Annotated in this window: 116 protein-coding genes, 2 pseudogenes and 1 riboswitch; of the genes and pseudogenes, 48 read left to right on the forward strand and 70 right to left on the reverse strand. The window is 38.5% G+C overall.

Going from position 1 to position 115,343, the window contains the following annotated elements:
• Positions 1-413 precede the first annotated feature (413 nt).
• From F4V44_RS23270 to fdhD, 11 genes are all read right to left on the reverse strand, one after another.
• Positions 414-1,433: a thiazole biosynthesis adenylyltransferase ThiF gene (locus tag F4V44_RS23270; RefSeq protein ID WP_150442402.1), complete on the reverse strand. Its 1,020-nt coding sequence runs from the start codon at positions 1,431-1,433 to the stop codon at positions 414-416.
• A 5-nt stretch (positions 1,434-1,438) separates the two neighbouring features.
• Positions 1,439-1,672 carry a molybdopterin converting factor subunit 1 gene (gene moaD, locus F4V44_RS23275; RefSeq protein WP_150442403.1) on the reverse strand — a complete coding sequence of 78 codons (234 nt, stop codon included), beginning with the start codon at positions 1,670-1,672 and terminating at the stop codon, positions 1,439-1,441.
• Positions 1,665-2,129 (reverse strand): molybdenum cofactor biosynthesis protein MoaE, encoded by a 465-nt coding sequence (locus F4V44_RS23280; protein ID WP_150442404.1) that lies wholly within the window; start codon positions 2,127-2,129, stop codon positions 1,665-1,667. Before F4V44_RS23280 ends, moaD begins: the two co-directional genes overlap by 8 nt.
• Positions 2,130-2,225: 96 nt before the next feature.
• Positions 2,226-4,142, reverse strand: a complete 1,917-nt coding sequence (locus F4V44_RS23285) for a molybdopterin biosynthesis protein (protein WP_150442405.1) — start codon at positions 4,140-4,142, stop codon at positions 2,226-2,228.
• 9 nt (positions 4,143-4,151) lie between these two features.
• Positions 4,152-5,381 carry a molybdopterin molybdotransferase MoeA gene (locus tag F4V44_RS23290; RefSeq protein ID WP_150442406.1) on the reverse strand — a complete coding sequence of 410 codons (1,230 nt, stop codon included), beginning with the start codon at positions 5,379-5,381 and terminating at the stop codon, positions 4,152-4,154.
• A 13-nt stretch (positions 5,382-5,394) separates the two neighbouring features.
• The gene (gene mobA / locus F4V44_RS23295) at positions 5,395-5,988 is read right to left on the reverse strand and encodes a molybdenum cofactor guanylyltransferase (RefSeq protein WP_150442407.1); all 594 of its coding nucleotides are present in this window, start codon (positions 5,986-5,988) and stop codon (positions 5,395-5,397) included.
• 13 nt (positions 5,989-6,001) lie between these two features.
• Positions 6,002-6,796, reverse strand: a complete 795-nt coding sequence (locus F4V44_RS23300; protein ID WP_150442408.1) for a formate dehydrogenase accessory protein FdhE — start codon at positions 6,794-6,796, stop codon at positions 6,002-6,004.
• 344 nt (positions 6,797-7,140) lie between these two features.
• Positions 7,141-7,890, reverse strand: a complete 750-nt coding sequence (locus tag F4V44_RS23305) for a formate dehydrogenase subunit gamma (protein ID WP_223882015.1) — start codon at positions 7,888-7,890, stop codon at positions 7,141-7,143.
• Positions 7,880-8,704, reverse strand: coding sequence for a 4Fe-4S dicluster domain-containing protein (locus F4V44_RS23310; protein ID WP_150442409.1), 825 nt, complete (start codon positions 8,702-8,704; stop codon positions 7,880-7,882). The genes F4V44_RS23305 and F4V44_RS23310 overlap by 11 nt, the downstream gene beginning before the upstream one ends.
• On the reverse strand, positions 8,704-11,679 hold the full coding sequence (gene fdnG / locus F4V44_RS23315) for a formate dehydrogenase-N subunit alpha (protein WP_150442410.1): 2,976 nt from the start codon (positions 11,677-11,679) through the stop codon (positions 8,704-8,706). The genes F4V44_RS23310 and fdnG overlap by 1 nt, the downstream gene beginning before the upstream one ends.
• Before the next feature lie 57 nt (positions 11,680-11,736).
• Entirely contained in the window at positions 11,737-12,513 is a 777-nt protein-coding gene (fdhD, locus tag F4V44_RS23320; RefSeq protein ID WP_150442411.1) for a formate dehydrogenase accessory sulfurtransferase FdhD, read from the reverse strand.
• 536 nt (positions 12,514-13,049) lie between these two features.
• Here fdhD and F4V44_RS23325 point away from each other — a divergent pair.
• The 3 genes from F4V44_RS23325 (at position 13,050) to bshB2 (ending at position 15,361) form a co-directional block, all read left to right on the forward strand.
• On the forward strand, positions 13,050-14,045 hold the full coding sequence (locus tag F4V44_RS23325) for an NADPH:quinone oxidoreductase family protein (protein ID WP_150442412.1): 996 nt from the start codon (positions 13,050-13,052) through the stop codon (positions 14,043-14,045).
• A gap of 202 nt (positions 14,046-14,247) precedes the next feature.
• Positions 14,248-14,598: a YojF family protein gene (locus F4V44_RS23330; protein WP_150442413.1), complete on the forward strand. Its 351-nt coding sequence runs from the start codon at positions 14,248-14,250 to the stop codon at positions 14,596-14,598.
• Positions 14,599-14,695: 97 nt separating this feature from the next.
• On the forward strand, positions 14,696-15,361 hold the full coding sequence (gene bshB2 / locus F4V44_RS23335; protein WP_150442538.1) for a bacillithiol biosynthesis deacetylase BshB2: 666 nt from the start codon (positions 14,696-14,698) through the stop codon (positions 15,359-15,361).
• 214 nt (positions 15,362-15,575) lie between these two features.
• On the opposite strand, the gene F4V44_RS23340 is transcribed toward bshB2, so the two are convergent.
• The 3 genes from F4V44_RS23340 to F4V44_RS23350 all read right to left on the reverse strand — a co-directional run bounded on the left by F4V44_RS23340 (position 15,576) and on the right by F4V44_RS23350 (position 17,466).
• Entirely contained in the window at positions 15,576-15,836 is a 261-nt protein-coding gene (locus F4V44_RS23340) for a hypothetical protein (RefSeq protein WP_150442414.1), read from the reverse strand.
• Between the two features lie 135 nt (positions 15,837-15,971).
• Complete coding sequence (locus F4V44_RS23345; RefSeq protein ID WP_223882017.1) at positions 15,972-16,415, reverse strand: CBO0543 family protein; 444 nt, start codon at positions 16,413-16,415, stop codon at positions 15,972-15,974.
• Complete coding sequence (locus F4V44_RS23350; RefSeq protein WP_150442415.1) at positions 16,348-17,466, reverse strand: DUF2515 family protein; 1,119 nt, start codon at positions 17,464-17,466, stop codon at positions 16,348-16,350. Before F4V44_RS23350 ends, F4V44_RS23345 begins: the two co-directional genes overlap by 68 nt.
• A 197-nt stretch (positions 17,467-17,663) precedes the next feature.
• On the opposite strand from F4V44_RS23350, the gene F4V44_RS23355 reads away from it, so the two are divergent.
• Entirely contained in the window at positions 17,664-19,526 is a 1,863-nt protein-coding gene (locus tag F4V44_RS23355) for a terpene cyclase/mutase family protein (RefSeq protein ID WP_223882020.1), read from the forward strand.
• Positions 19,527-19,574: 48 nt separating this feature from the next.
• On the opposite strand, the gene F4V44_RS23360 is transcribed toward F4V44_RS23355, so the two are convergent.
• The 7 genes from F4V44_RS23360 to F4V44_RS23390 form a co-directional block, all read right to left on the reverse strand.
• Positions 19,575-20,231: a DNA alkylation repair protein gene (locus F4V44_RS23360; RefSeq protein WP_150442540.1), complete on the reverse strand. Its 657-nt coding sequence runs from the start codon at positions 20,229-20,231 to the stop codon at positions 19,575-19,577.
• Positions 20,232-20,500: 269 nt separating this feature from the next.
• A complete protein-coding gene (locus F4V44_RS23365) occupies positions 20,501-21,604 on the reverse strand; it encodes a PRK06851 family protein (RefSeq protein ID WP_150442417.1) in 1,104 nt (367 codons plus the stop codon).
• 245 nt (positions 21,605-21,849) lie between these two features.
• Complete coding sequence (gene ybaK, locus F4V44_RS23370; RefSeq protein WP_150442418.1) at positions 21,850-22,335, reverse strand: Cys-tRNA(Pro) deacylase; 486 nt, start codon at positions 22,333-22,335, stop codon at positions 21,850-21,852.
• Positions 22,336-22,371: 36 nt separating this feature from the next.
• Positions 22,372-23,280 (reverse strand): NAD(P)/FAD-dependent oxidoreductase, encoded by a 909-nt coding sequence (locus F4V44_RS23375; protein ID WP_150442419.1) that lies wholly within the window; start codon positions 23,278-23,280, stop codon positions 22,372-22,374.
• A gap of 143 nt (positions 23,281-23,423) precedes the next feature.
• Complete coding sequence (locus F4V44_RS23380; RefSeq protein ID WP_150442420.1) at positions 23,424-23,897, reverse strand: threonine/serine exporter family protein; 474 nt, start codon at positions 23,895-23,897, stop codon at positions 23,424-23,426.
• Between the two features lie 31 nt (positions 23,898-23,928).
• Positions 23,929-24,684: a threonine/serine exporter family protein gene (locus tag F4V44_RS23385; protein WP_150442421.1), complete on the reverse strand. Its 756-nt coding sequence runs from the start codon at positions 24,682-24,684 to the stop codon at positions 23,929-23,931.
• Between the two features lie 274 nt (positions 24,685-24,958).
• A complete protein-coding gene (locus tag F4V44_RS23390; RefSeq protein ID WP_150442422.1) occupies positions 24,959-25,525 on the reverse strand; it encodes an FAD-dependent oxidoreductase in 567 nt (188 codons plus the stop codon).
• 457 nt (positions 25,526-25,982) lie between these two features.
• On the opposite strand from F4V44_RS23390, the pseudogene F4V44_RS23395 reads away from it, so the two are divergent.
• Positions 25,983-26,336, forward strand: a pseudogene (locus tag F4V44_RS23395) (cation:dicarboxylate symporter family transporter); the annotation flags it as partial.
• Between the two features lie 109 nt (positions 26,337-26,445).
• Entirely contained in the window at positions 26,446-27,687 is a 1,242-nt protein-coding gene (gene pepT / locus F4V44_RS23400) for a peptidase T (protein ID WP_150442423.1), read from the forward strand.
• Positions 27,688-27,737: 50 nt separating this feature from the next.
• Here pepT and F4V44_RS23405 read toward each other — a convergent pair whose 3' ends face one another.
• The 3 genes from F4V44_RS23405 to F4V44_RS23415 form a co-directional block, all read right to left on the reverse strand.
• Positions 27,738-28,262, reverse strand: coding sequence for a Gx transporter family protein (locus tag F4V44_RS23405; RefSeq protein WP_150442424.1), 525 nt, complete (start codon positions 28,260-28,262; stop codon positions 27,738-27,740).
• A 16-nt stretch (positions 28,263-28,278) separates the two neighbouring features.
• The gene (locus F4V44_RS23410) at positions 28,279-28,722 is read right to left on the reverse strand and encodes a NusG domain II-containing protein (protein ID WP_150442425.1); all 444 of its coding nucleotides are present in this window, start codon (positions 28,720-28,722) and stop codon (positions 28,279-28,281) included.
• Positions 28,723-28,855: 133 nt separating this feature from the next.
• Positions 28,856-30,706 (reverse strand): NAD(P)/FAD-dependent oxidoreductase, encoded by a 1,851-nt coding sequence (locus F4V44_RS23415; RefSeq protein ID WP_150442426.1) that lies wholly within the window; start codon positions 30,704-30,706, stop codon positions 28,856-28,858.
• Positions 30,707-31,323: 617 nt separating this feature from the next.
• On the opposite strand from F4V44_RS23415, the gene F4V44_RS23420 reads away from it, so the two are divergent.
• The 5 genes from F4V44_RS23420 to F4V44_RS23440 are packed head-to-tail and all read left to right on the forward strand — an operon-like array spanning position 31,324 to position 35,838.
• Positions 31,324-32,388 carry an FAD:protein FMN transferase gene (locus F4V44_RS23420; RefSeq protein WP_150442427.1) on the forward strand — a complete coding sequence of 355 codons (1,065 nt, stop codon included), beginning with the start codon at positions 31,324-31,326 and terminating at the stop codon, positions 32,386-32,388.
• Positions 32,389-32,415: 27 nt separating this feature from the next.
• Positions 32,416-33,354, forward strand: coding sequence for a 1,4-dihydroxy-2-naphthoate polyprenyltransferase (gene menA / locus F4V44_RS23425; protein WP_150442428.1), 939 nt, complete (start codon positions 32,416-32,418; stop codon positions 33,352-33,354).
• A gap of 14 nt (positions 33,355-33,368) precedes the next feature.
• Entirely contained in the window at positions 33,369-34,181 is an 813-nt protein-coding gene (locus F4V44_RS23430) for an energy-coupling factor transporter ATPase (protein WP_150442429.1), read from the forward strand.
• A complete protein-coding gene (locus F4V44_RS23435) occupies positions 34,172-35,029 on the forward strand; it encodes an energy-coupling factor transporter ATPase (protein WP_150442541.1) in 858 nt (285 codons plus the stop codon). The genes F4V44_RS23430 and F4V44_RS23435 overlap by 10 nt, the downstream gene beginning before the upstream one ends.
• Positions 35,026-35,838 carry an energy-coupling factor transporter transmembrane component T family protein gene (locus F4V44_RS23440; protein WP_150442430.1) on the forward strand — a complete coding sequence of 271 codons (813 nt, stop codon included), beginning with the start codon at positions 35,026-35,028 and terminating at the stop codon, positions 35,836-35,838. Before F4V44_RS23435 ends, F4V44_RS23440 begins: the two co-directional genes overlap by 4 nt.
• Positions 35,839-35,899: 61 nt before the next feature.
• On the opposite strand, the gene F4V44_RS23445 is transcribed toward F4V44_RS23440, so the two are convergent.
• Positions 35,900-36,808: a LysR family transcriptional regulator gene (locus F4V44_RS23445; protein WP_150442431.1), complete on the reverse strand. Its 909-nt coding sequence runs from the start codon at positions 36,806-36,808 to the stop codon at positions 35,900-35,902.
• A gap of 329 nt (positions 36,809-37,137) precedes the next feature.
• Between F4V44_RS23445 and gdhA the strand changes: the two genes are divergently transcribed.
• A complete protein-coding gene (gene gdhA / locus F4V44_RS23450) occupies positions 37,138-38,502 on the forward strand; it encodes an NADP-specific glutamate dehydrogenase (RefSeq protein WP_396897514.1) in 1,365 nt (454 codons plus the stop codon).
• Positions 38,503-38,717: 215 nt separating this feature from the next.
• On the opposite strand, the gene F4V44_RS23455 is transcribed toward gdhA, so the two are convergent.
• The 3 genes from F4V44_RS23455 to F4V44_RS23465 all read right to left on the reverse strand — a co-directional run bounded on the left by F4V44_RS23455 (position 38,718) and on the right by F4V44_RS23465 (position 42,244).
• Positions 38,718-39,329, reverse strand: a complete 612-nt coding sequence (locus tag F4V44_RS23455) for a hypothetical protein (protein ID WP_150442433.1) — start codon at positions 39,327-39,329, stop codon at positions 38,718-38,720.
• A gap of 9 nt (positions 39,330-39,338) precedes the next feature.
• Positions 39,339-40,541 carry a ParM/StbA family protein gene (locus F4V44_RS23460; RefSeq protein WP_150442434.1) on the reverse strand — a complete coding sequence of 401 codons (1,203 nt, stop codon included), beginning with the start codon at positions 40,539-40,541 and terminating at the stop codon, positions 39,339-39,341.
• A 536-nt stretch (positions 40,542-41,077) separates the two neighbouring features.
• Complete coding sequence (locus F4V44_RS23465) at positions 41,078-42,244, reverse strand: pyridoxal phosphate-dependent aminotransferase (RefSeq protein WP_150442435.1); 1,167 nt, start codon at positions 42,242-42,244, stop codon at positions 41,078-41,080.
• Between the two features lie 265 nt (positions 42,245-42,509).
• Here F4V44_RS23465 and F4V44_RS23470 point away from each other — a divergent pair, with 265 nt between their 5' ends.
• The 5 genes from F4V44_RS23470 to F4V44_RS23490 all read left to right on the forward strand — a co-directional run bounded on the left by F4V44_RS23470 (position 42,510) and on the right by F4V44_RS23490 (position 47,414).
• A complete protein-coding gene (locus F4V44_RS23470; protein ID WP_150442436.1) occupies positions 42,510-43,289 on the forward strand; it encodes a carbon-nitrogen family hydrolase in 780 nt (259 codons plus the stop codon).
• Positions 43,290-43,395: 106 nt separating this feature from the next.
• A riboswitch (SAM riboswitch) is annotated at positions 43,396-43,499 on the forward strand.
• Between the two features lie 152 nt (positions 43,500-43,651).
• Positions 43,652-44,665 carry a methionine ABC transporter ATP-binding protein gene (locus F4V44_RS23475; RefSeq protein ID WP_150442437.1) on the forward strand — a complete coding sequence of 338 codons (1,014 nt, stop codon included), beginning with the start codon at positions 43,652-43,654 and terminating at the stop codon, positions 44,663-44,665.
• Positions 44,655-45,326, forward strand: coding sequence for a methionine ABC transporter permease (locus F4V44_RS23480; protein WP_150442438.1), 672 nt, complete (start codon positions 44,655-44,657; stop codon positions 45,324-45,326). The genes F4V44_RS23475 and F4V44_RS23480 overlap by 11 nt, the downstream gene beginning before the upstream one ends.
• A gap of 23 nt (positions 45,327-45,349) precedes the next feature.
• A complete protein-coding gene (locus F4V44_RS23485) occupies positions 45,350-46,189 on the forward strand; it encodes a MetQ/NlpA family ABC transporter substrate-binding protein (protein ID WP_150442439.1) in 840 nt (279 codons plus the stop codon).
• A gap of 130 nt (positions 46,190-46,319) precedes the next feature.
• Positions 46,320-47,414 (forward strand): iron-containing alcohol dehydrogenase family protein, encoded by a 1,095-nt coding sequence (locus F4V44_RS23490; RefSeq protein ID WP_150442440.1) that lies wholly within the window; start codon positions 46,320-46,322, stop codon positions 47,412-47,414.
• Between the two features lie 59 nt (positions 47,415-47,473).
• On the opposite strand, the gene F4V44_RS23495 is transcribed toward F4V44_RS23490, so the two are convergent.
• Genes F4V44_RS23495 through F4V44_RS23505 form a run of 3 tightly spaced genes read right to left on the reverse strand, consistent with a single transcriptional unit; the run spans position 47,474 to position 49,391 of the window.
• Positions 47,474-47,893 (reverse strand): DoxX family protein, encoded by a 420-nt coding sequence (locus F4V44_RS23495; protein WP_150442441.1) that lies wholly within the window; start codon positions 47,891-47,893, stop codon positions 47,474-47,476.
• Positions 47,894-47,946: 53 nt separating this feature from the next.
• Positions 47,947-48,729 carry a dioxygenase family protein gene (locus F4V44_RS23500; protein WP_150442442.1) on the reverse strand — a complete coding sequence of 261 codons (783 nt, stop codon included), beginning with the start codon at positions 48,727-48,729 and terminating at the stop codon, positions 47,947-47,949.
• Positions 48,729-49,391: an alpha/beta hydrolase gene (locus F4V44_RS23505; RefSeq protein WP_150442443.1), complete on the reverse strand. Its 663-nt coding sequence runs from the start codon at positions 49,389-49,391 to the stop codon at positions 48,729-48,731. The genes F4V44_RS23500 and F4V44_RS23505 overlap by 1 nt, the downstream gene beginning before the upstream one ends.
• A gap of 142 nt (positions 49,392-49,533) precedes the next feature.
• On the opposite strand from F4V44_RS23505, the gene F4V44_RS23510 reads away from it, so the two are divergent.
• Complete coding sequence (locus F4V44_RS23510; RefSeq protein WP_150442444.1) at positions 49,534-50,073, forward strand: helix-turn-helix domain-containing protein; 540 nt, start codon at positions 49,534-49,536, stop codon at positions 50,071-50,073.
• A 51-nt stretch (positions 50,074-50,124) separates the two neighbouring features.
• On the opposite strand, the gene F4V44_RS23515 is transcribed toward F4V44_RS23510, so the two are convergent.
• A complete protein-coding gene (locus F4V44_RS23515) occupies positions 50,125-50,769 on the reverse strand; it encodes an alpha/beta hydrolase (protein WP_150442445.1) in 645 nt (214 codons plus the stop codon).
• A 426-nt stretch (positions 50,770-51,195) separates the two neighbouring features.
• Here F4V44_RS23515 and F4V44_RS23520 point away from each other — a divergent pair, with 426 nt between their 5' ends.
• Positions 51,196-51,930: an alpha/beta fold hydrolase gene (locus F4V44_RS23520; protein WP_150442446.1), complete on the forward strand. Its 735-nt coding sequence runs from the start codon at positions 51,196-51,198 to the stop codon at positions 51,928-51,930.
• A 63-nt stretch (positions 51,931-51,993) separates the two neighbouring features.
• On the opposite strand, the gene phaC is transcribed toward F4V44_RS23520, so the two are convergent.
• The 3 genes from phaC to F4V44_RS23535 all read right to left on the reverse strand — a co-directional run bounded on the left by phaC (position 51,994) and on the right by F4V44_RS23535 (position 54,457).
• Entirely contained in the window at positions 51,994-53,040 is a 1,047-nt protein-coding gene (gene phaC, locus F4V44_RS23525) for a class III poly(R)-hydroxyalkanoic acid synthase subunit PhaC (RefSeq protein ID WP_191090826.1), read from the reverse strand.
• A 120-nt stretch (positions 53,041-53,160) separates the two neighbouring features.
• Entirely contained in the window at positions 53,161-53,907 is a 747-nt protein-coding gene (gene phbB, locus F4V44_RS23530; protein WP_150442448.1) for an acetoacetyl-CoA reductase, read from the reverse strand.
• A gap of 64 nt (positions 53,908-53,971) precedes the next feature.
• A complete protein-coding gene (locus F4V44_RS23535) occupies positions 53,972-54,457 on the reverse strand; it encodes a polyhydroxyalkanoic acid synthase subunit PhaR (protein WP_150442449.1) in 486 nt (161 codons plus the stop codon).
• Positions 54,458-55,007: 550 nt separating this feature from the next.
• Here F4V44_RS23535 and phaQ point away from each other — a divergent pair.
• The 3 genes from phaQ to fabG all read left to right on the forward strand — a co-directional run bounded on the left by phaQ (position 55,008) and on the right by fabG (position 57,082).
• On the forward strand, positions 55,008-55,430 hold the full coding sequence (phaQ, locus tag F4V44_RS23540; protein ID WP_223882018.1) for a poly-beta-hydroxybutyrate-responsive repressor: 423 nt from the start codon (positions 55,008-55,010) through the stop codon (positions 55,428-55,430).
• 84 nt (positions 55,431-55,514) lie between these two features.
• Complete coding sequence (locus F4V44_RS23545; protein WP_150442451.1) at positions 55,515-56,042, forward strand: hypothetical protein; 528 nt, start codon at positions 55,515-55,517, stop codon at positions 56,040-56,042.
• 305 nt (positions 56,043-56,347) lie between these two features.
• Complete coding sequence (gene fabG, locus F4V44_RS23550; RefSeq protein WP_191090827.1) at positions 56,348-57,082, forward strand: 3-oxoacyl-ACP reductase FabG; 735 nt, start codon at positions 56,348-56,350, stop codon at positions 57,080-57,082.
• Positions 57,083-57,142: 60 nt separating this feature from the next.
• Here the strand turns inward: fabG and F4V44_RS23555 are convergent, their stop codons facing one another.
• Positions 57,143-58,327 carry an acetyl-CoA C-acetyltransferase gene (locus F4V44_RS23555; protein WP_150442453.1) on the reverse strand — a complete coding sequence of 395 codons (1,185 nt, stop codon included), beginning with the start codon at positions 58,325-58,327 and terminating at the stop codon, positions 57,143-57,145.
• 686 nt (positions 58,328-59,013) lie between these two features.
• On the opposite strand from F4V44_RS23555, the gene F4V44_RS23560 reads away from it, so the two are divergent.
• Entirely contained in the window at positions 59,014-60,462 is a 1,449-nt protein-coding gene (locus tag F4V44_RS23560) for a CapA family protein (protein ID WP_150442454.1), read from the forward strand.
• A gap of 52 nt (positions 60,463-60,514) precedes the next feature.
• Here F4V44_RS23560 and F4V44_RS23565 read toward each other — a convergent pair whose 3' ends face one another.
• The 6 genes from F4V44_RS23565 to F4V44_RS23590 all read right to left on the reverse strand — a co-directional run bounded on the left by F4V44_RS23565 (position 60,515) and on the right by F4V44_RS23590 (position 67,217).
• The gene (locus F4V44_RS23565; RefSeq protein ID WP_150442455.1) at positions 60,515-61,225 is read right to left on the reverse strand and encodes a Crp/Fnr family transcriptional regulator; all 711 of its coding nucleotides are present in this window, start codon (positions 61,223-61,225) and stop codon (positions 60,515-60,517) included.
• A 459-nt stretch (positions 61,226-61,684) separates the two neighbouring features.
• A complete protein-coding gene (gene rd / locus F4V44_RS23570) occupies positions 61,685-61,849 on the reverse strand; it encodes a rubredoxin (RefSeq protein ID WP_150442456.1) in 165 nt (54 codons plus the stop codon).
• An 18-nt stretch (positions 61,850-61,867) separates the two neighbouring features.
• Positions 61,868-63,094 (reverse strand): NAD(P)/FAD-dependent oxidoreductase, encoded by a 1,227-nt coding sequence (locus tag F4V44_RS23575; RefSeq protein ID WP_150442457.1) that lies wholly within the window; start codon positions 63,092-63,094, stop codon positions 61,868-61,870.
• A 71-nt stretch (positions 63,095-63,165) separates the two neighbouring features.
• Positions 63,166-64,398 (reverse strand): FprA family A-type flavoprotein, encoded by a 1,233-nt coding sequence (locus F4V44_RS23580; RefSeq protein WP_150442458.1) that lies wholly within the window; start codon positions 64,396-64,398, stop codon positions 63,166-63,168.
• 292 nt (positions 64,399-64,690) lie between these two features.
• Positions 64,691-66,019, reverse strand: a complete 1,329-nt coding sequence (locus F4V44_RS23585; RefSeq protein ID WP_150442459.1) for a hypothetical protein — start codon at positions 66,017-66,019, stop codon at positions 64,691-64,693.
• Positions 66,020-66,050: 31 nt separating this feature from the next.
• The gene (locus F4V44_RS23590) at positions 66,051-67,217 is read right to left on the reverse strand and encodes a TraB/GumN family protein (RefSeq protein WP_150442460.1); all 1,167 of its coding nucleotides are present in this window, start codon (positions 67,215-67,217) and stop codon (positions 66,051-66,053) included.
• Between the two features lie 212 nt (positions 67,218-67,429).
• Between F4V44_RS23590 and F4V44_RS23595 the strand changes: the two genes are divergently transcribed.
• On the forward strand, positions 67,430-68,011 hold the full coding sequence (locus F4V44_RS23595) for an amino acid permease (RefSeq protein ID WP_223882021.1): 582 nt from the start codon (positions 67,430-67,432) through the stop codon (positions 68,009-68,011).
• Between the two features lie 357 nt (positions 68,012-68,368).
• Here F4V44_RS23595 and hprK read toward each other — a convergent pair whose 3' ends face one another.
• On the reverse strand, positions 68,369-69,304 hold the full coding sequence (gene hprK / locus F4V44_RS23600; protein WP_150442462.1) for an HPr(Ser) kinase/phosphatase: 936 nt from the start codon (positions 69,302-69,304) through the stop codon (positions 68,369-68,371).
• 205 nt (positions 69,305-69,509) lie between these two features.
• Between hprK and F4V44_RS23605 the strand changes: the two genes are divergently transcribed.
• The 3 genes from F4V44_RS23605 to F4V44_RS28030 all read left to right on the forward strand — a co-directional run bounded on the left by F4V44_RS23605 (position 69,510) and on the right by F4V44_RS28030 (position 71,422).
• On the forward strand, positions 69,510-70,511 hold the full coding sequence (locus F4V44_RS23605; protein WP_150442463.1) for a glycosyltransferase family 2 protein: 1,002 nt from the start codon (positions 69,510-69,512) through the stop codon (positions 70,509-70,511).
• Entirely contained in the window at positions 70,508-70,918 is a 411-nt protein-coding gene (locus F4V44_RS23610; RefSeq protein ID WP_150442464.1) for a GtrA family protein, read from the forward strand. Before F4V44_RS23605 ends, F4V44_RS23610 begins: the two co-directional genes overlap by 4 nt.
• A gap of 213 nt (positions 70,919-71,131) precedes the next feature.
• Complete coding sequence (locus F4V44_RS28030) at positions 71,132-71,422, forward strand: phospholipase (protein WP_150442465.1); 291 nt, start codon at positions 71,132-71,134, stop codon at positions 71,420-71,422.
• Here the strand turns inward: F4V44_RS28030 and F4V44_RS27610 are convergent.
• Entirely contained in the window at positions 71,363-71,566 is a 204-nt protein-coding gene (locus F4V44_RS27610; RefSeq protein ID WP_191090828.1) for a hypothetical protein, read from the reverse strand. The genes F4V44_RS28030 and F4V44_RS27610 overlap by 60 nt on opposite strands.
• A 244-nt stretch (positions 71,567-71,810) precedes the next feature.
• On the opposite strand from F4V44_RS27610, the gene F4V44_RS23620 reads away from it, so the two are divergent.
• From F4V44_RS23620 to F4V44_RS23635, 4 genes are all read left to right on the forward strand, one after another.
• Positions 71,811-72,449, forward strand: a complete 639-nt coding sequence (locus F4V44_RS23620; RefSeq protein ID WP_150442466.1) for a hypothetical protein — start codon at positions 71,811-71,813, stop codon at positions 72,447-72,449.
• A 553-nt stretch (positions 72,450-73,002) separates the two neighbouring features.
• Complete coding sequence (ahpC, locus tag F4V44_RS23625) at positions 73,003-73,566, forward strand: alkyl hydroperoxide reductase subunit C (protein WP_150442467.1); 564 nt, start codon at positions 73,003-73,005, stop codon at positions 73,564-73,566.
• Positions 73,567-73,767: 201 nt separating this feature from the next.
• Complete coding sequence (locus F4V44_RS23630) at positions 73,768-73,974, forward strand: hypothetical protein (protein WP_150442468.1); 207 nt, start codon at positions 73,768-73,770, stop codon at positions 73,972-73,974.
• 500 nt (positions 73,975-74,474) lie between these two features.
• Positions 74,475-75,341 carry a Cof-type HAD-IIB family hydrolase gene (locus F4V44_RS23635; RefSeq protein ID WP_150442469.1) on the forward strand — a complete coding sequence of 289 codons (867 nt, stop codon included), beginning with the start codon at positions 74,475-74,477 and terminating at the stop codon, positions 75,339-75,341.
• Positions 75,342-75,383: 42 nt separating this feature from the next.
• On the opposite strand, the gene F4V44_RS23640 is transcribed toward F4V44_RS23635, so the two are convergent.
• The 7 genes from F4V44_RS23640 to F4V44_RS23670 all read right to left on the reverse strand — a co-directional run bounded on the left by F4V44_RS23640 (position 75,384) and on the right by F4V44_RS23670 (position 81,827).
• Positions 75,384-76,052, reverse strand: a complete 669-nt coding sequence (locus F4V44_RS23640) for an SDR family NAD(P)-dependent oxidoreductase (protein WP_150442470.1) — start codon at positions 76,050-76,052, stop codon at positions 75,384-75,386.
• Between the two features lie 57 nt (positions 76,053-76,109).
• Positions 76,110-77,306 carry a phosphopentomutase gene (gene deoB, locus F4V44_RS23645; protein ID WP_150442471.1) on the reverse strand — a complete coding sequence of 399 codons (1,197 nt, stop codon included), beginning with the start codon at positions 77,304-77,306 and terminating at the stop codon, positions 76,110-76,112.
• Between the two features lie 74 nt (positions 77,307-77,380).
• Entirely contained in the window at positions 77,381-77,998 is a 618-nt protein-coding gene (locus tag F4V44_RS23650; RefSeq protein ID WP_150442472.1) for an AmiS/UreI family transporter, read from the reverse strand.
• A gap of 107 nt (positions 77,999-78,105) precedes the next feature.
• The gene (locus F4V44_RS23655) at positions 78,106-79,287 is read right to left on the reverse strand and encodes a NupC/NupG family nucleoside CNT transporter (protein WP_150442473.1); all 1,182 of its coding nucleotides are present in this window, start codon (positions 79,285-79,287) and stop codon (positions 78,106-78,108) included.
• Between the two features lie 79 nt (positions 79,288-79,366).
• Positions 79,367-79,756 carry a cytidine deaminase gene (locus tag F4V44_RS23660; protein ID WP_150442474.1) on the reverse strand — a complete coding sequence of 130 codons (390 nt, stop codon included), beginning with the start codon at positions 79,754-79,756 and terminating at the stop codon, positions 79,367-79,369.
• A gap of 73 nt (positions 79,757-79,829) precedes the next feature.
• A complete protein-coding gene (gene deoC / locus F4V44_RS23665; protein WP_150442475.1) occupies positions 79,830-80,504 on the reverse strand; it encodes a deoxyribose-phosphate aldolase in 675 nt (224 codons plus the stop codon).
• A gap of 21 nt (positions 80,505-80,525) precedes the next feature.
• Positions 80,526-81,827 (reverse strand): pyrimidine-nucleoside phosphorylase, encoded by a 1,302-nt coding sequence (locus tag F4V44_RS23670; protein ID WP_150442476.1) that lies wholly within the window; start codon positions 81,825-81,827, stop codon positions 80,526-80,528.
• A gap of 328 nt (positions 81,828-82,155) precedes the next feature.
• Here F4V44_RS23670 and F4V44_RS23675 point away from each other — a divergent pair, with 328 nt between their 5' ends.
• Positions 82,156-82,920 (forward strand): TrmB family transcriptional regulator, encoded by a 765-nt coding sequence (locus F4V44_RS23675; RefSeq protein WP_150442477.1) that lies wholly within the window; start codon positions 82,156-82,158, stop codon positions 82,918-82,920.
• A gap of 86 nt (positions 82,921-83,006) precedes the next feature.
• Here the strand turns inward: F4V44_RS23675 and deoD are convergent, their stop codons facing one another.
• The 3 genes from deoD to F4V44_RS23690 form a co-directional block, all read right to left on the reverse strand.
• Positions 83,007-83,711 (reverse strand): purine-nucleoside phosphorylase, encoded by a 705-nt coding sequence (gene deoD, locus F4V44_RS23680; protein ID WP_150442478.1) that lies wholly within the window; start codon positions 83,709-83,711, stop codon positions 83,007-83,009.
• 55 nt (positions 83,712-83,766) lie between these two features.
• A complete protein-coding gene (locus F4V44_RS23685) occupies positions 83,767-84,951 on the reverse strand; it encodes an MFS transporter (RefSeq protein ID WP_150442542.1) in 1,185 nt (394 codons plus the stop codon).
• Between the two features lie 203 nt (positions 84,952-85,154).
• Entirely contained in the window at positions 85,155-86,057 is a 903-nt protein-coding gene (locus F4V44_RS23690) for a MerR family transcriptional regulator (RefSeq protein WP_150442479.1), read from the reverse strand.
• 252 nt (positions 86,058-86,309) lie between these two features.
• On the opposite strand from F4V44_RS23690, the gene F4V44_RS23695 reads away from it, so the two are divergent.
• From F4V44_RS23695 to F4V44_RS23705, 3 genes and pseudogenes are all read left to right on the forward strand, one after another.
• Complete coding sequence (locus F4V44_RS23695) at positions 86,310-87,377, forward strand: ABC transporter permease (RefSeq protein ID WP_150442480.1); 1,068 nt, start codon at positions 86,310-86,312, stop codon at positions 87,375-87,377.
• Positions 87,378-87,380: 3 nt separating this feature from the next.
• On the forward strand, positions 87,381-88,094 hold the full coding sequence (locus tag F4V44_RS23700; RefSeq protein ID WP_150442481.1) for an ABC transporter ATP-binding protein: 714 nt from the start codon (positions 87,381-87,383) through the stop codon (positions 88,092-88,094).
• A 257-nt stretch (positions 88,095-88,351) separates the two neighbouring features.
• Positions 88,352-88,705, forward strand: a pseudogene (locus F4V44_RS23705) (staygreen family protein).
• A 196-nt stretch (positions 88,706-88,901) separates the two neighbouring features.
• Here the strand turns inward: F4V44_RS23705 and F4V44_RS23710 are convergent.
• The 3 genes from F4V44_RS23710 to F4V44_RS23720 all read right to left on the reverse strand — a co-directional run bounded on the left by F4V44_RS23710 (position 88,902) and on the right by F4V44_RS23720 (position 93,642).
• Positions 88,902-90,251, reverse strand: coding sequence for an HD-GYP domain-containing protein (locus tag F4V44_RS23710; protein ID WP_150442482.1), 1,350 nt, complete (start codon positions 90,249-90,251; stop codon positions 88,902-88,904).
• Between the two features lie 484 nt (positions 90,252-90,735).
• Positions 90,736-92,262, reverse strand: a complete 1,527-nt coding sequence (locus F4V44_RS23715; protein ID WP_150442483.1) for a putative DNA binding domain-containing protein — start codon at positions 92,260-92,262, stop codon at positions 90,736-90,738.
• A 495-nt stretch (positions 92,263-92,757) separates the two neighbouring features.
• Positions 92,758-93,642, reverse strand: coding sequence for a LysR family transcriptional regulator (locus F4V44_RS23720; RefSeq protein WP_150442484.1), 885 nt, complete (start codon positions 93,640-93,642; stop codon positions 92,758-92,760).
• 130 nt (positions 93,643-93,772) lie between these two features.
• On the opposite strand from F4V44_RS23720, the gene F4V44_RS23725 reads away from it, so the two are divergent.
• The 7 genes from F4V44_RS23725 (at position 93,773) to F4V44_RS23755 (ending at position 100,039) form a co-directional block, all read left to right on the forward strand.
• Positions 93,773-94,963 (forward strand): coenzyme F420-0:L-glutamate ligase, encoded by a 1,191-nt coding sequence (locus tag F4V44_RS23725; RefSeq protein WP_150442485.1) that lies wholly within the window; start codon positions 93,773-93,775, stop codon positions 94,961-94,963.
• A 219-nt stretch (positions 94,964-95,182) separates the two neighbouring features.
• Positions 95,183-95,941 (forward strand): MerR family transcriptional regulator, encoded by a 759-nt coding sequence (locus F4V44_RS23730; RefSeq protein ID WP_150442486.1) that lies wholly within the window; start codon positions 95,183-95,185, stop codon positions 95,939-95,941.
• A complete protein-coding gene (locus F4V44_RS28475) occupies positions 95,942-96,286 on the forward strand; it encodes a CPBP family glutamic-type intramembrane protease (protein WP_396897515.1) in 345 nt (114 codons plus the stop codon).
• Between the two features lie 395 nt (positions 96,287-96,681).
• Positions 96,682-97,758, forward strand: coding sequence for a hypothetical protein (locus tag F4V44_RS23740; protein WP_150442488.1), 1,077 nt, complete (start codon positions 96,682-96,684; stop codon positions 97,756-97,758).
• Positions 97,758-98,411 (forward strand): Ig-like domain-containing protein, encoded by a 654-nt coding sequence (locus F4V44_RS23745; protein ID WP_150442489.1) that lies wholly within the window; start codon positions 97,758-97,760, stop codon positions 98,409-98,411. Before F4V44_RS23740 ends, F4V44_RS23745 begins: the two co-directional genes overlap by 1 nt.
• A gap of 16 nt (positions 98,412-98,427) precedes the next feature.
• A complete protein-coding gene (locus F4V44_RS23750; protein ID WP_150442490.1) occupies positions 98,428-99,150 on the forward strand; it encodes an S-layer homology domain-containing protein in 723 nt (240 codons plus the stop codon).
• 466 nt (positions 99,151-99,616) lie between these two features.
• The gene (locus F4V44_RS23755; RefSeq protein ID WP_150442491.1) at positions 99,617-100,039 is read left to right on the forward strand and encodes an HIT family protein; all 423 of its coding nucleotides are present in this window, start codon (positions 99,617-99,619) and stop codon (positions 100,037-100,039) included.
• A 351-nt stretch (positions 100,040-100,390) separates the two neighbouring features.
• Here the strand turns inward: F4V44_RS23755 and F4V44_RS23760 are convergent, their stop codons facing one another.
• Positions 100,391-100,579 carry a hypothetical protein gene (locus tag F4V44_RS23760; RefSeq protein WP_150442492.1) on the reverse strand — a complete coding sequence of 63 codons (189 nt, stop codon included), beginning with the start codon at positions 100,577-100,579 and terminating at the stop codon, positions 100,391-100,393.
• Between the two features lie 269 nt (positions 100,580-100,848).
• On the opposite strand from F4V44_RS23760, the gene F4V44_RS23765 reads away from it, so the two are divergent.
• Complete coding sequence (locus F4V44_RS23765; protein WP_150442493.1) at positions 100,849-101,037, forward strand: hypothetical protein; 189 nt, start codon at positions 100,849-100,851, stop codon at positions 101,035-101,037.
• A 23-nt stretch (positions 101,038-101,060) separates the two neighbouring features.
• Here the strand turns inward: F4V44_RS23765 and F4V44_RS23770 are convergent, their stop codons facing one another.
• Positions 101,061-101,387 carry a hypothetical protein gene (locus F4V44_RS23770; protein ID WP_150442494.1) on the reverse strand — a complete coding sequence of 109 codons (327 nt, stop codon included), beginning with the start codon at positions 101,385-101,387 and terminating at the stop codon, positions 101,061-101,063.
• A gap of 153 nt (positions 101,388-101,540) precedes the next feature.
• On the opposite strand from F4V44_RS23770, the gene F4V44_RS27615 reads away from it, so the two are divergent.
• Entirely contained in the window at positions 101,541-101,702 is a 162-nt protein-coding gene (locus F4V44_RS27615; protein ID WP_191090830.1) for a hypothetical protein, read from the forward strand.
• Here F4V44_RS27615 and F4V44_RS23775 read toward each other — a convergent pair.
• Complete coding sequence (locus F4V44_RS23775) at positions 101,672-102,151, reverse strand: DinB family protein (protein WP_150442495.1); 480 nt, start codon at positions 102,149-102,151, stop codon at positions 101,672-101,674. The genes F4V44_RS27615 and F4V44_RS23775 overlap by 31 nt on opposite strands.
• A gap of 242 nt (positions 102,152-102,393) precedes the next feature.
• Between F4V44_RS23775 and F4V44_RS23780 the strand changes: the two genes are divergently transcribed.
• Both F4V44_RS23780 and F4V44_RS23785 read left to right on the forward strand, forming a co-directional pair.
• Positions 102,394-102,687: a hypothetical protein gene (locus F4V44_RS23780; protein ID WP_150442496.1), complete on the forward strand. Its 294-nt coding sequence runs from the start codon at positions 102,394-102,396 to the stop codon at positions 102,685-102,687.
• A 50-nt stretch (positions 102,688-102,737) separates the two neighbouring features.
• Entirely contained in the window at positions 102,738-103,043 is a 306-nt protein-coding gene (locus F4V44_RS23785) for a hypothetical protein (RefSeq protein WP_150442497.1), read from the forward strand.
• A gap of 145 nt (positions 103,044-103,188) precedes the next feature.
• Here F4V44_RS23785 and F4V44_RS23790 read toward each other — a convergent pair whose 3' ends face one another.
• Complete coding sequence (locus tag F4V44_RS23790) at positions 103,189-103,401, reverse strand: PepSY domain-containing protein (protein WP_396897516.1); 213 nt, start codon at positions 103,399-103,401, stop codon at positions 103,189-103,191.
• A gap of 257 nt (positions 103,402-103,658) precedes the next feature.
• Between F4V44_RS23790 and F4V44_RS23795 the strand changes: the two genes are divergently transcribed.
• Positions 103,659-103,907, forward strand: coding sequence for a hypothetical protein (locus F4V44_RS23795; RefSeq protein WP_150442499.1), 249 nt, complete (start codon positions 103,659-103,661; stop codon positions 103,905-103,907).
• A 417-nt stretch (positions 103,908-104,324) separates the two neighbouring features.
• Here F4V44_RS23795 and F4V44_RS23800 read toward each other — a convergent pair whose 3' ends face one another.
• Both F4V44_RS23800 and F4V44_RS23805 read right to left on the reverse strand, forming a co-directional pair.
• Positions 104,325-105,281 (reverse strand): TRM11 family SAM-dependent methyltransferase, encoded by a 957-nt coding sequence (locus tag F4V44_RS23800; protein ID WP_150442500.1) that lies wholly within the window; start codon positions 105,279-105,281, stop codon positions 104,325-104,327.
• Positions 105,282-105,741: 460 nt separating this feature from the next.
• Entirely contained in the window at positions 105,742-106,215 is a 474-nt protein-coding gene (locus F4V44_RS23805; RefSeq protein WP_150442501.1) for a hypothetical protein, read from the reverse strand.
• Positions 106,216-106,638: 423 nt separating this feature from the next.
• On the opposite strand from F4V44_RS23805, the gene rluF reads away from it, so the two are divergent.
• The gene (gene rluF, locus F4V44_RS23810; RefSeq protein ID WP_150442502.1) at positions 106,639-107,346 is read left to right on the forward strand and encodes a 23S rRNA pseudouridine(2604) synthase RluF; all 708 of its coding nucleotides are present in this window, start codon (positions 106,639-106,641) and stop codon (positions 107,344-107,346) included.
• A 158-nt stretch (positions 107,347-107,504) separates the two neighbouring features.
• Here the strand turns inward: rluF and rlmH are convergent, their stop codons facing one another.
• The 7 genes from rlmH to yycF form a co-directional block, all read right to left on the reverse strand.
• Positions 107,505-107,984 (reverse strand): 23S rRNA (pseudouridine(1915)-N(3))-methyltransferase RlmH, encoded by a 480-nt coding sequence (gene rlmH, locus F4V44_RS23815; protein WP_150442503.1) that lies wholly within the window; start codon positions 107,982-107,984, stop codon positions 107,505-107,507.
• Positions 107,985-108,313: 329 nt separating this feature from the next.
• Complete coding sequence (locus F4V44_RS23820) at positions 108,314-109,540, reverse strand: S1C family serine protease (RefSeq protein WP_150442504.1); 1,227 nt, start codon at positions 109,538-109,540, stop codon at positions 108,314-108,316.
• Positions 109,541-109,659: 119 nt separating this feature from the next.
• Positions 109,660-110,454 (reverse strand): MBL fold metallo-hydrolase, encoded by a 795-nt coding sequence (locus tag F4V44_RS23825; RefSeq protein WP_150442505.1) that lies wholly within the window; start codon positions 110,452-110,454, stop codon positions 109,660-109,662.
• A gap of 6 nt (positions 110,455-110,460) precedes the next feature.
• On the reverse strand, positions 110,461-111,267 hold the full coding sequence (locus tag F4V44_RS23830) for a two-component system regulatory protein YycI (RefSeq protein WP_150442506.1): 807 nt from the start codon (positions 111,265-111,267) through the stop codon (positions 110,461-110,463).
• Positions 111,254-112,576 (reverse strand): YycH family regulatory protein, encoded by a 1,323-nt coding sequence (locus F4V44_RS23835; RefSeq protein ID WP_150442507.1) that lies wholly within the window; start codon positions 112,574-112,576, stop codon positions 111,254-111,256. Before F4V44_RS23835 ends, F4V44_RS23830 begins: the two co-directional genes overlap by 14 nt.
• Complete coding sequence (walK, locus tag F4V44_RS23840; RefSeq protein WP_150442508.1) at positions 112,567-114,405, reverse strand: cell wall metabolism sensor histidine kinase WalK; 1,839 nt, start codon at positions 114,403-114,405, stop codon at positions 112,567-112,569. Before walK ends, F4V44_RS23835 begins: the two co-directional genes overlap by 10 nt.
• Positions 114,406-114,411: 6 nt before the next feature.
• Complete coding sequence (yycF, locus tag F4V44_RS23845; protein ID WP_150442509.1) at positions 114,412-115,122, reverse strand: response regulator YycF; 711 nt, start codon at positions 115,120-115,122, stop codon at positions 114,412-114,414.
• Between the last annotated feature and the right edge of the window lie 221 nt (positions 115,123-115,343).

Below are 115,343 nucleotides of genomic sequence, written 5' to 3' on the forward strand. Positions count from 1 at the left end.
ATAGTTCCCAACTAAGCTTTTCGGACCACCTCACCGGCACTATCAACCCTCGATAGTTCCCCATTGAAGTTTTCTGACCACCCAACCGGCACTATCAATTCCCCATAGTTCCCAACTAAGCTTTCCTGACCACCTCACCGGCACTATCAATTCTCCATAGTTCCCTATTAAAGTTTTCAAACCACCTCACCGGCACTATCAACCCTCCATAGTTCCCCATTGAGCTTTTCGGACCCACCCACGGGTACTATCAAACTCCGATAGTTCCCAACTAAGCTTTTCAGACCACCTCACGGGCACTATCACCCTTCAATAAGTAACCAATCACGCTCTACACTCCCCCATCCTCTAAACAAAACCACTCACACACAAAAAAAGGGAACAGACCCCCAACAGGTCCATTCCCAATTCCTTCATCCAAGTATCCGATTATACAAAGTCTTCGCAGCCGTCATATCCTTCGTCCCATGCACTAGTGCCCGGCCGTCTTTAAAAATAACCACCCGCTCGTCCTTCATCTCCACAGACAAAAGATACGGATTTCCCTTCACCGCATAGCCAAGTGCCCCAAGCTGCTTTGCCAGCTCATCTAACTGGATGTCCAGCGGCTTTGGCGGGCGGACCTGCACGGTATCCCGGCCGCAAAGCACCGTTGACTTCGTTTGATTTTCTGCTTCCAAAAACGGATACGTCGGATGCTCCCCGCAAGATAAACAGGATGCATCCTTTGCTTTCCCCACTTTCATACTGGAGTATTGATTCCTCCACAAATCAAAGCTGACAAAGGCCGGCCGCACCGCATCCCAATCCTCAACTAAGATTTTCAATGCTTCTGCCGCCTGATGGGACACGACCATCCCGACTGCAGGTGAAATAACACCAACCGTATCGCATGTCATCCCTTGAATCGGAAGCTTCTTCAGCAGGCAATTCAAACAAGGGGTTTTCCCCGGAATAATTGTAAAGCTCATCCCAAAGCTTCCGACACAGGCCCCGTAAATCCAAGGAATCTTATACTTTTGTGAAATATCATTAATCGCAAGTCTTGTTTCAAAATTATCAGTCGCATCGATGATCAAGTCTTTCCCGTCCGCTAACTCAGCCAGCTTCTCAGGATTAGCATCACCAATTACACTATGAATCCTAACATCTGAATTAATCTCACGCAGACGCTTCTGTGCTGCAGCGGCCTTTGGAAGCTTCAACTCCACATCCTGCTCCGTATACAGCTGCTGGCGCTGCAGATTGCTTTCTTCTACATAATCCCGATCGACAATTGTGACTTGCCCGACTCCGGCCCTCGTCAGCATTTCCGCACTACCGGAGCCGAGTGCCCCGGCCCCGATGATCAATACATGCTTCCCGCGGATTTTCTCCTGACCCTCTTTTCCAATCGGCGCAAACAATGTCTGCCTGGAATAACGCTCAGACATAAGGATCACCCCCCGCTGACAGGAGGAATAAAGGCAACCGTGTCGCCTTCCTTAATGATGTCATCATCATCGGCAAACTCCTCATTCACGGCGGCCATTACAGCATCTAATTTCTGAATTCCATAAGCCGAAGCTAACTCTTGCTTTAATTCAGCAATTGATTTACCTGCCGCTTCTACTTCCACACTTTCCTGTCCCGCTTCATCACGCAGATGAGCAAAAAACAACACCTTATTCATTCAAATCAGCCTCCTCTGGTTTTCCGGTTGGATAGGCGACTGTCTCCTTTTGATTTCCAATCCATTCCTGCCCGTCTTCCCAATGTTCCTTTTTCCAAATTGGAACGATTTCTTTGATTCTTTCAATCGCATAACGGTTAGCTTCATAGGCATCTGCACGATGAGGAGTGGAAACAGCGATGACAACCGCTACATCTGTAATATCCAGTTTCCCGACTCTGTGCGAAATAGCAACCTGTGCCCCCGGCCACCTTTCCTCGATTTCCTGCCCAATCTGCTCAAGCTTTTTAACAGCCATTGACTCATAGGCCTCATAGATAAGATAAAGAGTCTTTTTTCCGTGGGTTAATTCCCTCACTGTTCCAATGAAAGTGGTAATCGCACCTGCCTCACGCTGTACCACCTTATCAATCACAGCTTGGATAAGAATCGGCTCTTTTGATATTTCAAAATTCATCTATACTACCTCCGCTTAAAGTGAAACTTCAATAGTGGGGTCTGATGTATTGCAAAGGGTACAGTGTTCTTAATCCGCCTTCCCCTATGACAATTTTCAGCTAAAATAAACCGGCTCCGGATGATCCATTACCTCATAACCGCCAATAGCTAGAACATCCTGCCTAAAGCAGTCGCTTTGGATCACCTCAATTAACTTTTGCCCCTGCACACTTTCGAAAAATTCCTTCGTCATTAATAATTCATAGCTCTCGTCTGAAACTGGAATAAAATCAAGCTCCATTGTTTTAGCAGCTGAATAAATACCTAAACCAACAGCCTTCTCGTCAACCTTCACTTCTGCAGCCACACTTAAATGGGAGAACATTTCCCGTTGATAACCAGCAATCTCCTCTGACGACAGGCCTGCTTCTTTTAACAGCATATCAAAGAGGATTCTTGTTCCCGCTCCTTTTTGCCGGTTAACAAAATGAGCTTCTTTTTCAATAATATCTTTCACCGTTTCAATCCCTAACGGATTTCCCTTCGGCACAAGCCAACCTTGTTTTCTTTTTAAAAATGGATACAGAACGACTTCCTGTCCCGCCAGGAAACGCTTAATATAAGGAACATTATATGTGTTTGTTTCCGGATCTAGAAGATGTGTGCCCGCAATATGGGCCTCGCCCTTCTTAATCGCCATAAGGCCGGCCATACTGCCGACATGGGATGAAATGATTTTTGTGCTATAGTCCTGTTCCTTTAACCGGGATGATAACAAATCAATCGATAAATCATGGCTGCCGTTAAACACAATTGCCTGCTTAATTTCCGAACGCGGCTTCAAAAGCTCAATTTCGACTGATTCTCCCTGCTCATAGCCTAAGGAATGAGCCGGAATTAACAGCATCCCGTCTGCCTTCACTAGTGACATCGTAACACCGGCTGCACGCGGCAATGGGTTGGCAATATATTCTCCGTTCACATAGCCGATACTCATACGGATAAAATCCTCCGCACCCATCGTTCCGACAATCCGACGGCCAAGCTTCACCGTTAACGTTTCTCGCTTTGGCACCGGAATCTGAAGATAATCACAAATTAACGGCTGCACAAACCATTCCAAATCTAAATAAGCCGATACAGGATAACCTGGCAGTCCGATGACAATTTTATCCTTAATCCGGCCTAAAATAACTGGCTTTCCTGGCCTTGTGGCCACACCATGTGTAAAGACCTCGCCAAGCTCTTCGATGATATGAACCGTATAGTCCTCAGAACCGGCAGAAGAACCGGCATTAATGATGACAATGTCTGAAGCTTCTACCGCATCCAGCAACTTCTCTCTAATCTCCTCCGGACGGTCTTTTACAATTGCAGAAAGCGCAGGCTCACCGCCCCATTCACGAATATAATTGACCATGACAGAGCCATTAAACTCAACCAGCTTCCCCGGCGGCGTTTCTCCGTTCGGGAACACAAGTTCATCACCGGTTGGAATAATACTGACGACCGGCTTTTTCACTACCGGAACCTCAATTACCTGTGAAGCCAATAGAACCCCAATATCAACCGGACGAATTTTGTGGCCCTGCGGAAACAGCATTTCCTCTTGGATGATATCCTCTCCAATAGGACGGATATGCTGCCACGGGGAGGCAGGTTCAATAATTTCAACTGTCTCTTCATCAATTTCATCTACATATTCAATCATGATGACCGCATTATAAGGAGAAGGAATTTCATTTCCTGTGTTTACATATACAAAACCTTCACCAAGCTTCAGCTGGACAGGGTTTTGTTCGTGGGCTGAAAAGGTCTCTTCCGCTTTTACAGCGATTCCATCCATGGCCGATGCATGATAATGCGGGTTGGACATTTTTGCAAACACCGGATGGGCTGTCACACGCCCAAGCGCTTCCGTACTTCGGATTGTTTCCGTTATCCTCTCAGATGTAAAATGGTGCAGCAGCTCGTTTAAAGCTTCCTGCCTTGGAGTATCCTGCAAATATATTTTTCGTTTATATTTCATCATGTTTATCACCTACCCAAATAGTCTTACTGAAACGAGATCGCCTTTAAGCACACCTTCGCTTCTTGAGGGGATTTCAATCAATCCTTCACTTTTGACAAGGGTAGAAATCAGGCTCGATTTTCCAATAATCGGCTCTGCATACCATTGATTATCTTCAAAGAAGAGGCGTGCCCGGATATAATCACTGCGGCCTGGTGTAGAAGGAAGATTCTTTGTGACAATGGCTCTGGCTAGATTCTTCTCTTCTCTTATCCAGCCCTGGAGCTTATGTAATATGGCCTTTCCAAACAAATGAAAAATCACAATTGCGGACGCTGGATGTCCAGGCAGACCGATGATTGGTTTATCATTTGCCGATGCTAGAATCGTTGGTTTTCCAGGTTTAATCGATACTCCATGGACAAACACACCTGGTGCCCCAAGAGAATCTATGACTTCTACTGAATAATCCTTTGTTCCAACTGAACTTCCACCTGATAAAATTAAGCAGTCAACCTTCTCGAGCATTTCCTTTGCTTGTCTTTCCAGCTCTTCACGGCTGTCCTCGATAATCCCGCCATAAATAAACTCACAGCCCCACTCGGAAACAAGGGAGCCAATGGTAATACCGTTCATATCGCGAACCTGTCCAATAGCCAGTTCCTTTGTTTCAATCGGCACAATTTCATCACCAGTGGAAAGATAACCAATCACCGGCTTGCGGTAAACAGTAACCTCTGTAATTCCCTGTGACGCCAAGGCGCCTAATTCCTGCGAACGCAGCTTCATCCCTGCGGTTAATAGTTGCTCGCCTTCCTTTAAGTCCTCGCCGATGGAAATCACATTTTCCCCAGGAGCAACCTGGCGATACAGATTCAATAACCCGCTTAAATCTTCGCAATGCTCAATCATGATTACGGCATCGCTTGTCTCAGGAAGCATACCGCCGGTTGGTACATAGATGGCTTCTCCGTCAGCTAAAGCCCTTTCCGGCTGTTCGCCCATCTTCACTTCACCTGCTACTGTTAGAAATCCCGGCATGCTTTCCGATGACCCAAACGTATCCTTTGCCTTTACCGCATAGCCGTCAACCGATGAACGGCGAAAAGCCGGCACGTTTTCCTTGACCTTGATATTTTCAGCCAGTATGTAATGAAGCGCTTCATAAAGCGGCTTCGTTTCTGTTTCCGTTAAAGGGTTGATCATTTCATCAATGAGAGAAAAGGTTTCCTCTACTGTTTTCACTTGAAAAAATTTCATCTACTCTCACTACCTATCTTCTTAACATAGTAAATGCCTTCTCGTATTCATTACGGTCATTCATATTAAAAAAGTAAATCTCTTCATCCGGAAGACCGAGCAATTCTAGTACATCATTCTTTACTATTTTAACATGAATACTATGTAAAAAGTGTCTAATACGCAGCTGGTTGTCCTCAAGTGATTTTGTCACTGCTTCTTTTACGTCTTTCCGGTAAGCCGCAAACAGGGGATGCAGCCGGCCGGAAATCTCCGGTACCGCTGCCTGATAGTCCGCTAAACAGGATAATAAGTAGTTTCCTAAGTCAACAGAGATAAACGGCATGTCACAAGCCACAATCAGATTATACTCTGTATTTGAAGCAGACAAACCGGCCTCAATTCCGGCAAGGGGCCCCATGCCCTTGTATTTATCCTCTGTCATGGGCAGGTGCAGGAACTCGTAGTCGGCAGGTGTATTGGTGACAATGAGAATTTCATCCGCCACCTTTTCCAGACTTTCCGCGATCCCTTCAATTACAGTTTTCCCATTCAGTTTAAGCAGGGCCTTATTGGTTCCCATTCTGCTTGACTGTCCCCCTGCCAGTATGATTGCCGTTGTCCTCACTTCAGTTCACCTCTTAATGCTTTTCTTTATCCAATAATCCATAGCCATTTTCCTGCGCAATATAATCACAGTGAATTGTTTTTAAATCGAGAATTTCCGGAGCCGGAACCTCAAATAATTTTCTCGTATCAATTACTTTAGTATACCCTTTACATGATTTACATGCATAAATTTCCGCACGCTCATCATCCTCAAGCTTTAACACGATTACGTCACCCTGCGTATCTGAGCCGCAGTGGGCACAGGAAATTTTCTTCTGCTCCCATGTTGAATGGCAGCGCGGGCAGAGGAGTTCTTTTTTTCCAGCCTTATTAATAAGAGCCAAACGCGCTGGCTCACCGCAACAAGGACAGCTTCCTGTATGACCCTGCTTTGGAAGTTCATCCTTTAACTCAAGACCTGCTTTGTGCAAATATGGACGCACCGCATGTTCAGCAGCGAATATTGGCAGCCAGTCAGGTACATGGTTTTTCTCGGCCCAATCGGAGAAATAATACATATTAACAATTAATGCTTCATGAAACCATTTTGATAATGTTTCATTATCTAAATTAGCTTCCATTTTAGCTAAATCCTCGCCTATCTCTGGTTTATTTTCTTTTACTACTAGAAAAAGGTCCTGTAAAAAAGATTGATAATCCATTTCATTAAACTGTAAATCAGCCTGAGGAAGAATCGGAAGCTTCCCATCTATATTCTCTTTTTTTACAATCGTTTGATGTGATAAAGCCCTCACCCACTTTTCATATAAGGCTGTAATTTCTTCTTGCAACTTCATATATTCGGGACTAATTATTTCTGTTTTCATTTATATTTTCACCTCGTGTGCATTTTTCTGAAGAAAAAAGAGGCTGACTCATTAAGCTGTCAGACCCCCGCACCATGAACATATCTAGAGCCTTTAGTCAGCATTAATTCCTAGATATTGTATTGTACGGGGTCTGACTTCACTTCCTCCTAAGTCAGCCTCTCTTTCTTTATAAAATTATTTCATTCTCTTTTTTTAAGTTAACTAGATCCCTTTTTATGGCTAACTCCAGCGCCTAGGAGCTGGAGGTCTTAAGCCAATCAGCTGATGGGAAGAAAGGGCACTTCCCAACAGCTGCTCATCTTAGCTTGTCGCTCCTGGGCAAGGCGCTTCCATTTTTCTTATTATGCACCTTTAGGACGATTATTTTTCTTTTCAGGATCTAGTTTCTTTTCTTCTTCTACGATATCATTATACCAATTTGTGTGGTGATGCTTCGCATAGTCCTCAGAAACCCAGCCTGTTGTCATCCCTTCTAGCGATGCCTTTGACGATGGGTTCGCACTGGATAGATAAATATGACCAACAACCACCATCAGCGATAAACCTAAAGCAATATTATGCATTGGATAGGACCAATCAATGACCCATCCTGGGAAGTATCCCGGAAACCACATAACAATTCCAGATGCAACGAACATAAAGAAGGTTGCGATTTGCATGAGAGAATTTAACTTTTCCCCTCCGCTGATAAAGTCTTGCGGCGGGTTTTTCGTTTTAAAGCCGAACATATCAAATGGGAAGTTCATTAAATATTTAATATCATGCTTTCCCCATTTAAAGGCATTTCGCAGCCATAAGGACATGCTCTTTCTATCGAAAATGAGCATATAAATTGGCATGAGAATAAAGATTACAGCAGCTACCCGATGAATGATTCGCGCCAATGCTGGTCCGCCAAATAATATATACAGCCAATCAAAAAACTCAGTATACATGGCTAATCCTGATAAATAGAGGGTAAAGTAGGATGTTGCATAACCCCAGTGAAAGATTTGAAAATGAATGGTGAAACGTTTAACCTTGCCATCTTTTATTTTTCTTTTTTCCTTATTCTTCATCAAATTCATGACTTGCATCAAATTATCCTTCATGGTGGTCTTCACCTTCCTTTCCTCTATTCTTGAATTTTAATGCACCCTGTACCGCTAATGCACTAAGCACACCAAAAGTTGTTGCACCGACTGCGAGCTTTCCTAATGGCTGCGCCCAGTCCTTCCAAATGACCTGTGAAAGCTTTGCCTGCGGGTCTTCAGGAAGTCCGTATACAGACGGTTTTTCTGCTAAAAGATAAATCGTATTCGTTCCATCAATTCCTTGCGGATTATAAATATTTGCATTTGGATACCGCTCTTTTACCTTTGCTAAACGAGCGTTCGCATCGCGAAGTACATCTTCTTTTCTGCCAAATACAAGACAGTCCGTATGACAGGCTGTGACACATGCAGGCTGAAGTCCGTTTTCAAGACGGCTTGTACAAAGATCACATTTCTGCGCTAAACGATATTCCTTACCCTTCTTGTCTTTGTAAGTAGCTAGCTGAATGACATCAAAGTAACAGCCCTGTACACAATAGCCGCAGCCGACACATTTATCATGGTCAATAACAACGGATCCAAATTTCGTTGTGCTGATGGCATTTTCCGGACAAGCTTTCTCACAGCCGGCAATATTACAATGCAGGCAGGCTGCATGACGGAACAGCCAGTCAAAGCCACCGTCACTTCTTTCATGCTCATCATAGGTAATAACGTTCCAAGTATTTGCTGTCAATCCTGCATGAGATTGAATGCTGCCTTGGAATTCTTCCGGCTCTGCAGGGAGGTCATTCCAGTTTTTACAAGCTACCATACACGCACGACAGCCGTCACATTTGGTTACGTCTACAAACTTAACATAGTCTGCCATTATTTTGCCCTCCTAACATCGCATAGGAATGCTTTATATTCTGGAATAAACGAGTTGGCATCCCCAACATGCGGCGTTAATCGGTTGGCAGAGGCTCCTGTAGCAATACCTTTATATCCAAACTGCCATGGCATACCAATATGATGCACGGTTTTTCCTTTTAATTTAAATGGCTTAAAGCGTTTTGTTACCATTGCGTAGGCTTCAATCTCACCGCGGGCGGATGAAACCAAAACTTTATCTTTATTGTTAATGCCCTTTTCTTTCGCCAATTCCTCACTAATTTCAATAAACATATGTGGAACAAGCTCTGCAAGCCAAGGGACGTTACGAGTCATGGATCCTGTCTGCCAGTGTTCAGATACACGATAGGTTGTCGCAATGATTGGGTATTTCTCAAATTCGCCTTTTGCTTCTAATTTCTGTTCTCCAAATTGCACAGCTGGATTGAACTGTGTTTTAGATATTTGGTTATCTAATGGATATTCCCATGGTTCATAATGCTCAGGGAATGGACCTTCATTCATTTTTGCCGAGAACAAATCTCCCTTACCTGTTTCCTGCATGATGAACGGATCATTAAAGGTTGGATCATCCGGACCTTTTGCAGCAGCAAAGTCTGGAACGTCATAGCCTTTCCACTTTCCTTGCAGAGCATCCCATTGAATCCCGACTCGATGTGAGTTCCAAGCCTTACCGTTTAGGTCAGCGCTTGCACGGTTATAAAGAATTCTTCTGTTCATTGGCCATGCATATGACCAATTTAAGAAGTTACTCATTCCCTCATTCGTATTATCACGGCGTTTGGATAGGTTGCCTTTCTCAGGATAGAAACCACAGTAAATCCAGTTACCGCAAACCGTCGAACCGTCATCCTTTAAATTTCCGAACCCATCAATCTGTTGCTTCGTTACTGCATCATAACCATTAATTTCTCGGCAGACTAAGTCAATGTCTGGATGATGTCCCGGACCATAATTCCAAGTCAATGCCTTGATAGGAGCATCAGCTGGTTTTGTGCTATTTGCATAAGCTTCTTTTAATCGAAGCGCAATTTCATGTGTAATTTCTAAGTCAGCCTTTGAGCGGCCTTTTGGCGGAATTGCCTGCCATCGATACTGCATCCACCGTCCTGAATTTGTCACAGAGCCTTCTTTTTCATAAGAAGAGCAGGCTGGTAAGAAAATAACCTCTGTTTGGATAGATGCTGGATCAGAACCTGCTTCTTTTTGCCAGAATGCAGATGTTTCTGTCTCCATTAAGTCAATCGCTACCATCCATTTTAAGTTTGCTAGTGATTTTTGTGATTGACCGGAGTTAGGACCGCCAACAACTGGGTTTGATCCATAAAGGATTAAGCCTTCAAGCTCTTTATTAAACATGGCATCAAACAATCGTAAATAAGAATAGTTTTTGCCGGCTGCAATTTTTGGCATAAAATGATAGCCAAATTCGTTTTCTGCTGTTGCATTATCACCATAGAAGGATTTCAACATACTTGTGTAAAATTTTGGATTGTTTGTTTTATATCCGGCCTTCGGTGTAATCCGATCAAGGAATGCTTGATAGGTTGTATCATTTGATGTTGGTACGTCCATATATCCTGGTACGTTATGATAAAGAAGACCAAAGTCTGTTGAACCTTGAACGTTCGATTCACCGCGCAGTGCATTCACTCCGCCTCCGGAAATACCAATATTACCTAACAATAATTGAAGGATGGCATAGATACGAATGTTTTGTGACCCAACCGTATGTTGTGTTCCGCCCATTGCATACAGAATTGTACCTGCTTTACCTACTTTACCGGTTGAAGCAAAGATTTCACATACCTTTAAATACGTATCTTTATCAGTACCTGTGATTCCAACAACAGTGTCGACATCATAACGTGAATAATGCTTTTTCAACAACTGAAATACACATCGCGGGTCTTGTAAAGTTGGATCTTTTAGGGCATTTCCTTCTTCATCCAATTTATAAATCCATTGTGTCTTATCATATTTTCTTGTTTTTTCATCGTAGCCGCTGAACATACCATCTTTAAATGAATAGCTGTCATCAACAATCCAGGCAGCATTTGTATAGTTCGCAACATATTCTTCATGGTACAGTTTATTTTCAATAATATAGTTAATCATCCCGCCGACAAACGGAATATCAGAGCCTGAACGAAGCTGTCCATAAATGTCTGACATTTGCGCTGTTCTTGTATAACGCGGGTCAATTGTAATAAGCTTGGCGCCCTTTTCTTGTGCCTTTGAAATCCATCTGAAGCTAATTGGATGGTTTTCAGCTGGGTTTGAACCTAGAACTAATAAAACATCTGCATATTGAAGATCGTTCCAGTGATTTGTCATCGCTCCACGACCGAATGTAGGTGCCAGACCGGCAACCGTTGAACTGTGTCATATTCGGGCCTGGTGTTCGATGAACGATAAACCAAGTCCTGCACGGAATAATTTATGATTTAAATGACATTCCTCATTATCAAGAGCAGCCCCGCCAAGATAAGCGATGTTGTCTAATCTATTAACAACTGCCCCTTTTTCTTGGTGAATCATGCCTCTATCACGGGATTCTTTAATATTTTTAACTACTTTCTCGTAAGCAAACTCCCAATCTACCTCTTCCCATTTATCGCTTCCTGGTGCGCGGTACAATGGAGTTGTTATACGTTTATCTGTAGTATATAACTGACGAATGGTTGTACCTTTACTGCAAAGGGTACCTTCATTGATTGGATGGTCCGGGTCACCCTCTGTATAAATCACATCGTTTTGACTTGCATAGACCAAAATTCCGCAACCAACAGAACAATAAGGACAAATTGTAGGTGTTGGTGTCAATTCTGCGATTTTAAATGAGCCCGAGGCTGCTTTAGCCTGTGTATCATCAAAACCAAGCTCAACTACCGCTAATGTTGCTGCCATGGCACCAGATATTTTCAAAAACTGCCTTCTGGTAACTTCCATGCTTCTTTCCCCCTAACTTGATGAACCTTGTAGTAGTTAACAATTAATCTATCATTTTTATGGTAGAACCCTTAGATTGGGTTGAGTTCCCGTTTGTTCAGTAACATCATCTATCACCTTGCCTTTTGATGTATAGACAATGGCCATTTTCCCTCGCAAATAGCCAACCAGCTCAATATTTAAAAACTTTGCCAGTTGGACGGCCTGCTTCGTGGCAGCTGTTCTTGACCCAATAATTGAAAAACCAAATTTAGCCGCCTTTGAAAGCATTTCATATGAAACTCTTCCAGTTGTCAACAGAACTAAACTTTTTGGATTTAATCCTTGTCTGACAGCGTGTCCGATTACTTTATCAACCGCATTATGACGGCCGATATCCTCTCGAATAGTCATTTCACCCGCTTCATTCACCATACAGGCCCCATGCATGCCGCCTGTTTCTAAATAGAGAGGTGAATTTTTAGCAAATTCAGCACGCATTTTTAGTAAATGACTAAGTTTATATGTTTGATTACTTTGAACCTTATTGAAGGTTTTGACATCTGTCATTGAAAAGAAGGTAACTCCTCTTCCGCAGCCAGCTGTGTAATGTTTTTTCTTTGAGAGCATCTTTTCGGTATCTATGCCATTGCTTAACACTACACGAATGGCCCCAAAGTCAGGTTCGATTTGAAGCGACTGAATATCTTCCCTATGTTGAATCAATCCTTCAGAAAACAAGTACCCATAAGCCCAGTCTTCTAAATCCTGATTGGTTAATTGAAATACTGCCACCTCATAACCGTTTACGACGAGTGTAATAGGATATTCCTCTGGACAACTCTTTCTGTGCATATCCTTCACCTCTTTCATTAATCAAAAAATAAAAAGCCTTAACGGCCATTTTCTTCCGGAAAGCGCTACCAATATAATCTCCTGTTATAGAAATTCCTATCTTACTGTTTAATAACAATGAATAAACGCTTTATCGGAACTCCATACTCTTATCCTAATCCCATTTTCCTGCTCAGACAGTAACTTTTATCACCCAAAAAAAAGCAATTGTGAATTTCTCGTGAACAAATAAGCACCTTGGCATAAGAAACCTCACTCATAAAAACCGAAAAACAGCATGGTATTAATTATCTAAGGGCAATTTATTAATAAAATTAATAGATAAAGTCATTGCTAGAGGATAGCATACAAAATTATGGTATATTGTTGAGGGCTACTAACTTAAGTACTAGCAGGCCAGTTAGAATCAGAATTGGTAAAATAAATCTCTCTATCTCAGGGTGTCTGGATTCCACAATAGCGGAACCTGACACCTTTCTTACGCAAACATTATGCTTTCCTTCTCAAAATAATTTAATTAAAAAGGAGCGATTCTGATGGCAGAATCATTCAAGGCATTAATCGTTGATAAAACAGAAGAGCATTTCCGCCTATCTGTTGAAGAACTTACCTTACAGGATTTACCCGAAGCGGATGTATTAATTAAAACTGTCTATTCCAGCATTAACTATAAGGATGGATTGGCTTCAACACCAGATGGAAAAATCGTCCGCTCCTATCCATTTGTACCTGGAATTGATTTAGCCGGTACCGTCGTCTCATCCAAAGATCCTCGGTTTAAAGAGGGAGATGAAGTCATTGCGACAAGCTATGAAATAGGCGTTTCTCATTTTGGAGGATACAGTGAATATGCCCGTATACCAGGCGACTGGATTGTTCCCCTTCCGGAAGGTCTTACTTTAAAAGAGGCAATGGTTTACGGAACAGCCGGTTTGACGGCAGCACTTTCCATTCAAAGACTCGAGGATAACGGAATCTCCCCTGATAAAGGAAAGGTTCTTGTAACTGGGGCAACCGGCGGTGTCGGCAGCTTAGCAGTTGCCATGCTTGCTAAATTAGGCTATACCGTTGTCGCCAGCACCGGCAAAGAATCCGAGCATAGATTCCTGCGTGATTTAGGTGCTTCAGAAGTAATCTCTCGGGAAGATGTACATAATGGTAAAATTAAAGCGCTCGATCAGCAGCTATGGGCTGGGGCTGTTGATCCTGTCGGCGGCGAAACACTGGCAGCTATTATAAGCAAAATCACCTATGGCGGATCAGCAGCTGTCAGCGGCTTAACAGGCGGCGGCAGCGTTCCAACATCGGTCTTTCCATTTATTCTCCGCGGCGTAAACCTGCTCGGAATTGACTCTGTTTACTGCCCAATGGAAGTGCGGAAAAAAGTATGGAATCGGATGGCCGGCGAATTAAAACCAGAAAATCTATTACAATCCATTCAAAAGGAAATTACGCTTGAGGAACTTCCGGAGAATCTACCTATTCTGTTGAAGGCACAAGCACGAGGAAGAATTTTGGTAAAGTTGTCTTAATGGTAAAAGGGTCTTCGGCTCTTCTAATGGAGGCCCTTTATTCTTTATTCCTTTTCCTTCTTTCCTGTTTTGCTGGCTTACCTTCCCTTCATCTCCTCTTATAAAAATCAAGCGAAAATTTCGCATTTCTAACACTTTTTTAGTAAGATAAACATATCGTTTTTTCATGAAGCAATTGGAAAATGAAAGGAGGCTCAAAACAATGGAACCGGTTATCACAGAAATTGTACAAAAGGAAATAGACAAGTTTGCCAACAAGGAAGTGTATCTTCATCTTGAAACGACTGCTGGTGCATATGCTTCTCATTTCGATGAGAAATTCTTCTCTTCTGGAGCTTATATCCGCAATGCACTCGTGCAATATGAAAGAGGAAAAATTGCAGGGTCCGGCCCTTCCTACAGGGTTGGCTTAAAAATGCCGATTGGCTGGATTTATGCAGAAGGTATTACTCATTTTGAGGTGGACTCAAGCGGGAGATTGTTATTAGCGGGCCATGACTATTCAGGGAAACTGGCCGTCTGTCTTGAAATTAGCCTAAACCCTTTTGAATAAATGATTGCTAACACTAAAGGCGAAATCGCCGCTAATATATATGAACCAAAACGACGGAACGAAAAATAACAGGAAGGAGCTGGACTCCATGGATACAATGGAAAAAGAACAGCATGTCTTGATTGTTCTTCCCCACCCGGATGATGAAGCCTTCGGCGCGTCTGGAACCATTGCCGCACACGTTGCCAATGGAACACCCGTCACCTATGCTTGTTTAACACTCGGTGAAATGGGCCGAAATTTGGGAGACCCTCCATTTGCCACGCGGGAATCATTGCCGTTAATCCGCAAGAAAGAACTTCAGAATGCGGCCAATGTATTAGGGATTAAAGATCTTAGAATGCTGGGATACCGGGATAAAACAGTTGAATTTGAAGACGAGGAGAAGCTAATTCAAGACTTCATGTCCATTATTGATGAGATACACCCAACGCTGGTCATCAGCTTTTATCCGGGCTATGCGGTTCACCCTGATCACGATGCGACAGGTGCAGCTGTTGTCAAAACGCTTGAACGGATACCGGAAAATAAACGTCCGAAATTGCATTGCATTGCCTTTTCTCACGGCTGTGAAGAAGAAATCGGACAAGCTGATATTGTGTATGATGTGAGCAAGGTAGCAGAGACGAAAATGGATGCCATTTTATCGCATGCTTCACAGGCACAATTAATGGTTGCGAATATGAAGGAAAGATATAAACAAGGCGACATCGAGGTATTGACAAGAATTAATACCGAGCGTTTCTGGACTTATAAATTCTAAATCAAATTCGCTCGAAAAAAATCTGGGACATCTACCGGAGACTTAACTTCATTCAGCCAGAGTTTGAACTCCCAATGAATCGAAGAACCTTTTGCATTCATCCCCCACTCATAGAAGTGGAGGACTTCTGCTGAATAAAGTTAAATGGGGCTGTCTTGTGCGACAACCCCATTTTTTATAAAAAAGTTCACTTAGGCTTCTCCTAGAAAATAAATCAGCTTTCAAAGCCCAATTGTAAATGCTGCTTCAACTGTTTAATTTCCGGCTTAATAGGCGCCAGTGTAATCGATGATAAAAAGTTTACAGAACTTTCAATGGCAAGTATATCCTGCTGTTTTCCAACCAATGTCTCGAGTCGATCCAAGATTTCAAAGCTTTTCATGATCTTACTGTTACGGACAGGCATCGTCTCTAGTTTCACTCTAATTACATTTAACAATTTGCCTACTGCTTCTGTTTCATTTTTCTTCATCATGGACCTTCTCCTTCCCGAATCAAGAAAGTTAATGGTAATCTTGAAAATAAATGATTTTGATTTACATTATACAAGGTTAAATCATAATAATCTAATCAAAAGTCTCCGTTTGTATAAATTACGACGGCTGCCTTTTTACTCTCTTTTAAGCCAACGAAAAAACCCCGCTGTAATTATTAAAAAGAGAAAATAGCCAATAAAAGTATAAAGATGCTTCCATTCCTCACCATGCTGAAAAAAGCCAAGTGCCTCGGCAAATTTTTCAAATACGGCCATTAAAAGACTTACTAACAGAATCACAGTTAGTTTCCCCCATTTATTTAAACGGGAAAGAAAATATAATAATAGTATGACGGATGCCGGCAATCCTACTAACGTAAAGCCAATATTTATTGCAAAAAGCTCCGGCAGCGGACGGCTGGGGAATTCATACATACCTTTCCCTACAAAATAAAGGTCCAAATAAGTCCCAATTAAAGAAGCGAATATCCCAGTGACAATGTAATTCTTTTTAGAAAAGGATTGTTTTTTTGGCAAGGGCGGCAATTTCAAGTCTTTCAAGTGCTTTACAATATTCATCCTTAATCTCTCCATCCACCATATCAATATCATCCTCTAAATAATCAGCTACACGAAAGTCATGAAACCAATCTCCTGGTTCAGCTTCAGGATGGATTATATTCTTCCATGCATTTTCTAAGCTCGGACTGTAAAATCTGCTTGCCCTCTTTCTAAGTTTGCATCCCTTTAGGCGAAGCAGATAAGAAAGACCAGGAGCTCCCTCCCTGACATTATTAAAAAGGTGCGGCCAATAATCCTTTCTCGATCCTGTATGATGATGGCTTTTTGCCCATTCCAGCACTCTATTGTGAAAATCCTGATTTTTAAAAAGAACTGCATACAGTCTTTTCCCTAATAGGATTCGTTCATGAAGAGATTCAAATTGATGGAGTGTCTGACCTCTCAGACCTTTGTTTTCAAATGGAAAAAGAATATGGTTAAAGGAGAGCACATCCTGGAGAAAAAATTCAAGCTTCCTTAACACCTCCTTTTGATAAATCGGATGCTGGACTACCCTTTTTTCCAAATAACTTTGTTCATTAATGACAAGCGCGATGCAATGAATATATCGGTCTTCATTTTCCCAAAAGTGATTCCAAATAGTTTCCATAAAGGTTGAGACCTGTAAATGGGACAGCAGGTAAAATAGCTTTCTTCTTCTCCGTAAGCTTTCCCGATAAAGCAGAAATTGCGGATACACATCTTGAAAAATCAGCCAGTTGCCTCGCTCCAAAAAAGAGAAAAAAGACATTCTCTCTTTCTTTGATAACAGCCGTGTCAGAAACTCCCCTTGCAAATCGGTCATATTGTACCCGCCGTTTCTTGAAACCATATGACCTAAAAAAGCCCATTGTATTTCCGGGTAGCGCAGATAAAAGTCAAGATAGGCCTTTGTTCTTGTGACATTATTAAGATTATGCTTCTCGGTTTCCCTTTTAATCTCTTCAAGCAGGGTTTGGTCCTTCAACGATAATGTTTCTAAATCTGCTTTTTTGCTTTTGCCTTTTTGCTTTAATTCATCTCGAATCCTTTCAAGCGGCGTTTTCTCCCGATATCTCAAAAAAAACATAGCCGTTCCCCCCATGATGAATGGTTCCTTCACAATCGGAATATGTATAGCCTAAAGAAGAAATGAATTGATAAAGTGCCTTTGAAGTGCGGGACTGCTATTTTTTCCAGCATAAAAACCTTACTGGGCACATTTATCACAGGCAAAAAGAATGCCAGTCTAATTGTCTAACCTAGCTTGCGAAAGGAGTGAACAGCCTGTTGGATACTAAAGCAAGTATAGATTGGATTGTTGAGACACTTCGAAAAGATCAAACGTCTGACGGCTCGTGGAATTATCCCTTTGATACAGGAATCTCAACGGATGCTTATATGATCATTTTATTACGGGCTTTAAGAATACATGATGAAGAATTAATTCAGGGACTTAGCAAAAGGATTTTGAGTAAACAAGAACAAAACGGAGCCTGGAAGCTTTTTCATGATGAAGGTGAAGGTAATACGACAGCGACAGTAGAGGCCTACTACGCCCTGCTTGCTTGCGGATATTATTCACAAGACGACAAAAATCTAAAAGCAGCGAAACGATTTATTATCACGCATGGCGGTCTAAACAAGATAAGCATTTTCACGAAAATTATGCTGGCACTGACCGGGCAATTAAAGTGGCCTTCCCGTTCCCCGCTTCCAATTGAAGTCATTTTACTGCCTCGTTTTTCACCAGTACATTTCTATTCCTTTTCGTCCTTTGGCAGAGCCAATCTGACACCAATTATGATTCTTTCTGCAAAAAGGTTTACCCTTTCGCTGGAGAATCTCCCCGACTTAAGTGATTTGAAGACTTATCGAGATGATGAAGATCAATGGAATTATTCAAGGGAATGGCGGTCTTTGCTCTATTTTATAGAAGAGGGCATAAAAAGGTTAATCGGCATTCCTGGAGAACTCCGGAATTTTGCCATAGACAAGGCCAAACGGTATATGCTGGGCCGTATTGAAGCAGACGGGACATTTCTTAGTTATTTCAGCAGTACATTTCTCATGATTTTTGCTCTGCTCTCGGTAGGATATAAAAGAACGGATCCCGTTATTATGAAAGCAATTGACGGATTGAAAGCGATGAAATGTGAAATAAACGGTCTGCCTCATATGCAATATACGACTGCCAATATATGGAATACCTCCTTAATCAGCACTGCCTTGCAGTCGGCCGGGATTAAAGCGGATGACCCCATGATAAAAGAGGCAAATCGTTATCTGTTAAGCCGTCAGCACCATAAATATGGGGACTGGATGATCCAGAACTCTAACAGTCTGCCAGGCGGATGGGGATTTTCAAATGTTAACTCTATTCACCCCGATGTGGATGATACCACTGCTTCCCTTCGTTCAATTGTAAAAATTGCCCGCATGGAAAAAGCCGCATGGGACCGGGGTGTCAGTTGGACACTATCGATGCAGAATGATGATGGCGGCTGGCCTGCCTTTGAAAGAAATACCAATTCAATGCTTTTGAAGCTTTTCCCATTTGAAAAGGGTGAATTTTTACTGCTTGATCCATCGTCTGCTGATCTAACCGGAAGGACGCTCGAATTTTTAGGAAACTATACCCGTCTTTCAAAAAGTCATCCGCTCATAAAGAAAGCCATCGGCTGGCTTTGGAAGGACCAAAGAAAGGATGGCTCGTGGTATGGACGCTGGGGAATTTGCTATACGTATGGAACATGGGCAGCCATTACTGGATTGCGAGCCGTCGGTGTTGCAAACTCTGATCCACATATCCAAAAGGCATCATCATGGTTAACTCTGATTCAGAATCCTGACGGCGGCTGGGGGGAATCATGCCACAGCGATGTCAAACAAAAATATATTCCACTAGGTTCCAGTACGCTGACGCATACTGCTTGGGCATTGGATACATTAATCAGCATTTCCGACAAACCAACAAAAGAAATTGAAAAAGGAATAACCTATTTAACACATTCACTGAAAAATAACGATTGGACTACTGATTACCCAAAGGGCCAAGGAATGGGCGGCGCCTTCTATATTCACTACCACAGCTACCGCTATATTTTTCCACTCATTACGCTATCACATTATCAAAAAAAATACGGATAATCTTTGCGGCGGCGGATTTACTATAACCGCCGCCGGCCCATTTCATCACTATAGATATTTGCTTCCTTCCCTCACACTTAATGGAGCCAATGTGTGGCTTTCAATAAAAACCTTGACCGATTCTGGGTCCGTTTTTGAATATTCTCGAAGTACCCAGCCAATGGCCTTTTGAATAAAAAACTCCTTGCTGTCAGCATTTCCCTTAATGTAACGGTATAACAGGTCTTCATTTGTTTTATCTTTATACTTAAGCTGAAACAGGATGGCCGTTCTCCTTAGCCAAAGATGTTCTCCGAATGCCCAGTCTTCAATGGTTTCCGAAATGACTTCCGGATATTTTGCAGCAATGGTTCCCACAGGTTTCTGGGCCAGCATATCAACCGTATCCCACCAGGATTTCGTTGTAATCAGCTTTTCGAATAACGGAAGATCATCCTTAACAAGCTTTTTCAAAGATCTTTTAATATAATCAATGGCAGCATATTGATATTCTCTTTCATGCTGTTCCCAAAGCGCTAGCACAAATTCATGCTGGAATTCCTGTTTTAAAATCCCGCTTTGCTGATAGAACTTCTGCTGCAACTTGCTCCTTTCCGGCATTTTGATGCCAAGAAAGGGGAATAAATCCTTCATGTATTTCTTCATTGGCTCTGCATTTTTCTCATTTCGATTATGTTCAAAATGAAATTTAATCATAGCGATCATCTCATCCAAATGTGTACACCCCTCCATTCCGTGCTCTGACTATTATGGATATATTTTAGAGATTTTAGCAAATAGGAGGAGGGTTTTGGCAGAGATACAGGATTCACTGTTTATTTATATTTTTAATAGGCTATATTAACGAATCCTGTCATTTCCTAACCATACCGCTTTAGATGAGTCAAAAATCAACAAGGTTAACAAATAAAAATTTTTAATAAAAAAGAAAGCACCCTTTTACTGCGATGCTTTCTTCTCATTTAAGATTTTCTTCATGCTTCGTTTGACTGGGCAATCTCTTCGATTTCACTTTGAATCTTTTCTTTTTGTTTGCTCACAACATCAAAATCCATTGTTGAAATATAAATCGCCTCAAGCTGATTTCGGATTTCCTTTGCATCTGCAAGAAATCCAATAGCTTTCTTCATATTTGCTTTATATTTGGATTGTACCTCTTTAATTTGGTCAGCAAAGATTTCATCTGTACCTGGTGCAATAATAGTCCCATACATATCAATGATTTCATCGCTCTCCCGGCTCGGGAAATACTCATGCGGAGCTGTGCTATCAAAAATAGCGATGCCTAATTCTCTGATAATGACCATATCAAGACTGTTTGGATCAAAGCCGCAATGATAAATTTCAAGGTCAAACCCTCTCGCTTCTCCCTCAGAAGCCAGCTTTTTCAGCATAGTTGACTTACCTGAGCCAGGTCTGCCCTTAATAAAATACCGTTTGTTAATGTCTGCTGTTAGATTCGGTACGAAATCAACCGCGCCTTTTGGTGTGGCAGCACCGAGAAAACGGTGGCGAACCTCTGATTTTTTATTTAATGACATGTTTCCATAAAAAGTTTCAATTAATCTGTTTGTCAGCTCGTTGGCTTTATCAAAATCCATGCTTTGTATATAAATCTTTTCCCAATCATCATGGACTCTAAGTGCCTGTGCGAATGTTTGATAAGCATCCTGAAAAGCCTGACTTACCTGATTGGATAAGTCTTGAATATTTTGTTTCTCTTTAGCTAGAGCCTGTGAATCCCAAGCTTCACCTAGATTCACATATTCCTCTACTGCTCCCGGCAGGTTAGGTTCAAGCACATGCGGGGCTGTTCCATCGACAACTCCTACCTTTAAAGACGGGATGATGACACCATCAATGGAATCGGGGTCCGATGAACAATGTAAGTATTCAACACTGTAGTCCTTTTCTGACCAGTACGCACCTATCTCCTTCATCAATGTCGATTTACCAGTTCCAGGACCACCTTTTAAAATATAAACTTTTTCTAATCCCTCAAGGTTGGAATCAAATAAGCTGTAGAATCCGCGGGCAGTGTTGCCACCTGCGAAATATCGGATGATTTTGCCTGCCATAGACATTTCCTCCCTGTTATCAAGGCTTTTAGCAGAGGGTATGACCCAAATCTGCACTTCATATCTGCTTCAGTTCCAAGCCCATTTAAAGGCAAGGTACCTCCGCTGTTCTATATATCATTTCTCTTTACGATATGCAGAGCATGATAAATGGGTGAAAGCCTACATTCATTTATCTTTTTGAAACACAAAAAAGACCCTTTGTAAGGGCCTTGATCCTGGGTATTCTTCTAGTCTAACTTTCATCAGCCTTCATGCTCTTTTATCACTTCTGCAAAGGTTCCATTTGTGACAAGGATAAGATCCTGCGGCTTGATTTCAATTTGCACACCAATTTTCCCGCCGCTAACAACCATTTCTTCTAAAGCTTCTGCACACATCTCAATAAAAGTTGGGTACTGCTTTTTCATTCCAACGGGTGAGCAGCCGCCCCGAATGTAACCTGTTAGTTTTTGAATATCTTTAACTGCAATCATATCTATTTTCTTTTCATTGGCTGCCTTTGCCGCTTTTTTAAGATCCAGTTCCGCTTCAACAGGAATAACAAAAACATAAATGCTTTTAGTCCCTTGTGTGACTAACGTTTTGTATACTTCCTTTGGGTCACGATTGACTTTTTGTGCGACGGACACCCCATCTATTTTGCCATCAGAAGCATCATATATTTTCATACCATAGTCAATCTTTTTTGCATCCAAAATTCTCATCGCATTTGTCTTTATCTGAGCCACTTTTCTTTCTCCTCACCATTCTATCGTTCATTCAGGCTAACCCTCGCCTTGAATAATATCCTTATGAATCCAAATAGCAGCCTGGGAGCCTTCTCCCATCGCAATTGTCACTTGCTCGGAATGTGCCGCAATGTCACCTGCAGCCCACACTCCGTGAATATTTGTCATCTTTGTACGAGGGTCGCAAACAATATGTTTATTTTCAAGTAATTCCACCCCTAGTTGCTTTGCCAACTGTGAACGCACTTCATTGCCGCCAAATGCTGTAAAAGCATAATTCCCCAAAACTTCTTCCCCATTTTCCAACAAAAATCCTTGCAACTGGGATTCATCAGTTATCACTTTCTCAATCGGAGTTTCTATGTAGAGTATCTTTTTTTCATAAAAAAATTCTCTATCCTCGTCCGAGATAGACTTCTGTTCATGATTAATATAAACTAAATCCTTTGTCCAATAGGATAGTGTTTTGACCATTTCAACCCCGGTAACGCCAGAACCAATTACAATCGTGCATTTCCCTTTTACCTGATAGCCGTCACAGTCAGGACAGACATAAATGCTGACCCCGAGACAAGGCATTAAAGAAGGCAGCAAATCAGCAGGAATTCGATCCATTACACCTGTTGCTAGTAATAGTCGCTTGCTCCTGTATGTATCTCCATTCGAGACAGTGACCTCAAAGCCAGACTCAGTCTTAGCAGCCGACTCAGCCTTCCCTTGTAAAAAATGTATACCTAATGCTTCGGCCTGCCTTCTTCCTGTATCACGGAGATGCTGACCGCTCACCCCATCAGGATAACCTAATATATTATGATAACTCCGGCAAATAGTTGAACGGCCGTCACTTGAATCAATGACAAGCACTTGATGCATATACCTGCCTAATTGAATAGCAGCCTGCAACCCTGCAATGCCGCCTCCAACTATTATACAATCATATTTCATTCTTCATCACTCCCAGCTAATCCGCGACCGCCATTATATGATAACAGCACATACTTCTATTGAAGTTAGTTCGCATTATTAGCATAACCAAACGGAAATAATCTCATGATAAAGAATGCCTAGTTAGGTTCTTACCGCTGTCTCTAATCCTGCTCTGCCTTTGTCTGAATCATCCTTTTCCTCTTTAATCGATTCTGTACAATAATACGGGTAAACACTTCCGAAACCACGAGGCCGGCTGCAATCCCTCCTGAAATAAGAAGGGCTTTTGCTGCAAGCTGAATGGCAATGTCGTAATCATTGCTGACAAAATGACGCATGGCATCATAAGCAGATCCACCGGGTACCAACGGGATAATTCCTGAAATATTAAAGACGATGACAGGTTGTTTATATACCTTCGCGAAGGTTTGACCAATTCCGCCAATCAAGATAGAGGCTAGAATAGAGGCAAACACAGAATCCATTCCATTTTGAACAAGCTGAAAGTAGAAAATCCAGCCAATCATGCCAGACAATCCGCCCTGCAGCAGTTGTTTCCTTGGTACGTTAAAAAGTAATCCAAAAGCAGCAGAAGCAATATAACTTGTAACTAACTGCTGGATAATCACAGCCATTTCACCAACTCCTTCCTTAGGCTTTTCATTGTTATATAAAAGCAAGAACAATCGCAATTCCCGAACCAATAGCCAAAGCTGTTAAAAAGGCATCTGCCCCTTTAGCAAGAGCGGACATCAGGTGTCCATCCATTAAATCGCGGACCGCGTTCGTAATGAGAAGCCCTGGAACGAGCGGCATAACAGATGAAATAATAATAAGATCGAGATCAGTACCAAAGCCAGTATAGATAGATAAAGCCGCAAGCATACCGATAACACAGGACGATAGACCTTCTGCGAAGAATTTTACTTTTATGTATTTATGTAAATAAATAAACAGCATTTGCCCGATTCCACCGGCAATCATAGCCGGAATGAAATCCTGCCAAACCCCTTGAAACATAATTAAAAAACAGCCGCTGGCAACGGAAGCAGAAAGAATCTGAAGCCACAATGGATAGGCTAGATTTGCTTTTGCTACCTTTTTCAATTGGGCTAAAGCCTCTTCAACCGTCAATTCTCCCCTACTTATTTGCCGAGAAATACTGTTTACAATCGCCACTTTTTCTAAATCAGTCGAACGTTCGGCAACACGGACTAATTTTGCTCGGTCTTCCCGGTTAGATGAAAAGACTATTCCTGTCGGCGTGACAAAGCTCTGCGCTTCCGGAACACCAAAGGATGCTGCAATCCTCATCATCGTATCCTCGACACGGCTTGTTTCTGCCCCGCTTTTAATCAAAATTTCACCGGCAAGTAAACAAAGCTCAACAATCCTTGCAATTTGATTATTATTTAAGCCCATTTAAGCACCTCACTTCAAAATGGTCTGCTTCCTCTGTATTGTTATTCAATAGTTAACATTTAAACCATTAAAAAAGCCCTGTCAACAGAAGTGACAAGACTTTTTTAGTATAAATATTTTTCAAAAATACTATTTACAAAAAGAACAACGAGGCTTTACATTTTCGATCAAGAGATCATGTGTACAGCAAAACTCCGCACTCATTCTTTTTTATTAAACTATGTTTACAAATAAATATTCAAAAATCAACAATGTTAATAAACAAAGTTTTTTATTAAGCCTTTAATACATCATGGTCAACATAGCGTTCACCAATGATTTCACTAATTACGTTAATAGCAATACGTGCACCATCACCAGCTGTTACAATCGTATGCGCACTTACGCCTGCAGCAACACCAGCTGCCCATATTCCTTTTTTACTAGTCTCACCGTCAGCATTAACAGAAATAGCCGTTTTGAATCTTGGCTCTCTGTGATCCTTTGTTTCGATTCCTAAACTCTCAGCAAGGTTAGTTAATGCACCTGTTGCAATAATGATATGTCCCGCTTCATACTTTGAGCCACTTTCCGTTTCAATCACGAAGGATCCTGCTTCACCTGTAATATTTGTTACTGTCTCTTCTTTCATTTCAGCGCCGAATTTTGCTGCTTGTTTTTTTCCAACCTCTAGCATATCCGGTCCTGCAATAGCTTCAACACTGTAATGGTTTTCCATCCAAGCTCTTGCCGTCATGCTTTTATTTGAATCAAGTAAAAGTGTTTTCTTTCCAGCCTTAGCAGCAAATAAAGCAGCACTTCCTCCTGCAGGACCTGCACCAATAATAGCTATTTCGTACATAAGTATTTTCCACCTTTCCTATATCAAATTCGCCCGCCGAATTTGCGCCCCGATTTTTATCGAGCTTGCTCGATAAATTTCCGTAAAAAATCGCAAGGCTCGCCGGAGGCTTAACTTCATTCATCCCCAACTTTATAGAAGCGGAAGACTCCTGTTGAATGAAGTTAAAATAATTCTCCTTTAACCATAATTCTTTCCAATTCAAAAGTAAAATAAAACGCTTTATTTTCATTGGAGTTATTATTGTAATGTAATTTTAAAACCCTCATAATAGAATTAATTCATTATGATTCTATTACTTTAGTAAAGAAAGGTAACTAGTCATGAAAGGTCTTTTCAACAGTTATAAGTCATCTCTTATTTTGTTAGCAGCAATCATTATTGGCGGAATTGCCGGGCTTATTTACGGACCGAAAACAGCAATCGTAAAGCCATTTGGGGATTTATTTCTTCATTTATTCCGCTTGGTGCGAATACCCATAAGGATGGATCCGTATTTGGCGGCGTTCTAAAAATTGTATTCTTATTCAGCCTCTTCGGCAGAGATATGTCCAGCCTTTCAAGTATTGCCAGCATCATCGCTGTCTCCTTTCTTGTCGGAGCTGTGATGGGAGCCATTCCAGGCGGAGGAATGATTGGAGAGATGCTCATCCTTAGCGTATTTGGTTTCCCGCCAGAAGTTCTTCCAATCATTGCTGTCATCAGTACCATTATTGACGCACCAGCAACACTTCTCAATTCAACAGGCAACACCGTCTGCGCCATGATGGTAACCCGCCTCGTCGAAGGAAAAAACTGGCTCCTTAGATAAAGTGTCAAGCACCGCAAAAGGACAAATTGCATCATTTTGTCCATCTGTGGTGCCTGACACTTTTTTCATGTATGATAGGACTAATTAAAGAATAGGAGTTGATAGTTCAATGAAGGATGATATTATTAAACGATTTACTTCCTATGTAAAAGTAGATACACAGTCAAATGCTAATAACGAAAACTGCCCATCCACACCTGGGCAGCTGACACTGGCTAATATGCTGGTAGAAGAATTGAAAACCATCGGAATGGAAGAGGTAACGATTGATGAACATGGCTATGTAATGGCAACCCTTCCTTCTAATACAGAAAAGGAAGTTCCAACCATTGGATTCCTATCCCATGTTGATACAGCGACAGATTTCACTGGAAAAGACGTAAAACCTCAGCTATTCGAGAATTATGATGGAAAAGAAATTGTGTTAAATGAGTCTTTACAAATCAAGTTGACCCCGGAACAATTCCCTGAGTTATCGAATTACATAGGGCATACGCTCATTACAACAGATGGAACCACGCTTCTTGGGGCAGATGATAAAGCAGGAATTGCCGAAATCATGACAGCAATGGATTATCTCATTAATAATCCTGATATTGAGCATGGTAAAATCCGCGTTGCCTTTACACCCGATGAAGAAATCGGCAGAGGTCCGCATAAGTTTAATGTGGAAGCCTTTAATGCCTCACATGCCTATACGGTTGACGGCGGACCGCTTGGTGAATTAGAATACGAAAGCTTTAATGCAGCTGCAGCCAAAATCACATTCAAGGGCACTAATGTTCACCCTGGAACAGCAAAAGGAAAAATGGTCAACTCTACAAAAATGGCCATGGATTTCAACAGCAGGCTTCCTATCAATGAGGCTCCTGAGCACACAGAAGGCTACGAAGGATTTTATCACCTTCTTTCCTTCCAAGGCGATGTGGAAGAAACCGTCCTCCATTACATCATTCGGGATCATGACCGTGAGAAGTTTGAGGCAAGAAAAAATACGGTCACTACGCTCGTGGATGAGATTCGCAAAAAGTATGGTAAAGAAAGAGTAGAGCTTGAGCTAAATGATCAATATTACAATATGGGAGAAAAAATAGAGCCCGTTAAAGAGATTGTTGATATTGCTCATCAAGCAATGGAGAATATGGGCATTAAACCAATTGTGAAGCCCATTCGTGGAGGAACAGACGGGTCACAGCTATCCTATATGGGACTGCCGACACCAAACATTTTTGCCGGCGGAGAGAACTTCCATGGCAGATTTGAATATGTCTCTGTAGATAATATGGTACTTGCAGCAAAGGTAATTGTAGAGATTGCCAGGTTAACAGCTGCTGAAATGGCGAAAAATTAGGATATAAGAAAGGGCTTCCCTTTGCTTTTGGAGAAGCCCCTTCTTATATCCTATTCATTTAAATACCGATAATAAACCAATTTTTCAACATGTGTCAGCAGATAGTTAGCAATAATACCAATGGCAATCCCAGACAAGATTCCGATAAAGGACATAACAGGCAAGTAAAGAAGCACAGTCCATGTTTGAGCAATCCAGCTGGCAATCAACAGCTGCCCGACATTATGCATGATGGCTCCAGCCACACTTACACCGATTAAACTAATCCTTGATGGTCCCAATTGTTTTACAAGTATCATTCCTAATAAACTTAAGATGGCCCCAGATGCACTATACATAAAGGATGAAAGATTGCCGCCCAATAAGGCGGAGAGTGTGATACGTATCAATACTACCTTTGTAACATCTTTTACAGTCAGGGTATAAAGTGCCATACAGGTGATAATATTGGCTAATCCCAATTTTGCACCGGGAGCAAATGCAAATGGAAAAGGGATGGCCCGTTCGAGTATGCTAATAATGACAGCTTGAGCCGCTAACAAAGCTATGTATACAATGCGCTGATTTTTTGTCATTTTTATATACTCCCATCTATGAACTGATAATCGGTTCATCCTCAATTACTGAACCACCGATAGATTCAATCTCAATGATAAAATTATGCGGCAGACAAACAGCGGTTTCTCCAGGCTTAGAAAGAAAACCAAATTGAACACATACCTGATCTGAACAGTTTGCCCCTTTAATACGAATTTCCTCGCCCCTTACTTCAACCGTATTATAATCATTATCCGAGCTGAAAATATCAAACACTTCATTCTTGGTATTTCCTGTTAGAGTAATGCGTCTTACCTCTTTATTGTTAACAGAAATAACAGCAACATAAACTGGATCCCCACCCTGAGCCTTTGCAAAACCGCCATTTTTCTCAGCTTGTTGGTAACTAAAAATGGCAGCAGGAAGAAAAGAAATCAGCACAAGAACGAGAGTGACAATTACGTCCCATCGTTTAATCATGGCAGAAAAACTCTTCACTTCTTTTCACTCCTTTTCCATAAAAGCTACGTTTTAGTATAACCATCAATCTATTTTGAAAAAATTATTTCATTATATAAAGATAATAAAGCGCGAGACATAAATACCTCACGCTTTACCTTGATAAACTATGTTATTTATCTCTATAGATTGAACGTTCCTTACCGTACCACCAGCCACCAAGTCCTTTTGCTAAAGCAGGTAATACATAATAATCTAAGCCTAAGAAACGGCCTGAACCATTCATTAATGCGATAGATGCCGGAAGCGCCCAGAATTTATCCCAGCCAAGCATGGCAGTTAAAGTAAACATACATAACATACTTACACTTACAAAGTTAAATAACCAAGTGAATAAACCAAGAGCAATGGCAATACCCATTGCAAACTCCACAAAACCAATCATTTGCTGCATAAAGATTGCCACTTCTGGTGTTGGCATCATAAGCTTCATGATTGCTGCAAACCAGCCTGGCATTGCATCCAAAATTGGAGGAGCAATAACAGTTGCTGTTTCAGATGCCCCTTCGGCAGCTGCGCTGGCACCTGTTGTGGCAGTTTGTAACCATTCGAAAGGCATTTTTACTGATTCACTTTTCACCCAAGAATCTTCACCAATGCTAAGTTTTCCTTGAGCCCAGTTCGTTTCGCCAAAAATCTTCTTGCCGCCTTCTTCAATCCAGAACCAGCCGACGTATAAGCGTAACAGGAAGCTCCAGATGACATTACCATAGCGCGTTGTTACATCACGGAAGATATTACGTTTGTCTCTTGTATGGAAAATTTCATGCTTAACGTAGTTCCATGCATAATACCCGCTTCCGATTGTTAGGAAGTAATAGATATTAACAATATGCTTCATAAAGTTTGCCATCCAGCCACTTAAACGAAGGCCGCTTAAGTTTGCAACACCATATCTGCCTCCGATGGAAACCATTGTTCCATGATACTTACCGTGGTATGCAGTCTTTCCTCCGCCGCTGATCTCGGCAATAATATTCTTCGCTGCTGTCGCACCCGTTTGTTCCGCAGCCTCTACAATTTGCGGAATCGGCTTGCCGTCTTCTTCATAGTAAGCCAAGTCTCCGACAACATACGTATCTTTCTTGCCTTCAGCTTCCATGTATTCATTAACGATTAAACGTCCTGCACGCCCTGCAGACATTCCATAATCTTTTGTATCAGAGTTTGCCTTAACACCTGCAGTCCAAATTAATGTATGAGTCGGAATTTCTTCACCTGACTTCAATACGATGGATTCAGCTTTTACTTCAACGATTGGTGCATTCTTTAAGATTTTAACACCTTGTTTTACTAAGTAACGCTCAGCCTTATCAGCATCTGTACGATCAAGCATGTTTAAGATAGTAGGCGCAGCTTCCACTACATATAAAGTAAAATCCTCTTCATCCAGTTTGTATTCTTTAGCTAATGTCGTTTTCCATTCGATTAACTCACCGACCATTTCAATCCCAGTAAAACCAGAACCGCAGACAGTGAATGTTAACATCGCTCGGCGTATTTCTGGATCTTGAACATTTGCTGCTTTACGAACTGTGTGCTCGATATGTTCACGTAATCTTACAGCAGCTTCCCATGACCAAAGCGTGAAACCATACTCCTGTACACCAGGTGTTCCAAAGTCATTTGCTTCTCCGCCCATACCTAGAATTAAGTAATCATAAGTATAAGATCCGTGCTCTGTTGTAATGACCTTTTTATCATGATCAACATGCTTAACATTATCTGTAACTAACTTTACTTTTGTCCGATTAAAAAGTCTGCGTAAATCAAATTGTATATCCTTCGGTTCAACACGGTTTGCAGCAACCTCGTGAAGTTCCGTCATCATTGTATGATAAGAATGACGATCAATTAATGTAATTGAAACTGAATCGTCACGTTTATATTTTTTTGCAAGTTTTTTGGCTGCGTGTACACCGGCATATCCCGCTCCGATGACAACTATTTTTTTCTCTGCCAATTGACTCATTCCCCTCTAAAAATTGATATCAATTCCATTTGTGAATAAATGAACAACCACATCCTATATACTACATCGATATATAGACACTGTCTATATTGTTCACCAAATGTTAACAAATTTCGACATGTTCACGAAATGTATTAAAACAAAATGATTACTTTAATGAAATCTATATTTTAAGCGGAATAGTCACATTTCTTTCTATATACTATGGCTATAAACAGCCTTATATCGCATTTTTAGTCCCATAGACATCTTAAATAAAAAAAGCTATTATGAGTTTGTCCTTTTGTATAAGGAACTATTCGTCATCGACAGAACGGGTCACTGCTTCTGAGAAACCTATAGAAAAAAGTTAAGTGAAAAGAAGTGCAATTCATTCTTTTGATAGGACTTAAGCCTTACAATCATCTAGCATAGTTAACTAGGAGAGGATTAGCCTGGGCAGCAATAAAGTTCATATATGCGCCAAAACAGGAAATACTATTCCTATTTAAATATTATCATTATTATCTTTAGTACTCACTTTTTCACTCATACTAATATTCAACAAAAGCAGCAAGAGACTTTAACGACTGCTCCAAATGCTTTTGGAAAAGAAAGGTTTGAATCATATGAAGAAAAACAAGCTCTTATCCATCGTTTTGGTGGCCCTATTATTACTCTCCGGCTGTGCAGGTAAGGAAAAAGAGGCGAAGGCTCCTGAGCCTGAACTGCTGACAAGCCCTTATAAGAAAACAGAATTTCTAATGGGAACGATTGTTACGTTAAAGATTTATGATGAAGGAAAAGAGGAAGTCCTTGAAAAAACCTTTGATCGAATAAAGTACTTGGCTGCCCATATTACTGTAAATGAAAACGAAAAGCAGTCTGAAATCGATGAAATCAACAGAAAAGCCGGCATTGAGCCAGTCAAAGTAACAAAAGATATTTATGAACTGATTGAAGCTGGTGAAGCCTACAGCGTTGATACAGAAGGTACATTCGACATCACTATCGGTCCACTGACAAATTTATGGCGCATCGGCTTTCCAGATGCACGTAAGCCAGAGCAGTCTGAAATCGATGCTGTTTTACCTTTAATCGATTATGAGCAGGTAGAGTTAAATAAAAAAGACCAAACGGTATACCTGAAGGAACAAGGAATGCAATTAGATTTAGGCGCCATTGCTAAAGGATATATTACAGATGAAGTAGTTGAAGTGTTAAAAGATAACGGTGTAACAACAGCGATTGTTGACTTAGGCGGCAATATCTATGTTTTGGGAAAGAATCCGTCAGGAAGGGAGTGGACAGTCGGGGTTCAAAATCCTTTATCATCTAGAGGAGAAACCATTGGGAAAATTACTGAAGCAAACAAATCAATTGTTACCTCTGGTATTTATGAACGCTACCTTGAAGTCGACGGAGAAACATATCATCATCTATTAAATCCAGATGATGGATACCCTTTTAACAACGATATTGCAGGTGTATCTATAGTTACTAAAAAGTCAATTGACGGAGACGGACTTTCGACATCGCTTTTTTCAAAAGGAATTCAAGACGGACTTGAGTTCATTGAACAGTATGAGGGAGCAGAGGCCATCTTTATTAGTACGGATAATAAAGTGTATATCACTTCCGGATTAAAAGGAAACTTTGAATTAACAAATGATGAATTCAAGCTGGTGGAATAACACCGGCTCCGTAAGGGGGAACATACTATGTCACTGCGTACCTTTTTAAAACTCATCGAAATCCAAACAAAAGTGGCAAGCCTATTTCCATTCCTAGTAGGCTTGCTCTTTGTTATCTATCGATTTGAGACGATTAAACCTTTAAATACTGTTATTTTCTTTTTATCTATGCTGATTTTTGATTCAACAACAACTGCTATTAATAATTATATGGATTATAAAAAGGCAACAACCGATGAATATCGTAAAAGAGAAAATATTATCGGGCAGGAAAACATCTCCGTACAATTGGTTAGAAATACAATTATTACAATGTTATTGATTGCAACAGCACTCGGCATTTGGCTTGTATTCCATACCGATCTACTCGTTCTATTCCTTGGCATCCTCTGCTTCATTATTGGTGTCTTTTATACGTACGGACCTGTTCCTATTTCAAGAATGCCGCTTGGCGAGGTATTTTCCGGTGTCACAATGGGCTTCGGAATCTTATTTTTAATCGTCTATGTCAATGCATATGATCAGGGCATTGCAAATTTAATTTTGGATGGTCAAACCCTGACCCTTGAGATGAATCTAGCCCTGCTAGGTGAAATTGTGTGGGTTTCCCTTCCATGTATCTTTACAATTGCTAACATCATGTTAGCTAACAATATTTGTGATCTTGAAGACGATATTAAGAATCTTCGCTTCACACTGCCGTATTATATTGGTAAAAAAACAGCCATTGCTCTCTATAATGTGCTTTATGCTGCAACATTTGTATCTATCCTGACAGCTGTTCTATTTGATATCTTACCGACAATCATGCTGCTCAGTTTATTAATTATTATCCCGGTATCCAAACATATTTCTGTTTTTAATAAGAAACAAATAAAATCCGAAACGTTTCATCTAGCCATTAAAAATTTAGTTTTGGTAAACGGCTCTATTATTGCGATGATGGTTGTTTCATTTATTGTGTAAGGAGGATGATCGTCATGCCGACACCTATTATAGAAGTGAAAAACCTCACATTTCGATATGACAAACGCTTGGAAAAGGAAACCCTGGCAAACGTTTCTTTTGCCATCGATAAAGGAGAATGGGTGGCAATTGTCGGACACAATGGTTCTGGGAAATCCACACTAGCACGTATGCTAGTAGGCTTGTTGCTTCCTCAAAGCGGACTTATCTCCATTGCTGGACGAGAATTGAACGACGAGAGTAAATGGGAATTGCGACGTCGTATTGGCATGGTATTTCAAAACCCTGATAATCAATTTATTGGTACAACTGTTCAAGATGATGTGGCTTTTTGTCTGGAAAACCTGAATATGTCTTTCGATGAAATGAAGGCAAGAATTGACGAAGCGCTTGAATTGGTTGAAATGTCCGCCTTTCGCGAGCACGACCCTTCCCGATTATCCGGCGGCCAAAAGCAGCGGGTGGCCATCGCCGGCGTACTTGCCTTAAAGCCGGACGTACTTATTCTTGATGAGGCATTAGTTATGCTTGACCCAAGGAGCCGCCGTGAACTACTTGCTTCACTGCAGCAGCTAAGAAACACTCAAAATCTTACTATTATCTCCATCACACATGATATGAACGAAGCTGCAGCGGCTGACCGTATCCTCATGCTTCGAGAGGGACATATTGAAAAGTGCGGCCCCCCTCAAGATGTGTTTCACGGCGAAATAGAATGGGAGCCGCCTTTTGCTGAACGACTGCGGCGAACTTTGCTCAAACGAAACTGCAGCGTTCCGAACAGTTATATGACGGAAGAAGAAATGGTGCAATGGCTATGGAAGTAATCTTCGAAAATGTATCAGCAGATTATCAATTAGGACCCATTCGAAGCCCCTTAGTACTTCATTCAGTTGATGTCACGATACAATCAGGTTCTTATACAGCAGTGGTCGGTTATACCGGCGCCGGCAAATCAAGTCTTCTAAAGGCAATGAACGGCTTGCTTCTTCCGAAAGAGGGTCAGATCTCAATTGGTCATTTACTAATAAAACCAGATAAAAATAAGAAAGCCTTAAAGTCCATTCGCAAACGGGTAGGGATGGTGTTTCAATTCCCTGAATCACAATTATTTGCAGAGACGGTTGAAAAGGATATCTGCTTCGGACCAATTAATTTTGGTGTTCCAAAGACTGAGGCAAAGGAAATTGCTAAACAAGTACTAGAACAGGTTGGATTACAGCAGGATATTTTAACAAAATCTCCTTTTTCTCTTTCCGGAGGTCAAAAAAGACGCGTTGCAATCGCTGGGATACTGGCCATGCAGCCAGACATTCTTGTATTAGACGAACCAGGAGCCGGACTCGACCCAAATGGCCGAAAGGAGATCATGGATTTAATTGCCTCCTGGCACCAGGACAGAGGGATGACAACGGTGCTAGTTACCCATGATATGGAGGATGTCGTTACATACGCAGATAGTGTGATTGTCATGGAGAAAGGACAGGTTGTTCTGCATGATGATGTCGAGAAGGTTTTCTCCAACCATGAACAATTGGAAAAGTGGCATCTTGATGTACCTGATGCCAGACGGTTCCAACTAAATTTTGAAAAGCAAACGGGAATCCTTTTACCAAAGGTTTGTTTAACGGTAGATGATTTGGCAGACGCTTTTATTGAGGTGGGGCTTGCATGAATAAACTCATTTTAGGACGTTATTTTCCAGGCGACTCTTGGATTCACCAGCTTGACCCGCGTTCAAAGCTACTCGCTTGTATTTACTTTATCTTTGTATTATTTTTAGCAAATAATTGGCAGACCTATGCCTTGCTTTGGATTTTCACTTTATTGGTCATGTATTTATCCGGTGTCAGCTTTAAGACATACCTTCGCGGTGTCAGGCCCTTAATTTGGCTGATTCTATTTACAGTCTTTTTACAGGTATTATTTACATCAGGCGGCACCATTTACGTTGATTGGGGACCGATAACGATTTCAGAATTTGGTTTAACAAATGGTGTGTATATTTTTTGCCGCTTTGTAATGATTGTTTTCGTTTCAACCGTCGTGACACTGACTACAAAACCGATTGACTTGACCGACGGGATTAACTCTTTATTGCGTCCGCTGCGCGCCCTGAAAGTTCCAGTAGATGAATTTGCGTTAATGCTATCGATTTCTTTACGTTTCATTCCTAATTTGCTGGATGAAACGCAAAAGGTGATGGATGCCCAAGCCGCAAGGGGCACCGATTTTGGCGAAGGTTCTCTTGTAAAGCAAATGAAAACATTAGTACCTATCTTTCTCCCTCTCTTTGTCAGCTCCTTAAATCGGGCTGAGGAGCTGGCAAATGCGATGGAAGTACGAGGCTACCAATCAGGAGAAAAACGTTCTACATTTCGCCGCCTGACATGGCAAAAGCGGGATACTCTTTGCTTAATATTTATGCTGGCATTAACAGCCGGGTTAGCATTTCTCCGAGCCGATGGCAGCATTTTGCATTGAATTTGCAAATAAATAACCAAATGAGGGCTGTCCGCGTGACGCCCTCATTTTTATTTCAGATTTATTCATTTTGATACAGATCATTACGTGCGAAAAAGTCCATCAGGAAATGATAGAAAAGATTTTGTGTAGGCAGCAGCTGACGATGTCTTGGAATAATCACACCAACCGTCCGAGTAACTTTAGGTTCCGTAACTGGAATGATGACTGTCGAACGCGGCGGATTATCGATAATCGTGACATCCGGAATTAATGTCACACCCAATCCCGCAGCAACAAGTCCTTTTATTGCATCAATATCCTCACCTTCAAATGTTACATTCGGCTCAAAACCTAGCTTCGTACACGCATCCACAAGAATTTCACGTAAGATAAACCCTTTAGGAAACAATATAAATGATTCATCCTGGAGCTGACTCAATTTTAAAGAAGCTTCACCTGCAAGTTTGTGGTCCTTTGGCAGTAAGGCTACGAGCTCCTCGGTAAAAAAGATACTCCCCTTAACCTTTTTTTCTTCCATCGGCACAGGTCCAAGCAAAGCCATATCGATTTCGCCTTTTGCAACTTGATCAATTAAATAGTAGTAGGCACCTTGCTTCAGCTGAAACTTAACATTAGGATAGCGTTCCCGGAAGGCAGAGATAGCCGTCGGCATCGTATGGGTTGCTAAACTGCTTGGGAACCCAACACGAATTGTACCTTGACCTGGGTCTAAATATTCGGCAATTTCACGCTGCGCGCTCTCAAGGATGGTGACTGCTTCTTCCATATGTTCAAGAAACATTCTCCCTATCGGCGTCAGCTTTACATTTCTTCCTTCCCGGACAAACAAGTCAACACCAAGCTCAGACTCTAAATTAAATATTTGCCGGCTGACAGCAGATTGGGCCACATGCAAATGCATGGCAGCTTCTGTCACATGTTCTCTTTTTGCCACCTCTATAAAATATTGAATTTGTCTTAGCTCCATTCCCCAATTACTCCCTTTTCTAAATAATCCCATTTCGATATCATTTTTGATTATTTTATGCTAAATTGGGATATTATTTTAATATGACAAAATCCACGCTTGAAATTTGTCGAAACCCAAAGAACTCCATCTATTTTTTGCGCTAATTACGGTGATTTCTACATAATTATTATATATTATATCAAATCGGCATTAGTTTTATCTATATTATATATTGTTTAGATTACTTATTAATAATAAAATAACATTGTACTCGAAAACTTTATTAATAATGCTTTATATAATAATAAATACTATTCAATAGCAGTTTAGTTGAAAGGATGATGGTTGTGAATTCATTAACAGAAACTCAAGGTGCTCAATATGTGCAGCATGTATTTGAAACAGTAAAAAAGCGTAATCCTAACGAGAGCGAATTCCATCAAGCAGTGAAAGAGATTTTATTTTCTCTTGCCCCTGTTTTCGATAAACACCCTCACTATATGGAACAAGGTGTGTTAGAGCGTATCGTAGAGCCAGAAAGACAAATTATCTTTCGTGTACCATGGGTAGATGACCAAGGCAAGGTACAGGTTAACCGCGGATTCCGTATTCAATTCAACAGTGCCATCGGACCATACAAAGGCGGTTTACGTTTCCACCCTTCTGTAAATGCAAGTATCATTAAATTCTTAGGCTTCGAACAAATTTTCAAAAACTCATTAACAGGACAGCCGATCGGCGGCGGTAAAGGCGGATCTGATTTCGATCCTAAAGGCAAATCTGACGGTGAAATTATGCGTTTCTGTCAAAGCTTTATGACTGAACTTGCTAAGCATATCGGACCTGATACAGACGTTCCTGCAGGGGATATCGGTGTTGGCGGAAGAGAGATTGGTTATATGTTCGGACAATACAAGAGACTTCAAAACGCATTCCATGCAGGCGTATTAACTGGTAAACCAGTTGGTTTCGGCGGAAGCTTAACACGTACAGAAGCTACAGGCTATGGTACAGTTTATTTCGTACAAGAAATGTTAAAAGATAACGGACTTGATTTCCAAGACAAAACAGTTGTTGTTTCTGGTTCAGGCAACGTATCTATCTATGCAATGGAAAAAGCAATGCAACTAGGTGCTAAAGTTGTAGCTTGCAGCGACTCTAACGGCTATGTATATGACAAGAATGGTATTAATCTTGATACTGTTAAGCGTCTAAAAGAGGTAGAAAGAAAACGTATCAATGAATATGTGAAAGAGCATCCAGAAGCGGATTATTTCGAAGGCTGCGAAAACATCTGGTTAATCCCATGTGACATCGCACTTCCTTGTGCAACACAAAATGAGATTGATGAAACTTCCGCAAAAATTCTTGTGACAAACGGCGTCAAAGCAATCGGTGAAGGAGCTAACATGCCTTCTACATTAGAAGCAATCGACGTATTCCTTGAAAATGGAGTTCTTTTCGGACCTGCAAAAGCAGCTAATGCCGGCGGTGTAGCAGTTTCTGCTCTAGAAATGGCTCAAAACAGCGCAAGAATTTCTTGGACTTTTGAAGAAGTTGACGCAAAATTACATGAAATTATGGTCAACATCTACCATAACAGCAAAAATGCTTCAGAAGAATACGGTCACCCAGGCAACCTTGTAGTTGGATCCAACATTGCTGGATTCCTAAAAGTTGCTAACGCTATGATCTCACAGGGTATCATCTAATAACTGAACCCGAACCCATAATAAAAAGCCCCGCTTCGCTCTAATTAGCGAAGCGGGGCTTTTTCGCTTTACCGGGCTGGGGGACAGTCCCCCAGCGCATTACTGCACTAAAGGTACTGTCTATACTGAATAAGGCCCGCCTCGAGGCGGGCCTTATTCACACAAAAAACACCTTTGTTTGACGTCTAGCTTCAGGCAGCTTCTGCTTTTCTTGTTTAGCTATTCATTCTTGCAAGGAAACCGCCAACCAGGTCATCAACGTCCAGTTCCTCGGCATCATCTTCCTCATCTGTTTCTTCCGCTTCCGCTTGTTTCACACTTTCCCAGTCAAAGCTATCTAGATCATCATTAAGATCCTCTAATGGGTCATTAAAGTCATCTACTTCAATCTCTAAGTCCTCGCTGACTACAGGCTTCTTTGCTGCAGCAATGCGCGGAAATTCCTCTTCTTCCTGAAGATATAATGCCTCATTAATATCTAAACTGCTGCTATTAAAGGAAGCTAACAGGGATGAAGCGCGAACCGGATCAGAAATAAGCTGATAAACGATACTGCCTAACAGTGCTTCCGAGTGTTCATGCTTCAACCAGTCTCTTTGTGCTTTTGTTAAGCTTTTCGGAAGCGGAATCGTAACCATTTCTCTGTCTCTAAAGGAAGAGCTATTAACTCCTTGTGTAACGAAGTCAGCAATTTTACTTGAAAAATTCCTTCGCTCTGTTTCCTTTAATCGCGTCAATTGTTTTAGTATATGGTCTGGTGTGTCAGAAGGGATTCGAAAGGATATTGTTTGTCCCCTCGTAATCTCATTTGCCGAAGTCCTTTTCATTTAATCACCTTATTTTACATTTTGAGGTTTTTTCAAATCTCCTGTTTTAGGCTCAATCACCTTTGCTTTTTCCTTTTCCTGCTTGCGAATAAAATCAGTTATGAGCTTATAATAAGCATTTGCCATCATCCAAATACTTTCCTTCTCATCTTCAAAGAAATCAATATTATAGCCGTCAAGGCTGTTATTTAAGGCCTTCAGATAATCCTTAAGTACATTAGAGCCTCCGCCTACAAAATAGCAAATTTCCGTTTGAGAATTCTTTTGCCATGTATTACGTAATAAACGGTATTGCTTTTTAGCCAAATCTAACAAGATTCGGTCTGTAATATCATGAACGCTTGTCCGACTTCCCTTTACCATAATATGATTACGGTCATGTTTTTTCGTTAATATTTCAACCACATCTCTGCGGCTATCTAGTTCCACACCGTGCTTCTTCCTAATTTCTTCACGAATCTGCTCTAATGATTCGGAAACACCAAGGTTAAAGCCCTGTGCTTTATCATCATCTACATTTCTGTTTTTAATAACAGCGATATCTGTTGAAAGTCCGCCAATGTCTTGAATAAGAATACGCTTATCAATTAAATCCTTATTAATAATGTTTAGATTATTATCCATTACAAGGTTAATGTAAGCTGCAAATCCCTCTGGATAAACCTTTACTTCATCAAACTTTAAGTTAACCTTAATACCTTGGTATTTTGGTGTAATTAAAAATTCAACCTGGTGTACATTACCTACCAATCTTGAACGATAGCCCGCATCCTTTCCTTCCTTTACTTCACGAAGAGGAAGGCCGGTACCTAGTGTATATCGCGCATCAATAACATTTCCATTCTTACGGAAAATGTTTGCATTCTCGTCTCTCACTGCATCCATAGCCAATGTAGTGAAAAGCATAATCAATGTTTGATCTTCTTCAGATTTACTGCTTCCCGGATCTAGTTCCGTTGTATTATTGCTCTTAGTCGCCAAGTTTCCAACCCGGTAAATAACATTGTTTTCTTTCAGTGCAGGGGAGTGGACCCTTACATGAATCCCATCAAGCGGGTTTTTGCTATCCAATTCTTCAATTCCGATAACCGGACGGTCTTCAACATCTCTAGCAATAATATTCGGTATATTTAGTTCATACTCTAATTTTCCAAAAATAGCTTTAATAGAATCATTACCTACATCAATAGCAGCAATTCTCGAATTCGACATCAACATACTTCCTCTCTCTTTACCAAAAATAGAATACAAATAAATCTATTGGATGATCTAGTTGTGTTCTTTTAGATTACACAAGATTGGCAAGTTTTTCAATAAAGAGAAGCAAAAAGTAATATAAGTGTAAAAAAGCAAACACTTCCGCACACAAGAATACATGTTTACAATACATGTAAACATTGAATACATTTTTGTATACATGTTAATTTACAGGTATGTATATGTATTTGTATACATGTAAACATTATTATAAACTTGCAAACTTTACTTGTAAACAAATGCATACATTTTGTATACTTGTATTCAAAAATAGTAAACCTGCATACAAAACAGTAAATTTGTATGCAAGTTTGTATATTTCGTTTTTTTTTGAAACTCTTTCATTAGCAAAATTTCTTTTAAATTTTTGTCGAAGGTAAAATAAGTGAAAAATTGCAAATTGGAATATAAACCTAAAGAATAAACAAAAAGAACCTGCTGCCTTTTTAAAGCAACAAGCTCTTTGAAATAATACTATCTATTAAAATGATTTACTTAAATAAGTTCAGCTTCTCTATCCTGCTTACAGCTTCTTCTAGACGATTCTCATCAAGTAATAACCCGACCCGAATATAGCCTTCACCAAATTTACCAAAGCCATTGCCAGCAGCAACAGCGACATCTGCCTTGTCCAATAATAAATCAGCAAACTCTTCACTGGTAAAGCCATCTGGAACAGGAAGCCATACAAAGAAAGAGCCTGTTGAAGCCTTCACATTCCACCCTATTTTTTGACAGGCTGCCACAAAAACATCTCTTCGTTTTTCATATCGTTCTACAAGATCAGCAACACATTGCTGATCCTCTGTCAGCGCAGCAACGGCTGCCATCTGAACGGCAGGAAACAAGCTGCAATACAAATGATCCTGAATCAAATTGATGGCTTCAATAATCTCAGCATTTCCAACAGCAAAGCCAACACGCCAGCCTGCCATATTATACGTTTTCGATAACGTGTACATTTCAATGCCAACATCCTTTGCACCTTCAACTTCAAGAAAACTTATCGGTTTTTTACCATCGAAGCCAATTGCACCATAAGCAAAGTCATGTAAAACGGTAATTTCATTTTCTTTTGCAAACCTGACTGTTTCTTCAAAGAAAGCACGATCAGCACTTGCTCCAGTAGGATTGTTAGGATAGTTTAAATACATTAAACGAGCAGCCTCTTTTTGTTCACTAGTCAACATAGAATAATTCGGTAAAAACTTATTTTCCTCTAGCAGCGGAAAGGTATCATACTGTACGTTTCCCAGTACAACGCCAGATAGGTAATCAGGATATCCCGGATCAGGCAGCAGCATGAGCTCATTCTCATTTAAAAGACACATCGGCAATTCGACAAGACCTGTCTTAGTGCCAAATAAAATGGCCACTTCTGTTTCAGGGTCAAGTTGAATACCATATTCCCTTTTATAAAATTCACAAGCAGCTTCCTTTAATTCAGGCAGCCCGCGAAATAATGAGTATTTATGTGTTTGAGGATCCTCAGCAGCCATTTGTAATGCCTTCACAATATGAGATGGTGTTGGCTGATCTGGGTTGCCCTGTCCCAAATTAATAATATCCCTGCCCTCGGCAATTGCCTTATTTACTTTATTCACTAATGTTGAAAAAAATTGAACCGGTAACCTTTTTAATCGATCAGAATAATTCATTCGAAAACTCCTCTTTTATGAAATAGCACCAAGCTGAAAATATAACATTTATTTAATAACTAGTTTTAAATCGATTTATTGCTTTATAATAGCAGTATTGACTCAAGTGAAAAACACAGAAATATTTACAGTTGCCCGAGGAAAGCCAAGTGTCTGGAACAGAATTCAACAACCATCCATAATAAAACCAAATAATAAAATAGATTGCGATTTTATGTAAAATTCTATAATCTTTAAAGTAACTTGTCTAGTGGTGGTGGAAAAAATGAAAATAGCTGTAATACAAATGGATATTGAATTTGGACAGCCCGAAAAGAACTTTACAAAAGTAGAAGCAGCTGTAAAAGAGGCAGCAGAAAACAAGGCTGATATGATCGTATTACCTGAAATGTGGAATACAGGCTACGCTTTAAAACAGCTTGAAACACTGGCAGATCAAAACGGTGAACGCACAAAGGCCCTACTCTCAACTCTTGCAAACCAATATAGGGTAAATATTGTCGGCGGCTCTGTTGCTACTAAAAAACAGGGTGAATTCTATAATACGATGTTTGTTGCCAATCGAACAGGAACGATCGTTTCTGAATACGATAAAGCCCATCTTTTTAAATTAATGGATGAACATGTGTATATGAATGCTGGAAATAATGTAAATACATTTGAATTAGATGATATTACATGCGGTGGTGTCATTTGCTATGACCTGCGCTTCCCAGAATGGATACGTGCACATGTATTAAAGGGAGCCAAGATTATGTTTATCCCTGCACAATGGCCGACACCAAGAATTGATCATTGGCAATTATTATTACAAGCACGTGCGATTGAAAATCAGTGCTTTATTGTTGCTGTAAACCGTGTCGGATCAGACCCGGCTAATACCTTTAATGGTCACTCTATGGTTATTGCTCCCTGGGGTGATGTTCTCATCAGCGGTCATATGGAAGAAGGAATCTATTATACTGATATAGATTTACAGGAAGTCGATAACGTTCGCAGCACTATCCCTATTTTCCAAGATAGAAGAACAGAATTATACAAATAGATTACCCTTTTATTCTAATAGATTTCACTTTTCTAAAAAAATAAATTATATATATATTGACAGACGATTTAAAAATTAGTACTATACTAAACATAACTTAATAAATAACTTATCCAGAGCGACCGAGGGAGAAGGCCCTATGACGTCCGGCAACCCCCATTGGGAAGGTGCCAATTCCTCCAGAATGACTTTCATTCTGAAAGATAAGTCGAAATAATAGACCGTGTTTCGATGCTTCTTTCAATTGAAAGAAGCATTTTTTTTGAAAAAACACATTTCGTAACGAAATGGCAAACGGCTTTCCCTTTAAAACCATCTAAACTAATCGGCTTAATATAATTTAAAACAAAGGAGGGAAACCTATGATTCAAATTCAAAATCTTACAAAGATTTATCAAACTAAAAGTGGCCCAGTAAAAGGTGTAGATAATGTATCTCTTACAATTAATGAAGGAGAGATTTACGGGATTGTAGGTTATTCAGGGGCTGGAAAAAGCTCTCTCCTCCGCTGTATCAACCTATTGGAACGGCCGTCTTCAGGTACCATTACTGTAAATGGAACAGACATTTCCAAGTTAAATAGTGAGAGTTTACGACGAGCTCGTTTAAAAATCGGCATGATTTTTCAGCATTTCCACTTGATCAGTCAAAAAACAGTCTATGAGAATATTGCTTTTTCCTTAAAGGCTGCTAAAACTCCAGCTAATCAAATTAACAAACGAGTGGAAGAGCTGCTAGAAATGGTCGGACTTGCCGACAAGAGAGATGTCTTTCCTTCCCAACTCAGCGGCGGTCAAAAGCAGCGTGTCGGAATCGCACGGGCTCTTGCTAATAACCCTTCTGTCCTGCTGTGTGACGAAGCCACGTCAGCACTGGACCCAACGACAACAAGATCCATTCTAGAGCTATTGAAAAAGATTAATAGAGAATTAAACATCACAATCGTCTTAATTACTCACGAAATGAATGTTGTGAAGGAAATCTGTCATCGTGTGGCCATTATGCAAAAGGGAAAAGTCATTGAAGAAGGTCCTGTCTATGATATATTCTCCAACCCGCAGACAGAGCTGGCCAAAGAATTCATAAAAAGTGTCGTCTCTTTTGATATTCCGGAAGCTATTTTACAAAAGTGCAAGGGCATGATTGTCAAGGTTACCTTTAAAGGCGATGTTGCTGGAGAAAGTGTCATTTCAGATACACTTCAGAAGTATAACGTTAACGGAAACTTTCTTCACGGTTCAATTGAGTACATCGGTGAGGCGCCGCTCGGTATCTTTATTATGGAGCTTAATGGGTCAAAAGAAGAAATTGATAAATCCATTCAATTTATTGAAAGTAGAACTGCACAGGTGGAGGTGATTCAGAATGGCATTTGATTTCAATCATCTCATAGAACTTATCCCAGATATTAATACAGCTTTTCTACAGACCATTTATATGATTGGCATTTCATTGATCATTGCCATCGTGATAGGTCTTCCAATCGGAGTTCTACTATATGTAACAGATAAAGAGCTGTTCTGGGAAAATCGTCTTGTGCAGAATATCTTGGGTTTTATTGTTAATATGGTTCGCTCCATTCCATTTATCATACTGCTAGTTGCGTTAATTCCATTGACAAAGACCTTAGTTGGAACAACCATTGGACCCACAGCAGCAAGTGTTTCCCTATCGGTAGCAGCCATTCCATTTTTTGCCCGGATTGTTGAAACAGCCTTACGGGAAATTGATAAAGGTGTCATTGAGGCAGCCATTGCAGCTGGTGCTACTCCTTGGATGATTATTAAGGATGTGCTCCTCTTAGAAGCAAAGTCAGGCATTATTTCTGGTATTACGCTAACTCTAATCAGTTTAATTGGATTTTCAGCCATGGCCGGAACGGTAGGCGGCGGCGGTATCGGTGATTTAGCCATTCGCTTTGGTTATTACCGCTATGACAATACCATTATGATAGCAACCGTAGTGATTTTAATTGTTTTAGTACAAGTTATTCAATTGCTTGGAGACTTCATCTCTAAGGCAGTAGATAAAAGATAATAAAAAGAAAGAAGGAAAATCCCATGAAAAAGTGGTTTATCGGATTTATTTTACTACTAACAGCAGCCGTCCTCGCAGCTTGCGGCGGCAAGGAAGAAAAGAACGAAGCAGCAGATGCACCTGCCTCAGAATCAAAAGAAGTTAAGTTTGGCGCGACAGCAGGGCCATATAGTGACATGGTATCAACCATCATCAAGCCAGGCTTAGAAGAGAAAGGCTACAAAGTAGAATTAGTTGAGTTCAGTGACTATATCCAGCCAAATAACGCTCTAGATACTGGCGACATTGATGCTAACCTGTTCCAGCATTCCATTTATCTTGAAACCTTTGCAAACCAAAACAACATGGATTTAACAGGATTAATTTCCGTTCCAACTGCACCAATGGGTATTTATTCTAACAACTACAAGTCATTAGATGATGTAAAAGACGGGGCAACAGTGGCTATTCCAAATGATCCAACAAATGCAGCTCGTGCTTTTAACACACTTCAAGATGCAGGCTTAATTACAGTAAGTAAAGATGCGGATCCACTAACTGTTTCTGAAAAGGACATCGCAGAAAACAAGAAAAACCTTAAATTCCAACCAATCGAAGCAGGTCAGCTGCCGCGTGCAGTTGAAAGTGCAGACTTATCAGCCGTTCCCGGCAACTTTGCACTAGCTGCCAACATGAATCTTCTTGATGCCCTTCAGCTAGAAAATATGGATGATAAATATCGTAACGTTGTTGCTGTTAAAACAGCAAATAAGGACTCTCAACTAGCTCAAGACATTAAAGAAGTTGTGGAATCAGAAGCATTCGAAAAAGCGATTGATGAAAATTTCAAAGGCTTTGGAAAACCAACATGGATGACTAAATAATAAGCCTACTGCCTCTATCATTACCCGATAGAGGCGTTTTTTTAAAACAAAACACCTAAGCACAATACCTGAAAAGTAAATCATCAACTAAGTTAAATGGTGCTAATTTTATAAAAAGGGGAATTGCATAATGGAAACAATATATGTACATGGAGCACCAGGAGAATATGTACTCCAAAAAGGGATTTTGAATCAATTAGAAGCTAAATTACTAGAGCGCGGGCTTCACAAGGTACTTATTGTCCACGGCCAAAAATCATGGAAGGCTGCTAGTCCATACTGGCCAACCCTAACAAAGGTCGCGAGTACAGAGTATATTTACAATGGGGAGAATTCCATTACAGAAATCGAGACGGTCGCAAGGCTTGCGGACGAGGGAGGCTTTGAAGCCATTATTGGTGTTGGCGGCGGCAAGATCCTTGACCTCGCGAAATCAGCCGGCCACCTTACACATCAACCGGTTATTTTAATTCCTACCCTTTCATCCAATTGTTCACCCTGGACGCCAGTCAGCGTCATCTATAACGATTATGGTCAATTCATTCGGTTTGATGTCTATCCTGTCTCTGCCTCACTCGTGCTTGTAGAGCCTCGCATTCTCCTGCAAGGACCCGTTGACATGTTTATTGCTGGGATTGCTGATACGCTGGCAAAATGGTATGAAGCAGATGTACAAATCGCAGCCATTGAGAACAAATCGGTTCCATTAGAGATAGGCTATTACAGTGCTAAACAATGCAAAGACGTGTTGCTAAAGCATTCCGAAGGAGCCGTAAATGCAGCAAGGACAGGTATTCTAAACGATGATTTTATTAAAGTGACTGAGGCTATTATTATGCTCGGCGGTATGGTTGGAGGCTTTGGCGATCATTATGGAAGAGTTGCCGGTGCCCACGCGATACATAACGGGCTAACGGTCTTGGAAGAAACCCACCATGCCCTGCATGGAGAAAAGGTGGCTTACGGCATTCTTGTTCAGCTTGTTTTAGAAAATAAGTGGGATGAAATTGATTCTATTTTGCCATTTTACAGAGAGCTGGAGCTGCCATTATCATTAGAAGACCTCGGGGTGCAACAGATAACAGCAGAAAAGATCCAACAAGTTGCTGAAAAAACGGTCGTACCGGAAGAATCCATTCATGTTCTTCCTGGTGAAATGACAGTAGATGCGGTCAGCACCGCTATTAGTGAATTGGAGAATTATATTCACGCAAAGACTCTATAAATAAAAAAGCTTACCGTCGGACACTATGTCCAAAGGTAAGCTTTTTCTGTGTAAAGGAATTATGCGCTTTGAATTACTGTTTCCTTTTTCTTTCCAAATAACTGGTCAACAGCTAACAGCTTGCTGCCATTAATAACAATGAATACTGCCATTGCAAGTAAAGCTAAATCTAATTCGTAACCAGCCCCTTGACCATTACCTAAAAACCCCATCGCTAATTTCACCTTTAAAGTAGCTCCAATCATTAATAGGGCCAATAAGGCAGAAACCACTCTGCTTCCCAAGCCGATGATTAATGCTAGTCCTCCTACTAATTCCACGATGGCCACAGCATATGCTAATCCTCCTGGAAGTCCAATGCTCGCAAACCAGCCAACCGTATTTTCAATCCCGCCTTGGAACTTCACTAAACCGTGGACAAAGAATGTAATCCCCAATACAACTCGTAAAATTAATGCTCCTGCCTCAACATTTTTCATGCTATTTCTCCTCCTGATTTTCCTATTATTTATATTATTTTATATTTAAACGATTAACCAAATTGCCAAACACTATGACTGAGATTTCCATAACGATAGCTGCGGTGAAGAAGTTTTCCCTGCTTCACATCATCTGCGGCACCCATTGCGTAAAAAATAGGAATAAAATGTTCCTTGCCATACGGAGGTACAGCTACAGCAGCATTCGGCGCTAGTGATTCATAGTTAAACAAGGCTTCTGTATCCCAGCTTGTCATATGCTGTTCAATCCACTGGTCAAAGTCTTCTGCCCACTGCTCCGTGCCTTTGCCGTCCATCTCCCACTTCACTGCCCGAAGATTATGCACAGTTCCCCCGCTGCCAACGATCAGGATATCCTGTTCTCGTAGCGCAGACAATGATTTTCCGATTTGATAATGCTCTTCAGGCTTTAAACGCTGATTAACAGACATCGAAATGACCGGTATATCTGCATCAGGGTAAAGCATTCGCAGTACGACCCATGCACCGTGGTCTAAGCCGCGCGTTGAATCCACTTCAAATGGGATTCCATTCTCGGAAAGCAGCGATTTTATTTCCCCGGTAATGTTTTGATTACCCTTTGCCGGATACTTGATTCTATATAAAGCTTCAGGAAAGCCGCCAAAGTCATAGATAGTGTCAAATTCCTCCACATCACTTACCTTTTGAACCATGCTCTCATAATGGGCTGAAAAAAGAACAACAGCTTTAGGCTTTGGCATTGTTTTTCCAAGCTGATTTAAAAACTGTGTGTACTCATTGTTCTCAATCGCAAGTAATGGTGCTCCATGTGCGATAAAAAGTGATGGTATCATTATTCTTTTTCCTCCTTATTACTATCAATTTTCTCTTGTATCCATTGAATAACATCCTGTTGATTCTGTATTGAGACGGTATGAGGCTCATTATAGGAATGGAAGGTTACATCTGCCCTGAGCTTTTTAAAATATTCCTGCGCCTCAATCCCCCATTGGTAAGGCAAAATTTGGTCCATTTCACCATGTGAGATAAACACAGAAAGCTCTTTTACCGATTGGATTTCATAATCCTCCGAAACTATTTTCGGAATATACCCGCTTAGCGCCACAATTCCCTTTATTTTGTTCCCCAACGTCAAAGCAAGTGACATCGAGAGAATGGCCCCCTGACTAAATCCAAGTAAAAACAATTGATTTTTATCTATTGGATACTTGTTTGAAGCATAATCAAGAAAATCCGTAAGCTGCCCAAGCGACTGCTTAAATACCTCTCGATGTGGTTTTCCATATCCTTCGATGGTGAAAAAAGCAAAACCCGGAGGATGGGAAATAGGACCGCGAATACTGAAAATGAAATACTTCTCTTCTAATCCTGCTGTTAGTGGAAACATATTTTGTTCATTGCTTCCTATTCCATGGATTAAAAATAAGGCTGGATATACTTTATTCTCATCAACTGTTTTTGGCTTGAGAAGATCATAGACCATTGGTGCATCCATTTTCCATCATCCCTTCATGGTTGTTGTTTTCAAATATGAATATTTGTTGTTTATAAGATAACAATATCTCCTATAGCTTGTCAATGATTTTTTTGCTAATATAGAATTAAGTTTTCTATTAAGAAACATTCGAGGTGATTACATGGACATAGGTTCAAAGATTCGCGCAATACGAAATAGAAAAAAGATCACCATTGCACAAATGTGCGAAGGCACTGGGCTTTCAAAAGGTTTTGTCAGCAATGTGGAAAACAATAATACATCTCCTTCCATCAGCACTCTGCAAACAATTGCTAGCTTTCTCGAAGTTCCATTGCCTTATTTATTGCTTGAAAAGCAGCAACATATGCGTGTTGTGAAAAAAAGTGAAAGAACGTATTCTACGCATAATAATTTAAAGGTTGAACATATAGGTTCTAAAGATGGACTGCGTATGATGATTATTGAGTTTCCTCCAGGGGCATCAATGGGTGCACCAAATGCTCATGAGGGAAAGGAAATTCATTTAGTATTAGAGGGGAAGGTTGAGGCTCAACAAGGAGAGGAAGTCTCCACTTTAGAAGAAGGAGATTCCTTTAGCTGGAACGCCTGTGTACCACATTTTGTAAAAAATATTGGAGATGACAAGGCTGTTATATTAGTTACGGTCTATTCTGAAACAGACTCGAATGATATTTATTAACCTTATGAAAAAAGCTTACCAATCGGCTGGTAAGCTTTTTTGCATATTTTTTTAACCCTTAAGATCCTTTAGCAGCCAAAGCTTAAAATCCTCCTGATTCTTAAAGGAAACCGTATGCCCTTCTTGATAAGAGTAAAAGGATACAGCTGCATTCATCCCATTGAAATATTCCTGTGCCGCAACACCCCATCGATAGGGCAGAACAGGGTCCTTTTCTCCATGCGAAATAAAGACAGATAGGCCATCCACAGGCTTTCGATCATATTCCTCCAAGACAAATTGCGGGATATAGCCGCTGAGTGCTACAATCCCCTTTATTTTATGTCCCAACGTCAAGGCTAGTGTCATTGACATAACAGCCCCTTGGCTAAATCCAAGAAAATACAAGCCGTTTTCATCTATCGGATACTGTTCTGAAGCATAATCGATAAAGCTTGTAATTAAGCTTACCCCTTCATCAAAACCTTCCCTGTCTGGCTGACCAAACACTTTAAAGGTAAAAAAGGAATAGCCAGGAGACTGCGGAATATGGCCCCTTATGCTAAAAATAAAGAAATTGTCCTCTAATCCACCTACAACATCAAACATATTACGTTCATTGCTGCCTCTTCCATGAATTAAAAATAAGGCTGGATATTTTCTATTTGGAATGATACTTTTTGGTCGTTTTAATTCATAAAACATAGGTGCATTCATTCACTTTCATCCCTTCACATATCAATATATATATCCAACATATTAAATCAACATAGGAATTCTTTTTCTATCATGTACGGATAGTCAACATGGTTCTTCCGCGAGATATTTGACTCATCCGTGTGAAAAGTCCTTTTCACACGCCTTTCAGCGGAGCTGGAAGGTTGCGATATGGTCATGAAAGGGGAGGAGAAAACGAGTTTTCTCCTCCCCTTTCATGACCATATCGCTTAGATGAGTCAAATATCCACTAGTGTATGTCGAAATATTAAAAAGGACATATATATAATCACTTTCAACATATCAAATCAGCAATATAAATATCTATGAAAAGATGAACTGGCTTATTTTTAATAGATTATACGGTTTAAATAATAAATTATCTGACCATACTGCTCCTAACAACTACACAAGGGGCAGTCCAACATGTTAGTATACGATGATATTGGCGACGGAATACCGCTTGTCCTTATCCACGGTCTCGGAAGCAGGAAGGAGGCGTGGAAGCCGCAATATGAGCTCGCAGCAAACTATCGGTTAATTATTCCCGATTTACGAGGACATGGTGAAACAAGCTTAAATGATAATATATCCATTTACAACTTTGCAAAAGATATTGAGAACCTGTTAGACTTCTTGCAAATTCCGTCCGCTTTTATATGCGGCTTATCCTTAGGGGGAATTGTCGCCCAAGAGCTGTATAAACAGCGTCCTGATATCGTAAAGGGCTTAGTGCTTTCTAATACAATATCCTATATTCCTTCTTTGTTAGCCCTTCATACCCTCACAAATGCCTCTAGACAGCTGAAGAGGGACAGGCAAGGGCTAATTGAACAGATAGCAAGAACATCCGTATATGATCAATCCTTTAAAGCGGAGGCAATGGACGCCTTTCAGATACATGATACCTATCTAGCTGCTGCAAGGGCTCCTATTGGAATGAATTATTTTCCTATTCTTCCGACGATAAAAAAGCCCGTTCTGTTAATTGGAAGTACACATGACAGAGTAACTCCATATGCCAATATCTATCTCATGAAGCCCTATATAAGGAACGTGCGCACCGCACTCTTATGGAAAACAGGGCATTTAAGCAATATTGAAAGAAAAGAGTGCTTTAATCAACAGCTTAAAAATTTTATTGAAGCAAACGTTTCGTAAAATCACAAAAAAGTGCCCCACACTTCACGGGACACTTTTTTCAAGAAAGACTTATTATTCTACTTAGTTAGAACGCTCTGCTAACCAGTCACCAATTGTTGGGTAAGTAATTTTGTTTGCTTTACTTCCAAACGTAATAGATGTATGGCCAACTGGAAGATTCTTATATTCTTTATCTTCACTGGAGATAACGTCCATTAGAGCTTCAACCATATGAGGCTGAGCAATAAGGTCGCTTTGACCAGCTAGGTTAAGAACATTAGCTTTAAGGTTTTCAAGGTTAACCTGACGTCCGCGAATAACCATTTCACCTTTAATCAGCTTATTCTTTTGATAGAAGTCTCTAATCCACTGACGGTAAGCTTCACCAGGGAATGGAATACCATCATTCAACCATTTTTGTAAAAGCTTAAAGCTCTTAATGAAACTTTCATTTTCAGCACGGTCCACAAGGCTTACATATGGGCCGTAGAAGTTTGTCATAGGCTTGATTAGCTTATTACCAAAGTCAATCATTTCTGGTGGAATCACGCCAAGTGTTTCAACCACTTTGTCGATATCAAAATAACGCTCATCAAGCATTGCACCATAAAGACCAGTGTCTTCAAAGTCAAATGGGCTAGTCATGAACACGATATTTTTGATTGGCAATTCTGGGTGAAGAGACGCAAATATAGATGTAATTGTACCACCCATGCAGTAGCCAAGCATAGATACTTCATCCGCACCTGAAGTGCGTAATACTTTACGAACTGCACGTGGAAGATAATCCATGATGTAGTCATCCAACTTCATATTGCGATCTTCATAGCCTGGAGTACCCCAGTCTATTAGATATACATCAAACCCTTGGTTAACCAAGTATTCTATTAAGCTTCCACCTTTAGTTAAGTCTAAAATATAAGGCTTATTAATAAGTGCATATACCATTAGTAGTGGAGTTTTGTGTTTTTTCGGTACATCAGATATATAACGATATAATTTCGCTTTATTTTTTGTCCAGATTACTTCTTTAGGTGTTGGACCTACTTCAGGTTCAGCCTCATTTGTTAAAACTTGAGTCGCCCTTTTTACACGGGTATACATTTGTTGGTATTCCTCAGGCAGCATCTCAGTGAACTCTTTCCACTCTTCTCTAATTAGAACGCTAATGGTGACCCACTCCTCACTTGCATTGTTAATTACTTAATCATACTCGATTGAACGAGCGTTCATGCTAATTGCATGAAATTACATGTAAATTCCGCCGTTGATATTTAATTCTTGACCAGTGATATAACCGCCATCTTTACATAAGAAAACAACTCCGCGAGCGATTTCAGAAGGCTCACCTAAACGTTGTTGTGGGATTTTAGCAACTAACTTATCAAGAACTTTCTCAGGAATTGCTTGAACCATTTCTGTTCCGATATATCCTGGGCAAATTGCGTTAACTGTTAGTTTTGTTCTAGCTGTTTCAAGAGCTAAAGACTTAGTGAATCCAAGTAATCCAGCTTTTGCAGCAGCATAGTTTGTTTGCCCGAAACCGCCGAATTGACCGATGATAGAAGAGATATTGATTACACGGCCAGCTTCTGCTTCAGTAAGATGTGGTAATGCAACAGATGTTGTATTGAATACGCTGTTCAAGTTAACATCGATTACTTTTCTCCAATCTTCTTCAGTCATTTTCTTGAAAGTAGTATCACGAGTGATACCAGCGTTGTTAACTAGGATATCTAATTGACCAAATTTCTCAACTGCAGCTTGCACTAATTTTGCAGCATCTTCACTTTTTGAAACGTCAGCTTGTACGGCAATTGCGTCAACGCCTAGTTCTTTAATTTCTGCAACCATTTTGTCAGCTGCTTCGCTGTTGCTGTTATAGTTAATAACGATGTTTGCGCCTTCTTTAGCTAGTTCTAATGCGATTGATGATCCAATTCCTCTGCTTCCGCCTGTTACGATTGCTACTTTGTTTTTTAATTCTACTGTCATGATTGTACACTCCATCTCTTAGTTTGTTTTAGTTTTATGTTTTATGCTATATCCATTGGTTGGATTAGTTTTTAGCTTGTGATTTTACTGGTGCTTTTTCAGCTGCTTTCGCTGGTGCCTTTTCAGTAGCCGCCGCTGCTGGTGCAGTTACCGCTGCTTCTTTTGTTTCCTTTAACAAATCAAGAATTTGATTTAATTTTGTATCTAAATTCTTCATTTCCTTTTTCAGATTAGCCACTTCTTTTTGTAACTCAGGCTGACCTGCTTGATCTTTAGAGTCCTCTAATAATTCTTCTAAGCTATCAACCTTTGCGTCAACATTCACAATCAATGATGAAAGGTTGGCAATATCATTACGTGTCGGAACATTTACTTGTTCTAAATACTGCTCAGTTGTTTCATTCAAGAACTTTTTAAATAAAAGATTCATCTCTAGGATTTGTCCAATTCCTTGGGAAGGGAAGTCTTCTTTTACTTTATCATCTACGTAACTGCTGGATTGATCATAGAGATCTTTCCACATTTCAAATAGATTATAGTCTCTTGACATCTTTTCGCCTCCATAGTTGTTTTTTTATTTACAATTCATAGCCATACTTATCATACTAATTTTCGTAAAATAAAAAAACCCTAATTATTTAAAATTATCTAAATATTTTAGTTGATATTTCGACATTTTTCCCCTTTTTCCCACACAGCTAATTCAATAAATTTATACAGTAAAACCAATAAAAATCAGTGATTTTCCTCCATTGGAAACGTTTCACCAAAAAAACTGACACAATTAAATAATATTGTTGATTTTTGACGTTTTTCGAAGGATAACTATGAAAATTTTGTGGCATTACGTACTTTTCGACATAGAAAAAGGATTGCCAATGCCATAAATATTAGTCTTTTTATAATATACCAGCCTAAAGAAGGAGAACACTAAGATTCTATAAGCTGAAAAAAACCTATCCCAATATATATATAAGAAACGCAATGATGAAATGCTCATTTTTTTAAAATTATCGAAAAATTTTCACTAAATCTAATTGACAATTAAATCATATAGGTGTAAATTACACATAAGGACTTGAACACAGGAGTGATACATTGTGACAACAAATAAGAACGAACCACCTAAAGAAGATAAGATATTCACATCTATGCCAAAAAACTTAATGGTTCCTGCACTTTTGTTAAGTCTCCGAAATATTAATTTACATGGTTATAGACTCATCCAAGAATTAACTCGATTTGGCTTTTCCTCTATAGATCATGGAAATGTATATCGTACATTAAGACAGTTAGAAAAAGATAATATGATAAAGTCTGAATGGGATACATCAACTGGAGGCCCAGCAAAACGCATTTACTCAATCACAGAAGCAGGAGAAGATTATTTAAAGACCTGCTCAGATGCACTTGAACAATATCAATCTATTATTAATCGCTTTTTTTCCATGTACATGGACATGTTCCTTCCAAGCTCTTTATCGGCGTTTAATGATAAAGACAAAAAGGACACTGACAAGTAACACTTTGCAACACAATCTAAACAATGATTCTGCAGTTTTACTGCAATCATAATAAATAACAATTTTTCAGGAGGTTTTACAAAAATGGCACAAGCAACAGCAACTAAAGCTCAAGAAGCAGCTGCACATATCGGTGATTCTTTATTCAACAGTTTTACAAACGGTTTAGATTTGGTTTACACTTCTCGTAAAGAAATCGAAAACCTTTTCCTTCAAGCATTAGAAACTCAAAAAGAAACTTTCTCTAAGCTTTCTGATGATCTTTCTAAAATTGAGGCAGAACAAAAGAAATTTATCGATGAAGTTCGCGAACAAATCAAATTAAACATCCAACGTGTATTTGGACCAACTGCTGGTAAAGCTTACGAGCAATTCAATGCACAATTTGATGAAGTAGCTAATCGCGTACAAGAATTATCTGTAGCTCCTTACAAAGAAGGTTTAAATCTTCTTGTTCAATCTCAAGAGCAATTCCAACAAACAATTGTTAACGGAATTGAGCAACAACAAAAGCTTCGTCAAGACCTTACAGAGCAAGTAAAAGCATCTCAAAAAATCTTTAACGACATCGTTGAAGCAAATTCAAAATTAGCCCTTGGCTTATTTAAATAAGGACAGCGAATTTTCGCTGTTCTTTTTTTTCGAAAAATAGAATAATATAAATTGGCTAATGAAAATTTCACCTATTGCCAAATTGCATTGTCTCGAATCTGATGGATATTTTCCCCATATTAACAGACAGTAAGACTTCCACTTCAAGACTTATAATAATCTATGAAGGTTAATTAGGAGATTAACTGTCTGTAAAGATTTAATTAGTTCAACTAATCATCAGTGGAAAACCCCCACTGATGGAAGTTTCACCTTATCGTCTGCTGTTGATTCTGGAACACATTAGCAAAGAAGAGGTGGTATATTTGAAGTTAACTGAAAAGGTTGCTTTAATTACTGGTGGAGCTCAAGGTATTGGAAAAGAAACAGCCAAAAAATTTCTTCAAGAAGGAGCCAAAGTCGTTATCTGTGATTATGATGAGAAAGCAGGCCTTGCTACCCTTGAAGAGTTCGGTAATGAAAATGCAGACTTTTTTAAAGTTGATGTGTCCAATAGTGCTCAAATTGCAAAAGTGGTCCAGGCGACAGTTGATAAATATGGCAGAATCGATATACTCGTGAACAATGCAGGAATAACAGTTGATGGATTTTTAACGAAAATGGATGAAGCAGCTTGGGAAAAAGTCATTTCTGTCAATCTCTCCGGTGTCTATAAATGTACCAAAGCAGTTGCTCCTGTTATGCTTCAACAAGGCTCAGGTGTGATCCTGAACGCCTCCTCTGTAGTTGGACTATATGGAAATATTGGTCAAACGAACTATGCAGCGACAAAAGCCGGCGTAATCGGGTTAACAAAAAGCTGGGCAAAGGAATTTGGTCCAAAAGGAATCAGGGTTAATGCCGTTGCACCTGGCTTCATTGAAACGGGAATGACCGCTGCTGTACCGCAAAAAGTACTAGATTTCATGAAAGATAAGACGCCGCTAAGGAAGCTGGGAAGACCAGAAGATATTGCAAATGCTTATCTATACTTAGCGTCTGATGATGCCAATTATGTAAACGGAACCATCTTAAGTGTTGATGGCGGCTTAGTTATATAATAGTAAAAGAAAAACGAGGACTCCCTTAGCGGAGCCTCGTTTTTCTTATTTTATTTTAGATTACGCTTTTTCTACGATTGTAGCTACGCCTTGTCCGCCACCAATACAAAGTGTTGCTAAACCAGTCTTTGCATCTCTCTTCTGCATTTCGTGAATTAAAGATACAAGGATTCTCGCACCACTTGCACCGATAGGGTGTCCAAGAGCAATTGCGCCGCCGTTCACATTTAATTTTTCTTTATTGAATTGAAGCTCGCGATCTACAGCGATAGATTGTGCTGCAAATGCTTCATTTGCTTCAACTAAATCGATATCTTCTAATGATAAAGAAGCTTTTTCTAGAGCTTTCTTAACCGCAGGAACAGGTCCGATACCCATGATGCTTGGATCTACACCAGCACTTGCATTTGCTTTTACTGTTACTAAAGGTTTAACACCTAATTCTTCAGCTTTCTTGCGGCTCATTACAACGAACGCTGCAGCACCGTCATTGATACCTGATGCGTTACCAGCTGTTACTGTACCGTCTTTTCTGAATGCTGGACGAAGTTTTCCTAAGCTTTCTGCTGTTGTGTTAAAGCGTGGGAACTCATCTTGGCTGAATACTGTTACTTGGCCTTTACGTCCAGGGATTTCTACAGGGATGATTTCATCTGCAAAACGGTTAGCTTCAATTGCAGCTTGTGCTTTTTGTTGGCTCCATGCAGAGAACTCATCTTGTTCTTCACGTGAAATTTCATATTTATCAGCTAGATTTTCAGCTGTGATACCCATGTGGTAGTCATTCATTGCGCACCATAGACCGTCTTCGATCATAGAGTCAACAACTTTTTGATTTCCCATTTTGAATCCGTTACGAGCACCTTTTAATACATAAGAAGCAGCACTCATGTTTTCCATACCACCAGCAACAACGACTTCAGCATCGCCAGCTAAGATAGCTTGTGTTGCCATGTGAATAGCTTGTAGACCTGATCCACATACTTTATTAATTGTGATAGCAGAAGCTTCTTGTGGAACACCTGCAGCTAATGCAGCTTGTCTTGCTGGGTTTTGTCCAAGACCAGCTTGTAAAACGTTACCCATGATTACATCATCTACTTGCTCAGGATTTACACCTGCTTTTTCAAGAGCGCCTTTTATAACAATTGCTCCAAGTTGAGTTGCAGCAACATTTGTTAAACTTCCTAGAAAAGTACCGATTGGTGTTCTAACTGCACTTACAATAACTACTTCGTTTGTCAATTGAATTTCCTCCCATGTGCTTGTTTTATATTCTGAATATTCATCGTTGTTATAATACTACAAAATTCTATAAAATTAACACCAAATTATTCGACAAATTCTGATTTATATATTATTTCAGAAACCTTATAGATTATTTGGCAAACATATTTTTGATCCTTTAAAAGTGTATAGAATACTAATAAACACCTAATTTATAATCCCAAAATTGTAGTAATAATGGGGAAAAATACTATTTTCTTTACTATATTTAAACTAATTATTAGATTATAAATATAGTAAAATAGCTGTAAAAATACCGCGTTGAATTTGATAAAATTTCGGCGAAAAATGTTGAAAAGTATTTAAATACGATAGCGCTTTCAATTTTAGATCTATCTATTCTGTCAAAATATGCTTGAGATAGTTTGACACTTTTAATTATTGGTATATTATCCTAACCGTTTAATAAAAGGCTATATTAATGAATAATGAATGATGCTGATAGGTCAAATTTTTGACTCATCCGTGAGAAATGGACATTTCTCACGCCTTTCCTAACCATACAATTTTAGATGAGTTAAAAACCAACAATGTTAAAAACCAAGCTCAAGTAAAAAATAACTAGTGATACTGTTTTGAAAGCTTTGTATACTCTTCTTATAAATCTCATTTTTCTAAAATTAATCATTTGAGAGGAGTTAATTATGAAAAGTTACGGTTTACTATCTATTATATTCATGCTTTTTATTCTTACAGGATGTACAGCTAATGAAGCTGCTAACACAGAGGCTATTGATGATGAAGAGAAAACAGCGCAAAGGAAAAGCCTCACGAAGGAAGAAGTGGAAGAACTTTCTTTACAATCGTTACAGATTATTCAAAGGCTGGCTTCATCAGGTGGTGCAAGTGAAGAACAACAAAAGGTCAAAGAACTCATTAATAGATTGAATCAATATAAAGATGAGAATAACAGCTTAAATGATTATAGTAAGAATTTAAAAAACTGTTTGCTCGCACTTATGGACTACAGCGCGGGAAACGCTGATGAAAAAGCGTTAGGCAAAGCCTACCCGGATTACAAGGCTGCAGTAGAGCGTTTAAAACAGGAAGAACCAGGAATTGAGCTAAGCGAGCCTACACAATATGATTGGTTTTATGCAGCAGCCTCCGTTTATGAAAGGGGACGAAAAAAAGATGGTGAAATTACTCTAACCTTTGTCGGCGACAACTCCTTTGGAACTTATCCGGAAACACCTGAACACTTGAAGTTTGATCATGTATTTAAGGCGAATGGCGGTGATAATCACTATGTCTTTAAAAACAGCCTGCCTTGGTTTAACTCAGACGACTTTACAATTATTAATGCTGAAAGTGCCTTTACGAATGAAACAAAGGCTGAAAACAAAATGTGGCGGATAAAAAGCAATCCGGCACATGTCGCTTTTTTACCCGCTAGCGGTGTAGAAGCTGCTAATCTGGCAAACAATCATACAAAGGATTACTTTTTAACCGGTTATGAAGATACTTTGGAGGCCTTTGCTGAAAATAACGTGGCGGTGTTTAACGATGGTATGCCGCTGAAAGAGAAAATTGGCAAGATTGAAACCATCTTCCTTGGCTATGACTGCCGGATGAGCCAGCAGAGTCCTGAGTTTTTAGCCCGAATTGTGGAGGAAGTAAAGACATATAAACGAAAGGATAATTTAGTCATTGTCAATATGCATTGGGGTGTTGAATACCGCGAAACACCTGTCTATTATCAAACACAGTTTGGCAGAAGCATTCTTGATGCCGGTGCAGATATTATTATGGGCGGACATCCACATCGTCTTGAGAGCATCGAGAACTATAACGGAAAATATATTATTTACAGTATGGGGGATTATGCCTTTGGTGCAGACCCAACCTTGCATTCACGTCAGACGGCAATGTTCCGATTACGATTTGCCAAAGAGAATGATACAGTTGTGATGAAAGGGCTAACCATCGTACCAACTTTAGAAAACTCGGACGGCAGCACAAGCGAAAATAACTACCAGCCTCTACCTGTATTCGGCAAAGAAGCTGAGGATATCATCAATGAGTTAATCACAATCAGCTCACCCATTGAAAATGGTGTAACGGAATATGATTATTTTGATCCATTCCTCTAATAACATGAAAAAGAGCAGCCTTCTTGAACTGCTCTTTTTCATGTTATACTCTCTATTCTAAATATGCTCTTAATGCCAACTGATCTTTTACAAAAATCCGCTTTGTGCCCGAGATTGTAATCAATCCCAAGTCTTCAAACTTGCTAAATTTACGGCTGATTGTTTCACGTGTAACACCAACATAGCTGGCGATTTCTTCTCTTGTTATCGGCAAATGAATCATCGTTCCATCCCTCAGCTTAGTGCCGAACTTTTGACAGAACTCTAGAATCATGCTGACAATCCTGACCTCCGGATCCTTCGTTGCCAAGTTTTGCGCTAGGTTCTCTGTATGGGCTAACCGTTTCGTAATAGCCTTTAACAACTTTAACGAAATTTCTGGATTCTCCATCATAATCAAATCCATATCCGACTTTGTTAACTGACAGATTTCTATATCCTCAATAGCAAAAACACTAAAATTATTTACTTCATCATCATTAAAAAGATTTAACTCTCCGAAGAAGTCACCTGTTGTCATGAGATAGAGGATTTGTTCCTTTCCATCAACAGTAAATTTAGATAGTTTAACTTTCCCTTGATGAATAATATATAAAGTATCCGACTTTTCCCCTTCTTGAATCAACATTTGCCCTTTTTGATAGTGGACATGCCGTATCATATTTGCTATTTTGACAAACTCATCATGGGACAATGAGCCGAAAATCGGGACCTTTTTTGTACACGGTTCGTTTTCTACATGATTACATACATGTTCTATCATTACGCATCACCTTTTTTATAGAAATAAGATTATTTTTCCTTAAAATATAAAAATTTTGAAGTTAATAAGGATTTACTATGAATATATCATAGTAATGAAACAATCATTGTGTTTTAAATCACCTTACTATATATATCCGACTTATTAAATCGACATAGGAATTCTTTTTCTATCATGTACGGGTAGTAAATATGGTTCTTCCGCTAGATATTTGACTCATCCGTGTGAAAAGTCCTTTTCACACACCTTTCAGCGGAGCTGAAAGGTTGCGATATGGTCATGAAACAGGAGGAGAAAACGAGTTTTCTCCTCCTGTTTCATGACCATATCGCTTAGATGAATCAAATATCCACTAGTATATGTCGAAATATAAAAAAGGACATATATAACATAACTATGTTGGTTTAGTATAAATAAAAAATGCCGAAAAATGACTTACTTTCTCGGCACTTTTATTTTCTATTCTTCTACCTCTGCAAAATGATCCTTATCTTCGCCGCAAACCGGGCATACCCAGTCTTCTGGTACATCCTCAAAGGCTGTTCCCGGCTCTACATCCTCATCTGGATCTCCAATCGCTGGATTGTAAATATAACCACATGGAATACAAATATATTTCTTCATAATCGATTCTCCTTATTTTTATGCTGAAAGCTGTTGTCTCTTTTTTAATTCATTCATTAATTCACTAACTGTAACACGACTTAATTCGATTCCCTTTAATGACACTTCACTTTCAATGGCTGCTTTATACGGCAATGAAGCTACTACACCTTCAAGAGATATTACACCCACCATTTTGTCATCCTTAATAAATACTCTTGTATATTTTCCTGTTTGATCTTCTTCAATTATCGTTATATCACATTGATTTTCATCCACAAGCCCGATAGAAAATAGTGAAAAATCAAAGGCATTGAAAACAGTACTCGGGATACTCTTTTGATACGTTATAGCAGAGGTTTCTGCCATGTTTTTTCCAGCCACCTTTCCTTGGTCCATAGCTGGATTCCATAGGCCTGCCACCTCGCCATTCCACTCAGCCACATCGCCAGCTGCGTATACATCTTCCACGTTTGTCTGCATACGTTCGTTGACAATAATACCGCGGTTCACTGCAATCTCTGTATTTTTCACTAATTCGACATTTGGAATAACCCCGATTGCATAAATGACACTATCACAGTCAAGCTCATGGTTATCAAATACAATGGCTTCTACTTCCGTTTCTCCTTTTATACTTTCAATAGAGGAACTAACATACACTTGAACGCCTGCTTCTTCTATTTTCTTTTTCAAAATGGATGAAGTCCTCTCATCGAGCTGTCTTGCCATCAAACGTGGTGCTGCTTCAATAATGGATACTTTCTTACCCTGCTTATGAATGGACCATGCTGTCTCCAGTCCTTGAATTCCGCCGCCAATGTTCACTACATGCTGCTTTCCCTCGATAAAGGCCTTGAAATCATCCGCTTCATGCATTTCTCTAATAGTAAAAACGCCTTTTTTGTCTGCTCCATCAATAGCTAGTTTTCTGTTTTGAGAGCCTGTGCAGATAAGCAGTTTATCATAATTGTAGATTTCTCCGCTTGTTGTCAGGATCTCATGCTTATCCATATTAATATTAATGATTGGTGTCTCAACATGAACAAGAATATTTTGATCCTTATACCATTTTTCCTTTTTAATTAAAACCTTTTCACTGTGTAAATCTGAATACAAATCCTTTGATAATTTAATTCGATTATAGGGAAGTGATTTTTCTGCACCAAACACATGGATATGGGCTTCTTTATCTTGATCACGGATAGCCTTAGCTGCATTTACGGCTGCAACTCCGGTTCCAATGATACAATAGTTTTTATTCATTTTTTTCTCACCATCTTTTTAGTTTTCTGCAATCTGAACAGTTAGCTTTGTTTCACGTGAAACATTCCATCTTATATGGCACTTCTTAATAAATCGGCAACAAAACCTGCTGAATGTTCAATCTTAGCTAGCTGTTCACCCTTTGGTGAGAATCTCACGCGGACTGGAAATTCCACATGCGTCATTCCTGTTGTTTTAATTACCTTAGACGTACTTTGTACATCCATATTCGTTTGGTTCAAATAATCTTGAATGACTTCAATCGCTTCTCCGCTCCAGCCATAAGAACCGAAAGCTGCTCCAATTTTACCTTCTAAGTCCATCTCAGGCAGTTCCTTAAGAACCTCCTCCAGATTCCCAATCATATCAGCATATCTTGTTGAGCTTCCGATAAAGACTGCATCGGATTCTTTAATGCTTTCGATAATTTCCGTTTTCTCTGATTTGTCTGCATTAAATACAGTTGCTTGAATCTGGTTTTCTTCAAAGATTCGCTGCAGGTGGTTCGCCATTTTTTTCGTGTTATTTTTAATGGTTGTATAGATAATCGTTACTTTTTTGTCCTGGACCGTATCAGCACTCATTGTTGCGTAAAGATCAATGTATTGCCCGATATTTTCACGTAAAATAAAACCATGGGAAGGAGCAATCATTTGAACATCCAACTCTTCCAGTGCATCAATCAGTGTTCTAACATATCTGCGGTGTGGATGGATAATCGCATTATAATAGCCGACAAAATCATCCTTAATATCAAAGCCTGCTTCATCAGCAAAAATCTTTTCACTGGCCACATGTGTACTAAAAATATCACATGGGAATAGAATCTTATCTTCGACAGTATAGGTAATCATCGTTTCAGCCGTATGCAAGTAAGGAGTTTCTTTAAACTTCAGCGTCTTCCCTCCGATATCCAATGTATCTCCGTCTTTTACAACAAGGAAATGACGACTGTGGAGTTTGTACATTTCTTTTAATTCCTGAACGGCAGGCTCTGTACAGACGATGGTTGCATTTGGCGCTCTCCCCGCTAACGCAGCCATGGCTCCTGAATGGTCAGGCTCTGTATGATTGATGACAATATACTGGATTTCCTGAGGGTTAATTAGTTCACTTAAATATTCAACAAATTCTCTGCCAAACTCTATATCTACTGTATCAATCACAGTTGGCTTTTCTGACTTAATTAGATAGGCATTATAAGTCGTCCCTTTTGCTAAAATTAATCGGTGAAAAGGAACCTCACGATTATCAATTTTCCCTACCCAATAAATATCCTTCGCTAGTTCTACATGATTCATCATCTATTAATAATCCTCCTAAGCTGTAATGAAAGTTGTTATCAACTGCAATCATCTTACATCATTTCCTGTCATGAAAAAGAGGACTCAAATCACATTTTAATAGTAGAAAGTAAAAAAAGGTGTCAGGCACCACAAAAAGACAAAAACATGATTTCGTCCATATGTGGTGCCTGACGCCCTAATTCAATATAAAAAAGAGAAATTCACTGCCATTAAATGAATTTCTCTTTCTCATTAAATATTAAACTCTTTATCTCTATATCTAATCTACTACTAAATTATCAATCTATCATTACAAAAAGGAAATGGCGGCAACGCCGATTGTAACAACGGTCAAAATATACAATCCATTAATCCTCAGTCCAACTTGGACACCAGAAAGATGCGAAAAGCGGCTGACCATTAAGTTTAGACCTGAGAAGGGACTTAGTGCAGTCGAGATATACCAGGTTAATAACAAAATGAAGGCCAAAGCAATACTATTAATTCCAAGTTCGGCCGGATTTAATTGCATAGCGAGCGCACCGACAACAGCAATTTGGTGAATCCCAATATAAGTCAGACAAAAGACAATCAGCAGGACGGCTAAAGCAAATAAGAAAAAGGACTGATTTGCCAAGACCTTTAGAAACTGACTGACCCCGTTCATGACATTTGTGCCTTTTAAGGCAAAGGCCAGCATTCCTGCGCTCATAAATAGCATAATCTCATTATTCATCATAGGTACTGCCCGGTCACGGAAGTCCACCCATAGCGGCTTTGCTTGCTTCCACTTAAAGGTAACAGCTATAAAGATCAATGGAACAAAAATAGAAATAAGACAGACAATGACAATCATAGACCATTTCGTCAAACTCTCAATGAATAAACACATAATCATTAATAAGATAACAAACAGGATTAGCTCCATCAGCTTTTTGCGATGCTTCTTTTCCATTCGCTGTATTGTTGTTTGCTCCTTTGCTATAGGATTACGTTTTTCCCAAATCACAAAGAATACATTTCCAACTACTAATGAAAGAATAGAGATTCCCATTCCATAAATAACATAATCTTTAAATGGTACATGTAAATAATGAAGAACAAGTGAAACGGATGCAAAATAAGGAGACCACATAAGTGCCGTTGAAAATCCAACAATATAACTTTTTGCCGACATGACCGATGGAAGCTTCAAATCCTCCAAGAATTCATTAATGATTCTGACAGACCCCAAATTTAATATCGGACTGACGATAAACAACGTTCCTGTAATTCCGGCATATAATTTTTGCGGGTGGTGCAGCAGATTATACAGCAAACGGGAAACAGACTTAAAGTATCCTCCGAGTCTTAACGGAATAGCCAAAAGAGGGGCCAGCGTTATTAGACTTAGTAAAGGAAGGATTAAAAAGATTCCCTCGCTGATTCCTGCCACACCAGTTCCTTTATTCCATTCAATAATGATTCCGGCACTCATCATAAAGAGGCCGAGAAGGCGCGGAATCCGGTCCGCCTTACCCGCACTTCCCAAAAAGGCCATTAGTGAAAGCAAGACAACCACATATTGCAGCCAAACTGCACCTGCAAAGTATTGAATGATAAAAAGCGTGCACATTCCTAAAATGAGATAACTTCTCATTACATAATTCTCTCCCTGCCTACCTGCCCGCTTACAGGTTATCAATGAATAAACGGACAATGTCAATTCCACCAATAAATGTTCCTATGGCACTTCCTAAATTAGCCAATACAACTACCAGCAGAATCCTTGTCACCTTATTATTCCAGAAACCTTTTACACTGTAGACATCCTCCGAAAGCTTTTCAAAATCTCTTACATTCGGTCTGCGTAAATAAGCTTGGACAATCCCTGTAAACCAACCGGCTGCGGTAATGGGATCCAAGGCAGTAATGGGTGCTGCAATAAAGGCTGTTAAAATCGTAAGCGGATGTCCAAAAGCAATGGCTGTTCCTAGTGCTGAAAGGCCGCCATGCCACAGCCACCAGCTGATTGTTTGCTGCAGCCCTGCAGACGGATTTGCATAGAAGGTATAGGCTATCATTGAGATAATCAGAATCGGGATGACCCAGCCAAGCACCTTTGGAACTTTTGATTTAGGCGGGCGCTGCGTAATTAAATTTAAATCATGTTCCCTGTGTATTTCTTCTTTAATCCCCGGTACATGGGCAGCACCTAAAACAGCTACTATTTTTTCACCTGGGGCCTCTTTGATTTTCTGGGCCAAATACTGATCACGCTCGTCAATAAGCGGTGTTTTCAGTCGGGGAAAACCTTCTGTAAATTCGCTCAAAACAGTATTCAACATATCCTGTGATTTCATTTTTTCCAATTCTTCCTCGGAGATCGTTTCCTTGCTGAAAATACTGTAAACAATCTGCGTAATCAGCTGCATTTTCCCCCACCAGCCAACATTATGCCAAATGCGGGAAAAGGTAATTTGAATATCCCTATCAGCTAAAACCAGACTTGCTCCAACCTCTTTAGCTGATTCAATTCCCTGAATCATTTCCTGACCCGCATTAATTCCAAATTGGGCAGCCATCCGTTTTTGAAATGAGGAAAGAGCCAGATTCATCAAAAGTAATGTGGCCTTGTTTTCTTTAATAACCTTAAAGATATCCATATCACTCCACTTATTGCCTTCCGTTATTGCTTGATATCTTGGTTCATCTAACTCAACGCAGACAGAGTCTGGTTTTTCAGCCTCTATTACTTCCTTCACCTGCTGTGCACTATGCTTAGACACATGTGCTGTTCCAATCAGGATAAACTCCTTGCCATCCATATGGATTCTTGTAATATTCTCTTCTATCATAACTACCTTCCTTTAATTTCTTAAACTCATTATGAGCATTGTATTTGCTAAAAGATTCCTGTCATTCTTCCATAATAAACTAGAATCACTTAAATATAAAATAAATTTAGTTTTATTTCCTTATCTCAAAATTAAAAGGAAATATATGTACCAAAATAACTATATCTGGCGTAAATAACTAGATTCCCTCACTCTGTTTATCGAGAATAATAATATCTTCAGGAGCAACAGCCACAACATTATTTGCCCAAATCAACGGTGCAATGGGGGGTATCCTCTGGTGTTTTATTGGAGTGGAGGCTTCAACGATTCTAGCTGAAAAAGCAGAATCACAAAAGATTGTTGGAAAAGCAACAGTTATCAGCCTATTAATTACATTAACCATCTATGTTGCTATTTCAGTGGTTTCAATGGGGGTTGTACCCGCTGAACAACTTGCTCAATCAGGGACACCGCTTGCAACTGTTTTAGGGAATACTGTAATCGGTGATGCCGGAGCTGTTATTGTCAAGACAGGCATTCTTATATCGCTGCTTGGAGCACTAATCAGCTGGGTCATGCTCGCTTCACAGCTTCCTTATATAGCTGCAAAAGAAGGCATTCTGCCAAAAATATTTGTAAAAACAAACAACATTGGTGTTCCGACAAATGCACTTTTCATTACAAATGGAATCTCCCAATTATTCCTGCTTGTCCTGTTATCGTCCAAGCTGCAAAATGTATATAATATGGTCCTTTTACTTGCAACTACCTTATTCTCGTGCCTTACCTGCTTTCTGCCTTATATGCCATGAAGGTTTGCCTGCAGGATAAGTTAGGTACAAAAGGTATGATCATCTCTATCGTTGGAATCATTTACTCCCTTTACGTCATACTTTCCGTCGGACTCTTATACCTTGCCGCCTCGTTTATAATCTACGGGATTGGAATGTTTGCTTTTATAAAGGCGAGAAAAGAACAAAAAAAACGTTTCGTCAGGCAGAAAGGATAGCCATCTCTCTCGTTATCCTATTAGGGATAACGATGACCATATTATTAGCCACAGAAGTTATTGCTATATAGAGTGTCAGGCACCACAAAAAGACAAATGCACGTCATTTGTCTTTTTGTGGTGCCTGACACGAATGTTTCACGTGAAACATTCATTCTAGCTATTTCAGTTCCTGATCCGCAAAATCTGCTTCAATTCTGCTTAAAAACTCTTCTGCAGCACTATAGCCCTGCTGTCTTAAATACCAATTATTTGCGGCTGCTTCAATCAGTCCCGCAACATCTCGTCCCGGCTGAAGCTGGATTTCAATCGATGGAATTTTCACTCCCATATACTCTGTAAATTGAGGCTCCTGCTCCAACTCGTTATTCAAGGCGTCTTTTTCCCATTTTGTTAAAAGAATATCAAGAGCAATCCGTGTTTCTTCCTGAAAAGCCTTGCGCCCGTACATCCGGACGACATTTAACAGTCCAATACTCCTAAGTGCAAGAAATTCCTTTGTCTTCTTATCATGGGTACCGAGAATGGTTTGCGGACTAAGCTTTTTAAGTACCACAATATCATCAGCCACAAGGCGGTGACCCCGGCCAATTAACGTGTGTGCTGTCTCACTTTTTCCAACTCCAGAATTACCTCGAAGTAAAATCCCCATACCTGATACGTTCAAACAAACACCATGGATAGCAATTTCCGGTGCCAACTCCTTCACTAAATAGGCATCCACTTTTGGAATAAACTCTGAGGTTGTTTCTACCGTTCTAGTTACTAACAGGGGAATTTTTTCCTCTATACAATGATGCCGCAAGTAGGTCAACCCCTCTTCACCAGCTGTAACAATAAAACAAGGCGGATGATAATGAACAATATTTCCAATGCGGATTTTTCTTTCCTCATGACTTAACTTATGTAAATAGTTAACCTCTTTTTTTCCTAAAATTTGTACCCGTTCTGTAGGGAAAAAATCGAAATGACCAACAAACTCCAGACCGGGACGATGCACCCTTGATTGCGTAATTGGTTTCTGCAACTGGTCTTCTCCAGCTAATACTTTCAACGAAAACCTTTTAACTAAGTTTTCAACTGTTATTTTCTTCACTTTTCCCTTCACCATCCTATATGGCTTCTAACTTTGAATTATACTGAATAATTCTGAAAACGTCATCTTTTTTGTCGAAATACGTATCAATTTGCCAATGGTGGAAATACTAAGTTGTTGATAGGCAACAATCACTACACTGCACTAAGGAAATAACCTTCAGCTAGCAAGAGAATTTAGACGATTTCCGAAGGAGCATATAAAAATGAAAAGGATAACCATACTTGTACCCGCGTATAATGAAGAAGCTGTACTGTACAAATTATATGACCGGTTAAAAGAAGTGATCAAAAGTGTCTCCGCATATCAATTTGAAATTCTATTTGTGAATGATGGCAGTAAAGATCATACGTTATCCATTATCAAAAAAATGAGAGAGCGGGATAAAAGGATCTCCTATGTCAATCTTTCTCGTAATTATGGAAAAGAAATTGCCATGCTTGCCGGTTTGGATCATGCTAAAGGGGACGGCGTCATCATTATCGACGCTGATCTGCAAGACCCTCCTGAGTTAATTCCGGAAATGATTAAATATTGGGAAATGGGCTATGATGATGTCTATGCAAAAAGAAGGTCAAGAACCGGTGAAACTTGGTTTAAAAAATGGTCTTCTTCCACATTCTATAAACTGCTTCAAAAAATGAGCCGGATTCCAATTCAAGAAAATACAGGTGACTTCCGCCTGCTCGATAGAAGATGTGTCGAGGCACTGAAGCAAATTCGTGAAGCACAAAGATATACGAAGGGAATGTTCAGCTGGATCGGCTACAATAAAAAGGAAATATTGTTTGACCGTGATCCTCGGGCTGCAGGGGAAACAAAATGGAATTACTCCCGCTTAATGGACCTGGCAATCGAAGGAGTTACTTCATTTACAACTACACCATTGCGATTATCAGCCTTTTGCGGCTTTATCATTTCCTTCTTTTCCTTTTTCTATATCATTTGGATTATCGCTAAAACATTGCTATTTGGCGAGCCTGTTGCTGGATACCCTTCTTTAATGACTGTTGTCTTATTTTTAGGGGGAATTCAGCTCATTTCATTAGGGATAATCGGAGAGTATTTGGGCCGGATTTTTAACGAAACGAAAAACCGTCCATTATATTTTGTTGACGAATATAATAATGAAAAAGCTTTAAATCAGGATCGGCCTGTTCATGAACTAAATAAGTTCGCCCGGCATTTGAACAGAGGAAGAGCATGAACAAACGAAACGAGATTATAAACTATCTCATCTTCGGAGTTTTGACGACAGCTGTTAACATTATTAGCTTTTGGGTAATAAACCGGTTGATTGAGATGGATTACCGTATGGCAACCTCTATTGCCTGGGTCTTATCAGTGCTTTTTGCTTTTGTGACCAACAAGCTATATGTGTTTAATAGCAAAAAGTCAAACTTCTCCTCCGTCATGAGAGAGTTTATGTCCTTTCTATTTTTTCGACTGCTTTCTTATCTGTTAGATTTATTTACAATGATTCTTCTTGTAGAAATCTTTCTAGTCGACAGCCTGCTGGCCAAAATCGTTGCCAATGTGTTCGTCGTTATCTTCAATTACTTTGCCAGCAAATTTATCATCTTTAAACCTTCAAAAGAAGTAATAGAAAAATAAGCGCAGTCAAAAGGTGTCAGGCACCACAAATGGACAGTACCTAGTACTTTGTCCTTTTATGGTGCCTGACGCCTTTTATTTTTCTCTCACTCTTAACGGGCAGTAGAACTCCTACTGATGGAAGTTTTACTTTATATGGATAGTGGCTTATACAATATGAGCTAGGATTGAATAGATTGTACTATATTAAATAATAGAAGGGAGGAAATAGTTTTGTCGCGATATAAACAAAGAGGGTCTGGATTTTGCGTTTTTCCCGGCTATAATTGGTGCGGGCCTGGGTGTAACGGTCCTGGTGCTCCTATTAATGAGCTTGATGCCTTATGCAAACGGCATGATAGATGTTACAGAAAGCATCACAACCGCTGTGAATGTGATCAGGAATTCCTCCACAGCCTCCGCCATAAAATAAACCCTCATACAAAAGAAGGAAGACAAGCTAAATTAATCTATGACTATATGAAATTTCAAACCCTTTTTACCTGTAGTTTTTATAGAAAATAGTATCTGACCATCGTTTAATACTACAAATGCCGTACCAATACTTCCGGCTATCTGGTATGGTACGGTTCTGTTCCATACATATTCCCCATACCGCTCTTTCTTTTTCTTCTTGGACATTTCTCGAACTCCCTGACTAATAATCACTTCATTCTCCCTTCTACGACAATTCAAACCTATCTATCTACATTTTTTAAGAATTATCACTAATCTATCTCCGTTAACTTTACTTATTCGCTTCTTCTACTCATTCTTAGACAAAATGCATTCTTATTTCAAGGATTTAATGCAGATTCTTATCTATGAATGAAGGAATTTGAATAACGGTTTTTATCATAAAAGCATTGCCTCTATGTTACAATTAGGAAAAATATAACGGGAGCTGATAGAAATGACTAACAATTCTAAAAAAGACCTTCAAATGGAATCGGTTGTTCTTTATCTCATTTCAAGTATGTTAATCCCTTTCGCTGTTCTTAACTATTTCAATGTTTATATATGGAATATGAGCTTTAACCCGGTAGACTTTGTATTGAAGCCTCTTATCCTTGCTCCAGTTGCTAGCCTATTACTTGCTTTATTAACAGAGTGGGGAATCTATGCATGCAATTATGTAAAACGTCTAAGCCTAACGATTAAAAAGCAAAATGGCCGATTTTCTCTCAAGGTAGTGGAAAAGAGTCTACCCATCCATGTCATCAATCAAAGTTACCTCAACGAAGTTCAAATTAAAAACAGTACAATTGTAGATATGCGAATTAAAGATCAGGATTCTCTCTCCTTTGACCCTTCTATTGAAGTAATTAAATTATTTAATCATAATCAGCAAGTTAATATTCACTATTTATTAGAAAATGCCAATCTTCTCATCCAAAGTAATGCCCTCAAGAATAAGCCAATTACGTTTATTGTTGATAGTAAAAAAGAGCGTAATCGAACCATCTCTAAAATCTGGCTGAAGCTAATCCTTAATCCGAACTCTAAGTCAGCTAAAGATGATATTCATACAATAAAAAGGCTTGTTTATTAGCGTCATTAGTATACCAACTTAGACTATTCCCCTCCTGCTAGCAGTTTGTTGCCTGCAACAAGAAAAAATAACAAATACCTTTAAAGTATTAACCCTACATTCATAACCATGTAAACATCCCGGACCTCTCAACTTATGTGATATAGATGTGATCAGTGCTCCTCATACGCCTGATTCTCCATTAGCAGCAAAGAATAGGACAAATAAGTAAGGGCAATCAGGCTGAGCCTACTTGTTTCACCACCTTATAAACCAACTCTCAACTATTTCTAAAACAGACTCTGCTGTAATATCGTGGAATAAATTAGAGAATGTATTATTAGCATCCCCTTCCTTTCCTCTTATTAACAAACCACTTTACATCTCCAGCCTTCCCCATAGAGCCTTTCATCGCTATTTCCTATATAATGATAATAATTACTTATTTAAAATAACTTTAAATTAAATGGTTGACACTTCGTGTAATTTATATAATAATAATTATTGAATTAGAATCATTCTAATCAAAACAAACTAAAGTTCATTACCCATATATACTAGGAGGAAATACATTATGTCTCTAATCGGAAAAGAAGTACAACCATTCAAAGCAACTGCATATAAAAATGGGGAGTTTATTGAAGTAACAGAAGAAAATTTTAAAGGTCAATGGAGTGTTGTTTGCTTCTACCCTGCAGACTTTACATTTGTATGCCCTACAGAACTTGAAGACTTGCAAACACAATATCCAGCACTGAAAGAACTTGGTGTTGAGGTATATTCCGTTTCAACAGACAGCCATTTCACTCATAAAGCATGGCATGATACATCAGAAGCAATTGGAAAAATTACTTACACAATGATTGGTGATCCATCACACCAAATCTCACGTAACTTTGATGTACTGATTGAAGAAGAGGGACTAGCTGACCGCGGAACATTTATTATTGATCCAGACGGCGTTATCCAAGCTCTTGAAATTAACGCAGACGGAATTGGCCGTGATGCAAGCACACTTATTAATAAAATTAAGGCAGCACAGTATGTTCGTAACAATCCTGGTGAAGTTTGCCCGGCAAAATGGCAGGAAGGCTCCGAAACACTTAAGCCAAGCCTAGACCTTGTAGGAAAAATTTAATAATTATATATACAAAAGCGCTTGGATATCTAAGCGCTTTTGTTTTGCTCTTTAAAATCATGCAGCAGAAAAGATTGGTTGCTGCTCTATTTGTACATCTTCCCTTTGGTGTTATGATGAAAGCACATTTTCTCCGTTTTCCTACGCGTGTCCCTTCCAAAAGCATATGCTACAGTAAAGAAGCTAAAGGAAGGTGATAAAGTGATTGATATAATCCTGTATCCAATATTAGTTGGAATCATCATCTATGGAATTATCATGGTAAGGTTTATCATGAACTATCAAAATAAAGAAGTAATAAATCATTTAACAAAAGATACATCCGCTAAATCGGAAGCAGAAAACACTCCCTCTTCTGCAAAAGTGCCTGCAGCTATCTCTCAATCTATAAACCGCATAGATAAATAATAACAATAGTGTAACTTATTTTTTATATAGAAAGGGGGGCAGTGAATCGTTCAGTTATTATTATTTTCCATTCTCGTTGGATTATTTCTTCTGCCCCATTCAACTATATTAATACTCTCCCTGCTTTCCCAGTGAAAACTTTCTCACAAAAGCTTTATTGCTAGAATTTTCCCTTCTATTTGTCAAAAGCCCCACATTTGAATTCAAGGGTTGCCCCTACCAATACATTCCTCAGATTCGCCAAGTTCCAGGTTATGATTATATTGATATAGTCCATCAATCGAAATACATAGTAGATATGACTCTGCTTAACCAAATGGTTCATTATCTTAATAAAATTTTTTCGCCACAAAAATTTATTTAAGAAAGATACTATCTCCCTTAATATTTAGAAATAAGGGTCCTGTCACTAATTGAACAGGACCCTTTGTCAGTTATTCATTCTGTTATTTTTATGATATAGTTGTGGCAAAATGAACATAGCAAACGAGGTAACTAAAATGAAACTAATTGCATCGGATTTAGATGGAACACTTTTAAATGAAATAGGAGAAATCAGTCAAGAAAATATCCAAGCGATTATTAAAGCAGAAGAAAAAGGACTGACCTTTGTTGTGGCAACAGGCAGATCGTATGATTCTGCAAAAAGAATCCTTACAAAAGCAGGAATTTTGTGTCCAATTATATGTCTAAATGGTGCTGCTGCATATGACATAAATGGGAGGTTAATTCGCAATATCCCTATGGATGCAGCAGTTTGTCGCAAAATTGTGTCAGTTTGCCAAAAGGCGGAAATGTATACAGAGCTTTTTATGGAAAACAGCGTACTTTCCTCTGGAAAAGATAATTTCATGGACGTAGCCATTCAGATGTTTAAAAACGTTATGCCTAACTCCACAGAAGAAGAAATTCGCCATGTTGTGGAGAGGCGTTTTCAAGATGAAAATGTGCAATTCACCGATAACCTTGAAAAGCAAATTTCCAACGAAAATAACACGATCTATAAAGTACTCAGTTTTTCTCTCGATGAAAAGAAGTTAGCGGAGGCATATAATGAGCTAAAAAATGAACCTGGGATGATTATTACATCCTCCGGCCACATGAATCTTGAATTCAACCATCCAGATGCAAAGAAAGGACTGGCTTTGAAAGAACTTGTGAATAGTATGGGAATTGACATGAGGGATGTCATGGCTCTTGGGGACAATTTAAATGATAAGAGCATGCTTGAGGAAGTAGGACGCGGCGTTGCTATGGGAAATGCTGCGGAGGAAATTAAAGAGCTATGCAAGTATACAACGAAACGAAATACTGAGCATGGGGTAGCCTATGCAATCGAAGAGATGTTAAGAGATTGTTCTCTATAAAGTATCAGGCACCTTCCAAACTGGACGGTGCCAATACTTTACCTATTGTCCGATAACCAATTCAGTTTCATTTTCTCTTCTTAGAACTTCTAATGCTACTTCTTTTGCCGACTTTAATCTTGAGCGGTCGGTTACAAAGTTATTTTCATCCCAAAAAGGGGTATCCATGCCTCCCATATATACACCAGAAACAGAAATAGATGTATTCTCTAATTCTTTTACTAATGCTTCCGTAAACCCACGAATAGCAAACTTACTCGCACAATACGCTGTTTCATGAACCTTTCCATATAATCCAGCTGTTGAAATAATGTTCATGATTTTCCCGGTATTTCTTTCTAAAAAAGCAGGTAATATTGCTTTTGTAACATAAATCGTTCCCTTTACATTTGTATCAATCATGGAGCTAATCTCATCGGCTTTGATTTCCTGGAGAGGGCCGAAGTAACCGACGCCTGCATTATTAATCACTTGGTCAATGTTTTCCGTCTCATTCAAATGGGAGATCATTTGTTCAACCATCTTTGCATCTGTTATATCACAAGGAATGGTTATCGCATTTCCATTTGTCTTTTCTATCATTTGACAAACTTCATCTAGACTGGAAGATGTTCTTCCAACCAAAATAATTCGATTCTCCTTTTCAGCATAAGCAAGGGCAAGTTCTTTTCCCAACCCCGTACCTGCCCCTGTAATTAGGATTGTTTTCATACATTACACCTCTGCATTATTTAATACTAGGTTGTATTAAGCAACCATTTGGATGCATCACGAAAGTTTGCTCTTCAGGTCAGTTAAAAAGCTTGTGCCATAATGAGGCATGTTTACTTGGAAGTTTTCAGCAACGGTTGCCCCTATATCAGCAAAGGTCTTTCTAACAGGAAGCTCAAAGCCTTCCTTTATGCGCTTCGAATAGACAAGGAGCGGAACATATTCCCTTGTATGATCAGTGCCTGGGTGAACCGGGTCATTCCCATGGTCAGCTGTAATAATGAGAAGATCATCTTCATTCATGTTAGGAAGCACTTCTGACAATCTTACATCAAATTCTTCTAGTGCCTTTCCATAGCCAATGGGATCACGGCGATGGCCATATAAGGCATCAAAATCAACAAGATTTAAAAAGCTTAAACCAGTAAAATCCATCGATAAAGTGTCCATAAGTTTATCCATTCCATCTTGATTTGAAATCGTCCTGAGTGACTTCGTAACACCCTCGCCATCGTAAATATCTGAAATCTTTCCTATGGCAATCACATCATGCCCTGAATCCTTTAACTCATTCATCACAGTCCGTCCAAATGGCTTTAAAGCATAATCATGGCGGTTCGAAGTCCGTTTAAACTCCCCTGGCTGTCCTACAAAAGGTCTAGCAATCACACGTCCCACCATATATTTTTCATCGAGCGTTAATTCACGAGCTATTTTACAAATTTGGTATAACTCATCAAGCGGAACAATTTCTTCATGGGCAGCAATTTGAAGAACAGAGTCGGCTGAAGTGTAGACAATTAGTGCCCCTGTTTTCATATGCTCTTCTCCTAGTTCATCAAGAATGGCTGTTCCGCTGGCAGGGATATTTCCAATGATTTTCCTGCCGGTACGTGTTTCTAATTCATGAATAAGCTCATCGGGAAAACCCTCCGGAAAAACTTGAAATGGAGTTTGAATATTTAAACCCATTATCTCCCAATGTCCTGTCATCGTATCTTTTCCCGCAGAGGATTCCTCCATTTTTGTGAAGACTGCTAAAGGTTTTTCGGCCTTTTCAATTCCTTTCAGCTGCTTAATATTACTTAATCCAAGTTTTGCCATATTAGGCATATGAAGCCCATTCATTTCTTCAGCAATATGTCCAAGTGTATCAGACCCCTTATCACCAAATGCCTCCGCATCAGGAGCTTCCCCAATTCCAACTGAATCCATTACAACTAGAAAAATTCGTTTAAACATATTCTTTTCCATCTTTTTTATCCCCCTAGATTTTATAAAAAAGAAACGACTCCAAAAAATTCCAAATCATCATGGATCATTACACTTTACGTTTTTCCACTTGCGGGTAGTATGATTGAAATCTTTAATTTAAACAAACCGATAGCAAAATATACAATCGAGCCGATCATGACAACGTACCATATTTGATTGACAATCGGTGTATTCCATATACCCATAAAATATAAAAGGGACGGGATTGTTAATGTGACCCATGACTGTATAAAAGCAACCTTGCCAAGAAAATGGTCAATTTTCATTTGCAGGGTATTAGATAAAAAGAATAGCAGCCAAAGAAACGCCCACATTCCCCATGTTAAGGCACCAATCCCATCATGGAAGTGAACAATGGCTGTAACTGTATAAACAATCGCAACAACCACTACCCATAAACAAAACCAGCCAAGCCCTTTACTATCTAGTCCCATTAATGCAGTAATGCCAAAATATAAATACGTCAGTCCAAACAAAAAGATAGAAGCAAAGTTATACAGCTCCCAATGGCTTTGTTCTGAAGTGATGATTAAATAAAACGGAATAATGACTTGAATCATTCCTACAAAAAGGTTAAATACTCCAACACTTTTCGCTTCAGCTTTTCCAACAATCAGCAAGCTATTCAGAAACAATACTGCACCTGAAAGAAACAAACCTACAAAGCTCATATTCAGAGATTATGGGAGGTTTCCCACAATCCTTATTCACCTCCTTAAAATAAGGAAAAGCAATTTTTCACTCCTATATAGGAATGAAAAAATGCTTTTTCAATTTATTATAAAACCATACTTACAATGATGGATGATAATACACTTACCAATGATGCACCATATAATAGCTTTAAACCAAACTTAGCGACAACATTTCCCTTTTGCTCATTTAAACCTTTTACGGCACCTGCAATAATCCCAATAGAAGAGAAGTTCGCAAAGGAAACAAGGAACACTGAAATAATTCCTAATGTTCGTGGGCTAAATGATTCCTTCATACTTGCCAAATCCATCATCGCAACAAACTCATTCGTGACAAGCTTCGTAGCCATAATACCACCCGCTTCAACTGCCTCTGAGAAAGGAATACCCATAATAAAGGCAAAAGGTGCAAAAATATAGCCTAACATTCCTTGGAACGAAATACCGAAAATCATCTGAAAAATACTATTAATGGCAGCAACCAAGGCAACAAATCCGATTAACATAGCACCAACAATGATCGCTACTTTAAAGCCGTCAAGAATATACTCTCCTAGCATTTCAAAAAAGCTTTGCTTTTCTGCATCTTGGATTTCTAAAATATCTTCTTCTGGTGCAACCGTATATGGATTAATAATGGAAGCGATAATAAATCCACCAAACAAGTTCAGGACAAGTGCGGTTACTACATATCTAGGTTCAATCATTGTCATATACGCACCAACGATCGACATAGACACCGTTGACATCGCCGACGCACAAAGGGTATATAAGCGGTTGGCCGGCAATAGACCTAACTGTTTTTTCACCGTAATAAACACTTCAGATTGACCAATCATAGCTGATGCCACTGCATTATATGATTCTAATTTCCCCATGCCGTTTACTTTACTAAGTAATAACCCAATCGCTTTCATAACAATTGGCAATACCTTTATATACTGGAGGATTCCAATTAAAACAGATATAAATACAATTGGCAATAAAACATTAAGAAAGAACGGGGCTTGTCCATCATTGGCAATGCCACCAAACACAAAGGCTACCCCTTCACCTGCATATTCCAACAATTTACCAAACACACTAGCAATCACTTTGATTAGTCCCAAACCAAGTGAAGTATTTAGTAATAAGACACATAATATTAATTGAATAATGACCATAAGAATAATCGGCTTTATTTTGACATCTTTTCGATTGCTACTTACCACATAAGCTAATCCAAAAACTACAAGTAAACCGATGATCGCAATGATGTACTTCATCGTTAGTCCTCCAAATGGTGTTAAATTCTTAAGTTGATGTATCCGCTTCCATCCTGTATAAATTCATTCACTTGTTTCGTTAATCTTTTAAAGAAAAAGCGCCAGGCAATAATTGATCAATCGTCGTTTCAGCTTTAGACCCGTTTAAATTAGCTAAAATAATCTTTGTATCCTTGTCACAAAACTCAGCCATCACCTGACGGCAAGCACCACAAGGAGCAATAGGACCTTCCGTATCACCTACTACTACAATCGCTTCAATTTCCTTTCTGCCTTCAGAAACCGCTTTAAAAATTGCCGTTCTTTCTGCACAGTTGGTTAACCCGTAAGAGGCATTTTCAATGTTGCATCCAAGGAAAACCTGGTTATCTTTTGTTAATAAAGCTGCACCAACCTGAAACTTTGAATAGGGAGCATAAGCCTTTTTTCGAGCCTCTATCGCCTGATCAAGTAATGTTTGAATATCCATTGTTTGGTCATCCTTCCTGTTCTAAATGATTTGAGTAGCAGGGCTGGCCATTAGACCAGCCATCTACTATTTTTTAATATGAAGAGGTTGATACTTCACCATTGACAATTTTTACACCTGAACTTGCCCCAATGCGATTAGCGCCGGCTTGGATGACTGCTTCTGCGTCTTCTACACTTCGAACGCCTCCTGAAGCTTTCACACCAATATCAGGACCAACCGTTTTTCTCATTAAAGCGACATCTGAGGCAGTCGCTCCGCCAGTGGAGAAGCCAGTAGATGTTTTAACAAAGTCCGCTCCAGCTTTAACTGCTAATTCACAAGCTTTAACTTTTTCTTCGTCTGTCAAAAGAGAGGTTTCAATGATCACTTTCGTCAATGCCTTCCCTTTCGCCGCATCAACTACTGCTTTAATATCTTCTTCAACAGCATCATAGTCTTGGTCCTTTAAGGCACCAATATTAATGACCATATCAACTTCTGTTGCACCATTTTCAATCGCATTCTTTGTTTCAAAGGCTTTTACCTCTGATGTTGTTGCCCCAAGCGGAAAGCCAATAACCGTGCAGACCTTCACTTGTGGTGTATCATGAAGAAATTCTGCTGCTGTTTTCACCCATGTTGGATTAACGCAAACAGAGGCAAATTGGTATTGTTTTGCTTCTTCAAGCAGCTTCATTACTTCATTCTTTGTTGCATCTGCCTTTAATAATGTATGATCAATCATTCCCGCTACATTTTTTGACATGTTTTCCCATCCCCTTTTTAATTATTGGATTTCTGTATAAATCAACGTAGGTTTTTCTACTTTTTCATCGACTATACGATAAGCAGAGTAAATTTTCTCCATTGCCTCTTGGACATTTTCCTGATTGCTATGAATAGTTACTAAAGCCTCTCCAGCTTGAACAGGATCGCCGACTTTTTTATGAAGCACGACACCTACTGCTAAATCGATAACAGATTCTTTCGTCGCTCGCCCCGCTCCTAGTACCATCGCAGCGACTCCGATTGTTTCAGCGCTAATTTCCGCCACATATCCAGACTGTTTAGCAGGAACAGCGATAGTATATGAAGCTGTTGGAAGCTTAGCAGGATCATCAACAACAGATGCATCTCCGCCTTGGGCAGCAAGGAAGGTTTTAAAGCTTTCCAATGCTTTTCCATTTTGAATGGATTCTTCCAACATTTCACGGGCTTGCTGGTAATCCGCTGCTTTTTCTGCCGATACGACCATATGACTGCCAAGTGTCAAACAAAGCTCATGTAAATCTTCAGGTCCTTGGCCATTCAAAGTATCAATCGCTTCTTTCACTTCAAGAGCATTTCCGACAGCAAATCCAAGTGGCTGGCTCATATCTGAAATGATTGCTTTTGTTTTACGGCCGACACCATTTCCAATGTCAACCATTGTCTTGGCCAATTCCTTTGCATCGTCAAGACTCTTCATGAACGCACCACTGCCTGTTTTAACATCAAGGACAATTGCATCAGCCCCTGCAGCAATTTTCTTACTCATAATTGAACTTGCAATAAGAGGAATAGAATCCACAGTTGCCGTAACATCTCTTAGTGCATACAATTTTTTATCGGCTGGAGTTAAGTTGCCGCTTTGACCAATGACAGCCACTTTATTCTTATTAACTAAATCAATAAATTCATCATTTGTAATTTCCACATGAAACCCTTTAATCGATTCCAATTTATCTATTGTACCGCCAGTATGTCCTAAGCCCCGGCCTGACATTTTAGCTACCGGTACTCCAACAGAGGCAACAAGAGGAGCCAATACAAGTGTAGTCGTATCACCGACTCCACCGGTGCTGTGCTTATCTACTTTTATTCCTTCAATTCCAGAAAGATCAATTTGATCACCAGATTGGACCATTGCTTCTGTTAAATAGACTCGTTCTTCCTTTGTCATTCCTTTGAAAAAAACTGCCATGGAAAAGGCCGACATTTGATAGTCTGGAATCTCTCCATTTGTAAAGCCATTTATTAAAAACTGAATTTCTTCTTTTGTTAATTCAAAGCCATCACGTTTCTTCTCAATCAAGTCAACCATTCTCATATGATTTCCTCCTAACAACTGTGGAAATATTCGATTTTTACCGGAATAAGTCCAGTATGCGAACGTTTTCATTTTCTATAAAAAATGTTAATTACTATCCTCTAGATTTAACAACCAGAAAAGATTTATGCATTAATTACATTGATTACTATAACAGTAGTAACCTGATTAGTAAATAGATTTTCACTCAAAAATACATGAATTCTTTGTGAATACTTTAAGTCGCTATAGAGGTGACACAAAGAGTGATTTTACAAAATATCCTTCTTCACCTATGATAGATTGTAAATCATTTAGTTAATTTGAAATTCTAAAAGAGGTTGGAGCTATGCTGCAGAAATTTGGGTTTTCGCAATATGAAAGTAAAGTATATGAGGTACTATCCTCAAGTCAGGAACCGCTTGATGCAACAATGATTGTGAAGCATTCCGGGGTACCAAAGGCAAAAGTATATGAAGTGATTTCAAGAATGATTGAAAAAGGAATGGTCTTAGATTCTGTTTCAGAGAAGAAGAAGCTTTATACGGCTTTACCCCTACAGCTAGTCATAGAGAAGCTGACAAAAGAGTTTCAATCTCATATCAAACACTTAGAAAACAATGCTTCTAAAAAAATCGTCATGGATGACCGTGTATGGAGTTTAAAAGTCGACTCTTCCATTCAGCTGCAATTTAAACAACTTTTACAAGAAGCACAGCATTCCATTCAAATATCCGTTTGGACAGACGAGCTTCCCGATTGTTTGCCATTATTAATTGAAAAAGAACAAGCTGGCGTAAAAGTAGAAGCACTTTTCGTTGGGGAGACGACAGAACAAATTCCCTTATCTACCTACTATAGTCTGTCACCCGTCGAGGAACATTCAAAATTAGAAAAAAACCGCCTCATCATTATCGATGAGGAGACGATTTTATTTGCTGGTGTAGAAAATGATGCATGGCAGGCCATGATTACAAAATCAAAACCATTCGTTAAGTTTTTCCTAGAGTTTTTCTATCATGATGTGGCACTAACGAAGATTACTAAAAAATATGAGGACCAACTAATGGCAGATGAAGAAATCAAACATCTATTGTTGCGTCTGCGTTATTAAAAACACGTGCACAGATGGTATTCTTGATGGGCAAGTTTTTCCTCTTATAATAGCAAAAAGGGCAGAGAATATCCCTGCCTTTTTTGCTATTTTATCAATGTTTCAAGCGCAATCACAACCATATCATCAAACGTTGTCTGACGTTCTTCAGCTGTCGTATCCTCACCGGTAAAGATATGATCACTGACCGTTAGAATGGATAATGCCTGTGCGCCGTATTTCGCAGCTAGTGTGTATAATGCCGTTGTCTCCATCTCTACTGCCAGCACACCATAATCGCCTAATTTTTTTACAAGATCCATGTTGTCACGGTAGAAAACATCCGCCGACAATACATTTCCTGCCTTGATACCAATTCCCCGCTCCGTTCCGATTTGAAAGGCAGTATGCAGCAAATTAAAGTTTGCACAAGGAGCATAATCAATCCCTGGAAACGTCAGACGATTGATATTTGAATCCGTCGAAGCTGTCATAGCAAGGACTACATCACGTACATGCATATCCTTTTGAATTGCACCGCAAGAACCCACGCGAATTAAATTTTTCACTCCATACTCACGAATCAGTTCATTCACATAGATAGAAATAGACGGAAGACCCATGCCTGTTCCTTGAACCGATACCCTTTTCCCTTTATATGTCCCGGTAAAGCCCAGCATTCCACGTACTTCATTGTAACAGGATACGTCCTCTAAAAATGTCTCAGCAATATACTTGGCGCGTAGAGGATCTCCAGGCAATAAAATACTTTCAGCAATTTCTCCCTGTTTAGCATTAATATGAACACTCATTTTATCAAGATTTATAAAAGAGATTCTCTTTTATAAACCTCGTTCACCTCCTTGTTTATAGTTCATGAATCTCTTTAGTTGATGTCTGTACCCGTGTTATCGAAAAAACAGCGCTAATTAACGCGAGAAGGACAAAAATCCCACCGATGGATGCATTATGAAGCACAGATTGCTGATTAATGACCAAACCACCAATAACAGATCCTGCCGCAATCCCTAAATGCATGGCTGAATTATTTAAACTTTGCTGTATCTCAGCAGTCTCCGGTGTTGTTTCAATTAAATAATTTTGCTGCGCTGGAGTAATGGCCCAGCTTAACATGCTCCATACCATCATCACAATTACAAATAGAATGGTTGAAAAAGTGACCTTCGGCAGGATAAATAAAACAAGACAAAAGACTGAAACTATCACCAATATGCTCTTTTGCGACCCCCATTTGTCTGCCATAAATCCGCCAAGCCCACCGCCAAAAACAGCTGCAATACCAAAAATGAAATAAAAAATACTTATCCATGTTGAATTTAAGTGTAAGGCTGTTTGCAAAAAAGGTGTGAGATAAGCATATAACGTTAAATGTCCTGTTAAAAACAGAAGAGATGTCAGCTGTGCAGACAAAATCTTCGGTTTCCTTAATGTCTCCAATTGCTGTCTTAAAGATATAACAGGTTTTGGTTCCATTTTTTTAAAAAACAACATAATTCCTATCATGGAAATGAGTGAAAGAATAGCAATAAACAAAAATGGCGAGCGCCAGCCGAAATGTTGTCCAATGACAAGGCCCAACGGCACTCCGATTACTAATGAGCCGCTAACCCCCATCATAATAATCCCAATGGCCCTTGCACGATATTCTTCCTTCACAATAGTAGATGAAATGGTTATAGATAAAACGACTAAAAGAGATCCGGTAGCCGCCGAGATTATTCTTGATATAAAAAGAACGAAGAAATTTGGACTGAAAAAAGCCAAAAGATTTCCACCAAAAAAGATTAATAAGGACCAGAGAAATAACTTTTTCCGTTCCACCTTGGCTGTTAATGTTAACAATACTGGAGAGGCAAGCGCAAAAACAAGAGAATAAATAGTAATCAGTTCCCCAGCTTTACTTACAGACACACCAAGGCCATCTGAAACAGTGTCTAGAATCCCACCAACTATTAATTCTGCCATCCCGACTACAAATGAAACAATAGATAATAGATAAACCTTATAATTCAAGCAGCCCACCCTTCCTATAAACATATTAATTATAGTTACTACCAATATAGTAACCTTTTATAGAGATTTATTGCAAGCTATATTTTCTGTTATTCCAGCTAATTCCCCAATCAAATACGAAAGCCCCCTCCACAATGAGAGGGGGTCATCTTTAGTACATATAGTTAGATGCTGCTGCTTTCCATACCTGGAGCATATTCTTTTTCTTATCAGGTACCGTTTTATTTTAAAATATCCTCAATAGAATTTGTCACAATAATGGCCCTAAGTTTATAGTCAGGAGAATAGGTAATTCCCCCTTGGCCTCCAAGATAGAAGGCCATATTAGCTTGCTTTTGTGCGAATTCATCTAATCTCTGCAGCAGTTCCGAATCGGTTTCAAAGGGTATAGTGGTGGTAGCAGATAACAAAACTATATCCGGCTTTAATCTGTCTGCTAATGATTCAATTGCCCCTGGAGCAGGAGAAGCCCCAATTAACTGGGTTTTCCACCCCTTCATCATGAACCGCAATAAGATTAAATGCAGCGGTACTTCATGATGTTCATATGGTAGACATGCACCAAGAACAAAGGGGGCATTTTCCCGATAAGGATAGTTTCGCCGGATTTGAACCAAGAAGTCCCTTACAACCAAGCTCGAAACCGACTCCTGGTATTCATCCCACTCACGGTTTTCCCACCTTTTTCCCACCTCTTTTAAGAAAGGGACCACGATATTAGTCAGAAAACTCTCTAGACCTAGTTGATGATGCGCTTGTTGTAAAGTTAAATTTAATTCTATCTCATCACAGCGGCTGCCTTTTTCAAGGAGCATGAAGATATACTCATTCCACTGCTCATTGTAGGGTAATTTCTCCATTTGTACCGGTATTTCAATGTCTTCATCTATCTCCTTTGCAAGAAGAGCCGCTTGTTTCAGTGAATGCCCTTGCTCCGAAAGTAATTTGATTTGCAGAAGCTTTTTGACATCCTGTTGACTATATATTCGATAACCATTATCCAGCCGCTTTGGTTGAACAAAGCCATATCGTTCTTCCCACTTTCTAATTACTTGTTTTGATAATCCAGTGATATCTGCAACTTGTTGAATCGTAAATAATCCATTGTCGTCGGATTCAATCATCGATTTCATCTCCTTAATCCCTTGTCCAACCTTTGTAATCCCTTTAGTATAACGAACCCTCCTTACTTGTACAACATTCCTCTTGCAAACATTGTACAAATAAATTCTTTTATAGTAAAATGCCCTTATTTTTTGTATAAAGTTTATCATATAATGATTATACAAACCATTGACAAAAAATCCATTAGCGCTCATAATCAACTATAAGTTCAATATTTAAAATTAGGAGAGATTAGGAAAAGGAGTGATATTTTGTTTTTAGCATGGCAGGAAATTAAAAAGAATAAACTTCGCTTCACCTTGATTGCAGGAATTTTAATGCTAGTTTCCTATCTGGTATTTTTTCTCTCAGGACTTGCAACTGGTCTTGCTAATCTGAATAGGGAGGCAGTTGATAAGTGGGAGGCATCAGCCATTATCCTCACAGAGGAATCAGATAAAAGTTTGTATCAATCTTTCATGTCAAGCGAGCAGCTAAAAGACATTAAAGCAAATGAAACAGCTGTAATTGGTCAACTGAGTGCCATTGCCAGCAACGGAGATAACAAGCAAAATATATCTCTCTTTGGTATTAACAAAGACGAATTTCTTGTACCGAATGTGATAGAAGGAAGGACCTTTGAAAAGGCAAATGAAGTGATTGCCAGCGATTCACTTAAAGAGGACGGTTTCGATTTAGGCGACAGATTATCCTTGTCCTCCAGTGATCAGCAACTAACGATTGTTGGATTTACAGACAAAGCTCGATTTAATGCTGCACCCGTTCTATATACCAGCCTTGAAACCTTCCAGCAAGTTAAATTTGGTGAAGCAGCAGATCAGAAAAAGGATCAGATAAACGGAATTGTTGTTCAAGATGACACGATTTCAAACCTTACTCAAAATGATGAGCTTGACACCATTGAAATTGAATCATTTATCCAAAGCTTACCTGGCTATACTGAACAGAAACTCACTCTAAATTTCATGATTTACTTCCTTTTTGCTATTTCATCCATTATTGTAGCCATTTTCTTATATGTGTTAACTGTTCAGAAGATAAGCATGTTCGGGGTCATGAAGGCACAAGGTATTTCCAGCACTTATTTATCTTGGTCTGTTGTGGCGCAAACCTTTATTTTAGCATTCATCGGGACAGCCATTGGATTGGCCTTAACACTCATATCAGGAGCTTTTCTACCAGCAGCGGTTCCTGTTTCATTTGACCTAGCCTTAATGATATTCTACGGGTTTATTTTGATGGTTGTTGCCATTGCTGGTGCCGTATTTTCAGTCTTAACCATTGTTCGCATTGATCCATTGAAAGCGATAGGAGAATAAAACATGGCAGTATTAGAGTTACATCAGGTAATGAAAAGCTTTGGAAGCGGTCATAAGAAAGTGGAAGCCTTAAAGGAAACAGATTTCCTTGCCAATCGAGGTGAGTTAATCGCAATCATTGGTCCATCGGGGTCGGGAAAAAGCACCTTTCTCACGATTGTAGGAGGATTATTAACACCAACCTCAGGTGATGTCATAATTAATGGGCACAACTTAACTGTCTTAAGCGAAAAAGCACGATCACAAATTCGACTCAAGGAAATTGGCTTTGTCTTACAGGCATCAAACCTAGTCCCCTTCTTATCCGTGGCCAATCAATTAAAGCTATTGGACAAAGTAAAAAAAGGGAATATGTCAAAAAGCGAGAGAAATCAATTATACGAAGACTTGGGTATTGCTGACTTACTCATGAAATATCCATCTGACTTATCCGGCGGGGAACGCCAGCGTGTAGCTATCGCCAAGGCTCTATATAGCAATCCTTCAATTATCTTGGCTGATGAGCCTACAGCCTCTCTAGATTCAGACCGTGCCTATGAAGTGATGGATCTATTAAAAAAGGTAACCAAACAGAAACAAACAACAACCATTGTAGTGACTCATGATATTCGGCTTATTGGCTATTGCGACAAAGTATATAAAATGACAGATGGCGTTCTTTCAGAAACCCTAAAGGAACAGTCCGATGTACTGCAGGTCGCAGGAGAAAGTCGATAAGATTATCTCAAAGAGAATAACGGAAAAGATTAAGTTTACCCAGACTTACAAAAACCACTGTTCCTCATTCTTTTCTAATCTTCTGCTTCAAAACGAAAGGCAGCTCCTTCTAAACATGGAGCTGCCTAATTATTTTTCCAAACCATTAACTTAAATATCCAATAGAATCAGGAACCGGTCTCCTGAATAATGAATACTGAATGAAAATTAACATAATAATTTAAAAAATAATTGGAGTTGATTGCTTAAGCACATTCATTCCTGAAAATCTATCTGTGGAATATATGGATGGTGTTTCTGCTGCGAATCCCATTATTCCAAGGCTTTACACACTAACACATTCTGTTTTAACTGGTGAGCTATTTTTAACAATTGGAATTCATTATGCATGGGATAAAATTAATCATATGAGAGATGAGGTATTAGCTGAATGAAGAACTAATGGATTTTCCTTATATTATTGTGTTTATTTATATATAGATTAAGGACAATATAACCAAGATGTATTCGCAAAACACTATGAAATATTTAGACGTGAATTACCGCTTGCATTAACAGCTATTCGATATGGAGATAAGTTTTTATTCGACGCATACCCCCATCTAGATTAAGCTTCAATAATAATTACCTTTATGTCTGCCTATTCCTAGTTTGCTAGACAAGAAAATTGGGGAACTTTCTACAAGTATTTCATATAATAATAATCTGCAATATATCGCCTATGGTGAATGTAATCATGTATTTTATTTATCATTAATATCTTAATAGACGCATAACACAAGCACCATAGGCCATTTACAAAAAATATTATACGAGCGTTAACGAGATAATTTCTTTTATTTTCAAGAGAGCATCATGCTCTTCTCCAATCGAAAGCTGGCCATCAATCCGTTTGGTCTCTACCTCTTTAATTAGACGGATAATCACGTCAATAAAAATGTTATTTGACGCCATTCCCTCTGTAACCATAGGAAAGTAATTCATCGCCTCTTCCAAATCCCCATTAATAAATTCATTAAAGAAATAATTCCAATATATTTCCTTTTTATTGATTTCACTATCTGGTTTTACATCGACTATATTCTCCCATTCAATAAAACGAACAATTGTAATAGAAAAATTTAATGGCAATTCATAGACTTTGGCTGTATCAAGTTCCTCTAGAATTGGAAAATAAGGTTGATTCTCATTTACTGACTTTATTCTTGCTCTTTTTCCATTTGATAGTTTGACAATACAGTCCTTTGGATAAATCTTAATTAATTCCATTAAGCTAATCACATATTTAATATCATACTTATTTTCTTTGCTTAACAATAGCTCAATAGCTTTGATAGAGGAAAACGGATTTTTCCTGTATGGTCGCTGCAAAGTAAGTGCAGAGTATGTATCGACAACTGCTAATAACCTTATTTCCTCTGAGAGAAATTCACTTGTCAGCCCTTCAGGATATCCTGATCCATCTAAGCGTTCATGATGGGACTTTATTAGATCCCTATAGATGAGTGGAAGGTCATTCTCTATCAATACATTTATCCCATATACGGTATGTTTCTGCATTTCCTCATATTCTGTCTTTGAAAGAGTATCATCTTTTTGTAATAGTTTCCTATTAATTTTTAATTTACCTATGTCATAAATAAGACACCCTATCGCAAAAGAACGAATATCCTTTATACCTGACTCTCTCGCTAATAAGGAACCTAATAGAAATACATCAAAAGAGTGGAAATAACTATAAGGGTCCTGTTTTTTTAATGAGAATAAGAGTGTGGAAATCCGGCTGTCTAATAATGAAGATATAAATAGATTTTCAAGCCATGAAAGCTCTACATCACTGTTAAGGACTAATCCATACCTAGCCTCACTCACTACATATTGCAGGCTTTCATAAAATAACACTTTAATATCAAATAATTCTTTTGAATAAAAGATCTTTTCCTTTTGTTTAACTAGATTTTCTATCTTATTTTTTTTAGGGGGAAACTGTTTTTTAGGCTGCAGTTTTGTAACTCCCCAATTCTCTAAATTTTTTAACAACTCATTATTTACAACCGTACCAGCTTTTACTAGAAGGGTCTTATTAAAATAAATATCGCTAGCAATTACTTCCCCTTTTTTTAGATGGCTAATAAAGCTTAAATCCTCCTGTACCATAAGCCTCTCCTTTCGTGTACGGATTACCGAAAATTAGTTTAGTATATAAATAGGATAATTTAACTATATTATATAACATACTCCATGATTTTTTTGTTACATTCTGTATACTGATATAAATTAGCGAACTGCTGCATTTTCTATCCTTTTGTTTAAATAGCAGCAATTTTCTTCTCACTACTGCTTGTTTCACGTGGAACAAATTTTCAGAGGGGGGCCAGGTACTTTTTCTGTTATGTTCACAACATCGGTTGTATCCTTAACAACAATACTATTCTCTGTTTTATTTGTTTAATAAACTTACTATTGTTCATTTAGGCATGCCATTATGCACTCAATAGCAAATGATATTAAAGGAGTTGTAACAAAAACTATTACTATATTAGAGAAACTATTTTCTTTACCATAAGTAAACAGTAAATGGATGCTGCTATTTGTTCCTCTTCACACAAAAAATGATACAGAGCTACTTTTCTCTGTATCATTACTTTTCCTGCTTCTCTACAATGATATAGGCTTGCTTCGGATGATTTACTTGATCCGGATATTTCAGTCTCAATTCTCCTTTATCTACTAACTTAGCTAAATAATTATTCCGTAGTCCATCAGGTGTCCGCTCCAGTAAGACAGCTAATTCTCTTAACATGAGAGGTCTCTGGGCACAAAGTCTCACGATGATATCCTCCATGACATTCAAAGATAAACGTTTTTTTCTTCTAGCTAACTCTGATATTTCCCATATTTTTCTCTCTACTTCTTCTGGTGAAGCTTGATTCATTTCCTCAACTTTATCTCCATTTGTCGAAAGTCTCTCTGTTAGATCTTCTTTTTCATCTACTATAATCAGTTCATCGTTATTATAGGAGTTCAAATTTTCGACAGCAGCTGCTACTTCGTTATTGTCGGAGTCTACATCGTTATTATAGGAGTTCAGTGTGTTATTATAGGAGCTATCCTCGTTATTCACGGAGTTAAGATCGTTATTATAGGAGTAAACGTCCTTATTATAGGAGTTATTTTCGCTATTTATGGAGTCGGACCCGTTATTATAGGAGTTATCCTCGTTATTCACGGAGTTCGAATCGTTATTATAGGAGCTCTCTATTCCGTTAAAATCCGACATAAACAACTCTTCTTCTTCGGGAAATAATAAAGGATCGTTTTCTGCTGTATTCTCTGAACTTTCTTCCGTTACACTATCTTTTATATGCAATGTAAGAATCGTACGCTTTGACTCTTCATCTTGAACCAAATCAAAAGCATCTTCATCATAGCCTGTCCATATAGTTTTAATCTGTTTCAGCCCAGAACCGGTTCTTTTACAAAGGCCAATTAAAATGAACATTTTAAATAAGTTAGGATTACGCAGATTACTTATATTGCCTTCTAGTGCTTGTTCTACTGGTATCCGAAAAAGGCCAGGGTTAGAAAAACGTAATAGACCTCTTTCTTTCTCAATCACAATACCTCCTTCACCGTAATAATCAGCATGAACCAATGCATTTATTAATGATTCATGAAGGCAATATATAGATGCATTTTGGGCATTCGGAGCAAAACGGTCATTAAACGGTAAGGATTGGAGATCGTCTATTAAATCGTCACTTGTTTTAAGATAGAAATCAAATACATTACCTGACCAAGTACCATCCTGTGAAGTAAATCGTTTCGACCAGTCTTCATCCAGCTTCTCTTCCAGGCTTTCCCGATATTCAAGGAAATATTGCGGTAATACTTCAGTAATGATCCTTTCCTCGCTGAACATCAATAAACCAGCAAGAGTCAAGCCTTCTTCATTTGTATTTCTTACCTTTCCCCAGGCGCCAATCTTGTATAAAAACTCCTTAATTTCTAGTCCGCTCCAAGGATGATTAGGTTTCATATTTGAAAACTTTTCCTGATACCTTTTAACCGATTCGAAATTTAGCTCGTTTATTCCATAATGCTCTAGGATTAAATTGTCTTTGGGAACGGATGAATAATCAGGCGAATGATGTACATTGATATTCATTTCACACTCTCCCTTGCACTTCATTTATTTTTTAGCTGTTTTTATTTTATCATCTTTTATCCCATCCTTCTCTTTTATATAGTGGTATGTAAAATTTGCCTTTACTGACTTAGTAAGATAAGTATTAAAAACAAGAGAATCAATTATATCGATATATTAACTGTTATAATAAAAAAGAGCGAAAATTCATCCGTTGTTGCATTACTTTTCAGTCATAATTCTAGAGTGCCCTGTATTTCCGCTTTAAAATAAAAGTAGAATGAATTGTATTTACTTATAAACGGTAGGGAACACATTTGACTTTTTGAGAGCCTAAAGTGGTTTCGCGACCATCTGCAAAAACCGAGGAATTTTTTATTCCTCGGTTTTTTAACTCTCTTTAAGACTCCAATCGTCATTATTTATAATCTGATTCAATGTCATTAATTTTAGATATAAAACTGTATCTATTTATGATAAGGTCACCGTACTGCATGAAAATATAGTGTTACAACTTCAGACCTTATGAATACTTTCTACAAACCTTTTCGCAGCACGTGATAGCGAAACACCTTTTAAATAACAAATGCCGATGCTCCTTTTTGGTATTTCCTCTTCTAACAATATCTCGTATAAATCTCCTCTTGCTATGTAATCCTTTGAAAACTCTTTTATAATGCAGGAAATACCTAAATTTATTCTTGTAAATTCTATTAATAAATCATAGGATCCAAGTTCAAATACAGGTGAAACTTGAAATCCCTTCTTTTTCAAAAAGTTTTCTACAAAAATTCTCGAATTTGACTTTTTTTCCAAGAATATTAACGGCATTTTCATTAAATACTCAAAACTAATCGGATTCTCAGTCATTCTTTTATATTTTTCTCCACAAACAAAAATATCCTGAATCTCCTTACATGGTATAGCTTGGATTTGCTCGTCTTGTATAGGTAAGTTACATATCCCTAAGTCAGCCTTTCCTGATTTAATAAATGCACAAATTTCTGTTGTTGTTCCATTCAATATCGTTAATTTAATTCCTGGGTATTTGAAGTGAAATTCCTCCAAATAGGGCAATAGAAAATAATGAGAAATTGTATCTCCAACCCCGATTCGTAATTCTCCAATCTTTAATTGCTTAAATTCTAATAATTTATCTTCCGCCACATCAATAATTCCTAAGGCTGAGTTCACGTGTTCATATAACAAATTTCCTTCATTTGTTAGTTGCACGCCCTTTGCTGTTCGATAGAAAAGCTGTATATCTAATTCATTCTCCAGCTTTGAAATGGATTGACTGACAGCAGATTGTGTCATATATAGTTCCTGTGCTGCCTTTGAAAAACTTTTATTCCGGCTAACAACATTAAAAATACGATATAAATCTAATTTCCCAACCATATAAGCCCTCCTTATATGGGATATTATAAACATTAATTTTACTAATATCATCTAATAAGGGTATAGTAGTATAGGGTAAAAAATGTACTTTATTTAACGAAATAAGACTCATATTTGAGGAGAGATTATATTGGAAAGAGTAGTTGGAACAGTCGTACGCGGACTTCGCGGACCAATCATTAATCAAGGCGATAACATTGAAGAAATTGTCGTAAATACTGTATTAAATACAGCAAAGATAGAAGGCTTCTCTATTGAAAATCGTGACATCGTCACTATCACGGAATCGGTTGTAGCGCGCGCTCAAGGGAACTATGCAACAATTGACCATATTGCAACAGATATTAATCGTAAATTTGGTGAAGAAACCGTTGGTGTAACTTTTCCAATCCTAAGCCGCAATCGCTTTGCGAACTGCTTGAAAGGGATTGCAAAGGGAACAAAGGATGTAGTCTTAATGTTAAGCTACCCATCTGATGAAGTGGGAAACCACCTTGTAGATATTGACGATCTGGACATAAAAGGAATTAATCCTTGGACAGACGTACTATCCGAAGCTGATTTCCGCAAGCATTTTGGTTATAACAAACATCGATTTACAGGTGTTGACTATATTGATTATTATAAAAGTCTAATCGAAGCCGAAGGGGCAAATTGTGAAGTAGTCTTCTCAAACAATCCAAAAACGATTTTAGACTTTACAAAGAATGTGTTAACTTGTGATATTCATTCACGTTTTAGAACAAAGCGTATTTTAGAAAATCATGGGGCTAAAAATGTATATGGCCTTGATGATATTCTAAGGGAATCAATCAATGGCAGTGGATTTAACGAGGCTTATGGCTTGCTGGGATCCAATAAAGCAACGGAAGACAGCGTAAAGCTCTTCCCAAATAACTGTCAGCCAATTGTTGATAATATTCAAACCAAACTTAAAGAAGTAACAGGTAAAACAGTCGAAGTAATGGTTTACGGCGATGGTGCCTTCAAAGATCCAGTAGGAAAGATTTGGGAGTTGGCAGATCCAGTTGTATCACCCGCTTATACAGCAGGACTTGACGGCACACCAAATGAAGTGAAATTGAAATATTTAGCAGATAATAACTTCTCACACCTGCGTGGAAATGAGTTAAAACAAGCCATTTCTGAATATATCCAGAATAAAAATGAAGACCTTGTCGGTGCAATGGAAGCACAAGGGACTACACCACGCAGATTAACGGACTTAATTGGATCATTGTCTGATTTAACCTCCGGCAGCGGTGACAAAGGAACGCCAATGATTTATATTCAAGGTTACTTCGATAACTATACAAAATAAGCACATGGGAAAGGATGTCTTTTAAAATAAGGCATCCTTTTTTTATCATTCATCAACCTCATTTATTTACAGCATGACTCACCGCACCTATTTAATCTGCAGCTTTTTCAAAACCTTATACCATAGGCATCATATTTTTAACTTAATTAATTTCCCTTGAACCTAACGTAACGTGATGTTTTATGATAAGGATAGGAATTAAAAGAGGGGGAGATTAAGATGACAGAGCACTATTCGGTTGGGGAATTTGCAAAAAGAACAGGAGTGAGTGTCCGAACGCTGCACTATTATGATGAACTGGGACTTTTAACTCCACAACGTACAGAGAGCGGAAGAAGGTTTTATAATTATTCCCATTTTGTGACGATGCAAAAAATTGTTACATTAAAGTTTCTTGGTTTTTCCCTAGAACAAATGAAAGGGCTGCTTTTTCAAAACCATTGGAATGTGAAGGAGTCCTTACAGTTTCAGAAAAAGCTCATGGAAGAAAAGCTTTGCCAAATGAAAAGAGTTCTCAATGCATTAGAACATGCTATTCATCTGGCTGACGAGCAAGGTCCAATTGATGCAAGTATTTTTATCTCCATTATCCAAGGAATTCAGCTCCAGGATGAACACAAAGAATGGCTAAAAGGAATTTACTCTGAAGAAAGGTTGGAGGAAATATTTAGCATTTCAACAGAAAAACAGCAGACTTTTGAAAAAAAATTTGCGGCTATCCTTTCTGAATTAAAAAACAAATCTGGAAGCAATCCTGCCGGTGCAGATGTTCAACAACTAATACTCAAATTAATGGATATGCTCCAAGAAATAGTCGGTGAGGACCTGCATTCTTTTTTTAAAGAAGTAGATGGCTTTGAACTAGAGAAAGAAGATCCAATGCAAACTTTGCCGCTTGCACCGGACGAAGTGGAGTGGGTAAGAGAGGCCATCAAAATTTTCCTGGGAAATATCGGGACTGAGGAGGAACCAAGATGAATCGTCGAGGAAGTTATCTTCCGTTTTGGTATAATGAGTTTTTTTGTCTGGATTGGCAACCTTTTAAGTGCTCCATCAATCTTCTCTATTTGTGCGGCCAATTTACTTGCAAGCCTTTTATTTGCCCTTGCTCACCTGCCAGGAATCTACCAAATGAAGACTCCTGTGACTAAAACCATTCTTTTCTACTCTTTCACTATGAATCTATTAGTCGGTTTAATATGCGGCTGGTTGTACTGGCAAAATGGACTTGCAGCAGCTATCATATGTCACATGCTTTTTCATTTGGTATGGTATTCATTTGAAAAATTTATATTTAGATTTCCGATTAAAAATGAAGTTTGAATATGTTTTTATTGTCCTAAACCTATTTTGATTGACACCTAGAATTTCACCAGGTGATTTTTTTTCAACCATTAATTAAACCCAACAGGATTATCCGGACGGCTTTTTCATTTATAGTTTTTATGTTTTTCCTCTGCGGTAAATCCTTTTAGTTAAAAAATTGCCGCTGCTTATGTTACGGTTCACCGTAACATCTTAATTAGCGGTTCTAATAGTAAAGATACTAGTTACTTCATAATTACTTCTAAGTATTTGCATTATCTACCAACTATAATCAGCTGCCAAACTACTATAAAAGTAATCTTACGACACCTTGAGAACTCATATTAATAATGTTATATTTTTATATAGGAATATTATACTACATTTGGAATATTAAACAGGAAGGTGAAAAAATGGTTTCTCTAAAAAAGTACAATGTGTTCCGTAAAACGATTGTTATATTAGCAATACTATTTTTAATAAGTAATATTGTCTTCCCTATGAAATCAAAGGCAGATATCGTGAAAGACCCGGATGTAGGCTATCTGGATGCCTTTAGACCTGGAACTAGCAATCCATATGCTATTGTGATTGAATTTGATAAGCTAATACAATTCTCGTCAGGTCGTATAGGCCCATTACCATCCTCTACCACGTATGGACCTTTCACTGAAATTAAACTAATACATGCTGGTAATGAGGTACCCATTAGATTAGTGATATCTGATAATAAATTGTTGATTTACCCTGATCCAGCAAGTTCAGCAAGTTCAGGAGACCTATTATGGGGAGAGAATAAGGATTACGAACTAACTATTACAGGTCCCATTGTTGAAAACATAGATTCCTCGTACGCTTTTGGTACCCCAAACCCGTCATATATTTTTAGAATTAGTACCTATTCTTTAACCTTTGAAGAATTAATGTCCGGTTCTCGGAAAATCAATACCATTATTAAGGATTATACACCAAGAAAGATAAATGTACTTTCTCCAAAACGGTATATAGATGTAATTGATATTATCCATAAACGTCAGGATCTTGTTCAGGGCAGTACAACCGAATCCGTTACGAATATTGATGTTACCATTAATCATGGTTCACCTGCAAATCGATTAATTAAACGTATTGAAGTGACCCCGAAAAAAAATGGCGCCGATTTGCAAATAACAAAAGTAATAGATAATTTACATCTACAATCCCTTTCTGGTAATAAACTTTATGATTTTGGTTTTACTCGTTTACCCGATACAAGCGGATTTGATTTTGAGGTATTAGTATACGACATAAACGATAACCTTTTAGATAAAAGAATTGTTAAAGTCCCATATGAACAAAGTACGACCACAATAATTAAGCAAAGAGACCGCTATACCACTGCGGGTAAAACATATACTCTATATGATTTATTAAAGACTCCAACGAATTTACAAAAGTTGTTAGATGAAAATCGAATGGATGAAATAACGGTTCAGGTGGTGCAGGAGTAATGATTAAGAAAAAATGGAGAATAGCAACCATCTTATTTGTTTTTACCATGCTACTCATTATGCCCATAACAACACTGGGTTCCTCCAACGATACAGACGTTTGGAGTACTAAAACAATAAGTGAAACTAATAAAGTTTGGACAGTTTCCTTTAGTCAGCCTTTAAAAGAATCATCAATTAAAAAAACAACTGTTTATATTGAAGATGAACGCTATCGATTATTTTTTACAGATGTCGCCCTTTCTGAGGATAAAAAGTCAATTATTGTCACCCCGAAGAATGCTTATCAGGAAAATATAACGTATAAACTAAATATCTCCAAAGAGATTATGTCAGAAAAAGGGAAAAAGCTAGCAAATAATATTATTTTACCCTTTGTTTTAAATGGCACTACTGAAAATGGAAACCAAGAAATTGCTAAAGAACCTATTAGTAACGTGACAATTACTCCTTTAGCTTATGCTAGCAGGATTACTGCTATTAGCAATGACACTGTTAACAGGGTTACTGCTAATTCTAAAGACATGCATTATGAGGGAGATAACACTTATAGCCTTGGTATAATTGATTTGAGCTCAGGCGATAATGTAAGAATAGAAGCCTATGATATTAAAGGAAAAAAAGTATTTTCAAAGGATTATAAAGTAAATTAATACGAGGGGTTATAAAATGAAGAAAATTGGACTATTCATTCTTGCAGTTTTCTTAGTAAGCCCCTTTTTTCTAGGATTTACTGTTACTGCAAAAACGACATTTAAAGATATATCAAGCAAGTATTGGGCAAAGGACGAAATAGACTATTTATCAACAAAGAAAATTATTAATGGATACTCTAATGGAAACTTTGGTCCTAACGATTCTATTAAAAGAGTAGATGCAGCTACAATGATTGTTAGAGCTTTAGAACTGGATACTTCTAACCGCCCTAATATTAACCTTTATGATGTAACAAAAAAATCATATGGATATGATACAATTGCAACTGTTATCGACGAAGGCATTTTCTTTGGCAATAATGGATACTTTTATCCTGACAATACATTAACGAGAGCTGAAATGGCAGCCATCCTTAATCGAGCTTTTCAATTAGAAGAGAAAAATACAAAAGTATCTTTCAAAGACTTAGATACCAAATATTGGGCTTATAAAGATATTCAAGCTTTAGCAACCAATAATATCACTTCTGGTTATGAAGATAACACTTTTAAACCCAACCAAACTATAACAAGAGCTGAGTTTTCTGCTTTCATGTCTCGTGTCTTAAAAAATCCTACTGTGGTAGATGATCATAAAGAACCGGTAGTTGATCCTCCAGAAACAATCGAAAACAATGGGAATGGGAATACGAATAATAAAGACAGTCAAAACTTTGAAGTAATTCAAATTTATTAGAAACTTACGCATCATCTCACTATCACTCTTTCAAATCATCTATTACTTAAATGAAGCCGGCGGAACACCGATAATCGAATCATCAAGTTCAGGCGAAAAATTGACCAATGTACCAGTAAGTGTCAAGGCCAGGCAGATAATACAATAAATAAACATAATCCCCCTATTAAAAAGGTTTTAATAGGGGGATTTATTATTCTAGTTAATAAAAAACGAAATTTTGTTAATCTTTATTTTTCACCGTTACTATGGTGCGGCTCTCCGTGACTAATCTAAATGAGGCGCTTTTTAATTTGCCGTTTTCCATTTATAAAAGGGGAATATATTTATTATTTCCAATAACTAATTCCCGTATATTCCTTTTGAAGTCAGTTAAACTATACAATAGTATCTTACTCGAGCATAGTAAATTATGAAAAGGATAATTAGCCGCCAAGACTAAATTAGATTAAAGTGAGGATGAGAGATGGAATTAAATAAAAATTGTATGTATTGTATGGAAGATGAAAAACGAGACAATCTTATGATTGAGATAGCTAAACTAGATGTTTCCACAATCTTTCTATTTAAAGAGCAAACCTATCTAGGCAGATGTAACGTTGTATATCAGGATCATGTAAAGGAACTTTTTGACCTTAACGAACAGGAATTATCTTTATTTATGAACGATGTAAAAAGGGTGGCAATTGCTGTGGACAATGCCTTTCAACCAAATAAGATTAATTATGGTGCATATGGAGACACATTGCATCATCTACATATGCACGTGGTCCCAAAATATGAGGGAAAAGATAACTGGGGATCGACTTTTGAAATGAATCCCGGTAAGACTTACTTAACTGATACTGAGTATGCAGATGTAATAGCGAAGATCAAAGGAAATTTATAATTAGATATATTCAGGGCGAACGGTGTCACCGTCCGAAATATTTTTTCAAGGCCCTTAACTTTTTAATCAAATCACTAAAAGCTTACTCAAAATGGATCTGTCTTTTAGTGATTTGATTTCAAACGTACTTAAAAACCCCATTTATTTATGGTACAGTCCACCGCAACTAGTTAACTAGCAGTTTTTTAGACCCCTATATTAGCCTAATCGGTTCTTATAAAATTTGCCCAGTTTAGTGTTTACACACCATTTCTTATTAGCTTGTTTTATAGATGTGTAATTAAGCACGTAATTCAAGGTAAAATCAAAAAACACCCTGCTCCGCGACTAAAGCAAAACAGGGCCTTACTATTAGTGCAAGCGATCTAAAGCTTGATAGTCTTTCATATATGGACCATTATCCGCTACGGCTGAATGGTATAGTGCTTTAATGGCTAAATTTTTCTCTAAGCCCATTTCGACTTTTATCTTCTTTAGCTCATCATGCAATTCACGGTGCTCATTTATTAATTTTGTCATGATCGTTTTACTATATTTCATCTTGTCACATCCCTAATGCATTATTTTTATAAATACAACCTTTAAATAGATAAACTCAGGAAATTTGTGCGGGATAGTAAAATCTTCTGGCAACTAATGCCTTTCTAAAATTTTGTAGAGCGTATTTGTTTGAAACCGCATCTATTTATGATACGGTTCACCACACCAAGTATACCAACAGTTTTTATACATGATATAGTGGCACTGTTCCTTGGAGCTAATAATACAGCATAATGAAAAATAGGAAGTTAAAGTCTGGAGATAATTAAATGAAAAGATTAAATGGATATGCAGCAGTATTAATCAAAGAAATAATCCGTGAAGGAGAATCGATTTTTGAAATCAAAGGGAAGAAATACTTTTTATCTTTAATTCAGGAATCTGAAACAACAGTAAATGAAGACGTTGAAGGTAATACCAAATTAAAACAGAAGCCATTGATATGTTTTCTGTCATGATGGAAAAGAATATGAAAAAATTCCTACCTTTTGATTTGAAGAATATAACAAGCTCCATCTTCTGCAAAATATAGATATTCCCCTTGCTGCACATTAAAAAAGACATTCTCTTTATCATATACTAGCTTCTTTATTTTATTAAAATTTTCAAATAGGTGCTTAGGTGGGCTAATAATGATATCTTCACTTCTATCTGTTACCACAAATCCTTTAGGATTGGATTTCCTTTTAGGCTTCAATTCTACATACCATTTTCCATTCAAAAGCATTGTATTTGCTCTAATAGAACACTTCCTGTTTTGTACTGTCCAAGTATTACTACAATTACAGCGATGAATTTTACTCTTCATAACCTCAACCTTCTTTCATTTTCTTTAATCCGTTATATACCTGATGTTCGAAAAAATAAAAATGAGAAAGGTCTTGATGAGTCGCTGATCTCCTGTTCACGTGTTAATTTTACTTTACTGCTCACGGACTTGATAGCAGAATGAGCATTTTTTATGAATTGTTATAATACCCGACTTACGTATAGACGAATTGGGATGGATAGTAAATATGAATACGCTGAATTGCTGGAATTTATGCCATACCGTAATTGGATGATTGCGGCATGGCACTCAGCACTGCTTCTTCAATTATTGGATCCTTCAATTGCTCGTTGAATCGCATAAATAACTCCCGTATGCATTCCTTCATGGTGTAAACTAAACGCTAGAATTTCCCCGATTGTTTCCATCTTAAAACCAAGCCGAACAAAGGGTTTTGTTGCTTTTTCCTGCAGGCGGTTTTCGAGAGATTCCTTGATGTAAGCAGTTTGCTTTTTTAATTCATAGGATAAGGTTTGCAACGTTGGCGGTTCTACCTGCCATTCGCTTGGTCTCGTCCGATTGCCAAATAGGGTGATAAATTCTTGAGAAAGTTGTTGCGGTAATCCTACAAAGTTCGAAGCAAGCTGATCTTGAACAATTAAAATATGACCAACGTTCCAACGAATCGTATTGTTAAATCCCTTAGGCATAATATCAGCCACATCTTCTGTAATAGACTCCAACTTTTGGAGAGTAATGGCTCGAACCACTTCCACTTGTCTCAGCACCATATCATTCATCATAATACCCAACCTCCATTTTTATGTATCCAACTAGCTGCCACAGAGTCATCAACCATCCGCATTTCCTGCGCCAATCACAATCGTACTTTTATTCTTCACTTCATATCCCTCACAAACAATTACATTGGTCCATTATCCATACTTCTCTTTGCATAGGCCTGCTAGTCTCCAAAAAAACTGCCTCTATTTATGGTACGGTTCTCCACCCATTATTAGGTGGTAAATTATTTTCTAACGATAAAATGAAATATAAAAATGTAAGAGATTTTAAGATTGAGTTTAATCCAAAGAGATTAAATTCAAATGAAGAAGATTATATTAAAGAAAAAGTTCTTCCTTTGCTAAGGCACGTTGGATTCACAAGAATTGATTTTGCTTTTGATATAGAAGAAAATTTATCAGATTACATCTACTATGAAGGAAATAGTCCCAAAAAGGTTGGAAAATTTATTGGCAAGAACGGGAAATTAGAAACAATGTATATAGGTAGCAAAGAAAGTAACAACTTCAAAAACGTAAACATTGGTGGCGTATAGAAATTCGTGTTAGACATGACAAAGCGCACCCAGAAATATCAGAAGATGAGTTGTTTCAATCTTTACACCTTATTAAACCAAGCTTTAGTAATACAAAACGTATTCATGACCAAGCACTCATATTTTTCCTAAATACCTTTCCAGAAAAAATTGAGGAAATGAATTACAAAGCCAAAAAAAGAGCACGGGAATTACTATTAAATACATCAGATTTTGACTTAGTACGTGTATTACGATTAGCATTTGCACGAAATAGGAATAAATTAGAAACCCAATTAAAAGATTATCTATCTTCTTCTAATTTACAGGAATATGAAATTGAACAGCTTTATACATTTGATGAAAAAAATCAATGAGATATGGTGAAGAAATTGAAACAAAAAAACTTACTTTTTCATCTAACTATAAACTACGTCATTTTCATAATGAGAAAAGACCATCAGATTATTAGAAGATGGTCTTTTCTTTTCAATTAAAGCACCGGTTCGAGAATAGCTTATTTTAGTCATTATCATTTTCTTGTTCAATTTTTAAGATTTTACCGTTTTTTGCGAGTATCTCTACTTCAAATATCATGCCTTGTGGTGTCATAATGAATACCTCATAAACTAAAACACCATTTTCTAAATCCATATCCACATGCATAACCTTCCCAGGTACTCTTTGAAGGGCTATTTCTTTGGCTTGTTGCATTGTAATCCTTTGTCTATGCATAGGTACTGGGTTGCCATAAGGAAAATCTTGATACACTTAAAATTCCTCCTCATAAGAAAATCAACTCATTTATCTATATACATCTGACAAGTTCAAGGTTCCAGAACGATACTGCCCGTTTAACAATTAATTTTATTATTAAATTTAAATACCATTTAACATTATTTCAGATAATTTTTTAACACATTTTCTAAATTTAAATTATTATTTATTTGCTAAAGGAGCATTTAGCCTTTTATTTTAAAGGAGTGATGATTATGTTTTTAAGTGGTAAAGGTCGCGTCATTTCTAGCGGTCATTTTAATACAAAAAATAATAAAAAGATGAGCGTATTAACTGTTCAAATTAATGGTGAGATACATAAATTTTTTGGAAGTGGAAAAGTTCCTCAATTCAATTTCGGAGATATGATTGAGTTTTTATTAATAGCTCAAAAACAAGAAGGACAGGGATATACTTTTTACTTGGCAAAAGCCGAAGAAATTAGCAAAAAAACTGAGCAATAAACAAAAAACGGTAGATAGCTCTACCGCCTTAAACATTAAACAATTTCAACAGAGTATTATCAACTATTAATTCAAAATTTTGCTTTACCATCACTTGTGGTACGGTTCTCCGTACTATATCTAAATGAGGAGATTTTTATCCATCAACAGGATTTGCTCCTATATTTTATTCAAAGAATTGGTGCTTCTTCTGTAAATTCCTTTTGCGATGAATTATTTTTATAATTGGAAATGCTATAAGTGCTGCTACAAAAATATTATAAATACCCGTAGTTGAATTAATAAATCCTAAACCCTATTACAGCATATTTGTCGACAAATAGAAATAAGGTTATTGAAGGAATTTACTGTTAAAATGTTCTTTTCCATAGAAAAGGACCAATACAATAAATTGATCCACCCTTCCACCCCCATGCATTAATAACAAATAATTATCTGGCGTATAAATTTCCCCTTTACAACTTCACATCGATCTGCTATTTCAAAACCCACTTCATTAAGTATTCCATCTATATCTTCAGTCGTCACAACGACCATTTTTTTAGCGAAGCGACGTGCGCATTGGAGCATTTCAAATTTTTCCTTATCTGAAACGACTGAGCAAAGGTTATAAGGCATGTCTATAATTGCAACATCATACATTTCTGTTATGTCTCTGATATCCCTTAAAAATATAGATCCAGAAAGTCCAAAATGCGTGAGATTATTACGAATGCCTTTCATTACTAAAGGATTGTAATCACTACCTATGATATTAACTCCCATAGATAAGGCCTCTACCAATACTGTCCCTATGCCACAGCATGGATCAATCACTTTAACGCCTGTTAATTCTGGAACTGCAATATTCACAAGTGCTCTGGCCACTCGTGTAGTTAATGCAGTTGAGTAGTTATGAGGCTTTTGTTGATGAATCAGCCAAATGCCTTGATTTTCTGAATAGTACCCGAAAAACCATTTTCCTTTTACCTTGGTAATTGCGAATACTATCTCAGGATGATCAAGATTCGCTACACCTGGAATCAAACATGCAACTTGTCTAGCGATCTCTTTCCTTTCTTGAAACCCCATTTTATCTAGATGATCTATATCTCGATAGTTGATTCCGATTACCTTGTATGTACCATTCAATGGAGGCATTTCCCGAACACCTCTTAGTAAGTCTTCCAAGGTATCACAGATAAATAGAACTTCTATTTTCTCTTTTATAAAGGGGCTCCTACTTGGGTCTATATTAATGCTGCTCTCTAATACAAATGTATGTAAGTTAGAGCGAAACATTGAACGAACTTCCAGTTTACATAAATACTGTTCTTCTTCAGCACAATTGAATGTATATAAATAGGTATGTGGCACTAAACTATTTTGGCTCAAGTTCTTTCTCCTCCTTTTTTCTTGGATAAGCCTTGAGTTGTTCCATTGTTTTATTAAATCTCAAGTCGCGTTGCTGGGACATAACTAAATAAATCATGTAATAAAAAATAGTATACTCTGTTTGTTATTGATCAGTTTGGTTGGAAAAACAAGTTCGTTCCATTGTGCTGCAGACACTCGCTTTCCACGGGGAGCAATCTGAGCCTTCTCGCTTCGCTGCGGGGTCTCAGACTTTGCTCTAACCCACCAAGAGTCGAGTGTCTTCCGCTCCATTCCACTAGTTTTCAAAGGGAGTATTTAACATCAACAACTCTATTTAATACACCAAATAAATACCCGAACCGTTATAGTTCGGGGTTTTGTCAACTTAAATACTTGTGTCCCAGCTTCTAACATGTTTCTACTTTTAAACTTCTTCCTATAAAGCCCACTTCATTTTATAAAGAAAGATCCCTTACAATCAAGATTTCTTAAATCCTTCTTCTTTTAGGTATTCACAAGCTTCCTCATAGCTCGAAAAACTATTTTCTAGATTGACGCCGGCATATATATTCCAAAAGCCTTCTTCTTGAAGAAGTAGAAGCGCATTATTTTTAGAATTAATCCATTCCTCTTGTTCCACTGATTCTTCAGCAATAGTCTTTTCTTCTATTGTATTGGGTGCTAATGATTGTATTGATTTTCCAATAATTTCTCTTAGTTCTGCCTCTGAAAAATTACGAATATTCACCATACCTTTATTATCTGTATCATACTCTTTTAGTTTGTCCGCATATACAAATCCATTTCCATTCGGATGTAAGTGATACACTACATTCCTTTTTTCACTTCCGCTTTCAACATAATGAAAATTGACACGTCTTAATGAAACATCTTTTCGTTCCAACTGAGGGAAGGATTCTATAACTTTTAGTTTTTCTTCAAATGATAACATGTTTGCCTCCAAGTTTTTTTTGCTCATTATATCATTACTAGATTTCTTCAACAAAAGCCTAATCAGTGCTATAATTAAAATCTTGATTTAAGTGTGGTACTGTTCTGGATGCTGTATATAAGTTTATTCATTTCTACAATCTTAAATGTTCCGATAAAATTAAATAACCTGATCCCCTATTAATTTAAGAATCAGGCTTCATTATTGTGCTTTTTAATACTGTGTACACTGGTATTGCATAAAAGGGCATTGTTGTCTTTTGTAAATAAAAACCTCATTTACTTATGATACGGTTCTCCATGTTGTATCAAAGTGAGGTTTATTTTTTTTTATAATGACTAAAATAAAGTCTATATTTCATCCTAACTATAAAGTATATTTAGTATCTAGATAAAATAATCATCTGATTAAGGATGTGTCAACATGCGCATTAATAAATATATAAGTGAATCTGGAAAGGCATCTAGACGAGGCGCCGATAAACTAATTGCCGATGGGAGAGTTACTATTAATGGGAAACGGGTAACGATAGGCAGCCAAGTTGAACCTGGAGATGATGTTCGAGTAGATGGAAATCCAATCCGAGTAGCAAGGAATAATGTCTATATTGCCTTAAATAAACCTGTAGGCATTACTAGTACAACAGAAAAAGGTGTAAAGGGCAATATTGTCGATTTGGTCAACCATCCATTAAGAATATTTAATATTGGGCGTCTGGATAAAGATTCAGAGGGATTAATACTGCTTACGAACGATGGCGACATTGTTAACGAAATTCTGCGTTCTGAAAATAAGCATGAAAAGGAATATATCGTTTCAGTAGACAAGCCAATTACTCCTGAATTCCTGAAGAAAATGTCAGAGGGTGTCAAAATATTAGGTACAAAAACACTTCCATGTCAAACTTTTCAATTATCAAAGTTTGATTTTAAAATTATTCTAACACAGGGGTTAAATCGGCAAATTCGCCGTATGTGCGCTGAATTAGGATATGAAGTATATCGACTGCAAAGGATTCGAATTATGAATATTCACTTAGGCAACCTTCCTCCCGGACAATGGAGAGATCTATCCAAGAAAGAGCGAAACCAATTATTCAGAGATTTAAACTATGAGCCAAAAGAATGGTAAAAGCGTTGGAATATCGGGTTTAAGCAGGGATTATAACCATTGGATTAATATCCAGCTAAAGACAAAATTAACCTATAATTAAACCTTAGTACTTCTCTCCAAAAAGGAAGCACTAAGGAAAGTATGCTTAAGGATCGTCTGTACTTTGAAAACCTCATTTACTTATGATACGGCTCATTCCGATTAATTCGAAAAGCCCGGTATACCTGCTCAAGCAAGATTAGACGCATGAGCTGATGGGGGAAGGTCATTTTAGAAAAAGAGAGCTTTTCATCTGCCCGCTGTAATACTTCATTACTTAAACCAAGTGATCCTCCAATGACAAAAGCAATCTTACTTTTTCCATATGTAGCTAATTTATCGATCGTATCAGCTAATTCTTCAGATGATTTCATTTTCCCATCAATTGCTAGTGCAATAACGTATGTTTCTTGAGATAATTTTGCCAGCAGTTTTTCTCCCTCTTTGTTTTTTACTAGTTCCATCTCAGCGACACTCAACACTTCAGGTGCCTTTTCATCAGTTACTTCGATTACTTCTACTTTCGCATAACTTGATAATCGCTTTAGATATTCATCAATTCCTGCTTTTAAGTACTTCTCCTTTAGTTTTCCAACTGAAATAATTGAGATATTCACAATTTATCCTCACTTTACAAACAATTTACAAACAAGATATCCACAGGAGTTATCCACATATCCACACTAACTTTCCACATCTTGTATAGGATCATTCGTTCCCTACAAGATATATCAGTGCTTTTCGACAATATTCACACCCTGTTGATAACTTTTTTTGACATTATTCTACGATTAATCCTTTACCGCCATTCATTTACTTTCGATAAGCTTTTAGTAACTTTTATCTTTTAACATGTGGATAATTAAATGAATAAGCTGTGCACAATTCATCATACATAAAAAAACAGGAAAGCCGAACCGGCCATCCTGTTCTGTGAAAGTATCATCTAATATGTTTCTCCAACTAATTTTAAAGTTGCTTCTTGTCTTTTACCTTCACGATAATAGGTGACTGACATTTGATCTCCTATTTGTTTTTCATTATACAGATGCTTCCGTAATGCGATTACATCATTTATTTTCTCTCCATCCATTTCCACAATAACATCCAATTCCTGCAGACCTGCTTTAGATGCCGGTGAATTGGGTACAACTCTTTCAATCATAACTCCCTCTTTTACATCCCTTGGCAATATTAATGTTTCCTGCTGGTGATATGAGGAGATTTCCGTTACATTTCGAAGCTGAACACCCATCGCTGGTCTTTTTACTTCACCAAATTGCTCTAAGTCCTCAATAATTGGAATAGCTGAATTAATTGGAATGGAAAGGCCAATTCCTTCAACAGCCTCCTGAGCAATCTTCATTGAATTAATACCGATTATCTGTCCGGCAATATTCACTAATGCCCCGCCGCTGTTACCAGGATTGATGGCGGCGTCTGTTTGGAGAACCTCAACCTGCCAATCCTCAACGCCATCCATATTTAAATCAACAGGAATAGTCCGCTCTAAACCGGAAATAATCCCACTCGTTACAGACCCTGAGAATCCCAAGCCAAGTGGATTTCCAATGGCAATAACCGGCTCGCCTGACCTTAAGGTATCTGAGTCACCAAATTCGGCAATCGTTTTAATATCCTTTCCTGGAACCTCGATTACAGCAAGGTCTGTCCAAGGATCACTGCCTTTTAACTCTGCAGAAAGCTTTGTCCCGTCAGATAGTGTTACTTCAAGCTGGTCTGCCCCTTCAACAACATGATTATTGGTCACAATAAAAGCTCTGTCGCCTTCCTTTTTGTAAATAACTCCAGAACCTGTTCCAGCCTCTTGATTAGCACCGCTTTGCTCTGACCAGAAGCTTGCCGATTGAATATTCGTTATCCCAACGACAGCATCACCAGCTTTTTCAACAGCTTTCGTTACTCCTGTTTCTACCTTCAGTGAAACATTTTGAGTAATCAGATTCCCTTTATTATTGTTAGTGTTTACTTCCACCTGATTAGTCGGCTGCACAGAGTAGGGAAGAAGTCCATTATCAGAAAGAGTTGGTACGGCCAATAGAACAAGTAATCCACCTACAATAGCACCTGCCAAACTAGGAAGAAAAAAACCACCTTTTCTTCCTTTTGGCTGCCTCACACGGCTATTTTCATCCTGGTCATAATAACCCACCAAGTCCACATCCTTTCTTCCGATATTTCTCTACGTTTTATTTTACCTACCTAACCAATATTATACTCATCTCATTTTTAAAAAACTAAAATGACGCACTGACAGACGTGCCCCCCGCATCACACAGTTGTAATTGGTATAGGGGTCTTGGGATCTGTATCATAGAGAGTAACCTGTTCCCCAACGATAATTCCCTTTGTTTCAAGCGTTTGAGTAACAGCCATTCTAGCTAAATCCTTCATATTATTATCAAGACTTAAATGGGCAAGATAAATCCCTTTCGTCTGATCACCAATAACATCACTCATCGCTAATGCTGCGTCCTCATTTGAGACGTGACCGACATCGCTTAATATTCTTCGTTTGATATTCCATGGATAGCGCCCCATCCGCAGCATACTCACATCATGATTACTTTCAAATACATACGTATCCGCATTTGAAATCGTTCCCTTCATACGGTCACTTACATAGCCTGTATCTGTAATGATAACTAACTTTTTCCCTTCATGATGAAAAACATAGAACATTGGCTCTGCTGCATCATGTGATACACCAAAGGATTCAATATCAACTGAACCAAAACTTTTGACGGTTTCCATACCAAAGATAAATTTTTGCTCTGTTGGAATTTCCCCAATTAGATGGTCCATTGCCTTCCAAGTTTTCTCGTTTGCATAGATGGGGAGTTTATATTTACGAGCGAGTATGCCAACACCTTTAATATGGTCACTATGTTCATGTGTCACAAAGATTCCCGAAAGCTTACTTATATCACGACCAACTTGTTCAAATAATGCTTCCATTTGCTTGCCGCTAAAACCGGCATCAACTAAAAAGGAATGATTCTCTGCTTCAATAAAGGTCGCATTCCCCGTACTTCCGCTCGCAAGAACACTAAATTGTAACGCCATACTTTCTCACTCCACTATTTTTTTATCTTTTAATTCTACTATTTCGCCTTCAAAGGCACTAACGAAGAGCCTTTCCTTGCCGTTCACGACAAAACACCACGCCGGATTCAATACTTGGTTTGTGTCGGAAAGAGGAACTAAGGTATAGTAGCCTAATTCCGGTTCTGTAATGGAACTATTCGGCTTTAAGAGTCCATTTGTATAAAGTGTTTCAATTGCCTTTATCGGTTGAATAATTTTCTCTGACTTCGAAAGCTTCTCTATTTTTTCAAGATACGTCTGTCTATAAGAATCAATTTCATTATCTTCATTTATATAAAATATAAGTTTCCCGTTATCATTCTCAAATAGTGTTTTCCCTTCAAAGTACTGAGCGTAAGTAATCGTTTTTTCATCTTTGCTTTTTTCCCAAAAGCGATAATCTTCACCATATAGAATGTGATTTTTAATAAAACTATTTAATTCCGACGGACCGAACTTGTCCGATATTTTCATTGGACTATCCAAGAAGGAATCCAATGTTGTACCATCAACAATGTTTAAGGTTTGATCAGCTAATATACTTTTTTCCAAATCCTCATCCTTGAATACCTTCGGCTTTGCCTTTAAGTAATGGTCCTCCACATAGCCTTTCGGCAGTACATCATAGTCAATTTCATCAGCTAATAGGCGCTTTTCAATCGATGCTTCATTTTCCGTTCTCACAACTTCATATTTACTGTCATCCCATATTTTAAAAAACTCATACATTAAGTAAATGTCAAGAATAAGGAAGGAAATGATGAAAATGGTTTTAATTTTACTCCAATCCACTAACTTCCCCTCCAAATTCATTCATTTTAACCGGCTTCCATTCCCCATTATATAAGTAATACCAACTTGGCTCTAATTGAATAAGCAGTGACTGAACATTCATTTTCATGTTATAGCCAATTTTTATATTCTCAAGTAGAGCAGGGTTAAACTGATCTAGATTCTGAATCTTCCCAAGTACTACTTCACCTGAGTCTAACTTTTTATCAGCTGTTGAAGTTAGCAAACCAAGGGAGAAATTATTGCGAATATAGCGGCTGATATCTGTATTCCCCCAAACTAGTTGAATTCTTGGCAAATCTACATTTTCACTAAATACAGGATAGCCGTCTTGTCCATATAGCCTGAAGTATACTGTTTGCTGGTCGTCATTCATTCCGACAAAGCGATAATTGTCAGTCCATCCTCCGTGTCCATTGACAAAATCTATACTCCTTTTTAAAAGGTTATTTGTATCGTTGTCCTGACTTCTTGTCTCTGAAGGATCAATATATTTAATCATATTGGTATCCGTGTTGACTCTCATTAAGCTTGAAGCATCTGTATACTCTTCACCTGTAGCAATATAGTTTTTCTGAACAAGACTTGGGTCGCTGAATAAGGCATCTTTAAATTTGTCTGAATCTAAATGTGAAGAGAGATGTTGATAGCTCATCATTTCTGTTTCTCCTTCAGGCAGGTAAATTCTGCGTCCAGAAACAGTTGTATATGGGAAATACTTTCTAAATGCTTTTGCTGCTTCAAAATATTGCCCCTTAAATTCCGAAATAAAAGATAAGGTCACCATGCTTCTATATACTTTTTCCTCTTCACGCGAAACAAAATAGACAACACCATGCTCTCTTTGTTCCTCATTTAATGGAATAAACACTTGATTAAAGCGGAAATTAGGTACATCCTTTTCCTTTATGCCAAGGACATTTTTATACAAATCAATAGAAATTGAACTAGGAAAAAGAATTTCAACAGCGTCTTGATTATCTACTAAAGAGTAGACATCCGTGCCTTCTAGCGCAATATTCTCAAAACCAGCCAAATTCCACTGGCTTATTTCATTTATTACCTTCTCTATTTCTTCTTCTTTAAGTGACCCAAAATAGCCTCCTTCCATATGGTAGAGGATTTGCTCTGGTCTCACAATATCCTTTAAGGCCTTTTTTGGACTGAGACTCACCTCTTGAACCGTCTCTCCATTTTCTAACTCCTCATAATGTGGCTGATATGTCCATAAAGTCCAGGTTAACAGCAAACTTACTCCAACAAGAATGGATAAGATGATGGATTTAATGCTTTCATATGTCAATTCCATTCATCCTCCTCGTCCTCGTATTTTTCATATGGCAGACTAAAGAAAATTGTCGTTCCCTTCCCTTCAATACTTCTAGCCCATATTTGTCCTTCATGAGCTTCAACCATCTCTTTAGCAATGGCCAATCCAAGCCCGGTACCTCCTAGCTTTCTCGTCCTTGCCTTGTCCACACGGTAGAAGCGTCCAAATATTTTATTTACGTTTCCTTTTGGAATTCCCATTCCCTGGTCTGTAATGCTGACAATAATTTGATCTTCCTGCTCCTTTATCCTAAAGGTTACCTTTCCTCCTTCAGGAGAGTACTTCAAGGCATTGGAAATAACATTATCAATTACCTGCGTCAGCTTATCAGGGTCAATTTCCAATAATACAGGCTTATCTGGAAGCTTTCTTTCAAACTCTACAGTCTGCTCCTTCGTTAGTTCAAATCGGTCGATAATCCGGTTAAAAAACACCACAAAATCAACCCACTCCTTTGATAGTTTGTAGTCCTTACTATCCATTTTCGACAGCTGTAAAAGATCATTCACTAGACGAATCATCCGCTCTGTTTCATTTTGAGCTACATTTAAAAAATTCGGGGCGATGTCCTTATCCTGCCATGCACCATCAGATAACGCTTCTAAATAGCTCCGCATCGTTGTTAAAGGCGTGCGCAGCTCATGTGATACGTTTGCAACAAACTCTCTCCGCTCCATTTCAATCTTTTCCTGCTCCGTAATATCATGTAAAACGGTAATTAAACCATTTACAAAGCCCGTTTCCTTTTGGATAACAGAGAAATTAGCTCGCAAAATATATGGATTATGGTCTGTACTATAATCCAAGATAACTGAATCCTTTTCAGAAACTAGTTCATCGAAGGTATATTCATCTTCTAAATCGAGAAGGGAAACAATTGGTGTAGAAAGTACCGTTTCACGTGAAACATTCAACATCAACGCTGCCTGATCATTAATCAAGATGACGCGGCCTCGTCTATCCGTTGCAATCACGCCATCCGTCATATAGGAAAGAACAGAAGAAAGCTTTCGTCTTTCACTCTCAGTCGAGCTTTGTGCCTCCTGAAGCTTTTTCGTTAAATTATTAAAAGTATATGCCAGCTGGCCAATTTCATCATTGCCATAGACCCTTACCTTTCGAGAATAGTTTCCTTTTGACAAAGCGATAGCCTGCCGTCTCATGTCTGAGATTGGCTTTGTAATGGCTCTTGCGAGTAAAAAGCCTAAAACCACCGTAATAAACAATGCGATAATCGTTCCGGTAATAAAGATTTGATTGATTTGCTTCATTTGGACAAAGACATTTTCAATTTTTGAGACAAGGTAGATTGCTCCTACAACCTTTTCGTTTGAAATAACCGGTTTTGCTAAAACCCAAATCCTCTTTCCTGTTTGGGGGTCAATCATTTCTCGATCGTCAGACTGTGCGGTTGCTATTACTCTCCGAATGATTGTATCAGTTGACTTTTGTCCAACTAATTCCTGATTATCAGGATCAGAGGTGCCGACAATTTTCAGCGTTTTCCCATCAATCACTCGAACCTCAAGAATATCTGCTGTTCGATAATCACCAAGTATGTTTCTAATATTTGTTTCTAAAGATACTTCATTTTCATCAGGTGGCGTATCCTTCGTTAACAGTTCTTCTACATAGTAAGTAAGGAGGTTCACTTTGTCGTGGATCGATGTTTTAAAATTGTCCTTTAAGGTTGTTTCTAACTGTCTGACAAAGTAAACACCAATAACCTGCATGGCAATAATGATCAGCAGCATATAGATAAGAACCGTTTTGTGCTGAACGGATTGAAAAAAACCAACTTTTCTCATAAACAATTATGACTCCTGCTCAGGATTTCGAAGATAATAGCCGACTCCTCTTCTCGTTACAATCCACAGCGGATGACTTGGGTTATCTTCAATCTTTTCTCTTAAACGTCTAACGGTTACATCCACAGTCCGCACATCACCGAAGTAATCATAACCCCAAACGGTTTGTAATAAATGTTCCCTTGTCATCACTTGTCCAATATGCTGGGCTAAATAATGCAGCAGCTCAAACTCACGATGAGTTAGTTCAATGGTTTCGCCCCTTTTTGAAACAATATAGGCATCAGGGTGAATGGTTAACGAGCCAATTGAAATTTCATTCTTTTCCTCTTCCTCTGTCGCTGCAGCAACGGCTTGGTGACGTCTTAAATTTGCCTTTACACGGGCAATTAATTCTCTCGTACTGAACGGCTTCGTAATATAGTCATCTGCACCCAGTTCAAGCCCGAGCACTTTATCAATCTCCGAGTCCTTTGCTGTTAGCATAATAATCGGCATATCATACTTTTTGCGAATTTCACGGCACACTTCCATCCCGTCAAGCTGAGGAAGCATAATGTCAAGTAACACGAGGTCAGGCACAATGGTGTCTACCATTTCTAATGCCTCACTGCCGTCATATGCGCAGGTAACTTCATAGCCTTCCTTTACTAAATTAAACTGTAATATATCTGCAATTGGTTTCTCATCATCAACAACTAGAATTTTCTTATTCATACTTTTCCCTCGTTTCTTTCGATTCTCGAATAACTATCCTTTTCGTCATAACAATCAAATTTGCTCCGCCGAATTTCCCTTAAAAAATTATAAGGTTCGCCGGAGAATTGACTTCATTCAATCGAGGTTTGAACCCTGCTATAATCAGAGAGCCTTTTTACATTCATCCCTTAACTTTAGAAAGGAAGGACTTCTATTGAATGAAGTTAAAAGTTATGAAT

The sequence above is a fragment of the Niallia endozanthoxylica genome (assembly GCF_008710145.1).
GTDB classification, from domain to species: domain Bacteria; phylum Bacillota; class Bacilli; order Bacillales; family Cytobacillaceae; genus Bacillus_BD; species Bacillus_BD endozanthoxylica.

Coding starts and splice junctions, on each gene's coding strand:
- F4V44_RS23710 (WP_150442482.1), bottom strand. CDS start 90,251: ATGGTACAGGAGGATTTAAGCTTTATTAGCCATCTAAAAAAAGGGGAA.
- F4V44_RS23775 (WP_150442495.1), bottom strand. CDS start 102,151: ATGATGAATGATATGGTGCTGAGACAAGTGGAAGTGGTTCGAGCCATT.
- F4V44_RS27615 (WP_191090830.1), top strand. CDS start 101,541: ATGAATTGTTATAATACCCGACTTACGTATAGACGAATTGGGATGGAT.
- F4V44_RS23435 (WP_150442541.1), top strand. CDS start 34,172: ATGGAAGTAATCTTCGAAAATGTATCAGCAGATTATCAATTAGGACCC.
- rluF (WP_150442502.1), top strand. CDS start 106,639: ATGCGCATTAATAAATATATAAGTGAATCTGGAAAGGCATCTAGACGA.
- F4V44_RS23330 (WP_150442413.1), top strand. CDS start 14,248: ATGGAACCGGTTATCACAGAAATTGTACAAAAGGAAATAGACAAGTTT.
- F4V44_RS23640 (WP_150442470.1), bottom strand. CDS start 76,052: ATGAAAACAATCCTAATTACAGGGGCAGGTACGGGGTTGGGAAAAGAA.
- F4V44_RS23580 (WP_150442458.1), bottom strand. CDS start 64,398: ATGATGAATCATGTAGAACTAGCGAAGGATATTTATTGGGTAGGGAAA.
- F4V44_RS23755 (WP_150442491.1), top strand. CDS start 99,617: ATGGAATTAAATAAAAATTGTATGTATTGTATGGAAGATGAAAAACGA.
- F4V44_RS23365 (WP_150442417.1), bottom strand. CDS start 21,604: ATGGCAGGCAAAATCATCCGATATTTCGCAGGTGGCAACACTGCCCGC.
- F4V44_RS23675 (WP_150442477.1), top strand. CDS start 82,156: ATGCTGCAGAAATTTGGGTTTTCGCAATATGAAAGTAAAGTATATGAG.
- F4V44_RS23305 (WP_223882015.1), bottom strand. CDS start 7,890: ATGAAGGATAATTTGATGCAAGTCATGAATTTGATGAAGAATAAGGAA.
- F4V44_RS23445 (WP_150442431.1), bottom strand. CDS start 36,808: ATGGAGCTAAGACAAATTCAATATTTTATAGAGGTGGCAAAAAGAGAA.
- fdhD (WP_150442411.1), bottom strand. CDS start 12,513: ATGCACAGAAAGAGTTGTCCAGAGGAATATCCTATTACACTCGTCGTA.
- phbB (WP_150442448.1), bottom strand. CDS start 53,907: ATGACAGTAGAATTAAAAAACAAAGTAGCAATCGTAACAGGCGGAAGC.
- F4V44_RS23545 (WP_150442451.1), top strand. CDS start 55,515: ATGGCACAAGCAACAGCAACTAAAGCTCAAGAAGCAGCTGCACATATC.
- F4V44_RS23465 (WP_150442435.1), bottom strand. CDS start 42,244: ATGAATTATTCTGATCGATTAAAAAGGTTACCGGTTCAATTTTTTTCA.
- deoB (WP_150442471.1), bottom strand. CDS start 77,306: ATGGAAAAGAATATGTTTAAACGAATTTTTCTAGTTGTAATGGATTCA.
- F4V44_RS23480 (WP_150442438.1), top strand. CDS start 44,655: ATGGCATTTGATTTCAATCATCTCATAGAACTTATCCCAGATATTAAT.
- F4V44_RS23280 (WP_150442404.1), bottom strand. CDS start 2,129: ATGAATTTTGAAATATCAAAAGAGCCGATTCTTATCCAAGCTGTGATT.
- F4V44_RS23690 (WP_150442479.1), bottom strand. CDS start 86,057: ATGATTGAATCCGACGACAATGGATTATTTACGATTCAACAAGTTGCA.
- bshB2 (WP_150442538.1), top strand. CDS start 14,696: ATGGAAAAAGAACAGCATGTCTTGATTGTTCTTCCCCACCCGGATGAT.
- F4V44_RS23590 (WP_150442460.1), bottom strand. CDS start 67,217: ATGATAGAAGAGAATATTACAAGAATCCATATGGATGGCAAGGAGTTT.
- F4V44_RS23350 (WP_150442415.1), bottom strand. CDS start 17,466: ATGTTTTTTTTGAGATATCGGGAGAAAACGCCGCTTGAAAGGATTCGA.
- F4V44_RS23805 (WP_150442501.1), bottom strand. CDS start 106,215: ATGTTATCATTTGAAGAAAAACTAAAAGTTATAGAATCCTTCCCTCAG.
- F4V44_RS23475 (WP_150442437.1), top strand. CDS start 43,652: ATGATTCAAATTCAAAATCTTACAAAGATTTATCAAACTAAAAGTGGC.
- F4V44_RS23300 (WP_150442408.1), bottom strand. CDS start 6,796: ATGAAAACAGAAATAATTAGTCCCGAATATATGAAGTTGCAAGAAGAA.
- F4V44_RS23585 (WP_150442459.1), bottom strand. CDS start 66,019: ATGAGAAGTTATCTCATTTTAGGAATGTGCACGCTTTTTATCATTCAA.
- F4V44_RS23470 (WP_150442436.1), top strand. CDS start 42,510: ATGAAAATAGCTGTAATACAAATGGATATTGAATTTGGACAGCCCGAA.
- F4V44_RS23430 (WP_150442429.1), top strand. CDS start 33,369: ATGCCGACACCTATTATAGAAGTGAAAAACCTCACATTTCGATATGAC.
- F4V44_RS23720 (WP_150442484.1), bottom strand. CDS start 93,642: ATGGTTGGGAAATTAGATTTATATCGTATTTTTAATGTTGTTAGCCGG.
- F4V44_RS23565 (WP_150442455.1), bottom strand. CDS start 61,225: ATGATAGAACATGTATGTAATCATGTAGAAAACGAACCGTGTACAAAA.
- pepT (WP_150442423.1), top strand. CDS start 26,446: ATGAAGGATGATATTATTAAACGATTTACTTCCTATGTAAAAGTAGAT.
- F4V44_RS23835 (WP_150442507.1), bottom strand. CDS start 112,576: ATGGAATTGACATATGAAAGCATTAAATCCATCATCTTATCCATTCTT.
- F4V44_RS23700 (WP_150442481.1), top strand. CDS start 87,381: ATGGCAGTATTAGAGTTACATCAGGTAATGAAAAGCTTTGGAAGCGGT.
- F4V44_RS23495 (WP_150442441.1), bottom strand. CDS start 47,893: ATGAAAAATGTTGAGGCAGGAGCATTAATTTTACGAGTTGTATTGGGG.
- F4V44_RS23605 (WP_150442463.1), top strand. CDS start 69,510: ATGAAAAGGATAACCATACTTGTACCCGCGTATAATGAAGAAGCTGTA.
- F4V44_RS23405 (WP_150442424.1), bottom strand. CDS start 28,262: ATGACAAAAAATCAGCGCATTGTATACATAGCTTTGTTAGCGGCTCAA.
- F4V44_RS23380 (WP_150442420.1), bottom strand. CDS start 23,897: ATGGCTGTGATTATCCAGCAGTTAGTTACAAGTTATATTGCTTCTGCT.
- F4V44_RS23460 (WP_150442434.1), bottom strand. CDS start 40,541: ATGTCGAATTCGAGAATTGCTGCTATTGATGTAGGTAATGATTCTATT.
- F4V44_RS23740 (WP_150442488.1), top strand. CDS start 96,682: ATGGTTTCTCTAAAAAAGTACAATGTGTTCCGTAAAACGATTGTTATA.
- F4V44_RS23770 (WP_150442494.1), bottom strand. CDS start 101,387: ATGAAGAGTAAAATTCATCGCTGTAATTGTAGTAATACTTGGACAGTA.
- F4V44_RS23715 (WP_150442483.1), bottom strand. CDS start 92,262: ATGAATATCAATGTACATCATTCGCCTGATTATTCATCCGTTCCCAAA.
- F4V44_RS23345 (WP_223882017.1), bottom strand. CDS start 16,415: ATGAATATTGTAAAGCACTTGAAAGACTTGAAATTGCCGCCCTTGCCA.
- F4V44_RS23505 (WP_150442443.1), bottom strand. CDS start 49,391: ATGGATGCACCAATGGTCTATGATCTTCTCAAGCCAAAAACAGTTGAT.
- F4V44_RS23490 (WP_150442440.1), top strand. CDS start 46,320: ATGGAAACAATATATGTACATGGAGCACCAGGAGAATATGTACTCCAA.
- F4V44_RS23765 (WP_150442493.1), top strand. CDS start 100,849: ATGAAAAGATTAAATGGATATGCAGCAGTATTAATCAAAGAAATAATC.
- F4V44_RS23455 (WP_150442433.1), bottom strand. CDS start 39,329: ATGAAAAGGACTTCGGCAAATGAGATTACGAGGGGACAAACAATATCC.
- yycF (WP_150442509.1), bottom strand. CDS start 115,122: ATGAATAAGAAAATTCTAGTTGTTGATGATGAGAAACCAATTGCAGAT.
- F4V44_RS23760 (WP_150442492.1), bottom strand. CDS start 100,579: ATGAAATATAGTAAAACGATCATGACAAAATTAATAAATGAGCACCGT.
- F4V44_RS23610 (WP_150442464.1), top strand. CDS start 70,508: ATGAACAAACGAAACGAGATTATAAACTATCTCATCTTCGGAGTTTTG.
- F4V44_RS23385 (WP_150442421.1), bottom strand. CDS start 24,684: ATGGGCTTAAATAATAATCAAATTGCAAGGATTGTTGAGCTTTGTTTA.
- F4V44_RS23620 (WP_150442466.1), top strand. CDS start 71,811: ATGACTAACAATTCTAAAAAAGACCTTCAAATGGAATCGGTTGTTCTT.
- menA (WP_150442428.1), top strand. CDS start 32,416: ATGTCACTGCGTACCTTTTTAAAACTCATCGAAATCCAAACAAAAGTG.
- F4V44_RS23790 (WP_396897516.1), bottom strand. CDS start 103,401: ATGCATAGACAAAGGATTACAATGCAACAAGCCAAAGAAATAGCCCTT.
- F4V44_RS23660 (WP_150442474.1), bottom strand. CDS start 79,756: ATGGATATTCAAACATTACTTGATCAGGCGATAGAGGCTCGAAAAAAG.
- walK (WP_150442508.1), bottom strand. CDS start 114,405: ATGAGAAAAGTTGGTTTTTTTCAATCCGTTCAGCACAAAACGGTTCTT.
- F4V44_RS23650 (WP_150442472.1), bottom strand. CDS start 77,998: ATGAGCTTTGTAGGTTTGTTTCTTTCAGGTGCAGTATTGTTTCTGAAT.
- F4V44_RS23670 (WP_150442476.1), bottom strand. CDS start 81,827: ATGAGAATGGTTGACTTGATTGAGAAGAAACGTGATGGCTTTGAATTA.
- F4V44_RS23440 (WP_150442430.1), top strand. CDS start 35,026: ATGAATAAACTCATTTTAGGACGTTATTTTCCAGGCGACTCTTGGATT.
- F4V44_RS23420 (WP_150442427.1), top strand. CDS start 31,324: ATGAAGAAAAACAAGCTCTTATCCATCGTTTTGGTGGCCCTATTATTA.
- F4V44_RS23635 (WP_150442469.1), top strand. CDS start 74,475: ATGAAACTAATTGCATCGGATTTAGATGGAACACTTTTAAATGAAATA.
- deoC (WP_150442475.1), bottom strand. CDS start 80,504: ATGTCAAAAAATGTAGCGGGAATGATTGATCATACATTATTAAAGGCA.
- F4V44_RS23745 (WP_150442489.1), top strand. CDS start 97,758: ATGATTAAGAAAAAATGGAGAATAGCAACCATCTTATTTGTTTTTACC.
- F4V44_RS23560 (WP_150442454.1), top strand. CDS start 59,014: ATGAAAAGTTACGGTTTACTATCTATTATATTCATGCTTTTTATTCTT.
- F4V44_RS23795 (WP_150442499.1), top strand. CDS start 103,659: ATGTTTTTAAGTGGTAAAGGTCGCGTCATTTCTAGCGGTCATTTTAAT.
- F4V44_RS23520 (WP_150442446.1), top strand. CDS start 51,196: ATGTTAGTATACGATGATATTGGCGACGGAATACCGCTTGTCCTTATC.
- F4V44_RS23500 (WP_150442442.1), bottom strand. CDS start 48,729: ATGATACCATCACTTTTTATCGCACATGGAGCACCATTACTTGCGATT.
- F4V44_RS23310 (WP_150442409.1), bottom strand. CDS start 8,704: ATGGCAGACTATGTTAAGTTTGTAGACGTAACCAAATGTGACGGCTGT.
- ahpC (WP_150442467.1), top strand. CDS start 73,003: ATGTCTCTAATCGGAAAAGAAGTACAACCATTCAAAGCAACTGCATAT.
- deoD (WP_150442478.1), bottom strand. CDS start 83,711: ATGAGTGTTCATATTAATGCTAAACAGGGAGAAATTGCTGAAAGTATT.
- F4V44_RS23750 (WP_150442490.1), top strand. CDS start 98,428: ATGAAGAAAATTGGACTATTCATTCTTGCAGTTTTCTTAGTAAGCCCC.
- F4V44_RS23535 (WP_150442449.1), bottom strand. CDS start 54,457: ATGTCAAGAGACTATAATCTATTTGAAATGTGGAAAGATCTCTATGAT.
- moaD (WP_150442403.1), bottom strand. CDS start 1,672: ATGAATAAGGTGTTGTTTTTTGCTCATCTGCGTGATGAAGCGGGACAG.
- F4V44_RS23730 (WP_150442486.1), top strand. CDS start 95,183: ATGACAGAGCACTATTCGGTTGGGGAATTTGCAAAAAGAACAGGAGTG.
- F4V44_RS23375 (WP_150442419.1), bottom strand. CDS start 23,280: ATGAAATATGATTGTATAATAGTTGGAGGCGGCATTGCAGGGTTGCAG.
- F4V44_RS23270 (WP_150442402.1), bottom strand. CDS start 1,433: ATGTCTGAGCGTTATTCCAGGCAGACATTGTTTGCGCCGATTGGAAAA.
- F4V44_RS23485 (WP_150442439.1), top strand. CDS start 45,350: ATGAAAAAGTGGTTTATCGGATTTATTTTACTACTAACAGCAGCCGTC.
- F4V44_RS23655 (WP_150442473.1), bottom strand. CDS start 79,287: ATGAAGTACATCATTGCGATCATCGGTTTACTTGTAGTTTTTGGATTA.
- F4V44_RS23325 (WP_150442412.1), top strand. CDS start 13,050: ATGGCAGAATCATTCAAGGCATTAATCGTTGATAAAACAGAAGAGCAT.
- F4V44_RS23575 (WP_150442457.1), bottom strand. CDS start 63,094: ATGAATAAAAACTATTGTATCATTGGAACCGGAGTTGCAGCCGTAAAT.
- F4V44_RS23285 (WP_150442405.1), bottom strand. CDS start 4,142: ATGATGAAATATAAACGAAAAATATATTTGCAGGATACTCCAAGGCAG.
- F4V44_RS23510 (WP_150442444.1), top strand. CDS start 49,534: ATGGACATAGGTTCAAAGATTCGCGCAATACGAAATAGAAAAAAGATC.
- F4V44_RS23390 (WP_150442422.1), bottom strand. CDS start 25,525: ATGTACGAAATAGCTATTATTGGTGCAGGTCCTGCAGGAGGAAGTGCT.
- F4V44_RS23515 (WP_150442445.1), bottom strand. CDS start 50,769: ATGAATGCACCTATGTTTTATGAATTAAAACGACCAAAAAGTATCATT.
- rd (WP_150442456.1), bottom strand. CDS start 61,849: ATGAAGAAATATATTTGTATTCCATGTGGTTATATTTACAATCCAGCG.
- F4V44_RS23340 (WP_150442414.1), bottom strand. CDS start 15,836: ATGATGAAGAAAAATGAAACAGAAGCAGTAGGCAAATTGTTAAATGTA.
- F4V44_RS23780 (WP_150442496.1), top strand. CDS start 102,394: ATGAAATATAAAAATGTAAGAGATTTTAAGATTGAGTTTAATCCAAAG.
- F4V44_RS23360 (WP_150442540.1), bottom strand. CDS start 20,231: ATGATCGCTATGATTAAATTTCATTTTGAACATAATCGAAATGAGAAA.
- F4V44_RS23825 (WP_150442505.1), bottom strand. CDS start 110,454: ATGGCGTTACAATTTAGTGTTCTTGCGAGCGGAAGTACGGGGAATGCG.
- F4V44_RS23290 (WP_150442406.1), bottom strand. CDS start 5,381: ATGAAATTTTTTCAAGTGAAAACAGTAGAGGAAACCTTTTCTCTCATT.
- phaC (WP_191090826.1), bottom strand. CDS start 53,040: ATGCTGCCTGAGGAATACCAACAAATGTATACCCGTGTAAAAAGGGCG.